82 protein-coding genes and 2 pseudogenes (1 of these 84 only partly in view) are annotated in these 88,990 nt (G+C 72.6%); 55 read left to right on the top strand and 29 right to left on the bottom strand.

The features are described from left to right. Positions 1 to 89 precede the first annotated feature (89 nt). Entirely contained in the window at positions 90 to 446 is a 357-nt protein-coding gene (locus ACIOWN_RS26335; protein ID WP_362346094.1) for a hypothetical protein, read from the bottom strand. A gap of 192 nt (positions 447 to 638) precedes the next feature. Between ACIOWN_RS26335 and mshB the strand changes: the two genes are divergently transcribed. The 7 genes from mshB (at position 639) to ACIOWN_RS26300 (ending at position 7,873) form a co-directional block, all read left to right on the top strand. Next, complete coding sequence (gene mshB / locus ACIOWN_RS26330; protein WP_362346092.1) at positions 639 to 1,535, top strand: N-acetyl-1-D-myo-inositol-2-amino-2-deoxy-alpha-D-glucopyranoside deacetylase; 897 nt, start codon at positions 639 to 641, stop codon at positions 1,533 to 1,535. After that, positions 1,532 to 1,948 carry a DUF6113 family protein gene (locus ACIOWN_RS26325; protein ID WP_362346090.1) on the top strand — a complete coding sequence of 139 codons (417 nt, stop codon included), beginning with the start codon at positions 1,532 to 1,534 and terminating at the stop codon, positions 1,946 to 1,948. The genes mshB and ACIOWN_RS26325 overlap by 4 nt, the downstream gene beginning before the upstream one ends. A 159-nt stretch (positions 1,949 to 2,107) precedes the next feature. Next, a complete protein-coding gene (locus ACIOWN_RS26320; protein ID WP_401983465.1) occupies positions 2,108 to 4,219 on the top strand; it encodes a hypothetical protein in 2,112 nt (703 codons plus the stop codon). A 168-nt stretch (positions 4,220 to 4,387) separates the two neighbouring features. Then, a complete protein-coding gene (locus ACIOWN_RS26315; protein ID WP_401983464.1) occupies positions 4,388 to 5,317 on the top strand; it encodes an ABC transporter ATP-binding protein in 930 nt (309 codons plus the stop codon). After that, positions 5,314 to 6,054 (top strand): ABC transporter permease, encoded by a 741-nt coding sequence (locus ACIOWN_RS26310; protein WP_398142738.1) that lies wholly within the window; start codon positions 5,314 to 5,316, stop codon positions 6,052 to 6,054. Before ACIOWN_RS26315 ends, ACIOWN_RS26310 begins: the two co-directional genes overlap by 4 nt. Next, the gene (locus tag ACIOWN_RS26305; protein ID WP_401983462.1) at positions 6,051 to 7,262 is read left to right on the top strand and encodes a sensor histidine kinase; all 1,212 of its coding nucleotides are present in this window, start codon (positions 6,051 to 6,053) and stop codon (positions 7,260 to 7,262) included. The genes ACIOWN_RS26310 and ACIOWN_RS26305 overlap by 4 nt, the downstream gene beginning before the upstream one ends. Further along, positions 7,259 to 7,873 carry a response regulator transcription factor gene (locus tag ACIOWN_RS26300; protein WP_362346080.1) on the top strand — a complete coding sequence of 205 codons (615 nt, stop codon included), beginning with the start codon at positions 7,259 to 7,261 and terminating at the stop codon, positions 7,871 to 7,873. The genes ACIOWN_RS26305 and ACIOWN_RS26300 overlap by 4 nt, the downstream gene beginning before the upstream one ends. 50 nt (positions 7,874 to 7,923) lie before the next feature. On the opposite strand, the gene ACIOWN_RS26295 is transcribed toward ACIOWN_RS26300, so the two are convergent. Both ACIOWN_RS26295 and ACIOWN_RS26290 read right to left on the bottom strand, forming a co-directional pair. Beyond that, positions 7,924 to 8,775, bottom strand: coding sequence for a transglutaminase-like domain-containing protein (locus ACIOWN_RS26295; protein ID WP_362346078.1), 852 nt, complete (start codon positions 8,773 to 8,775; stop codon positions 7,924 to 7,926). A gap of 29 nt (positions 8,776 to 8,804) precedes the next feature. Next, positions 8,805 to 9,878 (bottom strand): GNAT family N-acetyltransferase, encoded by a 1,074-nt coding sequence (locus tag ACIOWN_RS26290; RefSeq protein ID WP_401983459.1) that lies wholly within the window; start codon positions 9,876 to 9,878, stop codon positions 8,805 to 8,807. Positions 9,879 to 10,018: 140 nt separating this feature from the next. Here ACIOWN_RS26290 and fdxA point away from each other — a divergent pair, with 140 nt between their 5' ends. After that, positions 10,019 to 10,339, top strand: a complete 321-nt coding sequence (fdxA, locus tag ACIOWN_RS26285) for a ferredoxin (protein WP_100568222.1) — start codon at positions 10,019 to 10,021, stop codon at positions 10,337 to 10,339. Positions 10,340 to 10,452: 113 nt separating this feature from the next. Continuing rightward, the gene (locus ACIOWN_RS26280) at positions 10,453 to 11,574 is read left to right on the top strand and encodes a bifunctional succinyldiaminopimelate transaminase/glutamate-prephenate aminotransferase (protein ID WP_362346076.1); all 1,122 of its coding nucleotides are present in this window, start codon (positions 10,453 to 10,455) and stop codon (positions 11,572 to 11,574) included. Between the two features lie 101 nt (positions 11,575 to 11,675). Here ACIOWN_RS26280 and ACIOWN_RS26275 read toward each other — a convergent pair whose 3' ends face one another. Further along, positions 11,676 to 12,047, bottom strand: coding sequence for an ATP-binding protein (locus tag ACIOWN_RS26275; protein ID WP_401983458.1), 372 nt, complete (start codon positions 12,045 to 12,047; stop codon positions 11,676 to 11,678). 147 nt (positions 12,048 to 12,194) lie between these two features. Continuing rightward, positions 12,195 to 13,178 carry a heavy metal transporter gene (locus tag ACIOWN_RS26270; protein WP_401983456.1) on the bottom strand — a complete coding sequence of 328 codons (984 nt, stop codon included), beginning with the start codon at positions 13,176 to 13,178 and terminating at the stop codon, positions 12,195 to 12,197. A 94-nt stretch (positions 13,179 to 13,272) separates the two neighbouring features. Between ACIOWN_RS26270 and dapE the strand changes: the two genes are divergently transcribed. Beyond that, the gene (gene dapE / locus ACIOWN_RS26265) at positions 13,273 to 14,352 is read left to right on the top strand and encodes a succinyl-diaminopimelate desuccinylase (RefSeq protein ID WP_362346070.1); all 1,080 of its coding nucleotides are present in this window, start codon (positions 13,273 to 13,275) and stop codon (positions 14,350 to 14,352) included. Between the two features lie 86 nt (positions 14,353 to 14,438). Beyond that, positions 14,439 to 15,197 carry a TIGR00730 family Rossman fold protein gene (locus ACIOWN_RS26260; RefSeq protein ID WP_362346068.1) on the top strand — a complete coding sequence of 253 codons (759 nt, stop codon included), beginning with the start codon at positions 14,439 to 14,441 and terminating at the stop codon, positions 15,195 to 15,197. Positions 15,198 to 15,554: 357 nt separating this feature from the next. Here the strand turns inward: ACIOWN_RS26260 and folP are convergent, their stop codons facing one another. Further along, a complete protein-coding gene (gene folP / locus ACIOWN_RS26255) occupies positions 15,555 to 16,415 on the bottom strand; it encodes a dihydropteroate synthase (RefSeq protein WP_401983454.1) in 861 nt (286 codons plus the stop codon). Positions 16,416 to 16,560: 145 nt separating this feature from the next. Between folP and ACIOWN_RS26250 the strand changes: the two genes are divergently transcribed. Next, entirely contained in the window at positions 16,561 to 16,917 is a 357-nt protein-coding gene (locus ACIOWN_RS26250) for a DivIVA domain-containing protein (protein ID WP_401983453.1), read from the top strand. Then, on the top strand, positions 16,914 to 17,513 hold the full coding sequence (locus ACIOWN_RS26245) for a DNA-3-methyladenine glycosylase I (RefSeq protein ID WP_362346062.1): 600 nt from the start codon (positions 16,914 to 16,916) through the stop codon (positions 17,511 to 17,513). The genes ACIOWN_RS26250 and ACIOWN_RS26245 overlap by 4 nt, the downstream gene beginning before the upstream one ends. A 33-nt stretch (positions 17,514 to 17,546) precedes the next feature. On the opposite strand, the gene ACIOWN_RS26240 is transcribed toward ACIOWN_RS26245, so the two are convergent. After that, complete coding sequence (locus ACIOWN_RS26240; RefSeq protein WP_401983451.1) at positions 17,547 to 18,350, bottom strand: enoyl-CoA hydratase/isomerase family protein; 804 nt, start codon at positions 18,348 to 18,350, stop codon at positions 17,547 to 17,549. Between the two features lie 401 nt (positions 18,351 to 18,751). Here ACIOWN_RS26240 and ACIOWN_RS26235 point away from each other — a divergent pair, with 401 nt between their 5' ends. Next, positions 18,752 to 18,919 (top strand): DUF3117 domain-containing protein, encoded by a 168-nt coding sequence (locus ACIOWN_RS26235; protein ID WP_003966491.1) that lies wholly within the window; start codon positions 18,752 to 18,754, stop codon positions 18,917 to 18,919. A gap of 99 nt (positions 18,920 to 19,018) precedes the next feature. Here the strand turns inward: ACIOWN_RS26235 and ACIOWN_RS26230 are convergent, their stop codons facing one another. Further along, positions 19,019 to 19,714 (bottom strand): O-methyltransferase, encoded by a 696-nt coding sequence (locus ACIOWN_RS26230; protein ID WP_100568287.1) that lies wholly within the window; start codon positions 19,712 to 19,714, stop codon positions 19,019 to 19,021. Between the two features lie 177 nt (positions 19,715 to 19,891). Between ACIOWN_RS26230 and sigE the strand changes: the two genes are divergently transcribed. From sigE to ACIOWN_RS26205, 5 genes are all read left to right on the top strand, one after another. Next, complete coding sequence (sigE, locus tag ACIOWN_RS26225) at positions 19,892 to 20,665, top strand: RNA polymerase sigma factor SigE (protein WP_362346058.1); 774 nt, start codon at positions 19,892 to 19,894, stop codon at positions 20,663 to 20,665. Next, positions 20,662 to 21,615: a zf-HC2 domain-containing protein gene (locus ACIOWN_RS26220; protein ID WP_401983449.1), complete on the top strand. Its 954-nt coding sequence runs from the start codon at positions 20,662 to 20,664 to the stop codon at positions 21,613 to 21,615. The genes sigE and ACIOWN_RS26220 overlap by 4 nt, the downstream gene beginning before the upstream one ends. A gap of 111 nt (positions 21,616 to 21,726) precedes the next feature. Beyond that, positions 21,727 to 23,928 carry a trypsin-like peptidase domain-containing protein gene (locus ACIOWN_RS26215; protein WP_401983447.1) on the top strand — a complete coding sequence of 734 codons (2,202 nt, stop codon included), beginning with the start codon at positions 21,727 to 21,729 and terminating at the stop codon, positions 23,926 to 23,928. Positions 23,929 to 24,105: 177 nt separating this feature from the next. Next, the gene (locus ACIOWN_RS26210; RefSeq protein ID WP_362346052.1) at positions 24,106 to 24,558 is read left to right on the top strand and encodes a sec-independent translocase; all 453 of its coding nucleotides are present in this window, start codon (positions 24,106 to 24,108) and stop codon (positions 24,556 to 24,558) included. 212 nt (positions 24,559 to 24,770) lie between these two features. Beyond that, positions 24,771 to 25,442: a hypothetical protein gene (locus tag ACIOWN_RS26205; RefSeq protein ID WP_362346050.1), complete on the top strand. Its 672-nt coding sequence runs from the start codon at positions 24,771 to 24,773 to the stop codon at positions 25,440 to 25,442. A gap of 103 nt (positions 25,443 to 25,545) precedes the next feature. On the opposite strand, the gene ACIOWN_RS26200 is transcribed toward ACIOWN_RS26205, so the two are convergent. From ACIOWN_RS26200 to ACIOWN_RS26190, 3 genes are read right to left on the bottom strand one after another with little or no spacing between them, the layout of a single operon-like run. Then, entirely contained in the window at positions 25,546 to 26,679 is a 1,134-nt protein-coding gene (locus tag ACIOWN_RS26200) for an Mrp/NBP35 family ATP-binding protein (protein WP_362346048.1), read from the bottom strand. A gap of 41 nt (positions 26,680 to 26,720) precedes the next feature. After that, complete coding sequence (locus ACIOWN_RS26195) at positions 26,721 to 27,320, bottom strand: DUF1003 domain-containing protein (protein WP_362346046.1); 600 nt, start codon at positions 27,318 to 27,320, stop codon at positions 26,721 to 26,723. Beyond that, complete coding sequence (locus ACIOWN_RS26190) at positions 27,310 to 28,593, bottom strand: magnesium transporter MgtE N-terminal domain-containing protein (protein WP_362346044.1); 1,284 nt, start codon at positions 28,591 to 28,593, stop codon at positions 27,310 to 27,312. Before ACIOWN_RS26190 ends, ACIOWN_RS26195 begins: the two co-directional genes overlap by 11 nt. 220 nt (positions 28,594 to 28,813) lie before the next feature. Between ACIOWN_RS26190 and ACIOWN_RS26185 the strand changes: the two genes are divergently transcribed. Next, on the top strand, positions 28,814 to 29,560 hold the full coding sequence (locus tag ACIOWN_RS26185; RefSeq protein WP_362346042.1) for a hypothetical protein: 747 nt from the start codon (positions 28,814 to 28,816) through the stop codon (positions 29,558 to 29,560). Between the two features lie 22 nt (positions 29,561 to 29,582). Here ACIOWN_RS26185 and ACIOWN_RS26180 read toward each other — a convergent pair whose 3' ends face one another. Beyond that, complete coding sequence (locus ACIOWN_RS26180) at positions 29,583 to 30,095, bottom strand: hypothetical protein (RefSeq protein ID WP_326803987.1); 513 nt, start codon at positions 30,093 to 30,095, stop codon at positions 29,583 to 29,585. Between the two features lie 22 nt (positions 30,096 to 30,117). Then, complete coding sequence (locus ACIOWN_RS26175; RefSeq protein ID WP_100568205.1) at positions 30,118 to 31,233, bottom strand: magnesium and cobalt transport protein CorA; 1,116 nt, start codon at positions 31,231 to 31,233, stop codon at positions 30,118 to 30,120. Between the two features lie 487 nt (positions 31,234 to 31,720). Between ACIOWN_RS26175 and ACIOWN_RS26170 the strand changes: the two genes are divergently transcribed. Next, the gene (locus tag ACIOWN_RS26170) at positions 31,721 to 32,305 is read left to right on the top strand and encodes a suppressor of fused domain protein (RefSeq protein ID WP_362346038.1); all 585 of its coding nucleotides are present in this window, start codon (positions 31,721 to 31,723) and stop codon (positions 32,303 to 32,305) included. Between the two features lie 50 nt (positions 32,306 to 32,355). On the opposite strand, the gene ACIOWN_RS26165 is transcribed toward ACIOWN_RS26170, so the two are convergent. Next, positions 32,356 to 33,675 (bottom strand): MFS transporter, encoded by a 1,320-nt coding sequence (locus tag ACIOWN_RS26165; protein ID WP_401983444.1) that lies wholly within the window; start codon positions 33,673 to 33,675, stop codon positions 32,356 to 32,358. A gap of 149 nt (positions 33,676 to 33,824) precedes the next feature. Between ACIOWN_RS26165 and ACIOWN_RS26160 the strand changes: the two genes are divergently transcribed. From ACIOWN_RS26160 to ACIOWN_RS26150, 3 genes are all read left to right on the top strand, one after another. After that, positions 33,825 to 34,466 (top strand): DUF6758 family protein, encoded by a 642-nt coding sequence (locus ACIOWN_RS26160; protein WP_362346034.1) that lies wholly within the window; start codon positions 33,825 to 33,827, stop codon positions 34,464 to 34,466. A 172-nt stretch (positions 34,467 to 34,638) separates the two neighbouring features. Next, on the top strand, positions 34,639 to 35,496 hold the full coding sequence (locus ACIOWN_RS26155) for a PHP domain-containing protein (protein ID WP_362346032.1): 858 nt from the start codon (positions 34,639 to 34,641) through the stop codon (positions 35,494 to 35,496). Between the two features lie 52 nt (positions 35,497 to 35,548). Then, positions 35,549 to 36,154 (top strand): MarC family protein, encoded by a 606-nt coding sequence (locus ACIOWN_RS26150; RefSeq protein WP_362346030.1) that lies wholly within the window; start codon positions 35,549 to 35,551, stop codon positions 36,152 to 36,154. A 73-nt stretch (positions 36,155 to 36,227) separates the two neighbouring features. Here ACIOWN_RS26150 and ACIOWN_RS26145 read toward each other — a convergent pair whose 3' ends face one another. After that, positions 36,228 to 36,380, bottom strand: a complete 153-nt coding sequence (locus ACIOWN_RS26145; RefSeq protein WP_100568199.1) for a hypothetical protein — start codon at positions 36,378 to 36,380, stop codon at positions 36,228 to 36,230. A gap of 196 nt (positions 36,381 to 36,576) precedes the next feature. Between ACIOWN_RS26145 and ACIOWN_RS26140 the strand changes: the two genes are divergently transcribed. After that, positions 36,577 to 37,473, top strand: a complete 897-nt coding sequence (locus ACIOWN_RS26140; RefSeq protein WP_362346028.1) for an NYN domain-containing protein — start codon at positions 36,577 to 36,579, stop codon at positions 37,471 to 37,473. Here ACIOWN_RS26140 and ACIOWN_RS26135 read toward each other — a convergent pair whose 3' ends face one another. After that, positions 37,474 to 38,361: an alpha/beta hydrolase gene (locus tag ACIOWN_RS26135; protein ID WP_362346026.1), complete on the bottom strand. Its 888-nt coding sequence runs from the start codon at positions 38,359 to 38,361 to the stop codon at positions 37,474 to 37,476. It lies immediately after the preceding gene. 488 nt (positions 38,362 to 38,849) lie between these two features. Beyond that, positions 38,850 to 41,426, bottom strand: coding sequence for a DEAD/DEAH box helicase (locus ACIOWN_RS26130; protein WP_401983442.1), 2,577 nt, complete (start codon positions 41,424 to 41,426; stop codon positions 38,850 to 38,852). A 490-nt stretch (positions 41,427 to 41,916) separates the two neighbouring features. Here ACIOWN_RS26130 and ACIOWN_RS26125 point away from each other — a divergent pair, with 490 nt between their 5' ends. Continuing rightward, positions 41,917 to 42,663, top strand: a complete 747-nt coding sequence (locus ACIOWN_RS26125) for a ferritin-like fold-containing protein (protein ID WP_362346022.1) — start codon at positions 41,917 to 41,919, stop codon at positions 42,661 to 42,663. Between the two features lie 46 nt (positions 42,664 to 42,709). Here the strand turns inward: ACIOWN_RS26125 and ACIOWN_RS26120 are convergent, their stop codons facing one another. The 4 genes from ACIOWN_RS26120 to ACIOWN_RS26105 all read right to left on the bottom strand — a co-directional run bounded on the left by ACIOWN_RS26120 (position 42,710) and on the right by ACIOWN_RS26105 (position 44,690). After that, positions 42,710 to 42,979 (bottom strand): hypothetical protein, encoded by a 270-nt coding sequence (locus ACIOWN_RS26120; RefSeq protein WP_362346020.1) that lies wholly within the window; start codon positions 42,977 to 42,979, stop codon positions 42,710 to 42,712. Between the two features lie 214 nt (positions 42,980 to 43,193). After that, a complete protein-coding gene (locus ACIOWN_RS26115) occupies positions 43,194 to 43,421 on the bottom strand; it encodes a DUF3107 domain-containing protein (protein ID WP_062711803.1) in 228 nt (75 codons plus the stop codon). Positions 43,422 to 43,596: 175 nt separating this feature from the next. Then, complete coding sequence (locus tag ACIOWN_RS26110) at positions 43,597 to 44,241, bottom strand: TetR/AcrR family transcriptional regulator (RefSeq protein ID WP_100568194.1); 645 nt, start codon at positions 44,239 to 44,241, stop codon at positions 43,597 to 43,599. Between the two features lie 236 nt (positions 44,242 to 44,477). Continuing rightward, positions 44,478 to 44,690, bottom strand: a complete 213-nt coding sequence (locus tag ACIOWN_RS26105) for a hypothetical protein (protein WP_362346017.1) — start codon at positions 44,688 to 44,690, stop codon at positions 44,478 to 44,480. A 220-nt stretch (positions 44,691 to 44,910) separates the two neighbouring features. Here ACIOWN_RS26105 and ACIOWN_RS26100 point away from each other — a divergent pair, with 220 nt between their 5' ends. The 8 genes from ACIOWN_RS26100 to ACIOWN_RS26065 all read left to right on the top strand — a co-directional run bounded on the left by ACIOWN_RS26100 (position 44,911) and on the right by ACIOWN_RS26065 (position 54,964). Continuing rightward, positions 44,911 to 46,083, top strand: a complete 1,173-nt coding sequence (locus ACIOWN_RS26100; RefSeq protein WP_401983441.1) for an alpha/beta fold hydrolase — start codon at positions 44,911 to 44,913, stop codon at positions 46,081 to 46,083. A gap of 536 nt (positions 46,084 to 46,619) precedes the next feature. Continuing rightward, positions 46,620 to 47,891 (top strand): DUF3152 domain-containing protein, encoded by a 1,272-nt coding sequence (locus ACIOWN_RS26095; protein WP_401983440.1) that lies wholly within the window; start codon positions 46,620 to 46,622, stop codon positions 47,889 to 47,891. Positions 47,892 to 48,122: 231 nt separating this feature from the next. Then, positions 48,123 to 49,862, top strand: coding sequence for a DUF3492 domain-containing protein (locus tag ACIOWN_RS26090; protein WP_401983439.1), 1,740 nt, complete (start codon positions 48,123 to 48,125; stop codon positions 49,860 to 49,862). Continuing rightward, positions 49,859 to 51,067: a hypothetical protein gene (locus tag ACIOWN_RS26085; protein ID WP_401983438.1), complete on the top strand. Its 1,209-nt coding sequence runs from the start codon at positions 49,859 to 49,861 to the stop codon at positions 51,065 to 51,067. The genes ACIOWN_RS26090 and ACIOWN_RS26085 overlap by 4 nt, the downstream gene beginning before the upstream one ends. A gap of 285 nt (positions 51,068 to 51,352) precedes the next feature. After that, positions 51,353 to 52,315, top strand: coding sequence for an NAD-dependent epimerase/dehydratase family protein (locus ACIOWN_RS26080; protein ID WP_362353340.1), 963 nt, complete (start codon positions 51,353 to 51,355; stop codon positions 52,313 to 52,315). Beyond that, a complete protein-coding gene (locus ACIOWN_RS26075) occupies positions 52,303 to 53,052 on the top strand; it encodes a spherulation-specific family 4 protein (protein ID WP_362353338.1) in 750 nt (249 codons plus the stop codon). The genes ACIOWN_RS26080 and ACIOWN_RS26075 overlap by 13 nt, the downstream gene beginning before the upstream one ends. Positions 53,053 to 53,115: 63 nt before the next feature. Then, entirely contained in the window at positions 53,116 to 54,294 is a 1,179-nt protein-coding gene (moeZ, locus tag ACIOWN_RS26070) for an adenylyltransferase/sulfurtransferase MoeZ (protein WP_362353336.1), read from the top strand. Positions 54,295 to 54,472: 178 nt separating this feature from the next. Beyond that, on the top strand, positions 54,473 to 54,964 hold the full coding sequence (locus ACIOWN_RS26065; RefSeq protein WP_362353334.1) for a hypothetical protein: 492 nt from the start codon (positions 54,473 to 54,475) through the stop codon (positions 54,962 to 54,964). A gap of 21 nt (positions 54,965 to 54,985) precedes the next feature. Here ACIOWN_RS26065 and ACIOWN_RS26060 read toward each other — a convergent pair whose 3' ends face one another. Together ACIOWN_RS26060 and ACIOWN_RS26055 are read right to left on the bottom strand one after the other, a co-directional pair. After that, on the bottom strand, positions 54,986 to 56,527 hold the full coding sequence (locus tag ACIOWN_RS26060; protein WP_401983437.1) for an alpha/beta hydrolase: 1,542 nt from the start codon (positions 56,525 to 56,527) through the stop codon (positions 54,986 to 54,988). A 72-nt stretch (positions 56,528 to 56,599) separates the two neighbouring features. Further along, positions 56,600 to 59,410: a lysylphosphatidylglycerol synthase domain-containing protein gene (locus ACIOWN_RS26055; protein ID WP_401983436.1), complete on the bottom strand. Its 2,811-nt coding sequence runs from the start codon at positions 59,408 to 59,410 to the stop codon at positions 56,600 to 56,602. 186 nt (positions 59,411 to 59,596) lie between these two features. Here ACIOWN_RS26055 and ACIOWN_RS26050 point away from each other — a divergent pair, with 186 nt between their 5' ends. From ACIOWN_RS26050 to nudC, 5 genes are all read left to right on the top strand, one after another. Then, positions 59,597 to 60,004, top strand: coding sequence for an MGMT family protein (locus tag ACIOWN_RS26050; RefSeq protein WP_401983435.1), 408 nt, complete (start codon positions 59,597 to 59,599; stop codon positions 60,002 to 60,004). 303 nt (positions 60,005 to 60,307) lie between these two features. Next, entirely contained in the window at positions 60,308 to 63,751 is a 3,444-nt protein-coding gene (locus ACIOWN_RS26045) for an ATP-dependent helicase (protein ID WP_401983434.1), read from the top strand. Positions 63,752 to 63,851: 100 nt separating this feature from the next. Continuing rightward, positions 63,852 to 67,523, top strand: coding sequence for an ATP-dependent DNA helicase (locus ACIOWN_RS26040; protein ID WP_362353326.1), 3,672 nt, complete (start codon positions 63,852 to 63,854; stop codon positions 67,521 to 67,523). A gap of 10 nt (positions 67,524 to 67,533) precedes the next feature. Beyond that, positions 67,534 to 68,937 carry a dipeptidase gene (locus tag ACIOWN_RS26035; RefSeq protein WP_362353325.1) on the top strand — a complete coding sequence of 468 codons (1,404 nt, stop codon included), beginning with the start codon at positions 67,534 to 67,536 and terminating at the stop codon, positions 68,935 to 68,937. A gap of 139 nt (positions 68,938 to 69,076) precedes the next feature. Then, on the top strand, positions 69,077 to 70,021 hold the full coding sequence (gene nudC / locus ACIOWN_RS26030; RefSeq protein WP_362353323.1) for an NAD(+) diphosphatase: 945 nt from the start codon (positions 69,077 to 69,079) through the stop codon (positions 70,019 to 70,021). 81 nt (positions 70,022 to 70,102) lie between these two features. Here the strand turns inward: nudC and ACIOWN_RS26025 are convergent. After that, positions 70,103 to 70,180, bottom strand: a pseudogene (locus tag ACIOWN_RS26025) (NrdH-redoxin); the annotation flags it as partial. 49 nt (positions 70,181 to 70,229) lie between these two features. On the opposite strand from ACIOWN_RS26025, the gene ACIOWN_RS26020 reads away from it, so the two are divergent. After that, on the top strand, positions 70,230 to 71,954 hold the full coding sequence (locus ACIOWN_RS26020; protein WP_401983433.1) for a recombinase family protein: 1,725 nt from the start codon (positions 70,230 to 70,232) through the stop codon (positions 71,952 to 71,954). A gap of 84 nt (positions 71,955 to 72,038) precedes the next feature. Beyond that, positions 72,039 to 72,554, top strand: a pseudogene (locus tag ACIOWN_RS26015) (hypothetical protein); the annotation flags it as partial. 222 nt (positions 72,555 to 72,776) lie between these two features. On the opposite strand, the gene ACIOWN_RS26010 reads toward ACIOWN_RS26015, so the two are convergent. Next, positions 72,777 to 73,034, bottom strand: coding sequence for a mycoredoxin (locus tag ACIOWN_RS26010; RefSeq protein ID WP_362353320.1), 258 nt, complete (start codon positions 73,032 to 73,034; stop codon positions 72,777 to 72,779). A 213-nt stretch (positions 73,035 to 73,247) separates the two neighbouring features. Here ACIOWN_RS26010 and ACIOWN_RS26005 point away from each other — a divergent pair, with 213 nt between their 5' ends. The 5 genes from ACIOWN_RS26005 to ACIOWN_RS25985 all read left to right on the top strand — a co-directional run bounded on the left by ACIOWN_RS26005 (position 73,248) and on the right by ACIOWN_RS25985 (position 77,265). After that, positions 73,248 to 75,455, top strand: a complete 2,208-nt coding sequence (locus ACIOWN_RS26005; protein ID WP_362353318.1) for an ATP-dependent DNA helicase UvrD2 — start codon at positions 73,248 to 73,250, stop codon at positions 75,453 to 75,455. Positions 75,456 to 75,642: 187 nt separating this feature from the next. Further along, positions 75,643 to 75,963, top strand: coding sequence for a hypothetical protein (locus ACIOWN_RS26000; RefSeq protein WP_362353316.1), 321 nt, complete (start codon positions 75,643 to 75,645; stop codon positions 75,961 to 75,963). A gap of 174 nt (positions 75,964 to 76,137) precedes the next feature. After that, positions 76,138 to 76,506 carry a WhiB family transcriptional regulator gene (locus ACIOWN_RS25995; RefSeq protein WP_028420407.1) on the top strand — a complete coding sequence of 123 codons (369 nt, stop codon included), beginning with the start codon at positions 76,138 to 76,140 and terminating at the stop codon, positions 76,504 to 76,506. Continuing rightward, a complete protein-coding gene (locus ACIOWN_RS25990) occupies positions 76,503 to 76,826 on the top strand; it encodes a hypothetical protein (protein ID WP_362353314.1) in 324 nt (107 codons plus the stop codon). Before ACIOWN_RS25995 ends, ACIOWN_RS25990 begins: the two co-directional genes overlap by 4 nt. Positions 76,827 to 76,971: 145 nt before the next feature. Then, entirely contained in the window at positions 76,972 to 77,265 is a 294-nt protein-coding gene (locus ACIOWN_RS25985) for a hypothetical protein (RefSeq protein WP_362353358.1), read from the top strand. Positions 77,266 to 77,293: 28 nt separating this feature from the next. On the opposite strand, the gene ACIOWN_RS25980 is transcribed toward ACIOWN_RS25985, so the two are convergent. Together ACIOWN_RS25980 and ACIOWN_RS25975 are read right to left on the bottom strand one after the other, a co-directional pair. Next, entirely contained in the window at positions 77,294 to 78,688 is a 1,395-nt protein-coding gene (locus ACIOWN_RS25980) for an AarF/ABC1/UbiB kinase family protein (RefSeq protein WP_362353312.1), read from the bottom strand. Next, complete coding sequence (locus ACIOWN_RS25975) at positions 78,681 to 79,895, bottom strand: TOMM precursor leader peptide-binding protein (protein WP_401983432.1); 1,215 nt, start codon at positions 79,893 to 79,895, stop codon at positions 78,681 to 78,683. Before ACIOWN_RS25975 ends, ACIOWN_RS25980 begins: the two co-directional genes overlap by 8 nt. Between ACIOWN_RS25975 and ACIOWN_RS25970 the strand changes: the two genes are divergently transcribed. From ACIOWN_RS25970 to ACIOWN_RS25950, 5 genes are all read left to right on the top strand, one after another. After that, positions 79,894 to 80,088, top strand: a complete 195-nt coding sequence (locus ACIOWN_RS25970) for a hypothetical protein (RefSeq protein WP_362353308.1) — start codon at positions 79,894 to 79,896, stop codon at positions 80,086 to 80,088. The genes ACIOWN_RS25975 and ACIOWN_RS25970 overlap by 2 nt on opposite strands. A gap of 92 nt (positions 80,089 to 80,180) precedes the next feature. Then, positions 80,181 to 80,777: a M48 family metallopeptidase gene (locus tag ACIOWN_RS25965; protein ID WP_362353306.1), complete on the top strand. Its 597-nt coding sequence runs from the start codon at positions 80,181 to 80,183 to the stop codon at positions 80,775 to 80,777. 133 nt (positions 80,778 to 80,910) lie between these two features. After that, entirely contained in the window at positions 80,911 to 82,650 is a 1,740-nt protein-coding gene (locus ACIOWN_RS25960) for a TerD family protein (protein WP_362353304.1), read from the top strand. Positions 82,651 to 82,661: 11 nt separating this feature from the next. Then, the gene (locus ACIOWN_RS25955) at positions 82,662 to 83,342 is read left to right on the top strand and encodes an AIM24 family protein (protein WP_401983431.1); all 681 of its coding nucleotides are present in this window, start codon (positions 82,662 to 82,664) and stop codon (positions 83,340 to 83,342) included. Between the two features lie 17 nt (positions 83,343 to 83,359). Next, positions 83,360 to 84,115 carry an AIM24 family protein gene (locus ACIOWN_RS25950; RefSeq protein ID WP_401983430.1) on the top strand — a complete coding sequence of 252 codons (756 nt, stop codon included), beginning with the start codon at positions 83,360 to 83,362 and terminating at the stop codon, positions 84,113 to 84,115. Positions 84,116 to 84,335: 220 nt separating this feature from the next. Here the strand turns inward: ACIOWN_RS25950 and ACIOWN_RS25945 are convergent, their stop codons facing one another. Both ACIOWN_RS25945 and ACIOWN_RS25940 read right to left on the bottom strand, forming a co-directional pair. Continuing rightward, entirely contained in the window at positions 84,336 to 84,851 is a 516-nt protein-coding gene (locus ACIOWN_RS25945) for an NUDIX hydrolase (protein ID WP_401983429.1), read from the bottom strand. Continuing rightward, entirely contained in the window at positions 84,848 to 86,305 is a 1,458-nt protein-coding gene (locus ACIOWN_RS25940; protein WP_401983428.1) for a zinc-dependent metalloprotease, read from the bottom strand. Before ACIOWN_RS25940 ends, ACIOWN_RS25945 begins: the two co-directional genes overlap by 4 nt. Before the next feature lie 193 nt (positions 86,306 to 86,498). On the opposite strand from ACIOWN_RS25940, the gene ACIOWN_RS25935 reads away from it, so the two are divergent. The 4 genes from ACIOWN_RS25935 to ACIOWN_RS25920 form a co-directional block, all read left to right on the top strand. Beyond that, positions 86,499 to 87,608: an SDR family oxidoreductase gene (locus ACIOWN_RS25935; RefSeq protein WP_362353297.1), complete on the top strand. Its 1,110-nt coding sequence runs from the start codon at positions 86,499 to 86,501 to the stop codon at positions 87,606 to 87,608. 147 nt (positions 87,609 to 87,755) lie between these two features. After that, complete coding sequence (locus ACIOWN_RS25930; protein WP_100568281.1) at positions 87,756 to 88,214, top strand: molybdenum cofactor biosynthesis protein MoaE; 459 nt, start codon at positions 87,756 to 87,758, stop codon at positions 88,212 to 88,214. Between the two features lie 158 nt (positions 88,215 to 88,372). Continuing rightward, the gene (locus ACIOWN_RS25925; protein ID WP_400029243.1) at positions 88,373 to 88,504 is read left to right on the top strand and encodes a hypothetical protein; all 132 of its coding nucleotides are present in this window, start codon (positions 88,373 to 88,375) and stop codon (positions 88,502 to 88,504) included. Between the two features lie 50 nt (positions 88,505 to 88,554). Beyond that, on the top strand, positions 88,555 to 88,990 hold the 5' portion of the coding sequence (locus ACIOWN_RS25920; RefSeq protein ID WP_362353295.1) for a PDZ domain-containing protein. The gene runs 662 nt beyond the window's last position; only the first 436 of its 1,098 coding nucleotides appear in the window; it begins with the start codon at positions 88,555 to 88,557; the stop codon falls past the right edge of the window.

Raw genomic sequence — 88,990 nt, 5'->3', positions numbered from 1 at the left:
AGATCACCAACTGCGGACCGGCAGATTCCGCCCCGCCGCCACACCATCAGGCGACAGCAGATCCACTCAAAAACTCACGAACCGCCCACTCAGAGGCCGGCGCAGATGTCCCTTGCCTTTTGCAGGTCCCGCTTGCCCTCCTTGTCGATGTCATGGCTCCGCTCATAGCCCGACATCACCCGCAGGACGGCTTCCGCGAGTGGCTTGTACCGACGGTCGCCCGCGGCTGCCGATGCCGAAAGGTCAGTGGCGCCCGCGAGCCGGTATATCGCCACGTCGAACTCCGACCCATTGGTCTTGAGCTTCGCTTCATCCAGTCGATCGAGGGCGCGGCACGCATCGCGTGCGTCGTCCGCCGGGGCAGACGTGCCGGTCCGGCCGCCACCGCTGAGACCCCATGCCGCGCCCACGGCGCCTCCGCCGGCCAGGAGGCCGATCACCAGCACAGCGACCAGGATGCCGACAGGGCGACGGGGAGGCACGGGTACCGCGGAGGTCGGCGGGACGGGAGAACTGTATTGCGGCTGGGACGACATGGTGCCAACTTACGGCGTGCACATGCCTAGTGGATCACGGTGCCAACGCTGATCGCCGACGCTGCAGCCGGGCGGCTCACCGGCCCCTCGTAGGGTGGGCCCATGACGGAACGGGCCGCTCGGCGGCTGATGCTGGTGCATGCGCATCCCGACGACGAGTCGATCAACAACGGTGCGACCATGGCGCGCTACGCGGCCGAGGGCGCCCGGGTGACGCTCGTGACCTGCACGCTCGGGGAGCTCGGCGAGGTCATCCCGGACGAGCTGCGGCACCTGGAGGGAGCGGCCGGGCTCGGCCCGTACCGGGGGCAGGAGCTGGCCGCGGCCATGCGGGAGCTGGGCGTCGAGGACTTCCGGCTGCTCGGCGGGGCCGGGCGGTACCGGGACTCCGGGATGATGGGGCTCCCCGACAACGACGACCCGGGCTGCCTGTGGCAGGCCGGCCTCGACGACGCCGCCGAACACCTCGTCGCCGTGATCCGCGAGGTGCGCCCGCAGGTCCTCGTCACCTACGACGACAACGGCGGCTACGGCCACCCCGACCACATCCAGGCCCACCGCGTCGCCATGCGCGCCGTGGACCTGGCCGCCGACCCCGCCGTGCGCCCCGACCTCGGCGAGCCCTGGCGGATCGCCAAGGTGTACTGGAACCGCGTCCCGCGCCCGGTCGCCGAGGCCGCCTTCGCACGGCTGAAGGACGATCTGCCCGGGCTGCCGTTCGACGAGACGGCGGCGATCGACGACGTTCCCGGAGTCGTCGGCGACGAGCGGGTCACCACGGCGATCGACGGCGGCGCGTACGCCGCCGCCAAGGCCGCCGCGATGCGCGCGCACGCCACCCAGATCGAGATGGCCGAGCCGTACTTCGCCCTGTCCAACCGGCTCGCCCAGCCGGTCTTCACCACCGAGTTCTACGAGCTGGTACGCGGGGAACCCGGCGCCGCGCCGGGGGAGCGGGAGACCGATCTGTTCGCCGGCACCGGGAAGGAGGCGTCATGAGTTCAGGGGGAGGGGGCTCCACGCTCGCGCAGCCCCTCAAGCCGCCCTCCGCCGGGCGGGTCGCCGCGTACGTGGGACTCTTCCTGCTCGGCGCGGTGGTCGCGGTCGCCGGTGCCCTGGTGCAGGCCGCCTGGTTCCCCGGCGGGCTGCTGCTCGCGCTCGCGGGCGCCGCCGGGCTGTTCCTGGGCGGGGCGAGGGCCGCGCGCAGCCGGGGCGGGGCCGTGGCGGGCGCGGCCGGCTGGGTCGTCACCGTGTTCGTGCTCACCACCAGCCGGCCCGAAGGCGACTTCTTCTTCGCGGCCGACAGCGGCTCCTATCTCTTCCTGCTCGGCGGCATGGCCGTCGCTGTGATCTGTGCCACCTTGGCTCCGAGACGGCAACCGCACGACGACGACGCCCGACTTGGCAAGTGACGTACCACTTCTTCCCGGGGTGCCGGTAGGGGTCCACTAGGGGTTTACCCAGCGGTCCCGGGATAAGGGCCCCGAGCGGCCAGTATGGTGGTGCGCGCGCCGCCGAGCCGCCCGCACTGAGGTCGTAACGTGCGGCGGAGCCAATCGGGAGAACCTGCCTTGAGTCGTGAAACTGACACTCCGTCGTCCGGGCCCAACGGGCGCGGCGGAGCCGCCTACCCCTCGGGAACCCCGCCGTACGGAATCCCGGCGGTCTCCGACGACCGAGCGGACGCGGGCCGTTCGGCCGCACAGCCCGAGGAACGCAAGACCGAGACCACGCTGACGACGCGGATCCGGATCAACATCCCCGGATCCCGGCCGATTCCGCCGGTCGTCGTGCGGACGCCCGTCTCCTCGGAAGGATCCGAGAGCGACGCCGAGGACACCGGTGGCGAGGCCGAGCAGCCGGCCGCGCCGGCGCCCGAGGCCGCCCCGGAACCGCCCGCCGAGCCCGCGGCGCCTCCTGCGCCTGCGGCGGAGAAGGTGACCAGCGACTGGTTCGCCCCCCGCAAGCCCCAGGCCGGCAAAGGCGGTCAGGGCGGCGGATCCACCAACGGCGCGGGACTGCCGGGTGGTTCGGGCGCACGCGCGGCGATCGGGCCCGGCCCCGGTGCCTCCGGCCCGGGAAGCTCCGTGCCCCGGCCCGCGGGCGCCGGCTCCTCCGGGCCGGGCTCGACCGGCGGGGGCCGCCCCGGCGGCGTGACCGGCGCCATGAACCTGCCCGGCGCGGGGGGCGGCTCCCGGCCCGGCTCGCCCGGCGCCGGTCTGCCCGGGGTCACCGGCGGCCCCGTCGCCCCTGGCCACGGCGGCGGCACCGGGTCCTTCGACGTCACCGAGGCGCTGGGCGCGGGCCCGCACTCCGGCGGAGGGCCGCGTCGTGAAGACCTGGCGTACTTCTCCGACAGCGGCGGTCCGCAGGGCCCCAAGGGCCCGACGAGCGGCCCCGTCACCGGCGACGCGTCGCTGCGGCCGCCCGCGGGCGGCGCACCCGGCGGCGCGGGACGCCAGGGCGGAGTCCCCGGCGCGCGCACCAAGCATCCCGGCGGCGCTCTCAGCGACGACACCGCCGTCCTCACCCCGCAGCAGCAGTCCCCCCAGCCGGGCACCCCCGGTTACGGCGCCCGGCCGGACAACGTCTCCGGGAACACCGTCACCAGCGGCATGCCCGTCATACAGCCGGGGCTCGACCCGTTCGGACCGGACGCCGACTGGAGCGGGCCTCAGACGCAGACGCCGCAGCCGGCCCCGCAGAGCGCCGCCGCGGCCACCGCGCCCAAGGCCAAGAAGAAGGGCCGCAACAAGCTCGTCCTGCTCGGCGTCGCCGTGATCGGTCTCGCCGGTGTCGCCTACGGCGCCGGGCTGCTGATGAACCACTCCGACGTGCCCAAGGGCACCACCGTGCTCGGCGTCGACATCGGCGGCGGCACCCGCGACGACGCGGTCAAGAAACTCGACGACGCCTTCGGCAGCCATGTGAACCAGCCGCTGAAGCTGTCGGTCGAGGGCAAGTCCGTGACCCTCAAGCCGGACCAGGCCGGGCTCCAGTTCGACACCCAGGCCACCGCCAGCGCGGCCGCGACGAGCGACTACAACCCCGTGTCGGTGATCGGCTCGCTGTTCGGCAACCACCGGGTGATCCAGCCGCAGATGCCGGTCGACGAGGAGAAGCTCCAGGTCGCCCTGCAGAGCGTCTCGGGCGGCGCCGGTTCGGTGACCGAGGGCGGGATCAAGTTCCAGTCCGGCAAGGCCGTTCCCGTGTACGGCAAGCCGGGCAAGGGCATCGACGTCGGCGGCTCGATCCAGCTGGTCCAGCAGGCGTACCGCGTCCAGGTGGAGACGGGCTCGGCCACGCCGGTCCAGCTGCCCACGGTCACCCAGCAGCCGACGGTCCCCAACGCCGAGGTCGACCGGATGATGAAGGCGTTCGCGGAGCCGGCGATGTCCGGCAACGTCATCGCGAGGACGGACGCCACGCACTTCATCGAGTTCAGCCCGCAGAACTCCCTGTGGAAGTTCCTGCGGGTCAAGGCCGTGGACGGCAAGCTCGTCGACTCCTACGACGAGGCGGCGCTCAAGGAGCTGTACGGCAGCGCCTTCGAGGGGGTCACGATCGCCAGGGCCACCGGTGACAAGACCCCCGTCACGGTCCAGGACGTGATCGGCGCCCTGCGCCCGGCGTTGATGAGCAAGACCAACCGCGTGGGAGTCATCGACACCGACCCCAGCTAGCGACACCGCGGCAGCGGCAGAGGGCACCCGGTCCGGCACGGACAGGGTGCCCTCTCGTCTTTCTCCCGCTCCCTCGCCCTGTCACCTCGCGAACATGACATCCGTCATCCGGCAGTCAGGACCCGCGACACTGCCCGGCGCCCCCGCCCGTCGGCCAGCATGTCCGGCATGACGACAACAGCGGAGCGAGCCGGCACCACCACGGTGGTGGGGTTCGACCAGGTGACCAAGAGCTACGGGAACGTACGGGCCGTGGACGGGCTGACCCTCGCCCTGCATCCGGGCGAGACCGTCGCCCTGCTCGGCCCGAACGGCGCAGGCAAGTCGACCACCCTCGACCTGCTGCTCGGCCTCAGACAGGCCGACAGCGGCACCGTCAGCGTCTTCGGCACCACGGCGCGCGAGGCGATCGTCGCCGGCCGCGTGGGCGCCATGCTGCAGAGCGGCGGGCTGATGGAGGACGTCACCGTCGCCGAACTGGTGCGGCTCGCCTGCGACCTGCACCCCAAGCGGTTCAGGACCGCCGACGTGCTGGCCCGGGCCGGTGTCTCCCAGATCGCCGACCGCAAGGTGAACAAGCTCTCCGGCGGCCAGGCCCAGCGCGTCCGCTTCGCCCTGGCCACCGCCGGCGACAGCGACCTGATCGTCCTGGACGAGCCGACCACCGGCATGGACGTCTCCGCCCGCCAGGCCTTCTGGGCCACCATGCGCGAACAGGCCGACCAGGGCCGTACGGTCCTGTTCGCCACGCACTACCTGGAGGAGGCCGACGCCATCGCCGACCGGGTGCTCGTCCTGCACCGGGGACGGCTGCTGGCCGACGGCACCGCCGCCGAGATCAAGGCGAGGGCGGGGGCCCGGCGGGTCGCCTTCGACCTGGAGGGCGACATCGACGAGGCCGCGCTGCGCGCTCTGCCCTTCCTGACCTCGATGACCGTGAGCGGCCAGACCGTCCGCATCCAGTCCTCCGACGCCGACGCGACCGTGCACGCCCTGTACGGGCTCGGCGCCTACCCCCGCAACCTCGAAGTCGCCGGGCTCGGACTCGAGCAGGCCTTCGTCGCCATCACCGAGGCCGAGGAGGCCAAGCAGTCGTGAACAGTCTCATCAGGCTGGAACTCACCCGGGCCCTGCGCAACCGCAAGTTCCTGTTCTTCTCGGTGCTCTACCCCTCGATCCTCTTCCTGATCATCGCGGGCAAGGCGGACGGCGTCACCAAGGTCGACGGCACCGGCCTGACCGTCCCGACGTACATGATGGTCTCCATGGCCTCCTTCGGCGCCCTCACCGCCGTGCTCATGGGCAACAGCGAGCGCATCGCCAAGGAGCGCGAGAGCGGCTGGGTACGGCAGCTGCGGCTGACCACCCTGCCCGGGCGGGGCTACGTGCTCGCCAAGACCGCCGGCGCCGCCGTGGTCAGCCTGCCGTCCATCGTCGTCGTCTTCGTGGTCGCCGCCGCCGTCAAGCAGGTCCGTCTGGAGGCCTGGCAGTGGCTCGCCCTCACCGGCGCGATCTGGGCCGGCAGCCTGGTCTTCGCCGCGCTCGGCGTCGCCATCGGCTACCTCGCCAGCGGGGACGCGGTCCGCCCGATCACGATGATCATCTACTTCGGCCTGTCCATGCTCGGCGGTCTGTGGATGCCCTCGACCACCTTCCCGCGGTGGCTGCAGAACATCGCCGAGTGGCTGCCGACGCACGCGTACGCTGCACTGGGGCGCGCGATCGAGGAGAGCCAGGCCCCGCATGCGAAGGACCTCGCCATCCTCGTCGTCTTCTTCGCCCTGTTCGCGGGCGGCGCGGCCTGGCTGTACCGGAAGGACACGCTGAAGGCGTGAGCGTCATGACGGAAGACCCGCGGCCCGGCGAAGCACGGGCGGACCGGCTGATGCGCATGGGGGAGCCGTGCCGGAACAGGGGCGAGGCGCTGCGCAAACTGGTGTGGATCCTGCCCTGGCTGATCTTCCTCAGCTCGCCGGTGCGGGACCTGGTCTCCGGCGCCCACACGACCGCCGCCACCGCGGCCGGCTGGGCGGGCCTCACGGCCTTCACCGGGACCTATCTGGCGCTGGTCTACCGGAACATGGGACGGCCGTTCTCCGGGCGCGTCGTCGGCTGCCTCGTCGCCGCGCTCGGTGTCCTCGCCGTCGTGCTGTGCCTGACCCTCGGCTCGCAGTGGATCGGCCTGTTCGTGTACGTCTCCGTGGCCTGTGGCGCGACGAACCCGCTGCGGATGGCCTACTGGACGATCCCGCTGACCACGGCCGTGATGCTGCTCGTCGCCCAGCACACCGGCGCACAGGGCGAGTGGACCCTGTTCCTGCTGGTGACGCTCGTCGGCTTCGCCATGACCGGCGTGCGGCAACTGGTGCGCACCACGGTCGACCTGCGCAAGGCCCGCGCCACCGTGGCCCAGCTCGCCGCCAACGAGGAACGGCTGCGGCTCGCCCGCGACCTGCACGACCTGCTCGGCCACTCGCTGTCGCTGATCACACTGAAGAGCGAGCTGGCCGGCCGGATGCTGCCCGACCACCCCGGCAAGGCGGCCCAGCAGGTCGCCGACATCGAACAGGTCAGCCGCCAGGCCCTGGTCGACGTCCGCGAGGCCGTCACCGGCTACCGGCGCCCCCGCCTGCACGCCGAACTGGCGGGCGCCCAGGTGGCGCTGACGGCCGCCGACGTCGTCGCCGACGTGCCCGCCGAGCCCGACCTGCACGGCGTCACGGAGGAGAGCGAGTCCGCGCTCGCCTGGGCGCTGCGCGAGGCGATCACCAACGTCGTACGGCACAGCGGCGCCACCCGGTGCGCCGTCGGCCTGGTGCGCCGCCAGACCCTGGACGGGCCGTTCCTCGAACTGTGCGTCGAGGACAACGGCTCGGGCGGCACCACCGGCGTCGCCAAGGGCCCCGGCAACGGTCTGACGGGCCTGGCCGAGCGTCTGGAGAAGGTGAGCGGGCAGCTGGAGGCGGGGCGCGTCAGGCGCGGCTTCCGGCTCGTCGCCCGGGTGCCTCTGGCCTCCCGCGCGGACGTAGGATCCCCGGCATGAGCCGAACGATCAAGGTCCTCCTGGCCGAGGACCAGTCGATGGTCCGCGAGGCACTGGCCGCCCTGCTCGGCCTGGAGGACGACATCGAGGTCGTCGCCCAGGTGCCGCGCGGCGACGAGGTCGTGGCGGCGGCGCACGCCCACGGCGTCGACGTGGCCCTGCTCGACATCGAGATGCCCGGCTGCACCGGCATCGAGGCCGCCGCCCGGCTCCACAAGGAGCTGCCCGCGGTGAAACTGGTCGTGCTCACCACCTTCGGCCGCCCCGGCCATCTGCGCAGCGCCATGGAGGCGGGCGCGGACGCCTTCCTGGTCAAGGACGCCCCGGCCGCGCAGCTCGCCGCGGCGATACGCAAGGTGCTCGCGGGCGAGCGGGTCATCGACCCCACGCTGGCCGCGGCGGCCCTCGCCGAGGGCGCGAATCCGCTGACCGACCGGGAGCGCGAGGTCCTGCGCGCAGCGGCCGACGGCTCCACCAACGCCGAGCTGGCCGCCACCCTCCACCTGTCCCAGGGCACGGTCCGCAACTACCTGTCGACCGCGATCCAGAAGCTCGCCGTGCGCAACAGGACGGAGGCGGTGCGCATCGCGCGGGAGAAGGGCTGGCTGTAGGCCGGCCCCGCGGGCGTCTCCGGCAGTTCGGTTCAACCGGCCGGCGAGGTTCAGTTCAGCAGGGCCCGCGCCGCCCGCGCCTGCCCCCGCACCTGCTCGGCCGCGGGCTCGTCCACCACGCCCAGCACCTCCGCGTACGCCTCCAGCTCCCGCGCCCCGTCCACGAAGTCGCCCCGCTGCACGAGCAACTGCGCCCGCTCGTACCGCAACCGCGCCGGATGCGACGGCAGCAGCAGCGACAGCTCCACCGCCCACAGCGCCACGTCCGACCGCTCGGGCCGCACGGCCGCCCAGGCCCGGATGTTGTTCAGGATCCGGGACACGACCTCCAAGGGAGTCGCGGGCACCAGCATCGACGGGTCCAGCGGCGCTCCCGTCGCCCCGGCCACCAGCAGGTCGGCGTCCGCCCCCGTGAGCACCCGGCCCTCGTCGAACGGGTCCGCGAGCACCAGTTCCCCCGCCGCCCCGAACCCCACGACGAAGTGTCCGGGCAGCGCGACCCCGCACACCGGGGCCCCGGCCCGCCGCGCGACCTCCATCCACACCACCGACAGCAGGATGGGCAGCCCGCGCCGCCGCACCAGCACCTCGTGCAGCAGGGAGGACTCCAGCCGCTGGTAGTCCACCGCCGCGCCGTGGAACCCGTACCGCTCGCCGAGCAGCCGGCACAGAGCCCGCGCCCACTCCCGCGGCCCGCCCGGCCGGTACGGCAGCTCCCCGGCGAGCCGGTCCAGCTCCTGCTGCGCCGCGTCCATGCCGGCCTCGTCCAGCCTCCCGTCGGCCGCCGCACCCATCAGCAGGCACAGCGCCGCGAGGTCCGGCCGCTCGGACCGCACCTCCTCGCCGAACCGCCGGCGCACCGCGGCGGCCCGTTCCGGAGACGGTGGATGCGGGGGACGCATAGCAGGCTCGTGCCCTTTCACGACGATCCCTACGACGGGCCGGCGCCGGAGTTCCGCGGGGACCGCGGCTCCGGTCCGGCCGGCGACGGCCGCGGGTGTCCGCCGTCGCCGGGCTCCGGGGCGCGGTAGTGGTGGTACGCGTGGTGCGCGCCGAAGCCCATCCCGGCGTACAGCGCCCGAGCCGCGTCGTTCCCGGTCTCGACCTGGAGCCAGGCCGCCGAGGCGCCCTCGTCGAGGGCACGGCCGGCGAGCGCGGCGAGCACGGTGGTGGCCAGGCCCCGACGCCGCAGCGCCGGATCGACCTCGACGGCGGCGAAGGACGCCCAGCGGCCGTCGACGACACACCGTCCGATCGCCGCCGGAACACCGCCCTCGCCGGGAACCGTCGCGAACCACACCGACGGCCCGCTGCGGAGCACCTTCAGGGCCACCTCGCTCACTCCCTTGCGCTGATACCGGCCGAGCCACGCCTCGTCGGCCGTGCGGGACAGCACGACCCCGGAGCCCTCGGCCCGGTCGGCGACCGGCGCGAGCGCCCCGATCCACAGCTCGGCGCTCACCTCGCGCACCCAGCCCCGCCGCTCCAGCTCCGCGCACAGCGTTTCCTGCGTGCCCTCGGCGCCGGTGGCCGTCTGGAGGTACGCGGGCAGACCTCGCTCGCCGTACCAGCGTCGTACGGCATCCAGCGCCGCGTCGAGCGGAACCCCGGGATCGCCGAGCGGCAGCACCGAGTTGGCCCGCCGGGTGAACCCCGCCGCTGCCCTGAGTTCCCACTCGCCCAGCCGCGCGCTCTCCACCGGCTGCCAAGCCCGCGCCGCCACACGTGCCAGCTCCTCGTACGTGGCCGCCGGACCCCGCCGTCTGGCCGGTGCGGCCGGTACCACCTTGCCCGCGACCAGGGAGGATTCGGCGATCCGTACGGTCTCGCCACTCTTCCGTGTGATCAGCAGCACACCGTGGTCCCATGATGTGAGAACTCCGACCGTGTCGGTGAACTTCTCACCCGGCGCGCCAGGTTCGCTCAAGCGCCGAATTGAGACCCGTTTGCCCACATCAGCAGCGGTGATACGGACCTCGAGGCGTCCTGTCGCCGATATTTCCACAGGTCTGTTCACCCCTCCTGTTCGGATCATGCCCCGGAACGGAGATACTAGGGGCGGGCATCGACGACGCCGCGCTCCCGCGCGCCAGGCGGCGGAGCCTGTGGAGGCCCGCCAGCGCCCTATCGAGGAGGAACGACAGCGTGACCTACGTCATCGCGCAGCCTTGTGTCGACGTCAAGGACAAGGCGTGCATCGAGGAGTGCCCGGTCGACTGCATCTACGAGGGCCAGCGGTCCTTGTACATCCACCCGGACGAATGCGTCGACTGCGGAGCCTGCGAACCGGTCTGCCCGGTCGAGGCGATCTTCTACGAGGACGACACTCCCGAGGAGTGGAAGGACTACTACAAGGCCAACGTCGAGTTCTTCGACGAGCTCGGCTCTCCCGGTGGCGCCAGCAAGCTGGGGCTGATCGAGCGCGACCACCCCATCATCGCCGCGCTGCCGCCGCAGAACCAGTAACAGCGGCCCGTCTTCGCGCCGCCTCGGTCCCGTACGGCCTGATCGCACTCCAGCGCTCCGCCCGCCGCACGGGACCGAGGCGTTTTCCGGACCAGAAAGTGAGCCTGATCCCCGTGTCCGCACTCTCCGACCGGCTCCCCGCCTTTCCCTGGGACAAGCTGGAGCCGTACAAGAAGACGGCCGCAGCCCATCCGGACGGCATCGTCGACCTGTCGGTCGGCACCCCGGTGGACCCGGTCCCCGACCTGATCCAGAAGGCGCTGATCGGGGCCGCGGACTCCCCGGGCTACCCGACCGTGTGGGGCACGCCCGAACTGCGTGACGCGCTCACCGGCTGGGTCGGGCGCCGGCTCGGCGCGCGGGACGTCACCCACCGGCACGTCCTGCCGGTCGTCGGCTCCAAGGAACTGGTCGCCTGGCTCCCCACCCAGCTCGGCCTCGGCCCCGGCGACAAGGTCGCGTACCCGCGCCTGGCCTACCCGACCTACGAGGTCGGCGCCCGCCTGGCCGGCGCGGACCACCTCGTCTACTCGACGACACCGGGCGCCGGCGTGCCGGGCCCCACGGAACTGGACCCGGCGGGCCTGCGGCTGCTGTGGCTGAACTCGCCCTCCAACCCCACGGGCCAGGTGCTGCCCAAGGAGGAGCTGCGCAGGATCGTCGCCTGGGCCCGCGAGCACGGCGTGCTGGTCGTCTCCGACGAGTGCTACCTGGAGCTGGGCTGGGAGGCCGACCCGGTCTCGGTCCTGCACCCGGACGTGAACGGCGGCTCGTACGAGGGCGTCGTCGCGGTCCACTCGCTGTCCAAGCGCTCGAACCTGGCCGGCTACCGCGCCGCCTTCCTGGCCGGTGACCCGGCCGTCCTCGGCCCGCTGCTGGAGATCCGCAAGCACGGCGGCATGATGACCTCGGCGCCGACGCAGGCGGCGGTGGTGGCCGCCCTCGGCGACGACACCCACGTCCGCGAGCAGCGCGAGCGCTACGCCGCCCGCCGCGAAAGCCTGCGCGGGGCCCTGCTCTCCCACGGCTTCCGCATAGAGCACAGCGAGGCGAGCCTCTACCTGTGGGCCACGCGCGACGAGTCCTGCTGGACCACGGTCGCCGACCTCGCCGAGCGGGGCATCCTGGTCGCCCCGGGCGACTTCTACGGCCCGGCGGGCGCGGACTTCGTACGCGTCGCGCTGACGGCGACGGACGAGCGGGTCCGTGCGGCCGTGGAGCGCCTGGCCGGGTAGCCGGCGACGGCTCACCCGCGCCGGCACGGCGACGGAGTCCTCACGACGACGGGGTCCGGGGTTCGGAAACCCCGGACCCCGTCGGGTCGTTCGCGCGGTGCTCAGCCGATCGGCAGGCCGGAGACCGGCAGGGACGGCGTCGGCAGCCCGCCCTTCTTCGCCGTCTGCGCGGCGCCGCCGAGGAGCCCGCCCGCGGACCCCGCCGCGCTGCCCGCCGCCTTCTGCGCCGCCGGCGCCGCCTGCTTCACGACCTGGCGGCCGGAGTCGCCCGCGACCCCGGTGGCGTGCTGCGCGGCACCGTCCACGGTGTTGCCGACGCTCGCCGCGTCCAGGGCGGTCAGCCCGCCGAGGTTCGGGGCGGCGGGCAGCTCGGGGGCAGCGCTGGCGGCACCGGCCGCACCGACCCCGGCGGCCGCTCCCGCGGCGACGAGCAGCGCGGCACGGGCGATCCGGCGGGTCAGGGGGAGGGACATGTTGCTCCTTCGACGGAGGGAACGGACGCTCTGACTACCGCTCGAAGTCCGCGAAGGTTGCGGCGGGCCAATGTAAAGAGTTGGTAACGCGTCGCATTATCAGGTACGCGGACAAGCTTCACTCACGCCGCAGGGCGACGAGTCGTACTAACGCCCGGTCGTGGTGATGTGCACCGAGCCCGCCGCCCGCTCCGCTCCCGCGGCACCCCGCGTCTGAGCCGCCCGCCACCGGCTGTCGGTCATCCCGGCCGTCCACTGCCAGCCGCCGTAGGAGACCTGCTCGATGTGCAGCGCGGAGGCGTTGGCCACCGCCCAGTGCGCGAGCTGCCAGCCGCGCTGCCGCGCGCTGCGCCCGGCGGCGGCCGTGTCGTCGGGCACGGGCACCGTCACGGTCCGCCCGTCCCCGCCCGCGACCGGGGCCGGCGTGGGCGAGGGCGTTGGCGAAGCGGTGCCGCCGACCTCCGCGCCCGCCTCCTGCACCACGTCCCGGCCGAAGTCCCGAACGAGCGCGGCACGCACCGCGTCGGGTCCGCTGGACCGGGTCGGGCCAGGGCGGCCCTGGCAGGCCAGCGTGGCCCCGGAGCGGCCCGTGAGCGCGGCGGCGAGCAGCGTCGCGTCCGGCTCGTGCTTGGCGTACGCCTGCGGGAAGCCGCTGCGCTGCACGCGCTGCGCGGCCACGGTCAGCGGCAGCCGCGTGTAGCCGGGCACCTTGTCCAGATGGTCGTAGAAGATCCCCGCCGAGTAGGAGGGGTCCATGATCTCCTCCGGTGTGCCCCAGCCCTGCGAGGGCCGCTGCTGGAAGAGGCCGAGGGAGTCCCGGTCGCCGAAGTCGATGTTGCGCAGCGCGGACTCCTGGAGCGCGGTGGCCAGCGCGATGGTCACCGCCCGCTCGGGCATGCCGCGCCCGGTGCCGACGGCCGCGATCGTCGCCGCGTTCACCGCCTGCTCCGGCGTGAACCGGTACGACGCTCCGTCGCCCTTGCCGGAGACGACCTCGCAGCCCGGACCCGAGGTGCCTCCGGTGAGGTACTGCACCGAGAGGTAACCCGCGAGCGCGAGCAGGACCACGAAGGCCGCCCCGAACCGGAGGAGGCGGCCACGACGCTTGGAAGAGGGGGGAGGGTGCGGCACGCCTACAAGGTACTGGAGGCAGGCGGGACTGGTGAGGCAGGTGTGAACAATGCGGGGCGGCGGTGCGGCGGTTCGCCGGGTTAGGGTCGATCGCATGGCCGACAACCCGCTTGATCTCACGCTGGACGCCGCGCGCCTGACCGCGCGACTCGTCGACTTCCCCTCGGAGAGCGGCACCGAGAAGCCGCTCGCCGACGCGATCGAGGCCGCACTGCGGGCCCTGCCGCACCTGACGGTGGACCGTCTCGGCAACAACGTCGTCGGGCGCACGAACCTCGGGCGCGCGCAGCGGGTGATCCTGGCCGGCCACATCGACACGGTCCCGATCGCCGGGAACGTCCCCTCGCGGCTCGACGAGGACGGCGTCCTGTGGGGCTGCGGCACCTGCGACATGAAGTCCGGAGTGGCGGTCCAGCTGCGCATCGCGGCCACGGTCCCCGCCCCCAACCGCGACCTGACCTTCGTCTTCTACGACAACGAGGAGGTCGCCGCCGAGCTGAACGGGCTCAAGCACGTCGCCGAGGCGCGCCCGGAGTGGCTGGCCGGCGACTTCGCCGTGCTGCTCGAACCCTCCGACGGCGAGGTCGAGGGCGGCTGCCAGGGCACGCTGCGGGTGCTGCTGAGGACCACGGGCGAGCGGGCCCACTCCGCGCGCGGCTGGATGGGCTCCAACGCCATCCACGCCGCCGCGCCGATCCTGCGGCGGCTCGCCGAGTACCAGCCGCGTCATCCGGTCATCGACGGCCTGGAGTACCGCGAGGGCCTCAACGCGGTCGGCGTCCTGGGCGGGGTGGCGGGCAACGTCATCCCCGACGAGTGCGTGGTCACGGTCAACTTCCGGTACGCCCCCGACCGCACCGAGGAGGAGGCCGTCGCCCACGTCCGTGAGGTGTTCGCGGACTGCGGGGTGGAGGAGTTCGTGATCGACGACCACAGCGGCGGCGCCCTGCCGGGGCTGAACCACCCGGCCGCGGCGGCGTTCATCGAGGCGGTCGGCGGCACCCCGCGCCCGAAGTACGGCTGGACGGACGTCTCACGCTTCTCGGCGCTCGGCATCCCCGCCGTCAACTACGGCCCCGGCAACCCACACTTGGCGCACAAGCGCGACGAGCGGGTGCAGACGGCCAAGATCCTCGCGGGCGAGGAGCGTCTGCGGGCCTGGCTGACGGACTGACCATCGCGGACATACCGACGTCCCCCTCTCGTGACCCCCGCGGATCTACGCTGAGGTGGAACGTCACGCAAGCGGAGGGAGCGTACATGCCAACAGGGAATCCCGAGGGCAAGAAGCGGCCACCGGACGAGCAGCGACTGGGACCGGTCCTCCGGCGGCGCGGTCAGGTCCAGGCGAGCACCACGGACCAGCGGCTGCTGGACGAGCGCGCCCCCTCGGACTGGGTCCACACCGACCCCTGGCGCGTGCTGCGCATCCAGTCGGAGTTCATCGAGGGCTTCGGCACGCTCGCCGAACTCCCGCCCGCCATCAGCGTGTTCGGCTCCGCGCGGACAGCGGTGGACTCGCCGGAGTACGACGCGGGCGTGAAGCTCGGGCGGGGCCTGGTCGAGGCGGGCTTCGCGGTGATCACGGGCGGCGGCCCGGGCGCGATGGAGGCGGCGAACAAGGGCGCTCTCGAGGCCGGAGGCGTCTCGGTGGGCCTGGGCATCGAGCTGCCCTTCGAGCAGGGACTGAACGCCTATGTCGACATCGGCCTCAACTTCCGGTACTTCTTCGTCCGCAAGATGATGTTCGTCAAGTACGCGCAGGGCTTCGTCGTCCTGCCCGGCGGCCTCGGCACCCTGGACGAGTTCTTCGAGGCCCTCACCCTGGTGCAGACCCAGAAGGTCACCCGCTTCCCGATCGTCCTGTTCGGCACCGCGTACTGGGGCGGCCTGGTCGACTGGCTGGAGAACACCCTGATCGCCCAGGGCAAGGCGGCCCAGGCGGACCTCACCCTGTTCCACGTCACGGACGACGTGAGCGAGGCGGTGGCCCTGATGTCCAAGGAGGCGGGCCGCTAGCCCCGTCCTGCGGGCGGCCAGAACCCGCACGGCGGGCGACCTGCGCCCGCACGCCCGGGGCTACTGGCACCCGTACGACCGGCGCTACTGGCGACGGTACGGCGGGGCACTGGCGCCTGTGCGGCGCTTCCGAGCGTCTGCACAGCGCGGGGCCGGGGCGACGGGGCTCCGGCACTTCTCGCGGTGGGGCACTGGCTCCGTGCGACCGGTCGCCGGCGCCTGCACGGCGCGGCTCTGGTGCTCGTACGGTGCGGCACTGGCGCCCGTGCAGCGGGGCCAGTGCCGTCTGTACGGCAGGGTTCGTGCCCGCGCGGCGGGGCTCCGGAGTCTGTGCGGCGGGGGACTGGGGTCCCGGTTCTACGCCAGTCCCCGTCGGGCCACCGCCGGGGGCCGGTGGCCCGCGATGGTCGCCACCATGTCCAGTACCTGCCGGGTCTCGGCCACCTCGTGCACCCGGTACACCTGGGCTCCCAGCCACGCCGAGACGGCCGTCGTCGCCAGTGTCCCCACCAGCCGCTCCTTCACCGGCTTGTCCAGCGTCTCGCCCACGAAGTCCTTGTTGGACAGCGACACCAGCACCGGCCACCCGGTCGCGACCATCTCGCCCAGCCGCCGCGTCGCCTCCAGACTGTGCCGCGTGTTCTTGCCGAAGTCGTGCCCCGGATCGATCATCACCGACTCCCGCGGCACACCGAGCGCCACCGCCCGCTCGGCCAGCCCCACGGTCACCCGGAGGATGTCGGCCATGACGTCCTCGTACGTCACCCGGTGCGGCCGGGTCCGCGGCTCCGCGCCGCCCGCGTGCGTACACACCAGGCCGGTCCCGTAGCGCGCCGCGATCTCGGCGAGCCGCGGGTCCACCCCGCCCCACGCGTCGTTCAGCAGGTCGGCCCCCGCTTCGCACACGGCCTCGCCGACATCGGCCCGCCAGGTGTCGACGCTGATGACCACGTCCGGGAACCGCCGCCGCACCTCGGCCACGAAGCCGACCGTCCGCCGGGCCTCCTCCTCGGCGCTCACCTCGTCACCGGGCCCGGCCTTCACCCCGCCGATGTCGATGATCGCGGCCCCCTCGGCGACCGCCTGCTCCACGCGCGCGAGGGCCGGCTCGTCACGGAACGTCGACCCCTGGTCGTAGAAGGAGTCCGGGGTCCGGTTGACGATCGCCATGATCACCGGCTCGTGCGCGTCGAATTCGCGCCTGCCCAGCCTGAGCATCCCCTGTGACCTCTCCTCTTCTTCCCGGTCCTGCCCGGCCGTGCCCGGTCTTTCCCGGCCATCGGCCGTCTGCGACCCTAACTGTCAGCGTCGCATGGCACGATCGGACCCTGACAGATACGACAGACTCCGTGGGGACCGAGCGATGGTTATGTTCTTCTTCCTGGTCGTCGCGCTCGCCGTCGTGGTCGCCGCGGTGACCCTGGCGGTGGTGGGCGGCGGCGAGGGAACCGGGCCGCTGCCCGAGGCGGCGCCCGAGCGGCTCCTGGACCCGCTGCCGCCGGACCGCCCCGTGGACCGCCAGGACGTGGAGAGCCTCCGCTTCCCGATGACCGTCCGGGGCTACCGCATGGCGGACGTCGACGAGGCCCTCAGCCGGATCGGCGCCGAACTCGCCGAGCGCGACGCGCGGATCGCCGACCTGGAGTCCGCGCTGGCCGGCGCCCGGGCCGCGGCCGCCCACGTCCACCTGACCAAGCCCGAGCAGGAGGACCAGCGGTGACGGACGACACCCCGACGCCGGGCGCCGCGACCGCCGGCCCGGACGGCGCCCCGCGCTGCCCGTGGGCGCTGTCCGCGGCGGAGTACGTGGCCTACCACGACGAGGAGTGGGGCCGCCCGGTCCACGGCGACGACGCGCTCTACGAACGTCTCTGCCTGGAGGCCTTCCAGTCCGGCCTCTCCTGGATCACCATCCTGCGCCGCCGCACCGGCTTCCGCGCCGCCTTCGCCGACTTCAAGATCGCGGCGGTGGCGGACTTCACCGACGACGACCGGGAGCGGCTGCTCGCCGACCCGGGCATCATCCGCAACCGCGCCAAGATCGACGCGACGATCGCCAACGCGCGCGTGCTCGTCGACTGGGCCCCGGGCGAACTGGACGCCTTCATCTGGTCCCACGCCCCCGACCCCGCCACCCGCCCGGTACCGAGGACCCTCTCCGACGTTCCGGCGGTCACTCCCGAGTCCACGGCCCTGTCGAAGGCCCTGAAGAAGCGCGGTCTGCGCTTCGTCGGCCCGACGACGGCGTACGCCCTGATGCAGGCGTGCGGCCTGGTCGACGACCACCTCGCGGACTGCGTGGCGCGCCGCCCCTGACCCGGCCGGGGGCGGCACCGACCCGCGTCGCGGTCAGCGGCCCAGATACGCCGGCTTCTCCTTGTTCACGAACGCCCGCACGGCGATCGCGTGGTCCTCGGACTGCCCCGCCCTGGCCTGGAGCTCCTCCTCCTTGAGGAGGGTCTCCTCCAGGGAGTGCGTCAGCCCGTGGGCCACCGCCTCCTTCAGCGCCGCGTACGCCACCGTCGGGCCCTCGGCCAGCGCCCGCGCCGTCCGCTCCGCCTCGGCCCGCAGGTCGGCGGCCGGCACGACCCGGTTGGCGATGCCCAGGTCGAGGGCCTCCTGGGCGGTGATACGGCGCGGGAAGAGCAGCAGGTCGGTGGCGCGGGAGGGTCCCACCACCCGCGGCAGCGTCCACGAGATCCCCGAGTCCCCGGCGAGCGCGACGCCCGCGAACGAGGTGTTGAAGGACGCCGTGTCCGCCACGATCCGGTAGTCGGCGGCGAGCGCGAAGCCGAAGCCCGCCCCGGCGGCGACCCCGTTCACCGCGGCGACCACCGGCTTCCGCGCCCCCGCCAGCGCCCGCACGATCGGGCTGTAGTGCTCCCCCACGGTGCTCATCACCTGCCCGGACCCGGTCTCCCGGTCGGCGGCCAGCAGTCCGATGTGCTCCTTGAGGTCCTGGCCCACGCAGAACGCCCGGTCCCCGGCGGCGGTCAGCAGCACCGCCCGCACGGCGTCGTCGTGCGCCGCCTCCCGGGCCGCGTCCCGGAGGGCGACCTTGGCGTCGACGTTCAGCGCGTTCATCGCCTCGGGGCGGTTCAGCGTGATCGTCGCGAGTCCGTCGCTCACCTCGTAGAGCACGGTGTCGGCCATGGGGCATCCCCTCCGGTGTCGCCTCGTCGACGTACCGCTCGGTGCGTCGTGGTCCGTCGCGGTCCGAGGACAGCATGACGGAGATCACCGGGCAGGGCGCGGCCCCGGCATGTGACCTGCGTCAAAGAATTCCGGCGCGTCCGCGGCCGGCGGGCGGACGCGTGGGCGCGCAGTATCGCAGCCACATCGCCGAATTGGGTGGTTTTGCTCGCGCGCGTTGCCCAAGCGATGCCAACTGATGTTGGTCATCGGGTCCTGGGATGCGGGATAATGGCTTGGAAGCAATGTGTTCGATGCCGGTGTCGCGTGTCCTGTGCCGTTCTGGGCAGGGACCGTGCGCGTGCCCTTTCGGTGGGCCGTCGGCTTTGACGATGAGCTGGGTTTCAGGAAGGGGAACGAGCATGGCGGCCATGAAGCCGCGGACGGGTGATGGCCCGCTCGAGGTGACCAAGGAGGGGCGGGGCATCGTCATGCGCGTTCCGCTCGAAGGCGGCGGTCGGCTCGTCGTCGAGTTGACCCCTGACGAGGCCGATGCGCTCGGCGACGCCCTCAAGAAGGTCGTCGGCTGACGCGCAAGCGACCATACCCTTTCAGTTGCCCCGGCATCGTACGCGGTGTCGGGGTCGCTGTCTTTCCAGGGGTGCGCGACGCGCGGGTGACGGGGGCGCTCAGCGCTTGACGGCGCACAGGAGTCCGTCGCCCACCGGCAGCAGCGACGGCGTCAGATCGGGGCTCTCGCGCACCGTGCGCAGCAGTTCCCGCAGCCGCACGACCTCCGTCGGCTGCGGTCCCGAGTCCACCGTCCGCCCGTGCGCGAAGACACCCTCGAAGGCGACGAGGCCTCCCGGTCTCAACAGGCGCAACGATTCAGCGAGGTACTCGGGGAACTCCAGCCGGTCGCCGTCGCAGAACACGAGGTCGTATCCGGCGTCCGCGAGGCGGGGCAGCACGTCCAGGGCGCGGCCGGGGATGAAGCGGGCGCGGTTGCCCGCGAAGCCGGCGGCGCGGAAGGCCTGGCGGGCGAACTGCTGGTGCTCCGGCTCGGGATCGACGGTGGTCAGCACCCCGTCGGGGCGCATGCCGTGCAGCAGGTGGATCCCGGAGACCCCGGTGCCGGTGCCGATCTCCGCGACCGCTTTCGCGTCCACGGTGGCGGCCAGCAACCGCAGCGCGGCGCCCGCGCCGGGCGACACCGAGCGCAGCCCTGCGTCACGGGCCCGCTCACGGGCCCAGCGCAGCGCGTCGTCCTCGGCGACATAGGCGTCGGCGAACGCCCAGCTCGTCTGCCGGTTGCCGGTAATGACCCTCTCCTGTCCCGTGGTTGCCTGGGCGTGACTGTATCCGCTGGGGCCGGGAACCCGCAGATGGGACCGGTCGTTTGAAGGGGTGAGGAAGTGACAGCGGGCGCGACGGCGGTGTGGACGGGGGGGTATGGGATGGATGGGGACACGGAGCAAGTGCTGACGCAGCCGCACCAGCCGGACCAGCACGTGTCAAATTCTCGTAAAACTGCTTATCCGGAGCTAACGGGCGAGGTGGCTATGGTAGGGGCTCCACTGGACACCACCAGAGCCGACAGGGGAGGTGCGGCTGCGCCTGTGGATCGGGGAGGAGTGCTGCGGCGCTTTCTCGGATCGGCAGGCAGGCCGAAATCCGTGACCAACACCGCTGCCGACGTGACCCACGCCACCGAATCCGCCCAGACCGCGACCTTCTCGACCGACGCGGACGGGCAGGCGTGGACTCCGCCCACCTGGGAGGAGATCGTCAGCACGCACAGTGGCCGCGTCTACCGCCTGGCCTACCGCCTCACCGGCAACCAGCACGACGCCGAGGACCTCACCCAGGAGGTCTTCGTCCGCGTCTTCCGCTCGCTGTCGACGTACACGCCGGGCACGTTCGAGGGCTGGCTGCACCGCATCACCACGAACCTCTTCCTGGACATGGTCCGCCGCAAGCAGCGCATCCGCTTCGACGCGCTGGGCGACGACGCGGCCGAGCGGCTGCCCAGCAAGGAGCCCACGCCGCAGCAGCTCTTCAACGACGCGCACTTCGACGCGGACGTCCAGCAGGCCCTGGACACCCTCGCGCCCGAGTTTCGTGCCGCGGTCGTCCTGTGCGACATCGAAGGACTGTCGTACGAGGAGATCGCCGCGACCCTGGGCGTCAAGCTCGGCACGGTGCGCTCCCGTATCCACCGCGGCCGTTCGCAGCTGCGCAAGGCTCTCGCGCACCGCTCGCCGCAGGCCCGGGCGGGGCGCCGCGGCTTCGTGGCCACGGTCCCCGCGCTGGGGGGAGGGGGCGCGCCCGCGTGAGTGGATCACGACCTGACCCCGCGGGACGTCTCGCGGAGCAGCACCTGGGAGACCGGCTCGCCGCCCTCGTGGACGGCGAGCTCGGTCACGACATGCGCGACCGTGCCCTGGCGCACGTGGCCACCTGCCCGAAGTGCAAGGCGGAGGTCGACGCGCAGCGCCGTCTGAAGAACGTCTTCGCCCAGGCGGCCCCGCCGCCTCCCTCCGAGAGCTTCCTGGCCCGCCTCCAGGGTCTCCCGGGGGGTGGTACCGACGGCGGTGGCGGTTCACCGCTGGGCGGGGGAGGGCTGCCCGGAGGGTTGTCGTCCCGCTCCGGAGTGTTCGGGGTGAACCGCGGCGAGCGGTTCGAGTTCGGCTATGTGCCGGCCCGCCCGCATCCCGCCGACCCCGTGGAGGACCGCGGCTTCCGGATCCACCCCGTGGGCCGTGCCGACAGCGAGCGGTCCGCCTCGCGCGGGCTGCGGTTCGCGTTCGTCGCCGCCGGGGCGGTGTCGCTGGCCGCCCTCGCCCTGGGCGGGATGACCACCGGTTCGGCGGGTGACACCGCCGCGGAGGCGCGCGGTGGCTCCGGGAGCGGCAGCAATGTGACTCCGGCGCGCACGGTGGGCACGGGCGCCGCATCGGGCTCCGACACCGCGCGGCGCCGCCAGTCGGCCGCGCCGCAGTCGGCACAGGGGCAGCGATCGTCGGGCTCGGCGCAGGCGGCCTCGACGCCGCTGGCCGCACCGCTGCTGCCGGGGGCCGTGCCTCCCGGCGGGCAGGCGCAGGACGTGATGCATCCGCTGACCACCCCGGTGCTCGCCGGAGCGGCCGTGATGTCCCCGCTGATACGTCCGCTCACCACGACCCCGCCCATCTCCCTGACCTCGTGGTCCGCCGACCCGGACTACATGGCCCCGGGCCTGCTCGGCGCGCCCTCCCCTTCCGCCTCCTCCCGTACCACGCACTGACCGGTCCCTGCGCGGCGGTCCGGGAACCTGGTTGAATCCACGGTGGTCGCGCCCATGACATCGGTCGGGGCGCGGAGTCGACGCCGTGCCGCGTCCCGCTGTGGGGAGAACATGAACGAGGGCAAGCCCACGAAGTCCGCCCGCCCGAAGTGGTGGAGCCGCTCAGTCCCTCCGGACGCCCGGCCGGAGGGCACGCCGGCGCCGGACGCGTCGGCCGACGAGGCTTCCGACGGCGGCATGGCAGCGGGTGCGGCCTCCACCCAGGGCTCGGACCCGGGCTCGGCCCCCGTACGGACCACGGTGCCCGGACCTGCCGTCGGGGACGGTGACTACGAGCTGGAACGCCCGCTCCCGGCTTCCAGCGACTTCGAACTCGCTCAGCCCCGTGCGCCGTTCGCCGGGGTGGAGGACACCCACCTCGGGGCGGCGGACGCACCGGCGGCGCCGGCGGTGCCCGGCGAGCCTGCCGCGCCGGCGACTCCGGCCGGTCCCGGTGTCCCCGCCGTCTCCGCCGAGACGGGCGCCGACCGGCCCGTGGAGGGCCCCTCCGGGCCCGGCGACTCCTCCGGCGGCCCCGGCGAGCGTTCCAGCCCCCTGCACGACCCCGACCCCTACAGCACCCCTCCGTACGGCGAGCCCGGACCCTGGGCCCCCGCGCCACCGGTTCAGCACCCGGCGGCGACACCCGCGCACTCCTCCGGCACCCCGGCCGCCGCCCCCCACGGCTCGCCTGCCGCGGGCGCCCAGCCGTACGGTCCGGCCCCCGTGGCGGCTCAGCCGGGTGCCCCGGTTCCCACGCCTCCGGCGCCGCCCGGCCCGCCCTCGCCGCCGCAGGCCGCCGCGCCCCAGGGCACGCCCGCCCCGGACGCCCAGCCGTACGGTCCGGCGCCCGTGCCTTCCGGCCCGTCCTCGCCGCCGCAGGCGCCGGCCGACGCATCCACGGCCGGGGCCGTATCGCCGTGGGCGTCCCCCGAGGACGCCGTGCCGACGGGCCCACAGCGAGGGGCGCCGCTCGGAGCCGACCCGGCGCACGGCGCGCCCGCTCAGGCGGCGGGTGACGGGCACGGCGTGCCCGCTCCCGGCGCCGGTGGGGCCCACCCCGGTGCCGGTGTCTCCGCCGGTCCCTGGGGGCGTTACGACCCCTGGGGTGCCGTGCCGTTGCAGCAGAGCGGGAGCGGCGTGCTCAGCACCGAGCAGCGGCACCGACGGGTCACGCGGGCGCTCGTGGGCGGGGCCGTGGTGCTCGCGCTGGTGTCCGGTGCGCTCGGCGGGCTGGCCGGGGCGTACGTCGAGCGCAACGGCGGCCTCCGCACCGTGGAGCTGCCGCAGGCCGGGAAGGAGCCCGCCGGGCGCGCCCCGGACAGTGTCGCCGGGATCGCCGCCCGCGCCCTGCCCAGCGTGGTGACGCTGCACGTCAGCGGCTCCGGCGAGCAGGGCACCGGCACCGGGTTCGTGCTCGACGGCCTCGGCCACGTCCTCACCAACAACCACGTCGTCGAGAACGCCGCCTCCGGCGGCGACATATCGGTGACCTTCAGCGGCGGCCAGACCGCCAAGGCCAGGATCGTCGGCCGGGACTCCGGCTACGACCTCGCCGTCGTCCAGGTCCGCGGCGTGCGCGGCCTGACCCCCATCCCCCTCGGCAACTCCGACAACGTGCAGGTGGGCGACCCGGTCGTGGCCATCGGCGCGCCCTTCGACCTCGCCAACACCGTCACCTCCGGCATCATCAGCGCCAAGGAGCGGCCCATCACGGCCGGCGGCGAGAAGGGCGACGGCAGCGACGTGTCCTATGTCGACGCCCTCCAGACCGACGCCCCGATCAACCCCGGCAACTCCGGCGGCCCCCTGCTCGACTCCCGGGGCCGGGTCGTCGGCATCAACTCCGCGATCCGCTCCGCGGACACCGGCTCCGACCTGCAGACCGGCCAGGCAGGCTCCATCGGCCTGGGCTTCGCCATCCCCGTCAACCAGGCCAGGCGCGTCGCCGAGGAACTGATCAACCACGGCAGGGCCAGCCACCCGGTCATCGGGGTGACCCTGGACATGAACTACCCAGGCGACGGAGCCAGGGTCGGCACCAAGGGCCGGGACGGCGGCCCCCCGGTCACCCCCGGCGGTCCCGGCGCCAAGGCGGGCATCAGGGCCGGAGACGTCGTCACCGCGGTGGACGGCCAGCGCGTCCACTCGGGCGAGGAGCTGATAGTCAAGACCCGCGCCCACCGCCCCGGCGACCGCCTGGAGCTGACCGTCGAACGCGACGGAAAGGCACGGAAGGTGTCCCTGGTACTCGGGTCTTCGAACAACAAGTGACGCAAAGCGTGCGGAACCGGCCGGAAAGCTCGTCGTGTACACGCAGTCCGACACCTCGGGGCGGTACCGGTCCGGCACGTGGGACGGGTACCGTGGACCCGGCCCGGACCACGGACAGCCCCACACAGACCGGACCACCCGAGGGCCGAGGACCGAGGACATCGCAAGGAGCTTCAGGTGTTCAATGACATAGGACCGCTCGAGCTGCTGACGATCATCATCGTGGCCGTGCTCGTGTTCGGCCCCGAAAAGCTCCCGAAGGTCATCCAGGACGTCACGCGCACGATCCGGAAGATCCGCGAGTTCTCGGAGAGCGCCAAGCAGGACATCCGCAGTGAACTCGGCCCGGAGTTCAAGGACTTCGAGTTCGAGGACCTCAACCCCAAGACGTTCATCCGCAAGCAGCTGGAAAGCGACGAGCTGGGGCTGAAGGAGATCCGCAACGGCTTCGACCTGAAGAAGGAGATGGCCGAGATCACGGACGCGGTCAACGGCAACGAGCACGACTCCGCCGCGTCCTCCTCGTCCGCGGGCTCCCCGGGTCCGTCCGGCGGCCGGATCGACATGACCAAGAAGCCCGGGGGCCTCGGCCAGGACGAGCGTCCGCCCTTCGACGCGGACGCCACCTGAGCCGCTGAGCCGCGTCCCGTGTGACGCGTTTCACGCCGCGCGCGGTCCGTGCGCGGCGCGAAACGGCTGTACCCGCGCCCCACGCGCCGAGCGGTTTCCCGGCTGCCCGAAGCGGGATGGATATGCTGCCGAGTTGTTGTGCGGACTGGACGAGTACGCCCGAAGGGGGGCGGGCCGCCCCGGTTCGACGAGAGCGAGGAGGCGTCCGGCACATGGAGACGACAAGTCGGGCAGGCGCGCAGGCGTCTGCCGCGGAGGGTGGCCAACAGTCCCCCTTCGCCCGGCGTACGGCCGACGGCTACCTGCTGGCGCCTTTTCCCTGGTACGGCCTCGACGAGGCCTTCACGGGGCCGCGCTGGCTGATGCAGGTCGGGACCTCGGCGGACGGTGCCGTGGAACACGGTTCGACCGGGCACGGTGACGAGCCGTCCGTACGCAACGAGTTCGTGTCCGGGTCGCCGGACGAGCCCAAGGAGAGGTTCGCGGTCGTCGTCACCGTCGCCGCCCACCCCGAACGGCGCCTCGCCGACGGCACGGGCCAGCTGGAGGCCACCTCGGTCTCCTCGGCGGCCTGGCTGGCCGCGGTGGGCCTGCTCTCCTTCACCTGGCCCGGGCAGGTGGACCACACCCTGCGGGACGACTGGCTGGAGCAGCAGACGGAGACCGCGTGGGAGCTGGCCGACGATCTGTCAGGACCGGCGTGGGCGATGCTCTCGCTGCCCGTGGACGGCGTCCCGACCCCGTTCCACTACCGGGAGTCGGAGTTCGGCTGGGTGCTCGCGGGTTCGACCTCCCAGGGGGTCCACCTGGGGGCGTACGGCAGGGGAATGAGCGCGTACGGGCTCGGCTTCGCCGTGATCAAGGACATCGGCGCGTACGCCTGACGCCCCGCGGCGGGCGGACACGACACGAAAGGGGCGCCGTCCACGAGGGACGGCGCCCCTGCCGCCGTGCGGGCGGTACGGGCCGCGGACGGCCCCGTACGGCCTAGAACTTGTTCTTCGGGGTGATCCCCAGCGACAGCCCCGCGAGGCCCCGCTGCCGGCCGGCGAGCTTGTCGGCGATGTCCCGCAGGGCCGATCCCGCGGGGGAGTCCGGGTCGGTGATGACGACCGGCTTGCCCTCGTCGCCGCCCTCGCGCAGGCGGACGTCGATCGGGATGGAGCCGAGCACCGGGACCGTGGCGCCCGTGGTGCGGGTCAGGCCCTCGGCGACCACCCGGCCGCCGCCCGTGCCGAAGACGTCGACCATCTCGTCGCAGTGCGGGCAGGGCAGGCCGGACATGTTCTCGACCACGCCGACGATCTTCTGGTGGGTCTGGACGGCGATGGAGCCCGCCCGCTCGGCCACCTCGGCCGCCGCCTGCTGAGGCGTCGTCACCACCAGGATCTCGGCGTTGGGCACCAGCTGGGCCACGGAGATCGCGATGTCGCCGGTGCCGGGCGGCAGATCCAGCAGGAGGACGTCCAGGTCGCCCCAGTACACGTCCGCCAGGAACTGCTGGAGCGCGCGGTGCAGCATCGGGCCGCGCCAGACGACCGGCGCGTTGCCCGGGGTGAACATGCCGATGGAGATGACCTTCACGCCGTTCGCCGACGGCGGCATGATCATGTTCTCGACCTGGGTCGGGCGGCCGTCCACGCCCAGCATCCGCGGCACGCTGTGGCCGTAGATGTCGGCGTCGACCACGCCCACCTTCAGGCCGTCGGCGGCCAGCGCCGCCGCCAGGTTCACCGTCACCGAGGACTTGCCGACGCCGCCCTTGCCGGAGGCGACGGCGTAGACGCGGGTGAGGCTGCCGGGCTTGGCGAAGGGGACCTCGCGCTCGGCCTGGCCGCCGCGCAGCGCGGTCGCCAGCTCCCGGCGCTGCTCGTCGCTCATCACGTCGAGCGTGACGTCGACCCGGGTGACCCCCTCGACGCGGGAGACGGCGTCGGTCACCCGCTGGGTGATCGTCTCGCGCATCGGGCAGCCGGAGACCGTCAGGTAGACGGTGACCGCGACCGCTCCGTCCGCGCCGATCTCCACCGATTTGACCATGCCGAGTTCGGTGATGGGCCGGTGGATCTCGGGATCGTCAACCGTCGCCAGAGCTGCGCGCACCGCGTCTTCCGTAGCCATAGGACGATGGTACGGCGCCCCGTGCGGCCCCGGGGACCCCGTCAGCGGTCGTCCATGTCACCCGCGCGCGGGTGATCCGCCGGGAATACACCGTGCCGGCGGTGCCCGTCGACGGTGCGCTCCTCCAGTTCCTTGGCCAGGTCCTGGAGTTCCGAGCGCATCCAGTCGCGGGTGGCCACCTCGCCCAGGCCCATGCGCAGCGCGGCGATCTCACGGGTCAGGAACTCGGTGTCGGCGATCGACCGCTCGTCCTGCTTGCGGTCCTGTTCGAGGTTGACCCGGTCCCGGTCGTCCTGCCGGTTCTGCGCCAGCAGGATCAGCGGGGCGGCGTAGGAGGCCTGGAGGGACAGGGCCAGGGTCAGGAAGATGAACGGGTACTCGTCGAACCGCAGATGCCGGGGCGCGGCCACGTTCCACAGCACCCACACGATGATCATCACCGTCATCCAGACGATGAACCGCCCGGTGCCCAGGAACCGCGCGATGCGCTCGGACAGCCGCCCGAAGGCGTCCGGGTCCCACTCCGGCAGCAGCCGGCGCCGGGGCGGGCGCGGCTGGTCCAGCCGGCCGGACCGCGGCCGTCCGGCGGCGGTGGCCCCCACCGGGAGCCGCTCGCGGGTGCTCTCTCGCTCAGCCGCCATGCGTCGCCGCCCCCTCGTCCAGGTCGTACTCCGTCTGCCGCCAGTCGTCCGGCAGCATGTGGTCCAGGACGTCGTCCACGGTGACCGCTCCGAGCAGCGCCCCGGCCTCGTCGACGACGGGCGCCGCCACCATGTCGTAGGTCGCGAAGAACCCGGCGACGACCGGCAGCGTGGCGTCGGGCGGGAGGGGCTGCAGATCGTCGTCGAGGATCGAGCCGACGAGGGTGTAGGGCGGGTCGCGCAGCAACCGCTGGAAGTGCACCGTGCCCAGGTACTTCCCGGTCGGGGTGTCGTCGGGCGGGCGGCAGACGTAGACCTGGGCGGCCAGCGCGGGGGACAGGTCGCGGTTGCGGACCCGGGCCAGGGCGTCGGCGACGGTCGCGTCCGGGCGCAGGATGATCGGCTCGGTCGTCATCAGACCGCCCGCGGTGTGCTCCTCGTACGACATCAGCCGGCGCATGTCGGCCGCGTCGGCGGGTTCCATCAGCCCCAGCAGCCGCTCCTGCTCCTCCGCCGGCAGCTCGGCGAGCAGGTCGGCGGCGTCGTCCGGGTCCATCGCCTCCAGCACGTCGGCCGCGCGCTCGCCCTTCAGCTTGCCGAGGATCTCGATCTGGTCGTCCTCCGGGAGCTCCTCGAGGACGTCGGCGAGCCGGTCGTCGTCCAGCGCGGCGGCGACCTCGGCGCGCCGCTTGGCGGACAGGTGGTGCAGCACGTTGGCCAGGTCGGCGGGGCGCAGCTGCTCGAAGGTGGCGAGCAGGCTCTCCGCGCCCTGCCCCTGCTCCTCCAGCGAGAAGCCGGTGACCGCGGACCACTCCACGGTCAGTGCCTCCCCCCGGTTGCGCCGGAACGCGCCGCCCTTCCTGCCCTTGCGGACGAAGACGCGGTCGACCTCCCAGTCCCGGCGCGCGGGCAGCTGCTGCACCGACATGTCCAGGACGGTGACCTCCTCGCCGGTCTCCACGAGCGTCACCCTCCGGTCCAGCAGCTCGCCGAAGACGAGGCGTTCGGTGGGCCGCTGCTCGAAGCGGCGGACGTTGAGCACGCCCGTGGTGATGACCTGGCCGGACTCGATGCCGGTCACCCGGGTCATGGGCAGGAAGATGCGCCGCCGGGTGGCGAGTTCGACGACCAGTCCGAGCAGACGGGGCGGCCGGCGCCCGACGCGCAGCATGACGACCAGATCGCGTACGCGTCCCACCTGGTCGCCCGTCGGGTCGAAGACGGCGACTCCGGAGAGGTGCGAGACGAAGATCCGGGGGGCGCCCGCTGCCATGGCTGCGCCTCCTTTGCGCGGCTGTGTGGTGCGTGTGGTGCGTGTCGTGTGTGCCGGGTTTCTTTTCCCAATTGCCCGCTCAGGTGCGCTTCAGGCTAGCCCGTCCACCTCGGATACGCCCTGGTGAGGGTCCGGACGAGCCGGTTCCGCCGGGCGTGCGCGGCCCCGGTACGCTGCCGTACGCCGTTTGAGGACACCCGTCGGAAAGGCAGCTCCCCCTGTGACCGTGATTCCCCAGGGCCGTACCCGCCGGACCACGCTGACGAGCGCGTTGTGTGCCCTGGTCGTCGCGGTCGCGGGTCTGACGGGGTGTTCCGGGGACGATCCGGACGCGGGCACCAACGGGGTGGGCAAACTGCCGGCCGAGAAGATCCAGGCGAGGACGAAGGCGGCGGCCGCCACCGCGGACACCGTGCACCTGTCCGGGAACGTGGTCAGCAACGGTCGTACGTACCGGATCGACATGCGTCTGAAGGACGAGGGCGGCACCGGCTCGGTCACCTCGCAGGGGACGGCCTTCGGGCTGCTGCGGATCGGGGAACAGCTCTACCTGAAGGCGGACGCCGGGTTCTGGGGCCAGGTCGACGGCAGCGGCAAGGCCACCGGGGCCGCCGACAAGCTGGACGGCAAGTATGTGAAGGTGCCGCAGGGCGATCCCTCGTACCAGCGGTTCAGCGGCTTCACGGACAAGGACGTCCTCCTCGACGGGCTGCTGACGCTGCACGGCACGCTGGCGACCGACGGGCACCACGAGCAGGCGGGCGTCCGCACGATCCGCATCACCGGCGGCAAGGGCTCCGGCGGCACCCTGGACGTCTCCCTGGAGGGCACTCCCTACCCGCTCCGCCTGGTGCGCGCGGGCGACGCGGGAACGCTGAGCTTCTCGGACTGGGGCAAGGACTTCACCCTGGCCCGGCCGGAGAAGAGCGAGACGGTCGACTACGGCAAGCAGCTGCCGACGTCCTGACTCCCGTTCCCCGGAATGGGGGCTACTTCCGCCGCTTCCGCTTCACCAGCAGCCGCGGCAGCCCGTCCGGGGCCGGTCGGCGGGTCGTCGCCGGGGTGGGCAGCGGTGCCTCGGCCAGCGAGTCCTCCGGCAGCGGCGCGGTCGTCCCGGTGGGCTCCAGGCGCAGCACCCGGCACTCGCGGGCCCAGCGCGCGGTCATGGCCTCGCCGTCGGGCGCGTTGAGCCGCTTCCCCTTCAGCTCGGCCACCGCCTCCTGCCACCGCGGGGAGTCCGGCGCGACCTCGACGACCCGCGCGGCCCAGGTGACCAGGCGGCCGCCCTTGTCCTTGCTGCGGACCGTCACCTCGGCGCCGGCTCCGTCGGCCAGCCCGGGCAGCGGCTGCTCGCCGGGCCCGTCGCCCACCACGCATGCCGCGCCCTCGTGCCAGACGTGCCACAGGGCGCGGGCCGGGACGCCGGGGCCCTTGACCCAGACGAGGCCGGACTTCTTGGTGGCCTCCTCGACGAGGGCCTGGTCGAGCAGCTCGGTGTTCATGGCAGAAGAGTAACGAGCCCGCTCACAGCCAGCCGTTGCGCTTGAGCGTCCGGTGGATGCCCAGGCAGATCACGGCCGTGAGGCCCAGGATCAGCGGGTAGCCGTACTTGAGGTGCAGCTCGGGCATGTACTTGAAGTTCATGCCGTACACACCGCAGACCATCGTCGGCACGGCGATGATCGCGGCCCAGGCCGTGATCTTCCGCATGTCCTCGTTCTGCGCGACGGACGCCTGCGCCAGGTTGGCCTGGAGGATGGAGTTGAGCAGCTCGTCGAAGCCGACGACCTGCTCCTGTACGCGGGCCACGTGGTCGGCCACGTCCCGGAAGTACTTCTGGATGTCCGGGTCGATCAGCCGCATCGGACGCTCGCTCAGGAGCTGCATGGGCCGCAGCAGCGGCGACACCGCCCGCTTGAACGCCAGTACCTCGCGCTTGAGTTGGTAGATCCGGCCGGCGTCGGTGCCGCGCGGGGTGCCGCCACGGCCCGGCGAGAACACCTCCGTCTCGACCTCGTCGACGTCCTCCTGCAACGCGTCCGCGACCGCCATGTACCCGTCGACGACGTGGTCCGCGATGGCGTGCAGCACCGCGGAGGGGCCCTTGGCCAGCAGCTCGGGGTCGTCCTGCAGGCGGTGCCGCAGCGCGCGCAGGGAGCCCTGGCCGCCGTGCCGGACGGTGATGAAGAAGTCCCGGCCGGTGAAGCACATCACCTCGCCGGTCTCCACGATCTCGCTGTTGGGCGTGAGCTCGTCGTGGTCGACGTAGTGGATGGTCTTGAAGACCGTGAAGAGCGTGTCGTCGTAGCGCTCCAGCTTGGGCCGCTGGTGGGCCGTGACCGCGTCCTCCACGGCCAGCGGGTGCAGCCCGAACTCCGCGGCGATACCGGCGAATTCTGCTTCGTTCGGCTCGTGCAGGCCGATCCACACGAAGCCCCCGTCGCGCCGCACCTGGCGCATCGCCTCCGGAGGGGTGAGCGGCCGGTCGGTCGGGACCCGGGAGCCGTCGCGGTAGACGGCGCAGTCCACGATGGCCGAGGGGGCCGCCGGGTCGCGCGTGGTGTCGTACGCCCCGTCGTCCCGGCGCGGGGCCGGGCGGGAGGTGCGGACCACGGAACGCAGGTCGCGGATCATCGACATGGCGGGCTCCTTCGCAGCGAGCGACGAGCGGCCGAGGGCGGTCGGAACTGCCCGGAATGAGGACGTGGGGGCCTCAGGGATGTTTGGCACGTCCACAAAGCGGGGAGCACCGCACCGTCACGGTGGCGAGCTTCGTCACTGACAGATCAGACAGATCAAAACGAAACGAAGTGCTCTTCCGTATGACGTGCGCGAAGGCACGAACGCGAGAGGTGGCGACCGACCGGAGTCAGAGCGACGACATCAGCGGCGGGAAGAGCGGGTGCTACTGCACGGTCGACTTCGATCCATGACAGCCCCACCTCCTCCGGCCGGTCCCTCGTAAGGGAGTCCCATCGGCGCCGGGGCCGGATCAGGGCCTCCCCAGGGTCGAACACCTGGGGGGCACCCCGTTGCGCGCTGCCCCGGACGACCGGCCCAGAGTATCAGCAGCCCGGTGTGTCAAGGCGCCGCTTTGCCTGCCGCTGACGAGTTCTATGCTCGCCGCATGGCTGATGTTCTTCCTCTGGTAGAGGCCCGGTTGCGTTCCGCGCTGGGCGAACCGGACGCCCGCGCCGCGGTCACCTTCCTCGGCACGGACCGGCTCGAGGTGCTGCGCTTCCACGAGGGGGACATCGTCCGGTACGCCACCCTCGGCATGTCCGCCCGGCCCATGACCGACCCCACCGCGCTGGTCGCGGATCCGGTCGAGGGGCCGCGCGCCGAGCTGGTCCTCTCCGTCCGCGCCGGCCTCGCCGACACCGACAAGGTGCTCCGCCCGCTCGCCGTGCTGGGGGCGTCTCCGCAGGTCGAGGGCGTGGTCGTGGCGCCGGGCGCCTCGCTCGACGTGGGCGAGCCGCTGTGGCCCGGCGCGCCCTTCACCTCGGTCCTGGTGGCCGAGCCGGGCGGCCTGGTGGAGGACCTGGAACTCGACGAGCCGCGGGACCCCGTACGGTTCCTGCCGCTGCTGCCGATGACCCCGAACGAGGCCGCCTGGAAGCGGGTGCACGGCGCGCAGGCACTGCGGGAGCGCTGGCTGAGCCACGGGACGGACCTGCGGGACCCGGCCCGCGGTTCCGTCCCGCTGGAGTGAGCCGGAGTGAGCCGGAGTGAGCAAGCTCACCAACAGGCCGTCGGCCCACGTCAGTTGACGAAGGCCGTGACGCTGTCCTCGGCGGCGTGCCGCGGCTGCGGCTCCTCCGCGGTGGGGGTCCCCCCTGCTCGAGCGGAGTCGAGAGCCTGGGGGACGGTGAGGGCCCGACGCCGGACCGCGACCACCAGCGCGCCCACCACCGCGGTCGCCCCCGCGACCAGGAACGGCACGTGGAGGTCGGTCCACTCCGCGATCTTCGGCGCGAGGAAGGGCGCGGCGGCCGCGGCGAACCAGCGCACGAAGTTGTAGCCCGCGCTCGCCACCGGACGGGGGGCGTCCGACACCCCGAGGGCCAGCTCTGTGTAGACGGTGTTGTTCACGCCGATGAACGCGCCCGACAGGACGGTGCAGACGACGGCGGTGGTGTGGTCGCCGTAGCCGAGCACGACGACGTCGGCGGCCAGCAGCACCAGCGAGCCGCCGAGCACCTTCAGCGAGCCGAACCGCGCCTGCATGAGCGGCGCCACCACCACCGAGAACAGCGCGAGCAGCACCCCCCAGGCGAAGAACACCGCCCCCGACTTGTACGGGGTCATGTTCAGCACGAACGGCGTGAAGGCCAGCACCGTGAAGAACGTGTAGTTGTAGAAGAACGCCGAGGCCGCCGCCGAGGCGAGACCGCCGTGGCCGAGCGCCTTGACCGGGTCCAGCAGGGACGTCTTGCGGGCGGGCCTCGGCTGCTCCTTCAGGAACGCCGTGATGCACAGGAAGCCGACGGCCATCAGGAACGCGGTGCCGAAGAACGGATAGCGCCAGCTCGCGTTGCCGAGCAGCGCGCCGACCAGTGGGCCGCAGGCCATGCCGAGGCCGAGCGCCGACTCGTAGAGCAGGATCGCCGCCGCGCTTCCCGCCCGTCGCCCACCGGCCCCTATGGGATTCGCCGCGCCGACGATCACCGCGAGGGCGGTGGAGACGAAGAGCGCGTTGCCGAGGCCCCAGCCGGCCCGGAAGCCGACGAGCTGGGCGACGGAGCCCGAGGTGCCGGCGAGTCCGGCGAAGACCACCACGAGGGCGAGGCCGAGCAGCAGGGCCTTGCGGCCGCCGATACGGCTGGAGACGAAGCCGGTCACCAGCATCGCGACGGCGGTGATCAGGAAGTACGAGGTGAAGAGCAGGGAGACCTGGCTCGCGGTGGCGTTCAGGCCCTTGGCGATGGAGGGCAGGATCGGGTCGACGAGCCCGATGCCCATGAAGGCGACGACGGACGCGCCGGCCGTCGCCCAGACCGCCCGGGGCTGCCGCAGAATGCCTCCCGCGCCCGCGTCGAACGGGTCTTCGCCCTCCGCGGGACCCCCTGTGCTGCTGTGCATGCTGACTCCTCCGATCGTTGCTATTTACACACAATAAGTTAGCTACCCTAATTGGTGCAACATGCATCTAGTTGGTCGTGGCCGGGCGGCCGGGCCGGACGGGTGATCGTCCTTGACGTGGCGCTGCCGGGGTAGGACCGTGGGGCCCTATGAGGGGCGAACCCAGTTGCCCGAAGTGCGGTGGCCGGGTCAGGGCTCCCGGACTCTTCAGCGATTCCTGGCAGTGCGATGTGCACGGGACCGTGTATCCGCTGCAGCCCGTGATCCCGCCCAGCGTCGAAGCCCTCGGTGTCGTGGCGCAGCGCACCCAGGTGCCGGTGTGGATGCCGTGGCCGCTGCCGGTCGGCTGGCTGTTCACCGGCGTGGCCTACGCCGGGGACGAGCGCAGCGGCGGCCGTGCCACCGCGGTGGCCTGTTCGGGACCCGGGCCGCTCGGCGGCATGGGCGAACTCATCCTGGTCGCCGAGGAACTCGGCGTCGGCCTCGGCGCGCGCTACGCCGGCATCGACGGCCCGGACCCCGGCACCTATCTGGACGTGGAGAAGCCGCCCGACGCCAAGGTCCTGGCCGGCGGCCGCCCCACCCCGCTGTGGCACGTCTCCGGCGCCCCGGACGACCGGGCCGTCTTCGCCGGCGAGGCGCTCGGGCTGTGGCTGTGGGCGGTGGTGTGGCCCGAGCAGTCCGGGCTGCTGATGTACGACGAGTTGGTGCTGGCCGACCTGCGGGACGCGGGCCCCGAACTCGAACTGGTCCCGTGCGGGGCCCTGTCGCCGCGACTGCTGCATCCGTAGGGCGTGCGGGGGCCGCCGTGGGGGTCGGGCGGGCCTCCGTGGGGAGCGCGAGCCGCGCGGGCTGCGCGAGCCGTAGGGGGCGCTCGGCGGTCGCGGGTGTGACAGAACACCAGTCGGGGCCCGTTATCCTGGGGTGTCCCCTTCCGTCCTGTCAGAGCCTGGAGTCCGTGTCGTGCGCATCGACCTGCACACCCACTCCAGCGCGTCCGACGGCACGGACACCCCGGCCGAGCTGGTGCGCAACGCCGCCGCGGCCGGTCTGGACGTCGTCGCCCTGACCGACCACGACACCACCCGCGGGCACGCCGAGGCGATCGCCGCGCTCCCCGAGGGGCTCACCCTGGTCACCGGCGCCGAACTCTCCTGCCGGGTCGACGGCATCAGCATGCATCTGCTGGCCTACCTCTTCGACCCCGCGGAGCCCGCGCTGCTCGCCGAGCGCGAGCTGGTCCGCGACGACCGGGTGCCCCGGGCCAAGGCCATGATCGCCAAGCTGAACGCGCTGGGCGTGCCGGTCACCTGGGAGCAGGTCGCGCGGATCGCGGGCGACGGTTCGGTCGGGCGGCCGCACATCGCCACGGCGCTGGTCGAGCTCGGCCTGGTACCCACCGTGGGCGACGCCTTCACTCAGGAGTGGCTGGCCGACGGCGGCCGCGCCTGGGTCGCGAAGCACGAGACGGATCCCTTCGAGGCGATCCGGTTGGTCAAGGGCGCGGGCGGAGTGTGCGTCTTCGCCCACCCGGCGGCGGTCAAGCGCGGTCGTACGGTGCCGGAGGCCCGTATCGCGGAGATGGCCGCGGCCGGGCTGGACGGCATCGAGGTCGACCACATGGATCACGACCCCGACGCCCGGGCACGGCTGCGCGGCCTGGCCGGCGAACTGGGGCTGCTCACGACCGGCTCCAGCGACTACCACGGCAGCCGCAAGACCGTCTCGCTCGGTGAGTTCACGACGCATCCCGACGTGTACGGGGAGATCACGCGGCGGGCCACCGGGGCGTTCCCGGTGCCGGGGGCCGGCGGGGTCTGAGGCCCACCGCTCCCGCTCTCACGTCACTTCTCTTCCGCAAGGCCTCTCACCGATGTTCGACGCTGCCGTTTTCGGCTCCCTGTTCCTCACCCTTTTTGTCATCATGGATCCCCCCGGGATCACCCCGATCTTCCTCGCGCTGACCGCCGGACGACCCGCCAAGACGCAGAAGCGGATGGCCTTCCAGGCCGTCTGCGTGGCCGGCGGGGTCATAGCCGTCTTCGGTGTGCTCGGCAACCAGATCCTGGGCTACCTGCACGTGTCCGTCCCGGCGCTGATGATCGCCGGCGGACTGCTCCTGCTCCTGATCGCGCTCGACCTGCTCACCGGCAAGACGGACGAACCCAAGCAGACCAAGGACGTCAACGTCGCGCTGGTCCCGCTCGGCATGCCGTTGCTCGCCGGTCCCGGCGCGATCGTGTCCGTCATCCTCGCCGTGGAGAAGGCCGGCGGCGTGGCGGGCCAGATCTCGGTGTGGTCGGCGATCCTCTCCATCCACGTGGTGCTGTGGCTGGTCATGCGCTACTCGCTGCTGATCATCCGGGTCATCAAGGACGGCGGCGTGGTCCTGGTGACGCGGCTCGCGGGCATGATGCTCTCCGCGATCGCCGTGCAGCAGATCATCAACGGGGTCACGCAGGTGATCCGGGGCGCCTGACCGCGCGCATGCGCGAAGCCCCCGTACGGCAGCCGTACGGGGGCTTCGAAGTATCCGCGGTGATCCGTTCCTGTTATGAGGCCGTGGTCTCGGCCGGGCGGATCCACAGCCGCTGTCCCACAGCGGCGGCCTGCTGAACGATCCTGTTGACGGAGGCGGCGTCCACGACAGTGCAGTCCACGGGCGTACCGTCGACCTCGTCGAGTCGCATGATTTCGAAGCGCATTGCCTCTCCCTTCGTCTGGTCATCCTCCTGAGGAGAACTACTTGGCTTCACTCGGGTACAACGGACTGCACCGTGCAAACATTCCCTACGCTAAAGAAATTTTTCGAGTGACTAATGAGTGACCGGTAAGGCAGCTTCAATTGACCGACTGGGACCGGTTGTGTTCACAGCGTGACCGCCGGGACAATGGAAGGCGATGAACGGTGACCTCGGGGCGCTGAGCGCCCGCATCGACCGCACCAACGAGTTGCTGCAACGCATGCTCGCCGAGGTGGCGAAGACGCCCTCGACCCACGCGATCTTCGTGGACGCCGGGTACCTCTACGCGGCGGCGGGGCGGCTGGTGGCTGGGACGGAGGACCGCCGCGCCTTCGACCTGGACGCCGAGGGGCTGATCGACGCGCTCATCGACCGGGCGCGTACCGTCTTCGCCGACAGCCGGCTGCTGCGCGTCTACTGGTACGACGGCGCCCGCCGGCGCATCCACACCGCGGAGCAGCAGTCGATCGCCGAACTGCCGGACGTCAAGGTCCGCCTGGGCAACCTCAACGCCAACAACCAGCAGAAGGGCGTCGACTCCCTCATCCGCACGGATCTGGAGTCACTGGCCCGGCACCGCGCCATCAGCGACGCGGCGCTGCTCGGCGGCGACGAGGACCTGGTCTCGGCGGTGGAGGCCGCCCAGGGCTACGGCGCCCGCGTGCACCTGTGGGGCATCGAGGCCCCCGAGGCCCGCAACCAGGCCGAGCCGCTGCTCTGGGAGGTCGACAGCCAGCGCACCCTCGACCTGGAGTTCTTCAAGCCGTACGTCTCCCGGCGCACCGCGCCCGCCTACGACCCCGCCCAGACGGCCCGCCCGACCCGTGAGAACGTCCGCTTCGTGGGCGCGCAGATCGCCGCCAAGTGGCTCGCGGCGCGCGGCCGTGAATCCGTGTTGGAACTGCTCCCCGGCCATCCGTATCTGCCCGGTTCGGTGGACCAGGACCTGCTGGTCGAGGCCGAGGGCATCCTCCAGTACTCCCTGCGCGGCCAGGCCGACCTGCGGCGCTCGCTGCGCGACGGCTTCTGGGAGCACCTTCAGGCGCAGTTCTGACTAGCCGGCCGCCCCGGTGGCGCCGTCCCAGAAGGCGGCGAGGGCACGGGCGGTGGCGAGCGGCTGGTCGCAGTTGGGGGAGTGCTCGGCCCCCTCGACGACCGTACGCAGGGCGCCCAGTCGCCGGGCCATGTCGTCCAGGAGGGGCACGGGCCAGGTGTCGTCCCGCGCGCCGGAGAGCACGTGGAACGGCAGCGGCCGGGCGGCGAGTTCGGCGACGCGGTCCGGCTCGGTGCACAACTGGAGCCCCGTTGCGAGGAGTTGGGCGGGCTTGTGGCCCAGCCAGCGGTGGCGCAGGTCTGCCTGGTCGCCGAGGCCCGCGTCGAGTCCGGCGCCGGTGTCGGTCTCCTCGGGCGGCTCCGTCGCCAGGATGACCTCCCACACCTCGGCCATCGACATCACGCCGAGCGCGTCCCGCAGCAGTTTCACCCGCTGCTGCTGGGAGACGGAGATCTGCGCCGGGCCGGAGGCCATCAGGGTGAGCGAGGCGAAGGAGGAGTGGTCGAGGAGCACGGCCGCGCGGGCGATCTGCCCGCCCAGCGAGTGCCCCAGCAGATGCACCGGCGTGCCGAGCGCGTCCGCCTGCGCGAGGACGTCCCGCGCGAGTTCTTCCTGTGCGTACGCGGACTCGTCGTCCACCGGTCCGTCCGACTCGAACTGCCCGCGTCCGTCCACGGCCACGGTGCGGTACCCGCGCGCCGTGAGCGGCTCGTGCAGCGGGTTGAAGTCCTCCTTGCTCCCGGTGAACCCCGGCAGCAGCAGCGCGGTGCCCCGCGGCTCGGCACCGGCCGCCACGGCCATGTCGACCACGGCGAACTCGCCGCGCGCGGTACGCAGCCGGTAGGCACGCGCCCCCGGCGGCGGGACGAACGTAGGAGGCCTGCTCATGCGCCGAGGCTATCGGTCACGACGCCTTCGGGGGCACCGGGACGGCAGTTCGAGTGAAGCAGCCGAGGTCGGACGACCGGGTGAACCGACAGCCGGGACGCGCCGCGTACGGGCGGCGGGCCGCGGGGTGTACGGGCGTCCGTGGGCTCCGGTGTGGTGGCCGGCCCTGCCGGCGGTCTCCATCGTCGCGTTGCGGGTGCGGCGTGGTGGGTTGGGCGGTCGGGGTGAAGCGGCGGCCGGGTACGCCGACGGCCCGGCCTCACTCGGGGTGGACGGGCCGCGGGGTGTACGGGCGTCCGTGGGCTCCGGTGCGGCGGCCGCCTTGGCGGCGGCGCGCGCCGGGATCTCGGCGGTGTGCGCCGTCGCGTTGCGGGTGCGGCGTGGTGGGTTGGGCGGTCGGGGTGAAGCGGCGGCCGGGTACGCCGACGGCCCGGTCCCACTCGGGGTGGGGCCGGGCCGCAGGGGTGTACGGGCGTCCGGAGTGCCGGTCAGGCGTCCGTGGGCTCCGCCGTGGTGGCGGCCTTGGCGGTGGTCTGCGCCGGGATCTCGGCGGTGTCCACCGCCGCCTTGGCGGCGGCCGCCGTCTTGCGCGTACGGCGCGGCTTCGGCTCGGCGACCGCGTCGGCGGCCTCCGCGGGGGCCTCGGCGGTCTTGCGGGTGCGGCGACGCGGCTTGGCCTCCGCCTCGTCGGCCTCCGCCGTCGCCGCGACCGACTTCCGGGTGCGGCGCGGCTTGGCCTCGGCGGCTTCCGGCGCGTCCGCGGTGGCCGCGGCCTTGCGGGTGCGGCGGGGCTTGGCTGCCGTGGCCTCGTCGGCGACGGGCGCGTCGCCCGTCTCGGCGGTCTTGCGGGTCCGGCGACGCGGCTTGGTCTCCGCCTCGTCGGCGGTGTCCGCCACGGCCTCGGTCGCGGCCGCCTTGCGGGTGCGGCGGCGCGGCTTGGCCTCCGCGCCCTCGGCGGCGTCGACCGCCGCCTCGGCGGCGCTGTCCGGTCCGTCGGCCACCTGCGCCGGGATCTCCGCGGCGACCGCGGCGACGGCCTTCCGGGTGCGGCGGGGCTTGGCCTCGGCGGTGTCCACGGCGGCTTCCGCCGCTTCCGCGGTGACCGTGGCCGCAGTGGCCTTGCGGGTGCGGCGACGGGGCTTGGTCTCCGCCTCGTCGACGACGCCCTCGGCGGCGGTCGGCGCGGTTTCCGGCGCGGTGGCCGTGGTCTTGCGGGTCCGGCGGCGCGGCTTGGTGTCCGCCTCGTCGACGACGTTCTCGGCGGCGTCCGCCGCGGCCTCGGGTGCGGTCGCCGCCTTGCGGGTGCGGCGGCGCGGCTTGGCCTCGGGCTGGTCCCCGGTGGACTCGGCCGTGTCCAGGGCCGCCTCGGCGGTGGTCTCGGCCGGAGCCGCCGGTTCCGGGGCGGCCTCGGTGCCGGTCCCGGCCGGGGCCGTCGTGACCGCCTGCTCGGCCGACTTGCGGGTACGGCGGCGACGCGGCTTCGCGGGCGCCTCGGCGGCGTCGAGAGCGGGGCCCTCGGCCGTCGCCACCGCGGACTCCGCGGGCTCGACGGTCTCCAGCGGCTCGGACGGTGCCGTCGGCTCGCCGGCTGTCACCGGCTGCGCGGGCGCACCGCCGCGCAGACGGCGCCGACGGCGCGGAGTACGCGTGCCGGACGCCTCTTCCACGACCGTGCCCTCGACGGGCGCGGCGTCGGCCGGCGTACCGGCGGCCGGCGTGACCGCCGCCGAGTCCAGCGGCGCCCCGCCACGGGTGCGGCGCCGACGACGCGGCGTACGCGCCGGGCGCTCACGGTCCGCGGAGTGATCACGGTCCGCCGGGCGTCCCTCGTTCCGGCCGCCCCGGCCACCGCGACCGCGCGCACCGCGGCCACCGGTCTCGCCGAGGTCCTCCAGCTCCTCCGCATCCAGCCCGGCGCGGGTGCGCTCCGAGCGCGGCAGGACGCCCTTGGTTCCCTCGGGGATGCCCTGCTCGGCGAAGAGGTGCGGCGAGGAGGAGTAGGTCTCGACGGGGTCGTTGAAGTCCAGCTCCAGCGCCTTGTTGATGAGCTGCCAGCGCGGGATGTCGTCCCAGTCGACCAGCGTGATCGCCGTACCCTTCGCGCCCGCGCGGCCCGTACGGCCGATGCGGTGCAGGTACGTTTTCTCGTCCTCGGGCGACTGGTAGTTGATGACGTGCGTGACGCCCTCGACGTCGATGCCGCGCGCGGCGACGTCGGTGCAGACGAGCACGTCGACCTTGCCGTTGCGGAATGCGCGCAGCGCCTGCTCGCGGGCGCCCTGGCCGAGGTCGCCGTGGACCGAGCCGGAGGCGAAGCCGCGGCGCTGGAGCTGCTCGGCGATGTCGGCCGCCGTGCGCTTGGTCCGGCAGAAGATCATCGCCAGTCCGCGGCCGTCGGCCTGCAGGATGCGGGCGACCATCTCGGGCTTGTCGAGCGAGTGCGCGCGGTAGACGAACTGCTTGATGTTCGCGACCGTCGCGCCCTCGTCGTCCGGCGCGGTGGCACGGATGTGCGTCGGCCGCGACATGTAGCGGCGGGCCAGACCGATGACCGCGCCCGGCATGGTGGCCGAGAACAGCATGGTCTGCCGCCTGGCCGGCAGCATGTCGATGATCTTCTCGACGTCGGGCAGGAAGCCCAGGTCGAGCATCTCGTCGGCCTCGTCGAGCACCAGGCACTTGACGTGCTTCAGGTTCAGCTTCTTCTGGCCGGCCAGGTCCAGCAGGCGGCCCGGGGTGCCGACGACCACGTCGACGCCCTTCTTCAGCGCCTCCACCTGGGGCTCGTACGCCCGGCCGCCGTAGATCGCGGTGACGCGCACGTTGCGCACCTTGCCCGCGGTCAGCAGGTCGTTGGTCACCTGCACGCACAGCTCGCGTGTGGGAACGACGATGAGCGCCTGCGGGGTGTCGGTGAGGTCCTCGGGCTGCGCGCGGCCCGCCTCGACGTCGGCGGGGACGGTGACGCGCTCCAGGAGCGGAAGACCGAAGCCGAGCGTCTTGCCGGTGCCGGTCTTGGCCTGGCCGATGACGTCCGTGCCCGTGAGGGCCACGGGGAGTGTCATCTCCTGGATGGGGAAGGGAGTGATGATGCCGACGGCTTCCAGGGCCTCGGCGGTCTCGGGAAGGATCCCGAGTTCTCGGAACGTCGTAGTCAGGGTGCTGCCTCTTCTGTGTGCGCGGTGCGAGGCGAGCGCGGGGGTCGTGTCTGACCGTGCCGGGGACGTCGGCCGCCCACGCGGGCGGGCCGTGTGGCACGGGACCACAGCCGACGCTCTAGCGCTCGAACCGCTTGGAGGTCCCTCCGATCGTCGTACGCACAGTGCCGTACGGTCAGGGAGGGCTGTCGGGTCGGAGCCGATCGGGCCACCGACCGGGCATCCTCATGCGTGCGGCCTGTCGACGTACGCCGAAACACGACGGCGTACTCAGCAGGCGCATTACCACCATACCCCGGAAACGCGCACACGTGATGGCCGATTCGGTCACGTAGTCGTCGTCACACTGGTTCACCAGGTCCTTCGCAGGCGCGGAGAGCGGGCTATTGTGCGCTTCATGACGAGCTCTGACAAGTCTGACAACGCCTCCGACACGCCCGCCGAGCCCACCGGAATCGCCGCCCAGGACTGGGCGACGGCCGCCGCCGACCCGCAGTACCGCGCCGCGGTCGTGGACCTGCTCGGCGCCCTCGCGTACGGAGAACTCGCGGCGTTCGAGCGGCTCGCGGAGGACGCCAAGCTGGCGCCCACCCTCGCGGACAAGGCCGAGCTGGCGAAGATGGCGTCGGCCGAGTTCCACCACTTCGAGCGGCTGCGCGACCGGCTCACCGAGATCGGCGAGGAGCCGACGCTGGCGATGGAGCCGTTCGTCGCCGCGCTCGACGGCTTCCACCGGCAGACGGCGCCCTCGGACTGGCTGGAAGGGCTCGTCAAGGCCTACGTCGGCGACTCGATCGCCAGCGACTTCTACCGGGAGGTCGCCGTCCGCCTGGACTCCGACACGCGCGAGCTGGTCCTGGCCGTCCTGGACGACACCGGGCACGCCGAGTTCGCGGTGGAGAAGGTGCGCGCTGCGATCGACGCGGACCCGCGCGTCGGCGGCCGGCTCGCGCTGTGGGCGCGGCGGCTGATGGGCGAGGCCCTGTCGCAGTCCCAGCGGGTCGTGGCCGACCGGGACGCGCTGTCCACGATGCTCGTCGGCGGCGTCGCGGACGGCTTCGACCTCGCCGAGGTCGGCAGGATGTTCTCCCGGATCACCGAGGCGCACACCAAGCGGATGGCCGCGCTGGGCCTGGCCGCGTAGGCCCCGGCGGGAGGCGGTTAGGGGGTGCGCCGCCGGCGGCGTCGGATCAGGCCGGCGCCGACCGCCGGCGCAGTCTTCCCGCGGGGCGCACCAGCAGGGACAGCGAGGCGGCGGAGACGACCACCGAGCCGAGCAGTGTCGGCAGCAGGCTGCCGGAGCCCAGCGCGCTGTGGGTGACGAAGGCACCGAAGAGGCCTCCCGCGACACCGGTCGACTGCACCAGGAGACGCGACGGCAACCGGTGGGACAGGCGGTGGAACGCGGTCCAGCCGAGCAGCAGACCGATCAACGCGGAGACGAGCGCTTCCAAGAACATGTTGTTCCCTCCCACACGATCGGCCGGTGCCGGGCGGTCGTAGCCGGTCTTACCCCTGACCTGCGGAATGCAACCCTCCCTGGGCGCGGATTGTGCGCCACCCGTGAGTCGCCCGCGAAGCAGCCCGTGAAGTCGCCCGTGACGGCGGAACGCGGAAGGGGGCCACGCGGCTCTCCACCGCGTGGCCCCCTCCCGTCGTCCGATGACGCGGCGACTACAGCGCGCCGAAGCCCACCTTGCGCGGCGCCGGCTCACCGAGCTCGACGTACGCGAGGCGGTCGGCCGGGACCAGCACCTTGCGGCCGTGCTCGTCGACGAGGGTCAGCAGCTGCGACTTCCCGGCCAGCGCCTCGGACACCGCCCGCTCGACCTCCTCGGCACTCTGACCGCTCTCCAGAACGATCTCGCGGGGCGCGTGCTGCACGCCGATCTTGACCTCCACGGCTATGTCCCTCCGACGGTCAGTGAAGTGCGCGACCTTGCGCGCCGTACCTGCACACATTAGCCCGGTGAGGGGACGAACACGCTCCGCCCGGGAACGCCAGGAGCGAACAGCCTGCGGGAACAGAACTGCTGTACGGCGGTGCTCCGGCAGGGTGCGGTGGTGCCGCGGGTGGTCAGTGGTGCTGCTCGGCGCCGTGCAGCGGGAAACCGGCGATGCCGCGCCACGCCAGGGACGCCAGCAGCTGGACCGCCTGGTCGCGCGGGACGCTGCGGTCGCTGTGCAGCCAGGAGCGGGCCACCACCTGGGCGAGTCCGCCGAGGCCCGAGGCCAGCAGCATCGACTCCGCGCGGGAGAGGCCGGTGTCCTCCGCGATCACCTCGCAGATCGCCTCGGCGCACTCGTTGGTGACCTTGTCGACGCGCTCGCGCACCGCCGGCTCGTTCGTCAGGTCCGACTCGAAGACCAGCCGGAAGGCGCCGCCGTCGTCCTCGACGTACGCGAAGTACGCGTCCATCGTGGCGCGCACGCGCTGCTTGTTGTCCGTGGTCGAGGCGAGCGCGCCGCGCACCGACTGGATGAGCGCCTCGCAGTGCTGGTCCAGGAGGGCGAGATAGAGGTCGAGCTTGCCCGGGAAGTGCTGGTAGAGCACCGGCTTGCTGACGCCGGCGCGCTCGGCGATGTCGTCCATGGCGGCCGCGTGGTAGCCCTGCGCCACGAAGACTTCCTGGGCGGCGCCCAGCAGCTGGTTCCGTCGGGCACGGCGCGGCAGGCGAGTGCCACGCGGGCGTGCCGCCTCTGTCTGCTCGATGGCTGTCACGCCGCCTCCCAAAGTCGTCCACATGCGGTGTGCGCCGCGTCGCCATCGTACTTTTCGGTAACCGTGGTGTGCGCGGTGCGAGCGCAGGATTTCACGGACCGGACAGCGACAGAAGCGGCACAGAAGGTTTCAAACAGGCTCAAGGTGGGCATAAGGCTGCGCTCCTGCTCAGCGGCGGTCCTTCCCGTCACGCGTCCCGAGTGCCGCCCCACGCGCCACCTTGTGTGCCCCGTCCCTCACCGGTAGTCGTCCTCGTCGATGGAGACGCCCCGCGCCTGTTCGATGAGATCGGCCTCGTTGGCGCGGTCAGGATCCCCGGTGAGGGGTTCGTCGTGGTCCGGCGTGACGTCGGCGTGCTGCTCGGCGGCGTCGCCCTCCGGGGCCTCGACGGCGATCTCCGTGGCGTCCTCGTCCTCGTACGTCTCGGGATCGGTGGGGTCGAATGACATGCTGGGCTCCCTTCCTGCTGCATGCTGCGGAATGTCCCTGCGGATGTCCCTGGAAAAAGCAGGGGCCATGTGCGGGTGCCCTCTGTATGAGCGTAGGAGACACCCGTTGGCGACGCTATGCGATCCGTGGCCCGGACGGCGTCTCGCACGCGCATGATCTGTGACGGCTGACACAGGCGAACACATGAGTCACTGCGTGATCGTCTCGTAACATTGCCGCATGCCTTCGACCGAGCTGCCTTTCGTGCCGCCCGCCAACGTTCTGCCGAGGGTGGCACCCATCGGGGTCGAGGAGGGCGAACGGCTGCGCTCGGTCGAACTGCCGGGCATCACGCTGTCGGTACGCTCGCGGCCGCCCGCGCGGGAGGGACTGCCGCCCGCGCTGTACGTGCACGGCCTCGGCGGCTCCTCCCGGAACTGGTCCGCCCTGATGCCGCTGCTCGACGGTGTCGTCGACGGCGAGGCGGTCGACCTGCCGGGCTTCGGCGACTCCCCGCCGCCGGACGACGGCGACTACTCCGTCACCGGGCACGCGCGCGCGGTGATCCGCCTTCTCGACGCCTCGGGGCGAGGACCGGTGCACCTGCTGGGCAACTCGCTGGGCGGCGCCGTGACCACGCGCGTCGCGGCGTTGCGGCCCGACCTCGTGCGGACGCTCACGCTCGTCTCGCCCGCGCTGCCCGAACTCCGGGTGCAGCGCACCGCCCTGCCGACCGGCCTGCTCGCGGTGCCCGGCGTGACCGCCCTGTTCACCCGGCTCACCCGGGAATGGACGGCGGAGCAGCGGGTCCGCGGGGTCATGGCCCTGTGCTACGGCGACCCGGGACGGGTGACCGACGAGGGCCTGCGCAACGCGGTGGGGGAGATGGAGCGGCGGCTTCGACTGCCATACTTCTGGGACGCGATGTCGCGCTCCGCGCGCGGGATCGTGGACGCGTACACGCTGGGCGGTCAGCACGGCCTGTGGCGACAGGCCGAGCGGGTCCTCGCGCCCACGCTGCTGATCTACGGCGGCCGTGACCAACTCGTCGGCTTCCGCATGGCCCAGCGGGCGGCCCGTGCCTTCCGTGACTCCCGCCTCCTCACCCTGCCGGACGCCGGCCATGTGGCGATGATGGAGTATCCGGAGACCGTGGCCACGGCGTTCCGCGAACTGCTGCTGGACACGGGAGAGTTGGAGACCGGATCGATGACGGAACCGGGAGCGGGCGCCGAGGCCGGGGGCGATGGCGGGGAACGGACCGGCGTCGAGCCCGCCGGTGCCGGGGCCGACCACGTGGACCGGGCTTCCGGTGCGGGCGGCGGCGGTGGCGCTCGCGGTTCCGGGACGGCCGGTGGTGCCTCCGGTCCGGAGACCGGCGGAGCCCCCTTCGGCGCGAGCACGGGGGGCTGAGGGCCGAAGTGGGACGCCACAGCCGCCGCGGGCCCGCGCCCAAGGGCAAGGCCGCGAAGACGAGCACCGGCAAGGACGACAGCGCACCCCCACCGGGATACGGGCCGGGGAACGGCCATGAGGCGCAGGGCGGCCCGGAGGGCGGGGAGGCCCGCGAGTTCGGGGGCGGCGCCGGGCCCTGGCGAGGCCCGAGCGGTCGGCCGGGTCCGGGCCAGGCGCCCCTTCCCGGCCAGGTGCCCGGACAGCGGGCCGGAGCCGGCGGAACCGCGGGCCCGGCGTACGGAGGGCCCCGCCTCCACGACGGCACACCGGCCCACGGAACTCCGCGCTTCGACGGCCGGACTCCTCCCCGGGGCACCCCGCGCTTCGACGGCGGAACCCCTCCTCATGGGGTGCCGCACTTCGCGGACGGGACGCCCGCGCAGGGGATTCCGTGGGCCGCGGGCGGGGCCCCTGGTCCCGGCGGCCCGCGGCTGTCCGACGGGGCGCCGGCTCAGGGTGGACCCCGTCCGCCCGGCGGCACGCCCGCCCACGGAATGCCAGGTCCGGCCGACGGCACTCCGGCGCGCGGCGTTCCGCGAGTCGCCGACGGCACCCCCGCCGGGGGGATTCCCCGGGTTCGCGGTGGGCACCCGGAGCAGCGGGAAGCCGGCGGCGGTTGGGGACAGTTGGGGGCGGATGGCGTGGACGGGAGCGGAGCACAGGGGCCGACGGCCGCCGGTCTCGGCAACTCGACGGACCTCGGTGGCCCCGCCGCTCCCGCCACCTCCGCGCGTGCCCGCGCCCCCATTCCCCGGCAGCGGCGGGCGTCAGCCGCCGGGCCGCGGCAGGACTACCTCGACGCCTTCGGCGAGGACGACGACGTCTTCGCGCCCCGCGGTGACGCGCGCACCGCGGACCAGGGCGCGGCTCCCCCGTCCGGCCCGGCCGGGCCGGAGGCGGCGGACGGCGGGGACGGCGACGCCGCGCGACCGGCCGGCGAGTCCGCGCGGGTCACCGTGACCAAGGGGAAGACGTTCACCGGCATCGCCGCCGCCGCCGTCACCACCGTGCTCGCCGTCGTCGTCGCCGGACAGGTCGCCCACGACCGGTCCGACGCCGGGCTGCTCCCGCAGTCGGCCACCGACCGGGCGGCGCCCGACGCCGCCGGCATCGGGGGCACGGACACGGGTGCGCACGCCAAGGCGGCGCCGCCGAACGTGTCGGCGCTGACGTACGACCAGAAGATGAGCACGAAGTACCCGTTCAGCCCCACCTTCGAGGGGTCCGGCCGGTTCGACGCGGTGCCGGGCTTCGCCAAGGCGCCCGGAACGGGGCGCAAGTACACCTACCGCGTCGACGTGGAGCAGGGCCTCGGCCTGGACGGCGAGCACTTCGCCGCCGCCGTGCAGAAGACGCTCAACGACGACCGCAGCTGGGCCCACAACGGCGGCCGCACCTTCGAGCGCGTCTCCTCCGGCAAACCCGACTTCGTCATCACGCTCGCCGGCCCGGGCACCACGGCCACATGGTGCGCCAAGTCCGGTCTGGACACGACCGAGGACAACGTCTCCTGCGACTCGGCCGCCACCGAACGCGTGATGATCAACGCCTACCGATGGGCGCAGGGCTCGAAGACCTACGGCGACGAGATGTACGCCTACCGGGAGATGCTGATCAACCACGAGATCGGCCACCGGCTCGGCTACGGCCACGTCACCTGCGACAAGGACGGCGCGCTCGCGCCGGTCATGCAGCAGCAGACGAAGTTCCTGGACCACGACGGAATCCACTGCCTGCCCAACCCCTGGCCCTACCCGGGGAGCTGACCGGAGCCGGGCCGGCAGGGCCCGCGGTGTGACGTTTCATGTCCGGTTGATGTCCTGACGCGACGGAACGCCGTTCGCGCAGGAAAGTTACGACCGTTCACCCCTTTTGGTGGCGCGATGGACAACCGTCCATCGCGCCACCGTCATGTCCGCATACGTTCGTTCCGCTGCGAGCCGCCGTCGCGACGGCGGCTCCCCACACGGGACAGACGGGAGAGCGGGGGTGCACGCGTGCGCATCGGACTGGTGACGGAGGGTGGCTACCCGTATGTGAGCGGTGACGCCGGACTCTGGTGCGAACGGCTCGTGCGCGGGCTCGAACGGCACGAGTTCGACCTCTACGCGCTCAGCCGCAGCCGGCAGCAGGAGGACGAGGGGTGGGTGCCCCTGCCACCACAGGTCAGCCGGGTCCGTACCGCGTCGCCCTGGGCGGCCGAGGACGACGGCGCCGTGTACGGACGGCGTGCGCGCCGGCGCTTCGCCGAGTGCTACGGGGAGCTGGCGTCGGCGCTGGTCGCGGCGAGCGGCGGCGATCTGCGCGAGTTCGGCGAGGCGGGCAGGGCGGCGGGCAAGGGCGGCACCGGACTTGAGGCGGACCGTTTCAGCAGCGCGCTGTACGGCCTCGCCGAACTCGCCCGCGACGAGCGCGGCCTGGCGGGCGCGCTGCGCTCGGAATCCGCCGTCCGCGCGCTGGAACGCGCCTGCCGCGCGCCCGGCGCACCGCGGGCGGCGCGCGAGGCCCGCGTCCCCGATCTGCTCACGGTCGCAGCGCACCTGCGGCAGACGCTGAGCCCCCTGTCGCTCGACTGGTACGAGGACGACGGCCTCGGCGCAACCGACCTCTGCCACGCGGCGGCCGGCGGCACGGCGGCCCTGTCCGGACTGCTCGCCCACCACTTCACCGGCGTGCCCCTGCTGATCACCGAGTACGGCGTGCGTCTGCGCGCGCACTACCTCACCGCCGGCACCGACAGGACCGCCCCGGCCGTGCGGGCCCTGCTCGCCGCCTTCCACGGCGGTCTCGCCGCCGAGGTCTACCGGCGGGCCGCCGTCGTCACCCACGGCAACGCGCACGCCCGCCGCTGGCAGGAGCGCTGCGGCGCCGACCGCGCCAAGCTGCGCACCGTCCACCCCGGCATGGACGCCGCCCCCTTCGCCGAGGCCGGCGAGTCGCCGGAGGCCGCCGACCCGTACACGCTCGTATGGGTCGGCCGGGTCGGGCCCGCCAAGGACCTGGTGTCCCTGCTGCACGCCTTCGCCGAGGTGCACAGGCAGGAACCGAAGGCACGGCTGCGGATCGTGAGCGCGGGAACCGTTTCCGACGGGGCCGCCTACCTGGGCCACTGCAGGGTGCTCGCCGCCCAGCTCTTCCCCGACGAGGCCGCGGGGCCGCACACCGTCGGGGACAACCCGGTGTCCTTCGAGGAGATCGGGGGCCCGGAGGCGCCGACCCTCGCCGACGCCTACGCCTCGGGCGCCGTGGTCGTCCTGTCCAGCGTGGTCGAGGGCTTCCCGCTGGGCCTGGCCGAGGCCATGCTGTGCGGCCGTGCGACGGTCTCGACGGACGTCGGCGCGGTCGTCGAGGTCGTCGGCGGCACCGGGGTGGTCGTGCCCCCGCGCAATCCGCGGGCGCTCGCCGAGGTGTGCGTGAACCTGCTCCGCAACCCCGAGCGCCGTGCGCGCCTGGGCGCCGCGGCCCGCGCCCGCGCGCTCGAACTCTTCACCGTCGAGCAGAACATCGCGGCCTTCCACGGCATCTACCTCGAGGTCGTGTCGCACTGCCCGGTCCGGCGGGTCGTGCTCGACGAGACCGGCGAGCCGCTGCCGTTCGCCGCGCCCGCCGAGGCCCATGTGCCCGGCCGCTGGACCCGGGCCGCGGACCGCTTCGCGGCGCGCTCGCGCCCCAGTTGGGCCACCGGCTCCCCGACGGGGTGCGCGGGCCCCACGACCACCACGGAGGCTTCCCGATGACCGGCCCGAGAACAGAGGACCACCTCGCCACCCCGGCCGGCCGGGACGGTCCGGGCGACGGCTTCGACGGCGGGCCCGCCCTCGACCAGGGCCTCTCCGCACCCTCCCGGCGTGGTGCGGCCGACCCGGTCAAGGTGCTGATGCACCGTCACCGCGAGCTGTGCGAACGGGCCGTCGACCCCCTGGAGATCGCCGCGGGCCTGGAGGCCCACGGAGTCACCGACCGCACCGCCGCCCGCTTCCGCCACCGTGACGTCTTCTCACTCGCCGAGGAGATGTACGCCCGGATCGGCCGGGACACCGAGACACCCCCGCGGCACGAGGCCACCGCCGTGCCCCGGCTGGGCCTCGGCCCGGCCGCGTTCGGCCTGCTGCCCGGCGCCCTGTGCGCGGCCGCCGTCGCCGGGCTCCGCCTGACCGGGGGCCGGACCCGGCTGGGCGTCGCCGCGCTCGGCGTCGTGGCCGTGGGCCTGGCCCTGCGCGCGGTACTGCGCCGCGACCCGCTGAGCGCCGAAGGGCGTACGTCCCCCGCGCACACGCCCGGCACCCGCACCTGGACGTGTTGGCTTCTCGGCTACGCCCTCCTCGGCGACGGCCTGCTCGGCGCGGCCGTCGGTGGCGGGCCCGAAGGACTGCCCGACTTCACCGCGGCCGGAGCCTGGCCCCTGGCCACCGCCCCCGTGCTGGCCCTCGCCCTGGCCTGCGGACCGGCCGCCTGGACCACGCACCGCTTCACCGCCGGAGCCCGGCACAAGGTGACCACCAGCCGGGGCCTGGAGGAGTTCGCCGTATCCGTACGGCCCCTGCTGCTCGGCACGTTCGGCCTGTTCCTGTGTGCCCTGGCCGCCCTGCTCGCCGTGAGCGGCGCGGTCCTGGACGAGCCCGCCGGCTACTCCCAGGCCCTCACGCTGGGCGCGCTGCTGCTGCTCGCGCGCCTCCTCACCACGCACGGCTTCACCCACGCCCCGGCCGTCGCCCTCGGCGCCGCGGCCGCGTCCGAGGCGACGGCCCAGGCCACCGTCTTCGCCGCCCGCCTCCCCGGCTGCGGTGCGCTCGCCGTCCCGGTCGACACCCTCGTGTCCGCCTGGGGCCCCGGCGGCGTACCGGCCCTCGCCTGCGGAACCGCCGCCCTGGCCCTGCTCCTGCACGCGACCCGCACGCTGACCCGGGCCTCCGCCCATGCGTGGACGGAGCGGCAGTCGTGAAAGGCGCGGCAGCCGTCAGCGGGGCGGCGGCCGTGAGGGGCGCGGCTGCCGTGATGAGCGAGGGGCCGGCCCCGGTCACCCCCGCGTGCCCCCGTACGGCCGTGGACACGGACGCCGCCCGCGTTCCCCCTTCCGCCGCGGGCGCACGACCCAGTGCGGGCCCGCGACCCATCGCCGGAGCCCGTCGCACCACCCCCTAGAAGGAGAAAACCAGATGATCACCGCCCGATCCGGAGCGTCCGGAGCATCCGGAGCCACCGGAGCGCACACCCCGGGAGCCGCCCGATGAGGGTTCTGCTGATCGGAGCCAACGGATACCTCGGCCGTTTCGTCGCCGACCGTCTGCTCGCCGACCCGGCCGTCCAGCTCACCGCGCTGGGCCGCGGCGACGACGCCGACGTCCGCTTCGACCTCGCGGCCGGCAGCCCCGGAGCGCTCACCCGCTTCCTGGACGCGGTCCACCCCGGCGTCGTGGTCAACTGCGCGGGCGCCACCCGCGGCGGCGCCCGCGACCTCACCCGGCACAACACCGTCGCCGTCGCCACGGTCTGCGAGGCCCTGCGCCGTAGCGGCTGCGGCGCCCGGCTGGTGCAACTCGGCTGCAGTTCCGAGTACGGCCCGAGCCAGCCCGGCTCCTCCACGGCCGAGGACGCCGTGCCCCGCCCGGGGGGTCCGTACGGCGTCAGCAAACTCGCCGCCACCGAACTGGTTCTCGGCTCGGGTCTCGACGCCGTGGTGCTCCGCGTCTTCTCGCCGGCCGGGCCCGGCACCCCGGCCGGTTCGCCGCTCGGCCGGCTCGCCGAGGCCATGCGCCGCGCCATGCAGTCCGGGGACAGCGACCTCAAACTCGGCGGCCTCGGCGTCCAGCGCGACTTCGTCGACGTCCGCGACGTGGCCCGCGCCGTCCACGCCGCCTCCCTCTCGGCGGCCCAGGGCGTCATCAACATCGGTTCGGGCCGGGCCGTCCGGCTGCGTGACGCCGCGGCGATCCTCGCCCGCGTCGCCGGATACGGCGGCGCCCTGCACGAACTCGACGGCCCGCCCGGCGGCCACCTCAGGACCGCCATCGGGCACCCCCGCACGGAGGCGGACCACCCCGCCCCGGTCGCGTACCCGTACCCCGACGGCTGCGGCAGCTGGCAGCAGGCCGATGTGCGCACCGCCCGCGACCGGCTCGGCTGGCGGCCCCGGATCAACCTCGAAGAGTCCCTCGCCGACATCTGGATGGAGGCGGCATGCCGTATCTGACCAGCACCCCCGTGGGCATCCCGAGCACCACACTGCGCACCGGACTCGGTGTGCCCGGCTGGGCCCACCCCCTGCTCGCCCCGGCCGAGTGGAACGAACTCACCCGGCCCGGCACACCCCTTCACTGGGTCGTCCTCAACGTCGCCGACGGCCCCGGCGTCCAGCCCGACCCGCACTGTCTGGAGGCGGCGGGACGGCTGCGCAACGCGGGCGTCCGCGTCCTCGGCCACCTCGACGCCGCGCACGGCGCCCGCTCCTTCATCGAGCTGGTCTCCGAAGCGCGGCGCTACCTCGAGTGGTACCGGGCCGACGGCTTCCTGCTGGACCACTGCCCCGCCGACCGCGCCGGACTGCCCGAGGTCCGCCGGACGATCGACGCGTTGCGGGCGGTGCGTGACGACACCCACATCGTCCTCGGTCACGGCACCCACCCGCACCCCGGCTACGCGGAGAACGCCGACCAACTGGTGACCTTCCGCGGCTCGTGGAGCGCCTACCGCTGGTCGCAGGTCGCGCAGTGGACCGCCGATCACCCGCCCGAGCGCTTCTGTCACTTCGTGCACGGAGTCCCGCGCGGCCACCTCGACGAGGCGCTGCGCATCGCCCGCTGGCAGGGGGCGGCGACCATCTGGTTCACCGACCGCTCCGACCGCGACCGCACGGCCGGCCCCTGGGAGAACATGCCCGGTTACTGGGACGAAATCGTCTCGCGGATCGGACGAGGTGTCTCGGAATGAAGAAGGGCGTGGCAGTGTTACGAGGAGAACAACCGTAGTGTTTGACCGACCAACGGAGTCCCCGTGTCGCTGCCACCCCTGGTCGAGCCGGCTCCCGAGCTCACCGTAGACGAGGTTCGCAGGTACTCCCGCCACCTGATCATCCCCGACGTGGGGATGGACGGGCAGAAGCGGCTGAAGAATGCCAAGGTGCTCTTTGTGGGCGCCGGCGGGCTGGGTTCGCCGGGTCTGATGTACATGGCCGCGGCGGGCGTCGGCACGCTCGGCATCGTGGAGTTCGACGAGGTGGACGAGTCGAACCTGCAGCGCCAGGTCATCCACAGCCAGTCCGACATCGGCCGCCCCAAGGCCGAGTCCGCGCGGGACACCATCAGGGGCATCAACCCGTACGTGAACGTCGTCCTTCACCAGGAGCGGCTGGAGGCCGACAACGTGAAGGAGATCTTCAGCCAGTACGACCTGATCGTCGACGGCACGGACAACTTCGCGACCCGGTACCTGGTCAACGACGCGTGCGTGCTGCTCAACAAGCCGTACGTGTGGGGTTCGATCTACCGCTTCGACGGCCAGGCCTCCGTCTTCTGGTCCGAACACGGCCCCTGCTACCGCTGCCTCTACCCGGAGCCGCCGCCCCCCGGCATGGTCCCCTCCTGCGCCGAGGGCGGCGTCCTGGGCGTGCTGTGCGCGTCCATCGGCTCCATCCAGGCCAACGAGGCCATCAAGCTGCTGGCGGGCATCGGCGAGCCGCTGGTCGGCCGCCTGATGATCTACGACGCCCTGGAGATGCAGTACCGCCAGGTCAAGGTCCGCAAGGACCCCGACTGCGCGGTCTGCGGCACGAACCCGACCGTCACCGAGCTCATCGACTACGAGGCCTTCTGCGGCGTCGTCTCCGAGGAGGCCCAGGCGGCGGCCGCAGACTCGACGATCACTCCCAAGCAGCTCAAGGAGTGGATCGACGACGGTGAGAACATCGAGCTCATCGACGTCCGCGAGCCGAACGAGTTCGAGATCGTCTCCATCCCGGGCGCCCGGCTGGTCCCGAAGAACGAGTTCCTCATGGGCTCCGCCCTGGAGAGCCTCCCGCACGACAAGAAGATCGTCCTGAACTGCAAGACGGGTGTCCGCAGTGCGGAAGTCCTCGCCGTGCTGAAGTCCGCGGGCTTCGCGGACGCCGTGCACGTCGGCGGCGGCGTGATCGGCTGGGTCAACCAGATCGAACCGCACAAGCCGGTCTACTGACAGAGGGTCTCGCTCACCGGCGAGACTGAGGAAGCCCACGGCTCCGACCATCCCGGACGCCGTGGGCTTCTGCCGTCGCCGAGCCGCGGATGGACAGCGCGCCCCCTCGTCCGCCATGCTTCCCGGTCGGTGACGGGGCCGAACGACGGCCGCATGGGGTGAGGGGCGGGGACTGATCGTGCAATCGCAGGTCACGGCCATACGACCGGAGCGCGTCCGCTACCGGTTGACCCGCCCCCAACGTCTGCTGCCCCTGCTGCCGAGCATGATCGCCGTGGCCTTCCAGGTCTCCTTCTGGTTGGACGTGGGCGGTCATGTGGTCGTCCCAGGACTGTTCGCGTGGGGCGCCCTGCTGCTCCTGGCGGTGATCACCTCGCGGTTCTTCGGGGTCACTCTCACGCCGTCGGCGGCTGTCGTGCACAATTTCCGCCGCCGGACCATCCCGTGGTCGAACGTCCAGGCCATCCGGATCGAGTCCTTCTTCGGAAACCGGACCGTCGTGATCTACGAGGCGGGCGGCCGCCGTACCCGCCTGCGGGCGCCGATCACCGGGTTCCTCAACTGGGATCGCGGCTTCGAGGAGAAGTTCCACGTCATCGGCAGGTGGTGGCTGGAACACCGCGGCCCGGACTGGGTTCCGGTCCCGCCGCCGTGGGCGCGGTGGCGATGAGAGGTTGTGTGGCCCTTGCGGCTACGCGCAGACCTTTCCGGCCGGTGGCACCTTTCCGTCGAGCAGATAGCTGTTCACCGCGCTCTGCACGCACGGGTCCTTGCTGTCGTACGCGCCGTGCCCCTGGCCGTGCCAGGTGAGTTCGACGCCGACACCCTTGCCCAGGGCGTCCGCCATCCTCCTGGCGCCCCCGTACGGAGTCGCCGGGTCGCCGGTGTTGCCCACCACGAGGATCGGCGCCGAACCGGGCGCGCTCACGTCGGCGTGCGCGGCCGCGCCCGGCACCGCCCACTGGGTGCAGCTGAGCATGCCCCAGGCGAGGAAGTCCCCGAACACCGGGGAGGCGGCCCGGAACTCGGGCAGCTTCTGTTCCACGAAGGACGGCGTGTACCGCTGCTTCTGGTCGGCGCAGTTGATGGCGGCGTTCGCGGCGGTGAGGTTGCTGTACTTGCCGTTGATGCTGCGGCCGTTCATCGCGTCGGAGAGCAGCATCAGGATCTCGCCGTTGCCCGCGTAGGCCCGCTGCAGCCCTTCGATGAGCGGGGCCCACAACGCCTTGGAGTACAGGGCCTGGGCGATGCCGTTGGTCGCGGCGGTCCGGGTCAGCCGGCGCGGGAAGATGCCGGGGATCGGGTTGGTGTCGAGCTTCTTGAGCAGTGCGGCGACACGGTTCTCGACGTCCTGGGCGTCGCTGCCGATCAGGCACTTGGTGCCCTTCGACGTGCAGTCCTTCGCGAAGTTGTCGAGGGCGAGCTGGAAGCCCCTGGCCTGGCCGAGCGAGGTCTGCTCGGGGGTCTGGGTGGGGTCGACGACCGCGTCGAAGACGGCGCGGCCCACGTGCCTGGGGAACAGATGGGCGTACACGCCGCCGAGTTCGGTGCCGTAGGAGATCCCGAAGTAGTGGAGCCTGGAGTCGCCGAGCGCCTGGCGGATCAGGTCCATGTCGCGGGCGGCGTCGGTGGTGCGCACATGCGGCAGGATCCTCCCGGAGTTCTTCTCGCAGGCGGCGTTGAACTGCTTGGTGTTGTTAACGAACGTGGCACGTTGGGCGGCGGTCTGCGGAACCGCGTCCTGCTGGAAGTACTGGTCGAGCTGTGCGTCGGTCTTGCATTTCACGCCGGTGCTGCGCCCCACCCCGCGCGGATCGAAGCTCACCAGGTCGTAGCGGGTGCGCAGTGTGGTGTAGTCGTGGGCGATCGCGGGCAGCGTGGTGATGCCGGAGCCGCCCGGGCCGCCGAAGTTGAAGAGCAGCGAGCCGATGCGCTTGCCGGGCCCCGTCGCCTTCGCCCGGATCAGCGCGATGTCGATCGTGTCGCCCTGCGGCTTGCTCCAGTCCAGCGGCGCCTTCACGGTGGCGCACTGCCACTTGCCGCCGCCGGGCGGCGCCGAGGGCGACGCCCCGTCGCCCTCCGCCGTGGACGGCGCCGGGCAGTTCTTCCAGTCCAGCGCCGGGTCCGTCGGCCCTCCGCCGACGGAGAGCCCGCCGCAGCCCGCCGTCAGGGCGCTCAACAGGACGGTGGTCGTGGTCAGGGCGGCGGCGCGCAGCCCGTGGCGCTTGTGCATGACCCCATCCTCACGCCGTGGCCCGCCTCCCGCGCGGGACGCGGGCCGTTCGGAGTACGGCCGGGACGTGCCCTACAGGGCGCCCTTGCGGCTCAGGTGGTTGAAGGCCAGCCAGCCGGGCAGGACCGGCAGCCACAGCGTCAGCAGCCGGAACATCAGCACCGCGGGAGCGGCCACTTCCTTCGGCAGGCCCACCGCGATCAGACCGACCGTGAGGGTGGCCTCGACCGCGCCGACGCCGCCCGGGGTCGGTGCGGCCGAGCCGAGCGCGTTGCCTGCGAGGAAGACAACGGCGACGCTGGCGATGCTGAGCGAGGTCGACTGGTCGCCGAAGGCCCGGATCGAGGCGTCCAGGCACATCACGAAGCAGAACGTCAGCAGCAGCATGCCGCCGATGCCGGTGATGAGCTTCTGCGGCCGCTGGAGCACGTCCAGCATGCGCGGCACTACCCCCGCGAAGAGGGAACGCACGCGCGTGAGGACGAACTTCCTCAGGAACGGCACCGAGGTGACCACCAGCACGAGCACCGCGACCGTCAGCAGACCCGCGATGACCGTCCGGGACGGCGACAGGGATGGCGTCTTCTCGGTGCCGGTCAGATAGCCGAAGGACAGCAGCATCAGGATGTGGCAGCCGAGCCCGAACAGCTGCGAGGCGCCGACACTGGCCACCGCGAGTCCGGGGCGCACGCCCGAGCGTTGCAGGAAGCGCGTGTTCAGGGCCACGCCGCCGACCGCGGCCGGTGCCACGATCTTCACGAACGAGCCGGCGACCTGCGCCGCCACGGTCCGCACGAACGGGACACGCTCCGGCACGAAGCCCAGCAGCGCCATCGCCGCCGCGACATAGCTGAGCGCCGAGAAGAGCACCGCCGCGATCACCCAGCCCCACTGGGCGTGGGCGAAGACCGTGCCGAACTCGATGTGCGTGAGCTGGGTCAGCAGGTAGTAGGCGCCGATGGCACCCGCGATGAAACTGATCAGCGTCCGGGGCCTGATCCGCTCCAGCCGGGCCGGTTCGACCGGCGCCTGCGGCCTGATCCGCAGCACCTGGTGGCGGATCTGGGTGAGCAGATCCTCCTCGCGCGCCTCCTCCAGGGCCTCGCCGATGGCCCGCTTCTCCGCCCGCGCCTCGGCACGCTCGGCCTTCTTGTCCTTCTTGTCGGGCTTCTCTGCCTTCCCCGGTTTCTCCGGTTTCTCGGGTCCCTCTGGTTTCTCCGAGATGGCCGGGCCGGTCTCGCCGGTGTTCTGGGCTGCCTGCTCCAGGCGGGCCTGCTTGGCCTGCCGGGACGTCTCCAGGACCGCCTCGCGCTCCCGCTGGGCACGCTCCCGGGCCAGCCTGCGCAACGTCGCGCGCGTGGAGCGCGTCAGAGCGATGGGCTGGAGCATCGGCAGACAGTCGGCGACCGCGTCGGGCCCCAGGACGCCGACCGCGGAGGCGACGGAGCGCTCGGCACCCACCCGCAGGCCGAGCGTCGTCAGCAGCTGGGCGATGTCCATGCGCAGCAGCAGATCACCGGCCGCGACCTCGCCGCCGCGCAGGTCGGTGAGGATCACTCTGCGGGAACGATCCACCAGGATCGCGTCTCCGGCCAGCCTGCGGTGCGCGATGCGCCGTGACTGCAACGCCCGCACCTGCTCCCAGGTGCGGTGCAGCAACTCGTCGGTGATCTCCTCGTCCGCCAGCGAGTCGAGCGTGCGGCCGCCGGTGTGCTCGTAGACGAGCATCACGGCGTCGGGGCCGAGTTCGGAGGTCGCGATCAGCTTGGGCGCGTTGGCTCCGGCCGCGATCGCCGCGTAGGCGAGCAGCGCCTCCTGCTCCAGGGCCTGGCGCAGCGACTGCAGGCTGCGGCGGGTGGCCAGACCACGCAGCGTGAGGTTGCGCCACACGCGGTAGAAGAAGCCCTGTGCCTGCTGCTCGCGGTCGACGACCGTGACATCCAGCGGGGGTCCGTCCTCCAGGGTGACGAAGTAGCGCCGGCCGCGGTCACCGTTGTCGGTGGTGTCCGAGACCTCCTCGCGGGCGGCGCTGACCGGGTGGAAACCGACGGTCCGCAGTCCCGCCACCAGGGTGCGCCCCGTGGGCCTGACGTTCGGTGAGCCGACCGCGTACAGGGTGCCGTACGCGATGGTCCAGCCGATCAGCACCGTCAGGATGATCGAGAACGGCGTGGTGTAGCCCGTGACCAGCATCGAGAAGGCGTCGAGCAGCAGCACGATCCACAGCACCGCGCGCCAGCGCGGCCGGCGGGACATGCCGACCGCCGTCATGTACGCGATGACGGGGGCGAGATAGCCGTGCACCGGATCGGTGAGCGCGTGGACGTTGCCGGGGGAGGGCTGGGTGAGCGCGTCCTGGATCGAGTGCGGGGCGCCCTTGGCGACCCACAGGTCGGTGGCGAGCGTCACCCCGTGGGCGAGGACGGCCGCGAGCACGCCGTCGGCGATCCGCAGCCCGTCCCGTTTGATCAGCCGTTCGATCGCGAAGGCGACCGGGACCAGCAGGATCGCGATGCTGGACACCAGCCCGGCGATCTTGATGAGCAGATCGGGGGCCTGACCGGTGCCCTTGTTGATGTCCTGTTCGAGGCCCGAGGTGGTGCCGTGCGCGAACCCGGCGATCGCCAGCAGGACGACGATGGCGAGTACACCCACCAGCAGCCGCATCAGGTCGGAGGGGCGGTGCACGCGCGCGGGGAGCAGGGGCTCGTCGCCCTCGATCTCGTCGGCGCGCGTCACGGCCTCCTCCTCCGCGGGCTTCCTGACCGCCTTCGGAGCGTCCGTGTCCTGCGCCTTCGGAGCATGTGTGCCGTCGGTGCCGGGACGCGCCGAAGCCCCAGAGGTGCCCTCCGCGTCATCGGGGTGCACGCCCTGCTGCTTCATGGTCTCTTCTTGGTCTCGTATCACCGGTCACCGCCCGCATGATGGTGGCATGTTCCACCGGCACACAGGGGCATCAGGGTGCGTGTGCGGAGCCGCACAGTCTGCCCGAGGCGCCGCACGGGAGCGAGGGCCGCGCCCCGGACGCGGCCCGGTCCGCTGTCGGTGGAGTGGGGCAGGATGGGACGGATGAGCGAAGTGAGCCCTCCGGACGACGGCCGCCCCGAGCACCCGGACGCCTTGCCCGAGTACGCCGACGCGCTGCCCGAGTACGCCGAGCGGGTCCTGGAAGTCGCCGAGACGATCCCGCCCGGGTGCGTCCTGACGTACGGCGACGTCGCCGAGTGGCTGGAGCGGGGAGGCCCCCGCCAGGTGGGCCGCGTGATGGCCCTGTACGGCGGCGCCGTCCCGTGGTGGCGGGTCGTACGCGCCGACGGGGTCCTGCTCCCGGGCCACGAGCTGCGTGCTCTCGCCCACTACCGCACGGAGGGCACGCCCCTCAAGGAGGCGAGCAGGGCGGCGGAGGGCCACCTGCCCCGCCTCGACATGAGACGGGCCCGGTGGGACGGCGGCGAACGTGCGCAGGGTCACACCTGACAGCTTCCGCCATTCGAGGGGGCCATGGGGAGTCCATGGCCCGTACGAGGGAATCGGGGCACGCCCGTGGCATGCCGTACGTTCGAGGGTCGAGGGACACGTGTGACGGCGGTAGCGAGGGAGAACCGGGAGAAGAGGGCGAAGCACTCCTTCCGCGCCCGGCAGCGGCGTAGCGTCGGCTCCGCGTGTCCTCCTCACCCCAGCGGCCACCGCCTTCTCCCCCGGGCCGTCCGTCCCCGCGACGACGGCGCTGCGCGCCGGCCGTGACAGACCCCAGCACACCCACCAGGACCGGCGAACCACGTGAGCTCCTCTTCCTCCACCAGGCACCTGCCGCACCCCCGGGTGCGGCAGGGGAACCGTGGCGCCTACCGACTGGTGCGTACCCCGCCGACCAGACCCGATCCCCCTCACCTGGACGCAGCGCAGCGCTCCGTGGTTGACCACCGGACCGGTCCGCTGCTCGTTCTCGCAGGTCCGGGCACCGGCAAGACCACCACGCTGATCGAGTCCGTGGCCACCCGGATCGCCAATGGCCAGGACCCCGAGCGGATCCTGGTGCTGACGTTCAGCCGCAGGGCCGCCGTCGACCTGCGCGACCGCATGGCGCTGCGCACCGGCGCCGCCCACGTCCCGCAGGCGACCACCTTCCACTCGTTCTGCTACGCCCTGGTCCGTGCCCATCAGGACAGTGAACTGTTCGTCGAGCCGCTGCGGCTGCTGTCCGGGCCCGAGCAGGACGTGACCGTCCGCTCGCTGCTGGCCGGCCAGGTCGACCTGGAGCGGCTGGGCCTGGCGCACGTGCGCTGGCCGGACGAGCTGCGCGCCTGCCTGACCACCCGCGGTTTCGCCGACGAGGTCCGCGCGGTCCTCGCCCGCAGCCGCGAACTGGGTCTCGGGCCCGACGCCCTGGCCGCCTTCGCCCGCAGCATCGGCCGCCCCGACTGGCAGGCCGCGGCCGCTTTCCTCGCCGAGTACCTCGACGTCCTCGACCTGCGGGGCGTCCTCGACTACGCCGAACTGGTCCACCGCGCGGTGCTCCTCGCCCGCCGCCCCGAGGTCGCCGAACGGCTCGCCGCGCGGTACGACGCGGTCTACGTCGACGAGTACCAGGACACCGACCCCGCCCAGGTACGGCTGCTGCGCGCGCTGGCCGGGGGCGGTCGCACCCTGCTCGCGTTCGGCGACCCCGACCAGTCGATCTACGCGTTCCGGGGCGCGGACGTGAACGGGATCCTCCAGTTCCCGCAGACGTTCCCGCGCGCGGACGGCACTCCGGCGCCGGTACAGGTCCTGCGCACCTCCCGGCGCTCGGGCGCCGCCCTGCTCGCCGCGACCCGGCTGCTGACCCGGCGGATGCCGCTCACCCGCCTGCCCGCCGACAAGGTCCGCGCCCACCGGGAGCTCACCCCGGTGCGCGACGGCGGCCGCGTCGAGGTGCAGACGTACCCGACGCCGGGCACCGAGGTGGACAACATCGCCGACATCCTGCGCCGGGCGCACCTGGAGGACGGTGTCCCGTGGAGCGGGATGGCCGTCCTGGTGCGTGCCGGCGGCCGCTCCATCCCGGGCCTCCGCCGCGCCCTGACGGCCGCCGGAGTGCCCCTGGACGTCGACGGCGACGACCTGCCCCTGCGCCACGAGCCGGCGGTGGCGCCCCTGGTGACGGCCCTGCGGGCGGTGGCCACCGCGGAGACGGGGCGGCGCACGGAGGATGCGGCTGCCGGGGAGCCGGCGGCGGTTGCCGGGGAGCGGCCGACCGACACCCGGGATCCGGTGGCCGACGCCGGGAAGCAGTCGGCCGACGCCGAGGAGCAGGCCGCCCTCGTGCAGCCCCGGGAGCAGGCCGAGGCGGACGCGGAGGACGGCTCCAGCTGGCTCGGCACCGAGACCGCGCTCACTCTCCTCGCCTCGCCGTTGGCCGGCATGGACGCCGCCGATCTGCGTCGCCTGGGCCGCGCGTTGCGCGAGGAGGAACGCGCCGCCGGCAACCCGCTGCCCCCGCCCTCGGACCAGCTCCTCGCGAGGGCGCTCGCGGAACCCGAGCGCCTGGTCGCGCACGACCCCACGTACGCGCGTGGCGCCCAGCGTCTCGGCGCGCTCCTCAGAAAGGCACGGGAACGACTGGCGGGCGGCGGGACCGTCGAGGAGGCGCTGTGGGACCTGTGGGACGGCACACCGTGGCCCTCCCGCCTGGAGCGCGCGGCCCGGCGCGGCGGCGCAGCGGGCCGCAACGCGGACCGGGACCTCGACGCGGTGTGCGCCTTGTTCGCGACCGCCGCCCGCGCGGAGGAGCGCACCGGCGGCCTGGGCGCCCTGAACTTCCTCGCCGAGATCGAGGCCGAGGACATCGCAGCCGACACGCTCACCCGGCGTGCCGTGCGCCCCGAGGCCGTGCGGCTGATGACGGCGCACCGGTCCAAGGGCCTGCAATGGCGCCTGGTCGTCGTCGCGGGCGTCCAGGAAGGCCTGTGGCCGGACCTGCGGCGCCGCGGCTCCCTGCTGGAGGCCGACCGCATCGGCCGCGACGGACTCGCCGCCCCGCTCACCCCCGGCGCGCTGCTCGCGGAGGAGCGGCGGCTGTTCTACGTGGCCGCCACGCGCGCGCGTGAACGCCTCGTGGTGACCGCGGTGAAGGCCCCCGCTGACGACGGTGACCAGCCCTCCCGCTTCCTCACCGAGCTCGGCGTCGAACCCAGGGACGTCACCTCCCGCCCGCGCCGCCCACTGTCGGTGGCGGCCCTGGTCGCCGAGCTGCGGGCCACGACCGTCGACCCGAGCGCCTCCGCCACCCTCCGGCAGGCCGCCGCGCACCGGCTGGCCCGGCTGGCCGCGCTCGCCGACGACGAGGGCCGTCCGCTGGTGCCGGCGGCTCACCCCTACCGCTGGTGGGGCATGGCCGACCCGACCGAGAGCAAGGTGCCGCTGCGCGACCGCGACCAGCCCGTGGCGCTGTCCGGCAGCGCCCTCGACCAGCTCGCCAACACGTGCGCGCTGCAGTGGTTCCTCAGCCGCGAGGTCAAGGCCGACGCACCCGCGACCGCCGCGCAGGGCTTCGGCAACGTGGTGCACGTCCTCGCAGACGAGGTCGCCTCCGGGCGCAGCCCCGCCGACCTCGCGGTCCTCATGGAACGCCTGGAGACGGTGTGGAACGCGCTCGCCTTCGACGCACCGTGGAAGTCGGCCCAGGAGAAGGAACACGCGCGCGTGGCGCTGGAACGCTTCCTGAACTGGCACGTCCTGGAGCGCGCCGGCCGCACCCCGGTGGCCGGCGAGCACGACTTCGACGTGACCCTGGAAGCGGGCGGCTACCAGGTGCGGATCCGAGGCTCCATGGACCGGGTGGAGGCGGACGCCGAGGGGCGTGCCTACGTCGTCGACTTCAAGACCGGCAAGCAGGCGCCCACCGGCGCCGAGGTGGCCCGCCATCCGCAGCTCGCCGTCTACCAGCTCGCCGTCCGCGAGGGCGCCGTCGACGGGGTCTTCGACGGGGAACGCCCCGAGCCGGGCGGCGCCGAGCTGGTCCAGTTGCGCCAGGGCGCGGCCAAGAGGGACGGCGGCGACGCCCTGCCCAAGGTGCAGACACAGGAGCCCTTGGAGGGGGAGTGGGCCGGCGAGCTGCTGGCCACCGCCGCCGGAAAGGTTCTCGACGAGCGGTTCACGCCGACGGCCGGCCAGCACTGCGCGCACTGCGCCTTCCGGGCGTCCTGCAGCGCGCGGCCGGAGGGACGCCACATCGTCGAGTGACCCGCGTGACGAACGGCACCACCCCCGCTGACCTGCGCGTCTTTCGACCCCGGCGGCCATCTGGCACGGATTGTCAGTGCCCGCCGCTAGCCTCTGTGACGTGTCCGCCCGTATCACCGATCCCGAGCAGCTCAAGGAGCTCCTCGGGATTCCGTTCACCCCGGAGCAGACGGCCTGCATCGTCGCGCCGCCCGCCCCGCAGGTGATCGTGGCCGGCGCCGGCTCCGGCAAGACGACCGTGATGGCGGCCCGTGTGGTGTGGCTGGTCGGCACCGGACAGGTCGCCCCCGAGCAGGTCCTCGGGCTGACCTTCACCAACAAGGCCGCCGGCGAACTCGCCGAACGCGTCCGCAAGGCCCTGATCAGAGCAGGCGTCACCGACCCCGAGGCCATCGACCCCGACAATCCGCCGGGCGAGCCGTTGATCTCCACCTACCACGCCTTCGCCGGCCGTCTCCTGAAGGACCACGGACTGCGCATCGGGCTCGAACCCACCGCCCGCCTGCTCGCCGACGCCACCCGCTACCAGCTCGCCGCGCGCGTGCTGCGCGAGGCCCCCGGCCCCTATCCGGCACTGGCCCGCTCCTTCCCGGACCTGGTGAGCGACCTCCTGGCCCTCGACGCCGAGCTGTCCGAACACCTCGTACGCCCGGAGGACCTGCGCGCCTGGGACACCGGCCTGTTGCACACCCTGGAAGGCGCCAAGCTCAGCAACGCCGACCTGCGCAAGGTCCCGGAGACGGCCGCCGCCCGCCGGGAGCTGGCCGAACTGGTACTCCGCTACCGGGCCGCCAAACGCGAGCGCGACCTCCTCGACTTCGGCGACCAGATCGCCCTGGCCGCACGGCTCGCCCGCCTGCCGGAGGCCGGCCGCGTACTGCGCGAGGAGTTCCGGGTGGTCCTGCTCGACGAGTACCAGGACACCTCCGTCGCCCAGCGCATCCTGCTGGCCGGCCTCTTCGGCGACGGCACCGGCCACCCCGTCACCGCCGTGGGCGACCCCTGCCAGGCGATCTACGGCTGGCGCGGCGCCTCCGTCGCCAACCTCGACGACTTCCCCGAGCACTTCGCGCACGCCGACGGCCGTCCGGCCACCCGCCAGGCCCTGAGCGAGAACCGCCGCAGCGGCGGCCGCCTCCTCGACCTCGCCAACGGTCTCGCCGAACCCCTGCGCGCCATGCACGCGGGTGTGGAGGCCCTGCGCCCGGCCCCCGGCGCCGAGCGTGACGGCCTGGTGCGCTGTGCGCTGCTGCCCACCCACGCCGAGGAGATCGAGTGGGTCGCCGACTCGATCGCCCACCTCGTGAAGACCGGGACGGCACCCGGCGAGGTCGCCGTCCTGTGCCGTACGGCGACCGACTTCGCCGAGATACAGGGCGCCCTGGTCGCCCGTGACGTCCCGGTCGAGGTGGTCGGCCTGTCCGGGCTGCTGCACCTGCCCGAGGTCGCCGACCTTGTCGCCGTCTGCGAGGTCCTCCAGGACCCCGGCGCCAACGCCGCGCTGGTACGGCTGCTGACCGGCCCGCGCTGGCGCATCGGCCCGCGCGACCTCGCGCTCCTGGGCCGCCGCGCGAGACGGCTCGTCGCCCACGCGCGCGTGGAGAGCGGCGACGACCCCGACAGCCGGCTCGCCGGGGCCGTCGAGGGCGTCGACCCGGCCGAGGTGATCTCACTCGCGGACGCCCTCGACACCTTCCTCGAAACACCCCTGGACGGTGCCGGGGACGACGACCGGCTGCCGTTCTCCCCGGACGCGCGCGTGCGGTTCGCCCGGATCGCCGCCGAACTGCGCGACCTGCGGCGTTCCCTGTCCGACCCACTGATGGACGTCCTGCACCGCGTCCTGGCCGTCACCGGTCTCGAGGTGGAACTGTCGGCCTCCCCGCACGCCCTTGCCGCCCGCCGCCGCGAGACCCTGGCGAACTTCCTGGACATCGCCGCCTCCTTCGCCGCGAACGAGAGCGAGGCGAGCCTGCTGGCCTTCCTCGGGTTTCTGCGCACCGCCGCCCAGTACGAGAAGGGCCTCGACAACGCGCTGCCCGGCGGCGAGAACACCGTCAAGGTGCTCACCGCGCACAGGTCCAAGGGCCTGGAGTGGGACGTCGTGGCCGTCCCCGGCCTGGTCACCGGCACCTTCCCCAGCGGGCAGGGCCGGGAGAAATGGACCAGCCAGGGCAAGGTGCTGCCGCACGCCCTGCGCGGCGACGCCGACACCCTCCCCGACATCGACGGCTGGGACGCGCGCGCCATGAAGGCCTTCCACGAGGCCATGAAGGACCACCAGCACACCGAGGAGCTCCGCCTCGGCTACGTCACCTTCACCCGCCCCCGCTCCCTGCTCCTCGGCTCCGGCCACTGGTGGGGCCCGAGCCAGAAGCGGCGCCGCGGCCCGTCCGCGTTCCTCCAGGCCCTGTACGACCACTGCGCCGCCGGCCACGGCGAGATCGAGGCCTGGGCGGACGAGCCCGGCGAGGACGAGGAGAACCCGGCCCTGCACCGGGCGACCGCCGACCAGGTGTGGCCCCTGCCGCTGGACGAGGCCGCCCTGGCCCGCCGCCGCGAGGCCGCGGCGATCGTCCTCGCCCACCTGGAGGACCTCGCCTCCGGCGCGAACGGCCGCCCGGAGGCCACGCACGAGCCCGCTTCCCACGACGCCCCCGAGTGGCCCGTGCCACCGCGGGACGGCGTGCCCGCGAAGGACGAAGCGCTTCCGGACGACGACGCGTCCGCGTACGGCGACGAGCCGCCCTTCGGCGAGGACGATCCGTTCGAGGCCGACGACCCGTTCGGCGGGGGCGACCCTTTCGAAGAGGGCCACCTCTTGGAACAGGACGACCCCTTCAAGGACGACGCCCTCTTCGCAGAGGACGACCCCTTCGAGGGGCACCCCGGCGACTGGGACTCCTGGAGCGGCGACCGCCCGACCGTCCCCCACCAGGCGCCCCCGCCCGACGACCACGCCGCGCCCCCGCGCGAGCATCCGGCGCACCCCGCATCGGACCGTGCACCCGGATCCCGGGGACGCGCCCTCACCCCCGAGGAGGCCCGTACGGTCGCCTCCTGGGACCGCGATCTCGAAGCGCTGGCCGGAGAACTCCGGCGTGCCCGGCAGACCGTCACCGACGTCCCCCTGCCGACGACCCTGACCGCATCGCAGCTGCTGCACCTGGCCGCCGACCCCGACGGGTTCGCGCGGGAGCTCGCGCGCCCCATGCCGCGCCCCCCGCAACCGGCCGCTCGCCGCGGCACCCGCTTCCACGCCTGGGTGGAAACCCGCTTCGAAGAGCTGACGCTGCCCATGCTGGAGCCCGGGGAGCTGCCCGGTGACGACGCCGAGATCGCCGACGAACGCGACCTCGAAGCCCTGAAGGAGGCCTTCGAACGCACCCCGTACGCCCACCGCACGCCCCACCGCGTCGAAGCGCCGTTCCAGCTCGCCCTGGCCGGCCGTGTCGTCCGGGGCCGTATCGACGCCGTCTACAAGGAAAGCGACGGCGAGCGGACGACGTACGAGATCGTGGACTGGAAGACGCACCGCTCCCGTACCGCGGACCCGCTCCAGCTCGCCGTGTACCGGCTGGCCTGGGCCGAACAGCGCGGTGTCCCCCTGGACCGTGTCACCGCCGCGTTCGTCTACGTGCGTACCGGCGAGGTGGTACGGCACGACGGCCTCCCAGGTCGCGCGGAGCTGGAACGGCTGCTGACGGAGGAACCGCAGGCCGGGCCGCAGTGTGACGAACCGCCCGAACGGGAAGCCACCGCGGGCCGATAGGCTCGGTTCCATGAGCCAGACCCCGGACAGCGCCGTCCGTACGTACATCGAGCAGCACCGCACCGCCTTCCTCGACGACCTCGCCGAATGGCTGCGCATCCCGTCCGTGTCGGCCCAGCCCGACCACGCGCCCGATGTACGGCGCAGCGCCGACTGGCTCGCCGGCAAGCTCCGGGAGACCGGCTTCACCACCACCGAGGTCTGGCCGACCGCGGGCGCCCCCGCCGTCTTCGCCGAGTGGCGCTCCGACGACCCCGAGGCCCCCACGGTCCTCGTCTACGGCCACCACGACGTCCAGCCCGCCGCCCGCGAGGACGGCTGGGACAGCGAGCCCTTCGAGCCCGTCGTCCGCGAGGGCCGCCTCTACGCGCGCGGGGCGGCCGACGACAAGGGCCAGGTGTTCTTCCACACACTCGGCGTCCGCGCCCACCTCGCCGCCACCGGCCGCACCGCCCCGGCCGTCCATCTGAAGCTGCTGATCGAGGGCGAGGAGGAGTCCGGCTCCCCGCACTTCCGGGCGCTCGTCGAACAGCACGCGGAGCGCCTGGCCGCCGACGCGGTGATCGTCTCCGACACCGGCATGTGGTCCGCCGACACCCCCACGGTGTGCACCGGGATGCGGGGCCTCGCCGAATGCGAGATCCGGCTGTACGGACCCGACCAGGACATCCACTCCGGTTCCTTCGGCGGCGCGGTGCCCAACCCGGCGACCGCCGCCGCCCGCCTCGTCGCCGCGCTGCACGACGAGCACGCGCGCGTGGCCGTCCCCGGCTTCTACGACGGCATCGTGGAACTCACCGACCGGGAGCGCCGGCTCTTCGCCGAACTGCCCTTCGCCGAGGACCAGTGGCTGCGCACCGCCAAGTCGTACGCCACCCAGGGCGAGGCCGGGTACTCCACCCTGGAGCGCATCTGGGCCCGCCCCACCGCCGAGGTCAACGGCATCGGCGGCGGCTACCAGGGCCCCGGCAGCAAGACGATCATCCCCTCCACGGCGATGGTCAAGCTGTCGTTCCGCCTGGTCGCGGGCCAGGACCCCGACCACATCGAGAAGGCCGTCCGCGCCTGGGCCGCCGAGCAAGTGCCCGCGGGGATACGGCACGAGATCGTGTTCGGTTCGGCCACGCGCCCGTGCCTGACGCCGCTGGACCACCCGGCTCTGCAGTCCGTGGTCCGCGCCATGGGCCGTGCCTTCGACGCCCCCGTCCGCTTCACGCGCGAGGGCGGCTCGGGCCCGGCCGCCGATCTCCAGGAGGTGCTCGGCGCGCCCGTCCTCTTCCTGGGCATCTCCGTCCCTTCCGACGGCTGGCACGCGCCGAACGAGAAGGTCGAGCTCGAGCTCCTGCTCAAGGGCGTCGAGACCAGCGCGTACCTGTGGGGCGACCTCGCGGAGCACTGGCACGATGCGCCCTGAGGGGTGCCCACCGGCACGGGCGCACACTGGTAAGGCCGTCGCACACTCCCAGGCCCCGCCGGACGCGGACGCCTCCTGCCGCACGTCCCGCTGAACCGCCGCCGAAACAACCGTTGCACCGGGGGAGTTGGAAGCACCCGTGACCACCTGGACCGACCACACCGCAGACCGACCCATCTCGCTCACCGCGCCCAGCGGCATCGACCGGGCCGCCCACCACCGGCTCGACGAGGCCTGGCTCGCCGCGGCGTGGAGCCACCCCTCGACGCGCTGCTTCGTGGTCTCCGGCGGTCAGGCCCTGATCGACGAGACCCCCGACGGCCGGACAGAGCTGGTCACGACGCCCTCCTTCGAGGCCCCCCTCACCGAGGCGCACCGCTACTTCCTCGGCACGGACGCCGAGGGCGTCAGCTACTTCGCCCTGCAGAAGGACTCCCTGCCCGGCCGCATGGACCAGTCCGCCCGCCCGGCCGGCCTGCGCGAGGCCGGCCTGCTCCTGTCGCCCCGGGACTCCGGCCTGCTGGCGCACGCGGTAGCCCTGGAGAACTGGCAGCGGCTGCACCGCTTCTGCTCCCGCTGCGGCGAGCGCACCGTGATCGCCGCGGCCGGACACATCCGCCGCTGCCCGGCCTGCGGCGCCGAGCACTACCCGCGCACCGACCCCGCCGTGATCATGGCGGTCACCGACGACGAGGACCGCATCCTGCTCGGCCGCCAGGTGCACTGGCCCGAGGGGCGCTTCTCCACGCTCGCCGGATTCGTCGAGCCGGGGGAGTCCATCGAACAGGCGGTGCGCCGCGAGGTCCACGAGGAGGTGGGCGTCGCCGTCGGCGAGGTCGAGTACGTCGCCAGCCAGCCCTGGCCGTTCCCCTCCAGCCTCATGCTGGGCTTCATGGCGCACGCCACCTCGACCGCGATCGACGTGGACGGCGACGAGATCCACGAGGCCCGCTGGTTCTCCCGCGAGGAGCTGCGCGCGGCCTTCGAGTCCGGCGAGGTCCTGCCGCCCTACGGCATCTCCATCGCGGCCCGGCTCATCGAACTCTGGTACGGCAAGCCGCTGCCGACGAGGAGCGCTGTCTGAGGGGCCCGGCAACGCGAGGGCGGCCTCCCCGGCATTCCGGGGAGGCCGCCCTCGCGTCGTCCGTCGTGCGACGCGCCGCGCTCAGGCGCCGACCTTCTCCTTGACCTGGGCCAGCGACGGGTTCGTGAGGGTCGAGCCGTCCGCGAAGAGCACGGTGTGACGGTCTGTGGACTTCCCTCTTGCTTGTGGCGGCCAGGGAGGGTCGCCCATGCCTTGGAGAGGGGCAAGGGCGAGCGACAAGCCCAGGGCGCTCGGCGTGGTCCGTCTGTCTGTAGGCAACGAGAACCAGACCGGCGAGGAAACGCAGCGGACCCGGATCAGCAAGCGGGCGGATGCGGAGGAGATGGAGCTGGTCGACTTCGCGGTCGACCTCGATGTGTCGGCGTCCATCTCGCCGTGGATGCGCCCGTCCCTGGGAGACTGGCTCAACAACAAGAGGGACCAGATCGACCACATCATCATCCTGAAGATCGACCGCATCGCCCGGTCGGTCCGTCACCTCTCGGAGGCCATCGAGTGGTGCGAGGTGAACGGTAAGGGCCTGATCTCCTGTGAGGAGGGCTTCGACCTCTCGAAGCCGTGGGGCAAGACGATCGCCAAGATCCTGGCCGTGGTCGCAGAGGCGGAGCTGGACGCCATCAAGGCCCGCAACAAGGCGTCCCGGGAGACCATGCGTAAGACGGGCCGCTGGCCCGGTGGCTTTGTCCCGTTCGGGCGCAGGGCGGTGAAGGGCGAGGAAGGGTTCACTCTGGAACTCGACCCTGAGTACGGCCCGACGCTGATCGAGATGATTCGGCGCTTCGTTGAGAAGCCGAGTTTCTCGGGTGTGGCCGACTGGCTGAACGAGCAAGGCGTACCTACGGCTCAGGACATCGCTCGTATCCGCGCGGCGGCTGGGGAGAGCACGACGCGGCTGGCTGCTCCGAAGCCGCGTGGAGGCAGGTGGACGGCGACGACGGTGCAGGCTGTACTGACCAGTCGATCCCTTCTTGGGGAGTACGTGCGGGCCAACGGCTCCGTGGTCCGCAACGACGACGGAACGCCCGTCATGCGGTCGGAACCGGTGTTGAACGAGGAGGAGTGGGCCAAGCTGTCGGAAGCCGTCGCCTCGGTCAAGTACAAGAAGCCGAAGGGCTCAACCTCGCCGACCGTGGGCGTGACGTTCTGCCTGACGTGCGGGAGCCCGCTGTACTACGTCAAGGGCAACCTGTCCAAGGGGCAGCGTGAGCGGTACCGCTGTCATGGCAACAAGAGCAAGGGCATCGACGCCTGCCCGAAGCAGAGGTTCTGGGCTGAGGATCTGTACCCCTGGTTGGAGTCGGCCCTGCTCGGGGAGATCGGCCACCCGGAACGGATGGAGTCGACGACGACCATCGATGACAGCCGTGCGGCGAAGCTCGCGGTGATCGACGGCAAGATGAACCAGCTCCTCCAGGAACTCCGGCAGGACGAGATTGGCGCGGTCGCATACGCCTCGCAGGTCGCGAGCCTTGCCCAGGAACGCGAGAAGGTCACCAGCCAGGAAGGGCCGAAGCCCGTGACCGTATGGACGGGAACGGGGGAGAGCTACACGGACTGGTGGCAGCGGTCGAGCACCGACGAGCGCCGGGAGTTCCTGAAGAAGCACAAGGTGAAGGCGTACTTCCGGCCCGATGTTCTCGCCATCGATCCAGGCGACCTCATCGAGAACATCCGGCAGCAGGGTGTCTCTTGGTGGGACGTTCCCGTCAAGGCTTCGCAGGTGCTGGCGCCGATCGTGCCTGTCTCGCTGTCTGCGAAGCCGTACGAGAAGCATCCGACGCTCACTGGGGTGGAGTGGGAAATCGTGAGCCGTTGGGAGGGCTTCGAAGCGGAACGTGCCGCGCAGCAAGCGAAGGCCGAAGAGGAAGCCAAGGCAGCAGATGGGGCCAACAAGGTTCCGACTCCCGCCTGACGCTGACAAGCAAGCACGGAAGGCCCCCGACCATGGGGGCCTTTCCTGTTTTCAGCGTGTTGCACGCTGCCGGGCCAGGTCGCCGGCTACGGACCCGACCTGCGGGCCCACCTCGCGCAGGTGCTCAGCCCTCGCCGGAGCGTCGTCCTGGCCACTGTGCTCATGGCTGTGGAGGACGAGAACCTGACCGAGTCGCCTGCTGACATGCCAGATGTTCTCGCGGCTCGTGGCCTGCGGATGCCAAGCCCCGACGAGTGGGAGCACGCTTGTGGAGCTGGGGCAGAGACCCTCTTCCGGTGGGGGAACGACTGCCCCCTCGACCGCATCCCCTATGGGGACCGCACAGGCCCGCAGAACCAGCTGAGCGCCTTCGGCCTGCGCATCGCCTACGACACCTACCGCACGGAGCTGACGAGCGACGTCACAGCGGTCCACGGCGGAGACGGTGGCGAGTCGGTGTGCGGCGGCTACGGCCACATGCTGGCATGGCTGCCCCTGGCCACCGCCAATCGCAACCCGTCCATGGTCGAGTTCGTGTATGGCCCGGATGGTGAAGACCTTTCAGAGGACTTCTCTACTCGGCCTGTGCTCGCGCTCTGAATCTGCGGCTTGGCTACCGCGCGCTCGGAGCTTCTGTTGGCGACGGCCGCCAGGTGGAGCGCTCAGTCTCTCTGCGCCCTGCAGGGCGCGTTCAGGAGACGGCCTCCCATCCACAGCAGTGGGTGCCGAGGGCGGCCCTTGTCCTGCCGAATGCGGTCTCCCCGGGGCACACAAAACCCCCGATCAGCGTCAGGCCGGTCGGGGGGCTGCGTCTCGCGAGGGTCAGACGCCGAGCGCCTGCTTCACCTGGGCAAGGCTCGGGTTCGTCATCACGACCTCAGTACCGCCGTTGGAGGGAACCACCTGAACGGTCGGAACCGTCTGGTTTCCGCTATTGGCCTTCTCGACGAAGGCCGCGGAGTCCGGGTCGTGCTCGATGTTGATCTCGGTGTACGCGATGCCCTCGCGGTCCATCTGGCTCTTCAGCCGACGGCAGTAGCCGCACCACGTGGTGCTGTACATCGTCACAGTGCCCGGCATGTCTCTCGCGCTCCTTCGGCGGCTCGGGGACGTATTCGTCGCTGGGAAGGAACGTACGCCATCGCTCCGGCATTCCCACCGGGGGTATCCGTACGGACGTGGCGCGCGGCACGAGGACGTCCGGCACGAGGGCGCACGGCATTAGTACGACCGCCGGGGCTGCCTGTGGACAACCGGCTCATGCGTCCCGGAGCGACCTGGCAGCATGGCTGTGTGACAGCAGCAACGCACTCCCCGCTCTTCCCTCGGGTCCCGGACTCCGCCGACGCGGTGCTCGACGGGCTCGACCCCGAGCAGCGCGAGGTGGCCACCTCTCTGCACGGGCCGGTGTGCGTCCTGGCGGGCGCCGGCACGGGCAAGACCCGGGCGATCACCCACCGCATCGCCTACGGGGTGCGCGCGGGCGTCCTCCACCCCTCCACCGTGCTGGCCGTCACGTTCACCAACCGTGCCGCGGGGGAGATGCGGGGCCGGCTGCGCCAGCTCGGCGCGCACGGCGTGCAGGCCCGCACCTTCCACTCCGCCGCCCTGCGACAGCTGCAGTACTTCTGGCCGAAAGCGATCGGTGGCGCCATGCCCCGGCTGGTCGACCGCAAGATCCAGCTCGTCGCCGACGCGGCCGCCGCCTGCCGCATCCGTCTCGACCGCAACGAGCTGCGGGACGTCACCGCCGAGATCGAGTGGTGCAAGGTCACCCAGACCGTCCCGGCCGACTATGCGGGCGCGGCCGCGAAGGAGGGCCGCACCGCCCCCCGCGACCCGGCCGAGATCGCCCAGCTGTACTCGGTGTACGAGGACCTCAAGCGAAACCGCTCGGTCATCGACTTCGAGGACGTCCTGCTGCTGACCGTCGCCGTCCTGCAGGACCGGGCCGACGTCGCCGAGCAGGTCCGCGCCCAGTACCAGCACTTCGTGGTGGACGAGTACCAGGACGTCTCCCCGCTCCAGCAGCGCCTGCTGGAGCTGTGGCTGGGCGACCGCGACAGCCTGTGCGTCGTCGGCGACGCCAGCCAGACGATCTACTCCTTCACCGGGGCGACCCCCGACCACCTGCTCGACTTCCGCACCCGTCATCCCGGAGCCACCGTCGTCAAGCTGGTCCGCGACTACCGCTCCACCCCTCAGGTCGTCCACCTCGCCAACGGACTGCTCGCCCAGGCCCGGGGCCGGGCCGCCGACCACCGGCTGGAACTGGTCTCCCAGCGCGCCCCCGGCCCCGAGCCCGCCTACACCGAGTACGCCGACGAGCCCGCCGAGGCCGAGGGGGCGGCCCATCGCATCCACGACCTCATCGCCTCCGGCGTCCCGGCGAGCGAGATCGCCGTCCTGTTCCGGACGAACGCCCAGTCCGAGACCTACGAGCAGGCCCTCGCCGACGTCGGCGTGCCCTATCAGCTGCGTGGCGCCGAGCGCTTCTTCGACCGTCCCGAGGTGCGCAAGGCCAGTGTCGCGCTGCGCGCCGCCGCCCGCTTCGGCGGCAACGACTCCCTCCTCGACGACGCCGTCGACCTGCCCTCACAGGTGCGTGCCGTGCTGTCGGGGGAGGGCTGGACCGCGCAGCCGCCGGCCGGCTCCGGCGCGGTCAGAGAACGCTGGGAGTCGCTGGCCGCCCTGGTGAGCCTGGCGCAGGACTTCGCCGCCGCCCGGCAGGGTGCGACACTCGCCGACCTCGTGGCGGAACTCGACGAGCGGGCGAACGCCCAGCACGCACCCACGGTCCAGGGCGTCACCCTCGCCTCCCTGCACTCGGCCAAGGGCCTGGAGTGGGACGTCGTCTTCCTGGTCGGCGTCGCCGAGGGCATGATCCCCATCACCTACGCCCGGACGGACGAACAGGTCGAGGAGGAGCGCCGCCTCCTCTACGTGGGTGTCACCCGCGCCCGTGAGCGGCTGCACGTCTCCTGGTCGCTGTCCCGCTCGCCCGGCGGCCGCCCGGGCCGCCGTCCCAGCCGCTTCCTCGACGGGCTGCGCCCCGGCTCGGCCGGCACCGCGGGCCGCGCCGCGCCCGGCGGCTCCGGGGGCATCGAGCGCGGCTTCACCACAGCCGCGGGGACGCCGGGGGCGCCCGCCCCGCGGCGCGCGCAACGCACCCCCGCCCGCTGCCGGGTCTGCGGCCGCACGCTCACCGACGCCGGCGAGATGAAGCTGATGCGCTGCGAGGGCTGCCCCTCCGACATGGACGAGGGCCTGTACGAGCGGCTGCGCGAGTGGCGGGCGGTCCAGGCGGGACGCAGCGGGCAGCCCGCGTTCTGCGTCTTCACCGACAAGACGCTCATGGCGATCGCCGAGACCGTCCCGGACGACGAGCGCGAACTGGCGCGCATCCCCGGAGTGGGGATGCGCAAGCTCCGCCGGTACGGATCGGACGTTCTCGACCTCTGCGCAGGCCGGGAGCCCGCGGGAGAGGCGATCGAGGACTGATCAGGGGCTGGCCGAAGACCCGCGGGAACTCGTCGAAAAAATAGTTTGCGCACCCGCCGTCCGTCCCCATAGGTTCTTGGTCACGGGAACGGTGGCCTTCCTGAGGCCCTGATTCCGTGTTGTACTTGCATATCCGTACGGACTGGCTCACCCCCAGTCCCCCAGACGCCGAGAGGAGGCGAGTCCAGTGATCAGCATCAACAGCAGCTCCATCAGCACCGCCAAAATGACCGATCGCTCGGTCGCCTCCCTGTGCATGCTCGGCGCCTTCAACCAGGGCACCGGTCTGTCCGGCATCGCTGCCGTGCGCCCGGCGTCCTTTGCGTCCCTCGCGGGTCTTCCCATCCGTGAGCGCGACGAGCGACCGACCGAGGCACTGGAAGCAGTAGCGGCGCAGGCACAGGCCTATGCCGTTGAGGCGGCCGGTGCCGGTAACCGGGAGCAGACGAAGCAGCACCACCTGACGTGGGCCTTCCGTGGGCCAGAACCCTGGAGAGATCCAGCCTGATCGCCGATCAGGCCGGCGCCTTCAGGGCCGCGGAACCCCATCCGGGATCCGCGGCCCTTCTGTTTTCCCCGAACGGGGACAGCGGAGCGAAGGGGCCTCGGGACAAGACAAGAACCCGGCAGTCGGCCGACACCCGGCCGACCGGCCGACCCGACCAGACGAGGAAGACGAACCGTGCAACTCGAAGCGCACGCCCCGTCCGTACCGCCTTCCGACACGATCCCCAAGCCCGGTCTCACGGAGGACCCCGCCTTGACCCCGCTCACCGCGCTCACCGCGCTCGACGACGCCATCGAGAACCTCGGCGTGCCCGTACCGTGCCGCTCCTACGACCCCGAGGTCTTCTTCGCCGAGTCGCCGGCGGACGTGGAGTACGCCAAGTCCCTCTGCCGCACCTGCCCGTTGATCGAGGCCTGCCTCGCCGGCGCCAAGGAGCGGCGTGAGCCCTGGGGCGTCTGGGGTGGCGAGCTGTTCGTCCAAGGTGTCGTCGTCGCCCGGAAGCGGCCGCGTGGCCGTCCGCGGAAGAACCCGGTCACGGCATGAACACCGCAGGAACGATCGACCGCCCCCTCACGCACGACCCCCAGAAGCAGGCCCCGATGAAGCCGTCCGCCAGTGAGCCCGCAGGCTCCGCGACCGAAGACGTCACCACCACCGGCGCGAACGAATCGCGTCAGAACAGGAACCGAGAGATGCAACTCATCCCAGAAGCGCTGGCCCGTGCGCATATGCACGAGCGGCTGTACGAGGCGGAGCGGGAACGCCGGGCCCTGCGCCTGGTGGCCGCCCGCCGGATGCAGCGTCGCGCCGAGCGCGCCTCGCTGCGTGCCCGCCGCGCGCTCGCCATGGCAGTGATGCACTGACCGTCAGGCTGTTCCACACCGCCAGGCGGTGGCCTCCCGGCCCGGGAGGCCGGAACTCTTCCCGCGGGGGCCGGTCCGTCCGTACGGACCGGCCCCCGCGGTGCGTTGTCCCCGCCGAGCCGCGGCCCGGCGGTATGGTCGCGGAGTGACGAGTCTTCCCGGAGGCACGAACCACGCGAGCGCGGGCCACGCGGGCACGGCGCACGACGACACGGCGCACGACGACACGGCGCGCGACCGCACGGACCGTGCCGGCACGGGCGGCGCGAGCGCGGAGCGTCCCGCGCTGGTGTGCGCGCGGTGCGGCACTCCGGCGGAGGGACTGCCGCCCACCTGGACCTGTTCCGTGGAGAACGGCACGCGGCGCTACTTCTGCGACGCCTGCTCCCGCGAGAACCTCCGCTCGATCGAGGGGCGCCTGGACTCCACCTGGTGGTAGCCCCCTGGCAGCGCAGCCCCCTCCGCGCTCACGCCTCGGCGGCCGCCTGCTCGTCGTCCGGTCCCTCGTCGTCCGGCTCCTCGGCCTCAGGACCGGCGGCGAAGCCCTGCAGCCACTCCTCCAGCTCCTCCCGCAGCCGCACCGTGGCCCCCAGCTGGCACAGCACACCGATGGTGCTCAGCGTGACCCGGTGGATGAGCAGGTACGACGGAGGCAGATTGAGCTGCTTGCCCAACTGGTAGGCAGGGGAGCGGGGGTCGGCGATCCGGGCCGCCTGACTGCGCATCCAGCCACGGGTGAAGGTGAACTCCTCCGCCTGGGCCGGCTCGATGATCGGCAGGAGGTAGTCGAGTACGGCCTCCGGGTCCAGCTCGATGGACTCCTTCACGAAGCCCTCCGTGCTGAGCATCTCGTAGACCGCGTCCGCCTCTCCGCCCAGCGCCATGCGCAGCGCCGCGCCGATGATCGGCGGCAGGCCGCCGGGCAGGCGGTCGACGGTGCCGAAGTCCAGGACGCCCAGGCGCCAGTCGTCCTCGCCGTCCGGTCCGCCGGGCAGGAGGCGGAAGTTGCCGGGGTGCGGGTCGGCGTGCAGCAGGCCGGTGCGGGCCGGGCCCGAGAACAGGAAGCGGGCCAGCAACTGGCCGGCGCGGTCGCGCTGGGCCTGGGTGCCGTCCGCGATCACCTCGGACAGTGGGACACCGTCCATCCACTCGGTGACCAGGACCTGGTCGCGCTGGTGGACGACCGCCGGAACGACGACGTCCGGGTCGTCGGCGAACTCATCGGCGTGAGCCTGCTGGGCCTGCGCCTCCAGCCCGTAGTCCAGTTCCTCGGAGACGCGGTCCTTGAGCTCGGCGATCAGCGGCTTGATGTCCACGCCGGGAACCAGCGGCCCCAGCAGACGGGCGAACCGGCTCAACTGGGTCAGGTCGGAGACAAGGGCCTCGCCGGCGCCGGGGTACTGCACCTTGACCGCGACCTCGCGGCCGTCGTGCCACACCGCCCGGTGCACCTGCCCGATCGAGGCCGCCGCGGCGGGCTTGTCCTCGAACTCCTCGAACAGCTCACGCCAGTGCGCGCCGAGCCGCTCCTCCAGCACGGAGTGCACCGTGCGCGTCGGCATCGGTGGCGCCGCCTCCTGGAGCTTGGTCAGCGCGACCCGGTAGGGGCCGGCGACCTCCTCGGGCAGCGCCGACTCGAAGACGGACAGCGCCTGCCCGAATTTCATCGCCCCGCCTTTGAGCTCGCCCAGCACCTTGAACAACTGATCGGCGGTGCGTTGCTGCAGCTCGCGGCCGACAAGATCGGCGGACTCGCCGACGATCCGTTTGCCGAGTCCCCAGGTCGCTCTCCCGGCGAAACCCAGCGGGAGCGCGGCGAGCTTGGCGGTCCGGGTGACCGCCTTCCGGGGAAGATCAGACATGCGCCCTCCAAGTCCCAGCAAGCCGCGCAGCCTCTGCCCGGCGGCAGGGTGCCGATGACGGCCGTTGCTCAGCCATTGTCGCGCGTGCTTGCCCGTTCTCTGAGGCCTGCTCCCTTTCGGCTTTCCCGGCCGCGCCGCACGCACAGGCCGGATGCGGCCGCACCGGTCGCGCGCGCCAGTGCAGCCCGGGCAGGGAGACCTCCCAACGGGCGCCCGAGCTGGAGGGCGACTCCCCGTCCAGGAAGGCGAGTGCGTGGGCGGCCGCCAGGGCGGCCACGGTCGCGGCGAGAGCGAGATCACACGGACGTACGTGCCGTGGTCTGCCCGAGCGCCACTGCGCCACCAGGCGTGGCCAGGTCCCGTCCCGGTCCGTGCGCTCCTGGTGGAGGCAGCCGGCGCAGCCGGTCTCGCCCGGCAGGACGAGCGGGCCCACGACGCCCGTGCCCTCCACCACCCCGGCGTACAGATGAGGTGTGCCGGACTCGATCAGGGCGGTGGCCGCGGACGGGTCGGGCGCGTGCGCGGCGATGTCGTCCCGCGGGGCCAGGACCACCAGGGAGAACCCCCGCTCCTCCGGCTCGGACGGTGTCCGGGGGGTGCGGCGGGCCGTACGGTCCGGGGCCGCCGCGCGCACGGCCCGCCGTGCCGCGGTGTCCCGGCGCTCGCCGACGGCCTCGGCGGACAGTCCGCCCGGGGCGACGTCCCACGGCTCCACGCAGCCGCCGTCGCGCACGTCGACCTCGCCGACCCCCGCCCCGGACAGCAGCGCGGCCAGGACGGCGCCCACCCGGCCCGCGCCCTTGACCTGCACACGTGCCTCACGTCTGGCGGCCAGGCGCCCCATCGCCTCGCCCGGTTCGCGCGTGGTCAGGGAGAGGGACGCGAGATCGGGCCCCAGCCGGTCCATCGCCTCCTTCCGCGCGCGCAGCGCGTCGGCCGCCGCGCCGCCGCCCCTGGCGTCGTCGAGGAGCCCGGCCTGGGTCAGCCTCTCCACCAGGCGGTCGACGTGGCCGTCGGGCAGGTCCATGCGGCGGGCTTCCTCCCGCAGCAGCGGCAGCCCGCGCGTGCCGTTGAGCAGGTCCAGGAAGCTGCCCGTCGCCGTGTCCAGTGGGCCCAGTGTCATCGCGTGCGCGGGAGTCATCCCGAACTGCACGGTGCCAAGATCACGCCAGCCGCGCCTGAGCGCGGGCTTCACCATCGGATGCATGTGCGAGCCCCCAGCCGAAGAAGGAAGAAGAAGGAAGAAGGAAGGAGAAGAAGGAAGGAGAAGAACGAGGAGAAAGGAGAGAACGGGAAGAGAAACGAGATGGGGAGAGGGGAGGAGGAAGAAGTCCCAGGATGCCCGGCTCGAAGGGGGCGTGCCGAAAGTTATCCACAGGAAGTGGGTAATCGTCGTATGAATCGGACCCCGGCCGAGCACCCCCGGCAGGGACCGGCACGGAAGCGTTCCCGGCCCGGGACTTCTGGTCCGCGCACCCGGTAACGTCGGAGCGTGTCCGCCGATCCACTGCACCGTGCCGGAAAGCCACAGCGCGGCGAGACGAGCCGGCCGCCGGACGCCACGGCGGCGAACGAGATCGAGGTCCGCAGGAGCGCCCGGCGCCGCCGGACGGTCTCCGCGTACCGCGAGGGCGGTCGCACCGTCGTGCTCATCCCCGCCCGGATGTCAGAGGCGGAGGAGAAGCGCTGGGTGACCGTCATGCTCGACAAGCTGGCCGCCCAGGAGAGCAGGCGGGCGCTCGGCGACACGGAGCTGGCCGAACGTGCCGAGCGGCTGTCCGCCCAGTACTTCGACGGCCGCGCCCGGCCCGCCTCGGTCCGCTGGGTCGCCAACCAGAACACGCGCTGGGGCTCGTGCACCCCGGCGGAGGGCAGCATCCGTCTCTCCCACCGTCTCCAAGGGATGCCGGAGTACGTCGTCGACTACGTACTGCTGCACGAACTGGCCCATCTGCTCGTCCCGGGGCACGGGCCCGACTTCTGGCGGCTGCTGGAGGCGTACCCGCGCACGGAGCGGGCCCGCGGCTATCTGGAAGGCGTGGCCGCGGCCGCGCGGCTGCCGCATCCGCCGGGAACACAGGGCGAGTGACGGGGCCGCCGGGGCGTCCGGTACCGCCCGACTGTGTTTGTGTACCGGGTCTGTACCGACTTCGTCCGGTGTCGGAGTTTGCCGTTAGCCTGGCGCGACGCACTCGCTTCGGGACGGGGGACGGTCGTTACGCATGCCCAGGGAATTCCAGCGCGGCCACAAGGCCAGGATCAGTGACCTGACCGCGGGCACGGATCTGTACGTAGGCGTGCAGATCTCGGCGCCCGGACTGACCGTCGACATCAGCTGCTTCGGGCTGGACGCCGACGAACGCCTCTCGGACGACCGGTACTTCGTCTTCTTCAACCAGCCGAAGTCCCCCGAGGAGGCCATCCAGCTGCTGGGCGCCCAGGCAGGCGACACGGAGTCCTTCCGGGTCACGCTGGAGAAGATCCCGTCGCATGTCCAGAAGCTCTCGTTCACGGCCGCCATCGACGGCGCCGGGCAGATGTCGCAGATCGACTCGGGGTACCTGCGCATCGTGGCGGGCGGCGAGGAGGTGGCCCGGTACGCGTTCGACGGCTCGGAGTTCTCCACCGAACGGGCCGTGATGCTGGGCGACTTCTACGTCAAGGACGTATGGCGCTTCGCGGCCGTCGGGCAGGGCTTCGACGGAGGCCTGGAGGCGCTGCTGAAGAACTTCGGCGGCGAGGTCCTGGAAGAGGAGGAGCCCGCCGCGGGCCAGGACCCGCAGCCCGGTGCCGCTCCCGGCTTCGCCCCGCCCGCACAGGCGACCGCGCCCCCGGAGTTCGCCGTCCCCTCCGGTCCGGCCGCCCCGGCCCCTGTGCCACCCCCGGCCGCCCACATGCCCCCGCCCGCCGCGCCCGGAATCGAGCCGTCCCCGGGGGCCACCCCGCCACCCGCCGCGCACGGCTTCCCCCCGCCGCTGGGAGCCACCCCGCCGCCTCCGCCCCCGCCCCCGGCGCCGGGCCCGGCGTTCTCGGTGCACGCCGCGCCGACCATCATCGCCCCCCTGACCCCGCCCGGCGCCCCGGTCCCGCCGCCCGCCCCTGCACCCGCCCCCTACGGTCAGCCCCCGTACGGCCCGGCGCACGGCCAGGGGCACGGCCAGACCCCGCCCCCGCCGCCCGGCCACCACCAGGCACCGCAGGCCCCGCCACCGCCCCCCGGTTACGGACACCAGCCGCCGTTCGGCCAGGTTCCCGGCGGGCCCGCGCCCCACGGAGTGCCGCAGGCCGCTCCCCAGGCCGCCGGGGTGTCCGCCGCGCTGAACCTGTACAAGGAGGCGCCCACCGGACGGCGCTGGACCCTGCAGAACAGCAAGCTGATCCGGGCCGACCTCGGCACGGAGGGAGGCCGGCCCGTACTGGCCCGGCAGGGCAGCATGGTGCTCTACCAGGGCAAGGTCGACTTCACCTACAAGGGCGCCGGCTTCGCGGGCCGGATCACGGGCAACGTCACGGGCCAGGAGATGCAGCTGATGCGCTGTACCGGCCAGGGCCAGGTGTTCTTCGCCGAGAACTCCACCCATCTGCATCCGGTCGAGCTCCAGGGCGACGCGATCTGCGTCTCCGCCGAGAACGTCCTCGCCTTCGACGAGAGCCTGGAGTACGAGGTCCGCCGTGTCGAGGGACACGGCATCCCCGGCGGCGCCCTGTTCACCATGCAGTTCCAGGGCACCGGCACCATCGTCGTCAAGACGCACGGCACCCCGGTCGTGCTGCCCGTGACGCCGACGACGTTCGTCGACTCCAACGCCGTGGTCGCCTGGTCGGCCGCCGCCCAGGTGATCGTCTCCAGCCAGGTGCGGATGCGCCGCAACGCCTACCCGGGCGACACCGGAGAGGGCGTCAACCTCCAGTTCCGCGCCGCCCCCGGCAGCTTCGTCGTCGTCCAGCCCTACGAGGTCTGAGGGAGCCCGTCATGAACCAGCCGCTCGCGGGTCACGTCCCCGCACCCGTCACCGCCCGCATGGAGAACCACGGCAGCCACATGCTGAAGGTCGCCATGCAGACCGGGAACGACCTCTTCGCGCGCGTGGGGTCGATGGTCGCCTACGAGGGCTTCATCCAGTACGAGCCCAGCCCGTCGGCCGTGCGCCAGATCGCGCGCGACTGGGTCACCGGCGAGGGCGCACCCCTGATGAAGTGCTCCGGCGACGGACTGCTCTACCTCGCCGACTACGGGGCCAACGTCGTCGTCATCAACCTGGGCGGTGACGCGATCTCCGTCAACGCCACCAACCTGCTCGCCTTCGACGCCGGACTGAGCTGGGGCGTCGAGCGGGTCAAGGGGCTGGCGAAGTTCGCCGGGCAGGGCCTGTGGAACACGCGGATCTCCGGACAGGGCTGGGTGGCGCTGACCTCCCGGGGCGAGCCGATCGTCGTCGACTGCGGCGAGGGCGAGAACGAGACCTACGTCGACCCGGACGCGCTCGTCGCCTGGTCGCCGAACCTGAAGGTGAAGGGCAAGCGCAGCTTCAGGGCGCAGTCCCTGATCGGCCGGGGCAGCGGAGAGGCCTACCAGATGGCCTTCTCCGGGCAGGGCATCGTCGTCGTACAGCCCAGCGAGGACAGCACCGACCGCCTGCGGATGCGCGGCTGAGGGGGAGACAGTAGACCATGCAGAGCCCGCTTTTCGCCTTCAACGAGGCCCAGACGCAGGAGCGCTGGAGCCTGCAGAACAAGCAGATGCTGCGCGTCACACTGGAGGGCCACGACGACATCCTCGCCCGCAAGGGCACGATGGTCGCCTACCAGGGCCTGATCGAGTTCGACGCGGAGTACCAGAGCGGCGGTCAGGCACGCACGCGCGCGTACACCGGCGAGGGCCTGGACCTGATGCGCTGTCACGGACAGGGCACGGTCTATCTCGCCAACCTCGCGCAGTACGTGCACATCATGGACGTCGAGCAGGACGGTCTGACCGTCGACAGCAGCTATGTGCTGGCGATGGACTCCACGCTGTACCACGAGGCCGTCGCCGTCGACAGCACGCACGGCATCTCCGGCTCCGGGAAGTACCAGCTGAACATCACCGGCCACGGCAGGGTCGCCCTGATGACCTCGGGCGCGCCGCTGCTGATGCAGGTGACGCCGGACAAGTACGTCAACTGCGACGCCGACGCGATCGTCGCCTGGTCCACCGCGCTGCGCGTGCAGATGCAGGCCCAGACGCACTCCAGCGGGGTGTGGCGGCGGCGCGGCGGCACCGGCGAGGGCTGGGAGCTCAGCTTCATGGGCAGCGGCTACGCGCTCGTCCAGCCCAGCGAGTTGCTGCCGCCGCAGAACGCGGTGATCGGGCAGGGCCTCGCCGCCCAGTTCGGCATGGGACAGCAGGGGGCGCGGGGACAGAACCAGGGCAACGTCTGGGGCTGAGCCGGGGACCGCGTGCGAGGGGCGACCACCACCGGCGGCCGCCCCTCGCACGGCCGGAAACTGTCGCACGGCCGTCCCCCGCACGGTCGTGAACCGCCGCGCGGCTGTCCCTTGCCACGGTCGTGAACCGCCGCGCGGCTGTCCCTTGCCACGGCCGTGAACCGCCGCGCGGCCGTCCCACCCACGGCCGGAGACCGCCGCGCCGCCGCACCGTGCCCGTTCAGAGCCTGGCGAGGGTCGCCTCCAGCAGGCGGACGACTGACTTGTCGGCCACCTCCGGCACCTCGTCGTAGGCGAACCAGCGCAGGTCCAGGGACTCGTCGCTGATCGTCGTCACCGCGCCGCTCGGCGCGAGCGCGGCGTACTGGACGTCGAGGTGCCAGGCGCACGGCGTCCGGTGACGGTCGAGCCGGACGGGACCGCCGGGCAGCAGGGTCAGCCCCTCTATGCCCGACTCCTCGGTCGCCTCGCGCAGGGCGGCCCCCGCCAGCGTGGTGTCCTCCGTCTCGCAGTGGCCGCCCGTCTGCAGCCACATGCGGATCTTCCGGTGGAGGGTCAGCAGCACCCGGCCGCGCTCGGGGTCGACCACCAGAGCGCTCGCCGTGATGTGCCCGTCCGCGCAGGCCTTCCACAGGCCGTCCGGATGCGTCCGAAGGTGCTCCAGGTAGAGCGGTCGCAGGTCCTCCTGGTCCCCGTACTCCCGCAGGACGAGGACCGCGTCGTCGTGGAGGCTCACTCGGCGTCGTCGCCCCTGTCGTTCTCGTCGCCCTTGTCGTTCTCTGTCTTCTTGCGCAGGTCCGGCTTCGGCGTCGAGCCGCTCGCCGCCTCGCCGAGCATCCTGTCCAGCTCAGAGAAGTCCATGTGCTCGCGGTGCACGAAGCCGTCCGGGTCGTCCAGGTCGGCGGCGGTCGGCAGCATGTCCGGGTGCGCCCACAGGCCGTCGCGGCCCTCCACCCCGCGCGCGTCGGTGAGCGAGGCCCACAGGCGGGAGGCGTCCCGCAGCCGGCGCGGACGCAGCTCGAGGCCGATCAGCGTGGCGAAGGTCTGCTCGGCCGGGCCGCCCGAGGCCCGGCGGCGGCGCAGCGTCTCGCGCAGCGCGTCGGCGGACGACAGACGGGGCTTGGCCGCCGCGTGCACCACGGCGTCCACCCAGCCCTCGACGAGGGCCAGCGCCGTCTCCAGACGGGCCAGGGCGGCCTTCTGCTCCGGGGTGTCCTCGGGCTGGAACATGCCCTGCTGGAGCGCGTCCTGCAGCTGCTCGGGGTTCTGCGGGTCGAACTGGCCGACCACGTCCTCCAGCTTCGCGGTGTCGACCTTGATCCCGCGCGCGTACCCGTCGACCGCGCCGAACAGGTGCGAGCGCAGCCACGGCACGTGCGAGAACAGGCGCTGGTGGGCGGCCTCGCGCAGGGCGAGGTACAGCCGCACCTCCTCCTTGGGCACGCCCAGGTCCTTGCCGAACGTCTCGATGTTCACCGGCAGCAGCGCGGCCCTGCCGGCCGGGCCGAGCGGCAGGCCGATGTCGGTCGAGCCGACGACCTCGCCGGCCAGCACGCCGACGGCCTGGCCGATCTGCGTGCCGAACATGGCGCCGCCCATGGAGCGCATCATGCCGATCAGCGGGCCGGCCATGGCCTGCATCTCCTCCGGCAGCACGTCACCCATGGCGGTGCCGACCCGCTCGGCCACCGGGTCGACGAGCTCCTTCCACGCCGGCAGGGTGGCCTCGACCCACTCCGCGCGGGACCACGCCACCGCGGAGCCGGCGCCGGACGGCAGGGACGTCACGTCGTCGAGCCACAGGTCGGCCAGCCGGACGGCGTCCTGGACCGCGGTGCGCTCGGCAGGACCGACGCTGGCGTCCTTGGTGCCGTCGGGGGTGCCCTGGGCCACCGTCTGGCGGGCGATCTGCTTGGCCATGTCCCAGTTCACCGGGCCGCCCTCGTAGGAGAGCATCTGGCCGAGCTGCTGGAAGGCCGCACCCAGGTCGGTGGGGTTCAGCGAACCGAACATGGCTGCGAGCGGATTGTCGGCGCCGGGCCCGCCAAAGCCTCCGGCTCCGGGCAGCCCGAAACCGAACGGGTTGGCCGGTCCCTGCTCACCGCCGCTCTGCTGGTCCTTCTTCTTGCCCTCGTCGCCGTCGTCCGGCTCCTCCGGCGGAAGGCCGAATCCGAATGGGGTGTCACTCACGGGATTCCTCGGCTGGTAAGGCCACCGGTTCTCTCCGGCGGCGCGGCTGCCCGACAACACCACCCAGCGTAGACACCATGGGCGGTTCGGGCCTCGGTGCTTCGCCGACACATCGCCTGCGGCAGGATGGATGCCACCTGGTACGTACGCGTCATTCGCGCCCGTATGTGAAGACAACCGCTGGAGACGCCCGGTGAGTTCCCCAGATCCACAGGTTCGCGCAGCGCGAAACCAAGAGAGCACTCCCGCCGTGCGCGGGCCCGTCGTCGCGGTCACCGGAGCCGCCCGCGGGGTCGGCGCGCTGCTCACCGAGCGGCTGGCCGAGTCCGCCGAGATCAGGCAGGTCGTCGCGATCGACGAGCGGCGCGGGGAGTGCGCGGCGGCGCAGTGGCACATCCTCGACGTGCGGGATCCGGCGATCGCGGAGAAGCTGCGCGGCGCGGACGTCGTCGTGCACCTGGCGCTCGACCTCGACCTGGAGACCGACTCGGCCGCCCGGACGGCGTACAACGTCAGGGGGACGCAGACCGTGCTGACCGCGGCGGCCGCGGCCGGGGTGCACCGCGTGGTGCTGTGCACCTCCGCGATGGTCTACGGGGCGCTGCCGGACAACGAGCTGCCGCTGTCGGAGGACGCAGAGCTGCGGGCGACCGCCGAGGCGACGGGCGTCGGGGACCTGCTGGAGATCGAGCGGCTGGCGCGGCGCGCTCCGCGGGCGCATCCCGGACTGAACGTGTCCGTGGTCCGGCCCGCGGTGCTGGTCGGGGGCACGGACACCGCGTTGACCAGGTACTTCGAATCGCCGCGTCTGCTGGTCGTGGCCGGGTCGCGGCCCGCGTGGCAGTTCTGCCACGTCGAGGACCTGTGCAGCGCCCTGGAGTACGCAGTGCTGGAGAAGGTCGACGGGGAACTGGCCGTCGGGTGCGACGGATGGCTGGAGCAGGAGGAGGTCGAGGAGCTCAGCGGGATCCGGCGGATGGAGCTGCCCTCGGCGGTCGCGCTCGGGGCGGCGGCCCGGCTGCACCGGATCGGGCTGACGCCGTCTCCGGCGGGGGACCTGGCGTACACGATGTACCCCTGGGTGGTGAGCGGCAGCCGGCTGCACGACGCCGGATGGCGGCCGCGGTGGACCAACGAGGAGGTTCTCACCGCGCTGCTGGAGGAGGTGTCCGGGCGGCACACGGTCGCCGGGCGGCGCCTGGGACGCAAGGACGCGACGGCGGCGGGCGCGGCCGGGGCGACGGTGGCCCTGCTGGGCGCGGCGGCGGTGGTTCGACGGGCGCGGAAGGCACGCCGGCGCTGAGAAGCCCGTTCTCGTGCGCGGCCCTCCACCTCCTTTACCCGGCGGTCCCGTGCGAGCCAGTCCTGTATGAGACTCCGAACCGGCACGCGCGCGTATCGGGTGATCGCGCTGTTCCCGGTCCTTCCGCATGTGCGGCACGATGGACGCATGGCAGCCACCAACGATCATCCCGGCGAGTACGCCGCCGAGGACCCCGTCAAGCTGATCGGCGTCCGGGAGACCCCCCTCTCCCTGGACGAGGTGTTCAAGGCGCTCGGGGACGATGCCGCGGGCGGTACCGCGCTGTTCGTGGGGACCGTGCGGAACCACGACGGGGGCGCCGGGGTCGACGCGCTCGGGTACTCCTGCCATCCCAGTGCGGAGGCGGAGATGCGCCGGGTCGCCGAGAAGGTCGCCGCCGGGTACCCGGTCCGGGCGCTGGCGGCCGTCCACCGTGTGGGGGATCTGAGGGTGGGAGACCTCGCGGTCGTCGTCGGGGTGTCGTGCCCGCACCGGGGCGAGGCCTTCGAGGCCTGCCGGAAGCTGATCGACGACCTCAAGCACGAGGTGCCGATCTGGAAGCACCAGAGGTTCTCGGACGGCACCGAGGAATGGGTCGGCGCCTGACGCCCCAACCCCATGGCCGCAGCTCCGGTTGCGTAACCGAACCCCTGGCGTGAGCGTTGTCAGTGCGGATGGTTAATCTGCTGATCAGTCAGTCGCGGTCGCGTATCAGGGGTTGGGAGGTCGGCATGGCGGCGCTCGCCTGGTTGCTGATTCCGTTTGTGGCTGCGATAGGCGCCGGACTGTGGGGGAGCTGGGCGAACCGGACCCGCAAGGCGCGCAGCGACGGTCCCGAACTGGACGGCTACGCCCGTTTCCGTGAGGCCATGGAGAGGTCCCACTCCAGTACGTGAGCGTCCCGCCCTGACGGTGCGCTGACAGAACCGTCCCGTACTGTCGAGTCATGCCACGCCGCACCGCGACGATGCTCGCCTCCACCCTGATGCTGATCGCGCTCCTGTGCGCGGGAATCCTCTTCCCCGTGCCCTACTCGGAGATGTCGCCGGGGCCGACGGTCAACACCCTGGGCGACCACGGCGGCGAGCCGGTGCTGCAGATCTCCGGCCGCAAGACCTACCCGACGGACGGCCACCTCAACATGACCACCGTCCGGGTCACCAGCGCCGACTACCGCATGAACCTCGTCGAGGCCGTCTACGGCTGGCTGGCGCACGACAGCAAGATCGTTCCGCACGACACGCTCTACCCCGACGGAAAGACGGAGGAGCAGTCGACCCAGGAGAACGCCGAGGAGTTCACCCTCTCCCAGGAGAGCGCCAAGGTCGCCGCCCTGAAGGAACTGCACATCCCGGTGCAGTCCTGGGTGATCGTCTCCACGG

Source organism: Streptomyces sp. NPDC087787 (assembly GCF_044743035.1).
Classification (GTDB): domain Bacteria; phylum Actinomycetota; class Actinomycetes; order Streptomycetales; family Streptomycetaceae; genus Streptomyces.
Note: the sequence above shows the minus strand (reverse complement) of the source record. Positions and strands in the feature narration are given on the sequence as shown.

Excerpts from the sequence above, each read along its gene's own strand:
- mshB (WP_362346092.1), top strand. The coding sequence starts at position 639 with ATGACGGAACGGGCCGCTCGGCGGCTGATGCTGGTGCATGCGCATCCC.
- ACIOWN_RS26325 (WP_362346090.1), top strand. The coding sequence starts at position 1,532 with ATGAGTTCAGGGGGAGGGGGCTCCACGCTCGCGCAGCCCCTCAAGCCG.
- ACIOWN_RS26315 (WP_401983464.1), top strand. The coding sequence starts at position 4,388 with ATGACGACAACAGCGGAGCGAGCCGGCACCACCACGGTGGTGGGGTTC.
- ACIOWN_RS26300 (WP_362346080.1), top strand. The coding sequence starts at position 7,259 with ATGAGCCGAACGATCAAGGTCCTCCTGGCCGAGGACCAGTCGATGGTC.
- ACIOWN_RS26295 (WP_362346078.1), bottom strand. The coding sequence starts at position 8,775 with ATGCGTCCCCCGCATCCACCGTCTCCGGAACGGGCCGCCGCGGTGCGC.
- ACIOWN_RS26275 (WP_401983458.1), bottom strand. The coding sequence starts at position 12,047 with ATGTCCCTCCCCCTGACCCGCCGGATCGCCCGTGCCGCGCTGCTCGTC.
- dapE (WP_362346070.1), top strand. The coding sequence starts at position 13,273 with ATGGCCGACAACCCGCTTGATCTCACGCTGGACGCCGCGCGCCTGACC.
- ACIOWN_RS26260 (WP_362346068.1), top strand. The coding sequence starts at position 14,439 with ATGCCAACAGGGAATCCCGAGGGCAAGAAGCGGCCACCGGACGAGCAG.
- folP (WP_401983454.1), bottom strand. The coding sequence starts at position 16,415 with ATGCTCAGGCTGGGCAGGCGCGAATTCGACGCGCACGAGCCGGTGATC.
- ACIOWN_RS26250 (WP_401983453.1), top strand. The coding sequence starts at position 16,561 with ATGGTTATGTTCTTCTTCCTGGTCGTCGCGCTCGCCGTCGTGGTCGCC.
- ACIOWN_RS26240 (WP_401983451.1), bottom strand. The coding sequence starts at position 18,350 with ATGGCCGACACCGTGCTCTACGAGGTGAGCGACGGACTCGCGACGATC.
- ACIOWN_RS26235 (WP_003966491.1), top strand. The coding sequence starts at position 18,752 with ATGGCGGCCATGAAGCCGCGGACGGGTGATGGCCCGCTCGAGGTGACC.
- sigE (WP_362346058.1), top strand. The coding sequence starts at position 19,892 with ATGGTAGGGGCTCCACTGGACACCACCAGAGCCGACAGGGGAGGTGCG.
- ACIOWN_RS26215 (WP_401983447.1), top strand. The coding sequence starts at position 21,727 with ATGAACGAGGGCAAGCCCACGAAGTCCGCCCGCCCGAAGTGGTGGAGC.
- ACIOWN_RS26205 (WP_362346050.1), top strand. The coding sequence starts at position 24,771 with ATGGAGACGACAAGTCGGGCAGGCGCGCAGGCGTCTGCCGCGGAGGGT.
- ACIOWN_RS26200 (WP_362346048.1), bottom strand. The coding sequence starts at position 26,679 with ATGGCTACGGAAGACGCGGTGCGCGCAGCTCTGGCGACGGTTGACGAT.
- ACIOWN_RS26195 (WP_362346046.1), bottom strand. The coding sequence starts at position 27,320 with ATGGCGGCTGAGCGAGAGAGCACCCGCGAGCGGCTCCCGGTGGGGGCC.
- ACIOWN_RS26190 (WP_362346044.1), bottom strand. The coding sequence starts at position 28,593 with ATGGCAGCGGGCGCCCCCCGGATCTTCGTCTCGCACCTCTCCGGAGTC.
- ACIOWN_RS26180 (WP_326803987.1), bottom strand. The coding sequence starts at position 30,095 with ATGAACACCGAGCTGCTCGACCAGGCCCTCGTCGAGGAGGCCACCAAG.
- ACIOWN_RS26175 (WP_100568205.1), bottom strand. The coding sequence starts at position 31,233 with ATGTCGATGATCCGCGACCTGCGTTCCGTGGTCCGCACCTCCCGCCCG.
- ACIOWN_RS26170 (WP_362346038.1), top strand. The coding sequence starts at position 31,721 with ATGGCTGATGTTCTTCCTCTGGTAGAGGCCCGGTTGCGTTCCGCGCTG.
- ACIOWN_RS26165 (WP_401983444.1), bottom strand. The coding sequence starts at position 33,675 with ATGCACAGCAGCACAGGGGGTCCCGCGGAGGGCGAAGACCCGTTCGAC.
- ACIOWN_RS26160 (WP_362346034.1), top strand. The coding sequence starts at position 33,825 with ATGAGGGGCGAACCCAGTTGCCCGAAGTGCGGTGGCCGGGTCAGGGCT.
- ACIOWN_RS26150 (WP_362346030.1), top strand. The coding sequence starts at position 35,549 with ATGTTCGACGCTGCCGTTTTCGGCTCCCTGTTCCTCACCCTTTTTGTC.
- ACIOWN_RS26145 (WP_100568199.1), bottom strand. The coding sequence starts at position 36,380 with ATGCGCTTCGAAATCATGCGACTCGACGAGGTCGACGGTACGCCCGTG.
- ACIOWN_RS26140 (WP_362346028.1), top strand. The coding sequence starts at position 36,577 with ATGAACGGTGACCTCGGGGCGCTGAGCGCCCGCATCGACCGCACCAAC.
- ACIOWN_RS26135 (WP_362346026.1), bottom strand. The coding sequence starts at position 38,361 with ATGAGCAGGCCTCCTACGTTCGTCCCGCCGCCGGGGGCGCGTGCCTAC.
- ACIOWN_RS26130 (WP_401983442.1), bottom strand. The coding sequence starts at position 41,426 with ATGACACTCCCCGTGGCCCTCACGGGCACGGACGTCATCGGCCAGGCC.
- ACIOWN_RS26125 (WP_362346022.1), top strand. The coding sequence starts at position 41,917 with ATGACGAGCTCTGACAAGTCTGACAACGCCTCCGACACGCCCGCCGAG.
- ACIOWN_RS26120 (WP_362346020.1), bottom strand. The coding sequence starts at position 42,979 with ATGTTCTTGGAAGCGCTCGTCTCCGCGTTGATCGGTCTGCTGCTCGGC.
- ACIOWN_RS26105 (WP_362346017.1), bottom strand. The coding sequence starts at position 44,690 with ATGTCATTCGACCCCACCGATCCCGAGACGTACGAGGACGAGGACGCC.
- ACIOWN_RS26100 (WP_401983441.1), top strand. The coding sequence starts at position 44,911 with ATGCCTTCGACCGAGCTGCCTTTCGTGCCGCCCGCCAACGTTCTGCCG.
- ACIOWN_RS26095 (WP_401983440.1), top strand. The coding sequence starts at position 46,620 with ATGCCAGGTCCGGCCGACGGCACTCCGGCGCGCGGCGTTCCGCGAGTC.
- ACIOWN_RS26085 (WP_401983438.1), top strand. The coding sequence starts at position 49,859 with ATGACCGGCCCGAGAACAGAGGACCACCTCGCCACCCCGGCCGGCCGG.
- ACIOWN_RS26080 (WP_362353340.1), top strand. The coding sequence starts at position 51,353 with ATGAGGGTTCTGCTGATCGGAGCCAACGGATACCTCGGCCGTTTCGTC.
- ACIOWN_RS26075 (WP_362353338.1), top strand. The coding sequence starts at position 52,303 with ATGCCGTATCTGACCAGCACCCCCGTGGGCATCCCGAGCACCACACTG.
- ACIOWN_RS26060 (WP_401983437.1), bottom strand. The coding sequence starts at position 56,527 with ATGCACAAGCGCCACGGGCTGCGCGCCGCCGCCCTGACCACGACCACC.
- ACIOWN_RS26055 (WP_401983436.1), bottom strand. The coding sequence starts at position 59,410 with ATGAAGCAGCAGGGCGTGCACCCCGATGACGCGGAGGGCACCTCTGGG.
- ACIOWN_RS26050 (WP_401983435.1), top strand. The coding sequence starts at position 59,597 with ATGAGCGAAGTGAGCCCTCCGGACGACGGCCGCCCCGAGCACCCGGAC.
- ACIOWN_RS26035 (WP_362353325.1), top strand. The coding sequence starts at position 67,534 with ATGAGCCAGACCCCGGACAGCGCCGTCCGTACGTACATCGAGCAGCAC.
- ACIOWN_RS26020 (WP_401983433.1), top strand. The coding sequence starts at position 70,230 with ATGCCTTGGAGAGGGGCAAGGGCGAGCGACAAGCCCAGGGCGCTCGGC.
- ACIOWN_RS26010 (WP_362353320.1), bottom strand. The coding sequence starts at position 73,034 with ATGCCGGGCACTGTGACGATGTACAGCACCACGTGGTGCGGCTACTGC.
- ACIOWN_RS25990 (WP_362353314.1), top strand. The coding sequence starts at position 76,503 with ATGAACACCGCAGGAACGATCGACCGCCCCCTCACGCACGACCCCCAG.
- ACIOWN_RS25980 (WP_362353312.1), bottom strand. The coding sequence starts at position 78,688 with ATGTCTGATCTTCCCCGGAAGGCGGTCACCCGGACCGCCAAGCTCGCC.
- ACIOWN_RS25970 (WP_362353308.1), top strand. The coding sequence starts at position 79,894 with ATGTGCGAGCCCCCAGCCGAAGAAGGAAGAAGAAGGAAGAAGGAAGGA.
- ACIOWN_RS25975 (WP_401983432.1), bottom strand. The coding sequence starts at position 79,895 with ATGCATCCGATGGTGAAGCCCGCGCTCAGGCGCGGCTGGCGTGATCTT.
- ACIOWN_RS25960 (WP_362353304.1), top strand. The coding sequence starts at position 80,911 with ATGCCCAGGGAATTCCAGCGCGGCCACAAGGCCAGGATCAGTGACCTG.
- ACIOWN_RS25955 (WP_401983431.1), top strand. The coding sequence starts at position 82,662 with ATGAACCAGCCGCTCGCGGGTCACGTCCCCGCACCCGTCACCGCCCGC.
- ACIOWN_RS25950 (WP_401983430.1), top strand. The coding sequence starts at position 83,360 with ATGCAGAGCCCGCTTTTCGCCTTCAACGAGGCCCAGACGCAGGAGCGC.
- ACIOWN_RS25930 (WP_100568281.1), top strand. The coding sequence starts at position 87,756 with ATGGCAGCCACCAACGATCATCCCGGCGAGTACGCCGCCGAGGACCCC.